The organism is Serratia sp. CY76391, from assembly GCF_052166695.1.
Taxonomy (GTDB): domain Bacteria; phylum Pseudomonadota; class Gammaproteobacteria; order Enterobacterales; family Enterobacteriaceae; genus Serratia; species Serratia nematodiphila.
The window spans coordinates 57,672-167,250 of sequence record NZ_JBJNOJ010000012.1 but is presented as its reverse complement, the minus strand read 5'-3'; the positions used below and the strand labels follow the sequence as shown (position 1 = coordinate 167,250).

At 60.2% G+C, this 109,579-nt stretch carries 112 protein-coding genes and 1 tRNA gene (2 of these 113 only partly in view); 83 read left to right on the top strand and 30 right to left on the bottom strand.

The window, feature by feature from the left end; all coding sequences use genetic code 11:
- Positions 1-437: the start of a DUF1479 domain-containing protein gene (locus ACJ8PN_RS20485; RefSeq protein WP_171454485.1), read on the bottom strand. The gene continues 808 nt to the left of window position 1, outside the view; only the first 437 of its 1,245 coding nucleotides appear in the window; the start codon lies at positions 435-437; the stop codon falls past the left edge of the window.
- A gap of 168 nt (positions 438-605) precedes the next feature.
- Between ACJ8PN_RS20485 and ACJ8PN_RS20480 the strand changes: the two genes are divergently transcribed.
- From ACJ8PN_RS20480 to ACJ8PN_RS20470, 3 genes are all read left to right on the top strand, one after another.
- A complete protein-coding gene (locus ACJ8PN_RS20480) occupies positions 606-1,145 on the top strand; it encodes a GNAT family N-acetyltransferase (RefSeq protein ID WP_171454484.1) in 540 nt (179 codons plus the stop codon).
- 119 nt (positions 1,146-1,264) lie between these two features.
- On the top strand, positions 1,265-2,494 hold the full coding sequence (gene alaC, locus ACJ8PN_RS20475) for an alanine transaminase (protein WP_351109747.1): 1,230 nt from the start codon (positions 1,265-1,267) through the stop codon (positions 2,492-2,494).
- A gap of 110 nt (positions 2,495-2,604) precedes the next feature.
- On the top strand, positions 2,605-3,129 hold the full coding sequence (locus tag ACJ8PN_RS20470; RefSeq protein ID WP_033632454.1) for a cytochrome b: 525 nt from the start codon (positions 2,605-2,607) through the stop codon (positions 3,127-3,129).
- Between the two features lie 66 nt (positions 3,130-3,195).
- On the opposite strand, the gene ypdK is transcribed toward ACJ8PN_RS20470, so the two are convergent.
- From ypdK to ACJ8PN_RS20455, 3 genes are all read right to left on the bottom strand, one after another.
- Positions 3,196-3,270 carry a membrane protein YpdK gene (ypdK, locus tag ACJ8PN_RS20465; RefSeq protein ID WP_099782600.1) on the bottom strand — a complete coding sequence of 25 codons (75 nt, stop codon included), beginning with the start codon at positions 3,268-3,270 and terminating at the stop codon, positions 3,196-3,198.
- A gap of 558 nt (positions 3,271-3,828) precedes the next feature.
- A complete protein-coding gene (locus tag ACJ8PN_RS20460) occupies positions 3,829-4,266 on the bottom strand; it encodes a hypothetical protein (protein WP_004936322.1) in 438 nt (145 codons plus the stop codon).
- 83 nt (positions 4,267-4,349) lie between these two features.
- Entirely contained in the window at positions 4,350-4,802 is a 453-nt protein-coding gene (locus tag ACJ8PN_RS20455) for a DUF805 domain-containing protein (protein ID WP_351109752.1), read from the bottom strand.
- Positions 4,803-5,087: 285 nt separating this feature from the next.
- Here ACJ8PN_RS20455 and mltB point away from each other — a divergent pair, with 285 nt between their 5' ends.
- The gene (gene mltB, locus ACJ8PN_RS20450) at positions 5,088-6,176 is read left to right on the top strand and encodes a lytic murein transglycosylase B (protein ID WP_015378637.1); all 1,089 of its coding nucleotides are present in this window, start codon (positions 5,088-5,090) and stop codon (positions 6,174-6,176) included.
- Between the two features lie 56 nt (positions 6,177-6,232).
- Here the strand turns inward: mltB and ACJ8PN_RS20445 are convergent, their stop codons facing one another.
- Positions 6,233-7,384, bottom strand: coding sequence for a porin (locus ACJ8PN_RS20445; protein WP_171454481.1), 1,152 nt, complete (start codon positions 7,382-7,384; stop codon positions 6,233-6,235).
- A gap of 397 nt (positions 7,385-7,781) precedes the next feature.
- On the opposite strand from ACJ8PN_RS20445, the gene ACJ8PN_RS20440 reads away from it, so the two are divergent.
- Genes ACJ8PN_RS20440 through ACJ8PN_RS20430 form a run of 3 tightly spaced genes read left to right on the top strand, consistent with a single transcriptional unit; the run spans position 7,782 to position 9,348 of the window.
- The gene (locus tag ACJ8PN_RS20440) at positions 7,782-8,072 is read left to right on the top strand and encodes a hypothetical protein (protein ID WP_015378635.1); all 291 of its coding nucleotides are present in this window, start codon (positions 7,782-7,784) and stop codon (positions 8,070-8,072) included.
- Between the two features lie 46 nt (positions 8,073-8,118).
- On the top strand, positions 8,119-9,042 hold the full coding sequence (locus ACJ8PN_RS20435; RefSeq protein ID WP_437188584.1) for a DMT family transporter: 924 nt from the start codon (positions 8,119-8,121) through the stop codon (positions 9,040-9,042).
- A 3-nt stretch (positions 9,043-9,045) separates the two neighbouring features.
- Positions 9,046-9,348 carry a hypothetical protein gene (locus ACJ8PN_RS20430; RefSeq protein ID WP_015378633.1) on the top strand — a complete coding sequence of 101 codons (303 nt, stop codon included), beginning with the start codon at positions 9,046-9,048 and terminating at the stop codon, positions 9,346-9,348.
- A gap of 11 nt (positions 9,349-9,359) precedes the next feature.
- Here ACJ8PN_RS20430 and dsdC read toward each other — a convergent pair whose 3' ends face one another.
- The 3 genes from dsdC to ACJ8PN_RS20415 form a co-directional block, all read right to left on the bottom strand.
- Entirely contained in the window at positions 9,360-10,289 is a 930-nt protein-coding gene (dsdC, locus tag ACJ8PN_RS20425; protein ID WP_171454478.1) for a DNA-binding transcriptional regulator DsdC, read from the bottom strand.
- Positions 10,290-10,757: 468 nt separating this feature from the next.
- On the bottom strand, positions 10,758-11,009 hold the full coding sequence (locus ACJ8PN_RS20420) for a CsbD family protein (protein ID WP_004936297.1): 252 nt from the start codon (positions 11,007-11,009) through the stop codon (positions 10,758-10,760).
- Between the two features lie 134 nt (positions 11,010-11,143).
- On the bottom strand, positions 11,144-12,640 hold the full coding sequence (locus ACJ8PN_RS20415) for a helix-turn-helix transcriptional regulator (RefSeq protein WP_261239154.1): 1,497 nt from the start codon (positions 12,638-12,640) through the stop codon (positions 11,144-11,146).
- 227 nt (positions 12,641-12,867) lie between these two features.
- On the opposite strand from ACJ8PN_RS20415, the gene ACJ8PN_RS20410 reads away from it, so the two are divergent.
- The 4 genes from ACJ8PN_RS20410 (at position 12,868) to ACJ8PN_RS20395 (ending at position 16,860) form a co-directional block, all read left to right on the top strand.
- Positions 12,868-13,839, top strand: coding sequence for a hypothetical protein (locus ACJ8PN_RS20410; RefSeq protein ID WP_171454475.1), 972 nt, complete (start codon positions 12,868-12,870; stop codon positions 13,837-13,839).
- A 1-nt stretch (position 13,840) separates the two neighbouring features.
- Positions 13,841-14,062 (top strand): hypothetical protein, encoded by a 222-nt coding sequence (locus ACJ8PN_RS20405; RefSeq protein ID WP_004936288.1) that lies wholly within the window; start codon positions 13,841-13,843, stop codon positions 14,060-14,062.
- Between the two features lie 702 nt (positions 14,063-14,764).
- The gene (locus ACJ8PN_RS20400; protein WP_048324580.1) at positions 14,765-15,565 is read left to right on the top strand and encodes a helix-turn-helix domain-containing protein; all 801 of its coding nucleotides are present in this window, start codon (positions 14,765-14,767) and stop codon (positions 15,563-15,565) included.
- Between the two features lie 20 nt (positions 15,566-15,585).
- Entirely contained in the window at positions 15,586-16,860 is a 1,275-nt protein-coding gene (locus tag ACJ8PN_RS20395) for a lactonase family protein (RefSeq protein ID WP_442535181.1), read from the top strand.
- 93 nt (positions 16,861-16,953) lie between these two features.
- On the opposite strand, the gene ACJ8PN_RS20390 is transcribed toward ACJ8PN_RS20395, so the two are convergent.
- Together ACJ8PN_RS20390 and ACJ8PN_RS20385 are read right to left on the bottom strand one after the other, a co-directional pair.
- Positions 16,954-17,028, bottom strand: a tRNA-Arg gene (locus tag ACJ8PN_RS20390).
- Between the two features lie 129 nt (positions 17,029-17,157).
- Positions 17,158-18,042: a formate/nitrite transporter family protein gene (locus tag ACJ8PN_RS20385; RefSeq protein ID WP_442535187.1), complete on the bottom strand. Its 885-nt coding sequence runs from the start codon at positions 18,040-18,042 to the stop codon at positions 17,158-17,160.
- 324 nt (positions 18,043-18,366) lie between these two features.
- Between ACJ8PN_RS20385 and ccmA the strand changes: the two genes are divergently transcribed.
- The 10 genes from ccmA (at position 18,367) to mlaA (ending at position 26,220) form a co-directional block, all read left to right on the top strand.
- Positions 18,367-18,999 (top strand): cytochrome c biogenesis heme-transporting ATPase CcmA, encoded by a 633-nt coding sequence (ccmA, locus tag ACJ8PN_RS20380; protein ID WP_004936275.1) that lies wholly within the window; start codon positions 18,367-18,369, stop codon positions 18,997-18,999.
- Positions 18,999-19,658: a heme exporter protein CcmB gene (gene ccmB, locus ACJ8PN_RS20375; RefSeq protein WP_016926839.1), complete on the top strand. Its 660-nt coding sequence runs from the start codon at positions 18,999-19,001 to the stop codon at positions 19,656-19,658. Before ccmA ends, ccmB begins: the two co-directional genes overlap by 1 nt.
- 120 nt (positions 19,659-19,778) lie before the next feature.
- On the top strand, positions 19,779-20,516 hold the full coding sequence (locus tag ACJ8PN_RS20370; RefSeq protein WP_004936270.1) for a heme ABC transporter permease: 738 nt from the start codon (positions 19,779-19,781) through the stop codon (positions 20,514-20,516).
- The gene (gene ccmD / locus ACJ8PN_RS20365) at positions 20,513-20,749 is read left to right on the top strand and encodes a heme exporter protein CcmD (RefSeq protein ID WP_004936267.1); all 237 of its coding nucleotides are present in this window, start codon (positions 20,513-20,515) and stop codon (positions 20,747-20,749) included. The genes ACJ8PN_RS20370 and ccmD overlap by 4 nt, the downstream gene beginning before the upstream one ends.
- A complete protein-coding gene (gene ccmE / locus ACJ8PN_RS20360) occupies positions 20,746-21,240 on the top strand; it encodes a cytochrome c maturation protein CcmE (RefSeq protein ID WP_004936264.1) in 495 nt (164 codons plus the stop codon). Before ccmD ends, ccmE begins: the two co-directional genes overlap by 4 nt.
- Complete coding sequence (locus ACJ8PN_RS20355) at positions 21,237-23,207, top strand: heme lyase CcmF/NrfE family subunit (RefSeq protein WP_033632468.1); 1,971 nt, start codon at positions 21,237-21,239, stop codon at positions 23,205-23,207. The genes ccmE and ACJ8PN_RS20355 overlap by 4 nt, the downstream gene beginning before the upstream one ends.
- A complete protein-coding gene (locus ACJ8PN_RS20350) occupies positions 23,204-23,755 on the top strand; it encodes a DsbE family thiol:disulfide interchange protein (protein WP_015378623.1) in 552 nt (183 codons plus the stop codon). Before ACJ8PN_RS20355 ends, ACJ8PN_RS20350 begins: the two co-directional genes overlap by 4 nt.
- A complete protein-coding gene (locus tag ACJ8PN_RS20345; protein WP_442535180.1) occupies positions 23,752-24,219 on the top strand; it encodes a cytochrome c-type biogenesis protein in 468 nt (155 codons plus the stop codon). The genes ACJ8PN_RS20350 and ACJ8PN_RS20345 overlap by 4 nt, the downstream gene beginning before the upstream one ends.
- A complete protein-coding gene (gene ccmI, locus ACJ8PN_RS20340; protein WP_085058798.1) occupies positions 24,219-25,433 on the top strand; it encodes a c-type cytochrome biogenesis protein CcmI in 1,215 nt (404 codons plus the stop codon). The genes ACJ8PN_RS20345 and ccmI overlap by 1 nt, the downstream gene beginning before the upstream one ends.
- Before the next feature lie 28 nt (positions 25,434-25,461).
- Positions 25,462-26,220, top strand: coding sequence for a phospholipid-binding lipoprotein MlaA (gene mlaA / locus ACJ8PN_RS20335; RefSeq protein WP_004936247.1), 759 nt, complete (start codon positions 25,462-25,464; stop codon positions 26,218-26,220).
- Between the two features lie 117 nt (positions 26,221-26,337).
- Here the strand turns inward: mlaA and fadL are convergent, their stop codons facing one another.
- Positions 26,338-27,660, bottom strand: coding sequence for a long-chain fatty acid transporter FadL (gene fadL / locus ACJ8PN_RS20330; RefSeq protein ID WP_171454471.1), 1,323 nt, complete (start codon positions 27,658-27,660; stop codon positions 26,338-26,340).
- 405 nt (positions 27,661-28,065) lie between these two features.
- Here fadL and ACJ8PN_RS20325 point away from each other — a divergent pair, with 405 nt between their 5' ends.
- From ACJ8PN_RS20325 to sixA, 4 genes are all read left to right on the top strand, one after another.
- Positions 28,066-28,362: a YfcZ/YiiS family protein gene (locus ACJ8PN_RS20325; RefSeq protein WP_004936240.1), complete on the top strand. Its 297-nt coding sequence runs from the start codon at positions 28,066-28,068 to the stop codon at positions 28,360-28,362.
- A 197-nt stretch (positions 28,363-28,559) separates the two neighbouring features.
- Complete coding sequence (fadI, locus tag ACJ8PN_RS20320; RefSeq protein WP_171454470.1) at positions 28,560-29,870, top strand: acetyl-CoA C-acyltransferase FadI; 1,311 nt, start codon at positions 28,560-28,562, stop codon at positions 29,868-29,870.
- Positions 29,870-32,035 (top strand): fatty acid oxidation complex subunit alpha FadJ, encoded by a 2,166-nt coding sequence (gene fadJ, locus ACJ8PN_RS20315; RefSeq protein ID WP_171454469.1) that lies wholly within the window; start codon positions 29,870-29,872, stop codon positions 32,033-32,035. Before fadI ends, fadJ begins: the two co-directional genes overlap by 1 nt.
- A gap of 388 nt (positions 32,036-32,423) precedes the next feature.
- Positions 32,424-32,906 carry a phosphohistidine phosphatase SixA gene (gene sixA, locus ACJ8PN_RS20310; protein ID WP_004936230.1) on the top strand — a complete coding sequence of 161 codons (483 nt, stop codon included), beginning with the start codon at positions 32,424-32,426 and terminating at the stop codon, positions 32,904-32,906.
- A 69-nt stretch (positions 32,907-32,975) separates the two neighbouring features.
- Here sixA and smrB read toward each other — a convergent pair whose 3' ends face one another.
- Positions 32,976-33,506 (bottom strand): endonuclease SmrB, encoded by a 531-nt coding sequence (gene smrB, locus ACJ8PN_RS20305; RefSeq protein ID WP_442535179.1) that lies wholly within the window; start codon positions 33,504-33,506, stop codon positions 32,976-32,978.
- A gap of 170 nt (positions 33,507-33,676) precedes the next feature.
- Here smrB and prmB point away from each other — a divergent pair, with 170 nt between their 5' ends.
- From prmB to ACJ8PN_RS20275, 6 genes are all read left to right on the top strand, one after another.
- The gene (gene prmB / locus ACJ8PN_RS20300) at positions 33,677-34,609 is read left to right on the top strand and encodes a 50S ribosomal protein L3 N(5)-glutamine methyltransferase (RefSeq protein ID WP_015378618.1); all 933 of its coding nucleotides are present in this window, start codon (positions 33,677-33,679) and stop codon (positions 34,607-34,609) included.
- A 65-nt stretch (positions 34,610-34,674) separates the two neighbouring features.
- On the top strand, positions 34,675-35,760 hold the full coding sequence (gene aroC, locus ACJ8PN_RS20295; RefSeq protein ID WP_004936219.1) for a chorismate synthase: 1,086 nt from the start codon (positions 34,675-34,677) through the stop codon (positions 35,758-35,760).
- A 5-nt stretch (positions 35,761-35,765) separates the two neighbouring features.
- The gene (gene mepA / locus ACJ8PN_RS20290) at positions 35,766-36,593 is read left to right on the top strand and encodes a penicillin-insensitive murein endopeptidase (RefSeq protein WP_442535178.1); all 828 of its coding nucleotides are present in this window, start codon (positions 35,766-35,768) and stop codon (positions 36,591-36,593) included.
- 3 nt (positions 36,594-36,596) lie between these two features.
- Positions 36,597-37,403 carry a sulfite exporter TauE/SafE family protein gene (locus tag ACJ8PN_RS20285; RefSeq protein ID WP_015378616.1) on the top strand — a complete coding sequence of 269 codons (807 nt, stop codon included), beginning with the start codon at positions 36,597-36,599 and terminating at the stop codon, positions 37,401-37,403.
- A gap of 80 nt (positions 37,404-37,483) precedes the next feature.
- The gene (locus ACJ8PN_RS20280; RefSeq protein WP_015378615.1) at positions 37,484-38,041 is read left to right on the top strand and encodes an elongation factor P hydroxylase; all 558 of its coding nucleotides are present in this window, start codon (positions 37,484-37,486) and stop codon (positions 38,039-38,041) included.
- Between the two features lie 32 nt (positions 38,042-38,073).
- Positions 38,074-38,355 carry a YfcL family protein gene (locus ACJ8PN_RS20275; protein WP_004936209.1) on the top strand — a complete coding sequence of 94 codons (282 nt, stop codon included), beginning with the start codon at positions 38,074-38,076 and terminating at the stop codon, positions 38,353-38,355.
- Positions 38,356-38,395: 40 nt separating this feature from the next.
- Here the strand turns inward: ACJ8PN_RS20275 and mnmC are convergent, their stop codons facing one another.
- Entirely contained in the window at positions 38,396-40,417 is a 2,022-nt protein-coding gene (gene mnmC, locus ACJ8PN_RS20270; protein ID WP_171454466.1) for a bifunctional tRNA (5-methylaminomethyl-2-thiouridine)(34)-methyltransferase MnmD/FAD-dependent 5-carboxymethylaminomethyl-2-thiouridine(34) oxidoreductase MnmC, read from the bottom strand.
- Between the two features lie 170 nt (positions 40,418-40,587).
- Between mnmC and fabB the strand changes: the two genes are divergently transcribed.
- Together fabB and ACJ8PN_RS20260 are read left to right on the top strand one after the other, a co-directional pair.
- Entirely contained in the window at positions 40,588-41,808 is a 1,221-nt protein-coding gene (gene fabB / locus ACJ8PN_RS20265) for a beta-ketoacyl-ACP synthase I (protein ID WP_004936203.1), read from the top strand.
- A 212-nt stretch (positions 41,809-42,020) separates the two neighbouring features.
- Complete coding sequence (locus tag ACJ8PN_RS20260) at positions 42,021-42,242, top strand: hypothetical protein (RefSeq protein ID WP_004936201.1); 222 nt, start codon at positions 42,021-42,023, stop codon at positions 42,240-42,242.
- Positions 42,243-42,293: 51 nt separating this feature from the next.
- Here ACJ8PN_RS20260 and apbE read toward each other — a convergent pair whose 3' ends face one another.
- Positions 42,294-43,325: an FAD:protein FMN transferase ApbE gene (apbE, locus tag ACJ8PN_RS20255; RefSeq protein ID WP_171454465.1), complete on the bottom strand. Its 1,032-nt coding sequence runs from the start codon at positions 43,323-43,325 to the stop codon at positions 42,294-42,296.
- 152 nt (positions 43,326-43,477) lie between these two features.
- On the opposite strand from apbE, the gene ACJ8PN_RS20250 reads away from it, so the two are divergent.
- Complete coding sequence (locus tag ACJ8PN_RS20250) at positions 43,478-44,590, top strand: SLC13 family permease (protein ID WP_060559993.1); 1,113 nt, start codon at positions 43,478-43,480, stop codon at positions 44,588-44,590.
- Here ACJ8PN_RS20250 and pepT read toward each other — a convergent pair.
- Positions 44,587-45,834 (bottom strand): peptidase T, encoded by a 1,248-nt coding sequence (gene pepT, locus ACJ8PN_RS20245; RefSeq protein ID WP_004936192.1) that lies wholly within the window; start codon positions 45,832-45,834, stop codon positions 44,587-44,589. The genes ACJ8PN_RS20250 and pepT overlap by 4 nt on opposite strands.
- A 217-nt stretch (positions 45,835-46,051) precedes the next feature.
- Here pepT and ACJ8PN_RS20240 point away from each other — a divergent pair, with 217 nt between their 5' ends.
- A complete protein-coding gene (locus tag ACJ8PN_RS20240; protein WP_171454464.1) occupies positions 46,052-46,948 on the top strand; it encodes an endonuclease/exonuclease/phosphatase family protein in 897 nt (298 codons plus the stop codon).
- 27 nt (positions 46,949-46,975) lie between these two features.
- Here ACJ8PN_RS20240 and pdxR (ACJ8PN_RS20235) read toward each other — a convergent pair whose 3' ends face one another.
- Positions 46,976-48,409 carry a MocR-like pyridoxine biosynthesis transcription factor PdxR gene (gene pdxR, locus ACJ8PN_RS20235; RefSeq protein ID WP_171454463.1) on the bottom strand — a complete coding sequence of 478 codons (1,434 nt, stop codon included), beginning with the start codon at positions 48,407-48,409 and terminating at the stop codon, positions 46,976-46,978.
- A 93-nt stretch (positions 48,410-48,502) separates the two neighbouring features.
- On the opposite strand from pdxR (ACJ8PN_RS20235), the gene ACJ8PN_RS20230 reads away from it, so the two are divergent.
- Positions 48,503-48,958, top strand: a complete 456-nt coding sequence (locus ACJ8PN_RS20230; RefSeq protein WP_171454462.1) for a rhodanese-like domain-containing protein — start codon at positions 48,503-48,505, stop codon at positions 48,956-48,958.
- Between the two features lie 4 nt (positions 48,959-48,962).
- Here the strand turns inward: ACJ8PN_RS20230 and flk are convergent, their stop codons facing one another.
- The gene (gene flk, locus ACJ8PN_RS20225) at positions 48,963-49,991 is read right to left on the bottom strand and encodes a flagella biosynthesis regulator Flk (protein WP_171454461.1); all 1,029 of its coding nucleotides are present in this window, start codon (positions 49,989-49,991) and stop codon (positions 48,963-48,965) included.
- A 205-nt stretch (positions 49,992-50,196) separates the two neighbouring features.
- Here flk and ACJ8PN_RS20220 point away from each other — a divergent pair, with 205 nt between their 5' ends.
- The 4 genes from ACJ8PN_RS20220 to ACJ8PN_RS20205 are packed head-to-tail and all read left to right on the top strand — an operon-like array spanning position 50,197 to position 53,851.
- Complete coding sequence (locus tag ACJ8PN_RS20220; RefSeq protein WP_048324536.1) at positions 50,197-50,559, top strand: hypothetical protein; 363 nt, start codon at positions 50,197-50,199, stop codon at positions 50,557-50,559.
- A 49-nt stretch (positions 50,560-50,608) separates the two neighbouring features.
- Positions 50,609-52,645, top strand: a complete 2,037-nt coding sequence (locus ACJ8PN_RS20215) for a protein-disulfide reductase DsbD family protein (protein WP_171454460.1) — start codon at positions 50,609-50,611, stop codon at positions 52,643-52,645.
- Complete coding sequence (locus tag ACJ8PN_RS20210; RefSeq protein WP_171454459.1) at positions 52,642-53,358, top strand: DsbA family protein; 717 nt, start codon at positions 52,642-52,644, stop codon at positions 53,356-53,358. The genes ACJ8PN_RS20215 and ACJ8PN_RS20210 overlap by 4 nt, the downstream gene beginning before the upstream one ends.
- Complete coding sequence (locus ACJ8PN_RS20205) at positions 53,351-53,851, top strand: protein disulfide oxidoreductase (protein WP_015378604.1); 501 nt, start codon at positions 53,351-53,353, stop codon at positions 53,849-53,851. Before ACJ8PN_RS20210 ends, ACJ8PN_RS20205 begins: the two co-directional genes overlap by 8 nt.
- Here ACJ8PN_RS20205 and pdxR (ACJ8PN_RS20200) read toward each other — a convergent pair.
- Positions 53,848-55,314: a MocR-like pyridoxine biosynthesis transcription factor PdxR gene (pdxR, locus tag ACJ8PN_RS20200; protein ID WP_411260977.1), complete on the bottom strand. Its 1,467-nt coding sequence runs from the start codon at positions 55,312-55,314 to the stop codon at positions 53,848-53,850. The two genes, ACJ8PN_RS20205 and pdxR (ACJ8PN_RS20200), sit on opposite strands and share 4 nt — an antisense overlap.
- Before the next feature lie 172 nt (positions 55,315-55,486).
- Between pdxR (ACJ8PN_RS20200) and ACJ8PN_RS20195 the strand changes: the two genes are divergently transcribed.
- Complete coding sequence (locus tag ACJ8PN_RS20195; RefSeq protein ID WP_442535177.1) at positions 55,487-56,482, top strand: DMT family transporter; 996 nt, start codon at positions 55,487-55,489, stop codon at positions 56,480-56,482.
- A 156-nt stretch (positions 56,483-56,638) separates the two neighbouring features.
- Positions 56,639-57,268 carry a CatB-related O-acetyltransferase gene (locus ACJ8PN_RS20190; protein ID WP_351109465.1) on the top strand — a complete coding sequence of 210 codons (630 nt, stop codon included), beginning with the start codon at positions 56,639-56,641 and terminating at the stop codon, positions 57,266-57,268.
- A gap of 34 nt (positions 57,269-57,302) precedes the next feature.
- Here the strand turns inward: ACJ8PN_RS20190 and ACJ8PN_RS20185 are convergent, their stop codons facing one another.
- Genes ACJ8PN_RS20185 through ACJ8PN_RS20175 form a run of 3 tightly spaced genes read right to left on the bottom strand, consistent with a single transcriptional unit; the run spans position 57,303 to position 60,259 of the window.
- Positions 57,303-58,820: a tripartite tricarboxylate transporter permease gene (locus tag ACJ8PN_RS20185; protein ID WP_016926872.1), complete on the bottom strand. Its 1,518-nt coding sequence runs from the start codon at positions 58,818-58,820 to the stop codon at positions 57,303-57,305.
- A gap of 11 nt (positions 58,821-58,831) precedes the next feature.
- Complete coding sequence (locus tag ACJ8PN_RS20180) at positions 58,832-59,263, bottom strand: tripartite tricarboxylate transporter TctB family protein (protein ID WP_048324522.1); 432 nt, start codon at positions 59,261-59,263, stop codon at positions 58,832-58,834.
- A gap of 15 nt (positions 59,264-59,278) precedes the next feature.
- Positions 59,279-60,259, bottom strand: a complete 981-nt coding sequence (locus ACJ8PN_RS20175) for a Bug family tripartite tricarboxylate transporter substrate binding protein (protein WP_015378599.1) — start codon at positions 60,257-60,259, stop codon at positions 59,279-59,281.
- A 386-nt stretch (positions 60,260-60,645) separates the two neighbouring features.
- Between ACJ8PN_RS20175 and ACJ8PN_RS20170 the strand changes: the two genes are divergently transcribed.
- The 3 genes from ACJ8PN_RS20170 to ACJ8PN_RS20160 all read left to right on the top strand — a co-directional run bounded on the left by ACJ8PN_RS20170 (position 60,646) and on the right by ACJ8PN_RS20160 (position 63,111).
- Positions 60,646-60,864 (top strand): hypothetical protein, encoded by a 219-nt coding sequence (locus tag ACJ8PN_RS20170; protein ID WP_253718481.1) that lies wholly within the window; start codon positions 60,646-60,648, stop codon positions 60,862-60,864.
- Positions 60,865-61,031: 167 nt separating this feature from the next.
- Positions 61,032-61,706 carry a transcriptional regulator TctD gene (gene tctD, locus ACJ8PN_RS20165; RefSeq protein ID WP_004936146.1) on the top strand — a complete coding sequence of 225 codons (675 nt, stop codon included), beginning with the start codon at positions 61,032-61,034 and terminating at the stop codon, positions 61,704-61,706.
- Positions 61,693-63,111 carry a sensor histidine kinase gene (locus ACJ8PN_RS20160; RefSeq protein ID WP_171454455.1) on the top strand — a complete coding sequence of 473 codons (1,419 nt, stop codon included), beginning with the start codon at positions 61,693-61,695 and terminating at the stop codon, positions 63,109-63,111. Before tctD ends, ACJ8PN_RS20160 begins: the two co-directional genes overlap by 14 nt.
- Here ACJ8PN_RS20160 and ACJ8PN_RS20155 read toward each other — a convergent pair.
- Complete coding sequence (locus tag ACJ8PN_RS20155; RefSeq protein WP_033648062.1) at positions 63,108-64,028, bottom strand: DMT family transporter; 921 nt, start codon at positions 64,026-64,028, stop codon at positions 63,108-63,110. The genes ACJ8PN_RS20160 and ACJ8PN_RS20155 overlap by 4 nt on opposite strands.
- Positions 64,029-64,145: 117 nt before the next feature.
- On the opposite strand from ACJ8PN_RS20155, the gene ACJ8PN_RS20150 reads away from it, so the two are divergent.
- The 15 genes from ACJ8PN_RS20150 to hisP all read left to right on the top strand — a co-directional run bounded on the left by ACJ8PN_RS20150 (position 64,146) and on the right by hisP (position 78,457).
- Positions 64,146-64,919 (top strand): AraC family transcriptional regulator, encoded by a 774-nt coding sequence (locus ACJ8PN_RS20150; RefSeq protein ID WP_351109459.1) that lies wholly within the window; start codon positions 64,146-64,148, stop codon positions 64,917-64,919.
- 53 nt (positions 64,920-64,972) lie between these two features.
- Positions 64,973-66,094, top strand: a complete 1,122-nt coding sequence (gene pdxB / locus ACJ8PN_RS20145) for a 4-phosphoerythronate dehydrogenase PdxB (RefSeq protein WP_442535176.1) — start codon at positions 64,973-64,975, stop codon at positions 66,092-66,094.
- A gap of 110 nt (positions 66,095-66,204) precedes the next feature.
- Positions 66,205-67,215 (top strand): aspartate-semialdehyde dehydrogenase, encoded by a 1,011-nt coding sequence (locus tag ACJ8PN_RS20140; protein WP_171454452.1) that lies wholly within the window; start codon positions 66,205-66,207, stop codon positions 67,213-67,215.
- The gene (gene truA, locus ACJ8PN_RS20135; protein WP_049241855.1) at positions 67,215-68,036 is read left to right on the top strand and encodes a tRNA pseudouridine(38-40) synthase TruA; all 822 of its coding nucleotides are present in this window, start codon (positions 67,215-67,217) and stop codon (positions 68,034-68,036) included. The genes ACJ8PN_RS20140 and truA overlap by 1 nt, the downstream gene beginning before the upstream one ends.
- A 78-nt stretch (positions 68,037-68,114) precedes the next feature.
- A complete protein-coding gene (locus ACJ8PN_RS20130) occupies positions 68,115-68,777 on the top strand; it encodes a DedA family protein (RefSeq protein ID WP_004936130.1) in 663 nt (220 codons plus the stop codon).
- Between the two features lie 232 nt (positions 68,778-69,009).
- Positions 69,010-69,918, top strand: a complete 909-nt coding sequence (accD, locus tag ACJ8PN_RS20125; protein ID WP_004936126.1) for an acetyl-CoA carboxylase, carboxyltransferase subunit beta — start codon at positions 69,010-69,012, stop codon at positions 69,916-69,918.
- A gap of 190 nt (positions 69,919-70,108) precedes the next feature.
- Positions 70,109-71,374 (top strand): bifunctional tetrahydrofolate synthase/dihydrofolate synthase, encoded by a 1,266-nt coding sequence (gene folC / locus ACJ8PN_RS20120; protein WP_033632498.1) that lies wholly within the window; start codon positions 70,109-70,111, stop codon positions 71,372-71,374.
- Positions 71,375-72,127 (top strand): cell division protein DedD, encoded by a 753-nt coding sequence (gene dedD / locus ACJ8PN_RS20115; protein WP_442535175.1) that lies wholly within the window; start codon positions 71,375-71,377, stop codon positions 72,125-72,127.
- A 234-nt stretch (positions 72,128-72,361) separates the two neighbouring features.
- Entirely contained in the window at positions 72,362-72,862 is a 501-nt protein-coding gene (gene cvpA, locus ACJ8PN_RS20110; protein WP_442535174.1) for a colicin V production protein, read from the top strand.
- Between the two features lie 21 nt (positions 72,863-72,883).
- Positions 72,884-74,401: an amidophosphoribosyltransferase gene (purF, locus tag ACJ8PN_RS20105; protein ID WP_171454449.1), complete on the top strand. Its 1,518-nt coding sequence runs from the start codon at positions 72,884-72,886 to the stop codon at positions 74,399-74,401.
- A gap of 132 nt (positions 74,402-74,533) precedes the next feature.
- Positions 74,534-75,106, top strand: coding sequence for a UbiX family flavin prenyltransferase (locus tag ACJ8PN_RS20100; RefSeq protein WP_004936112.1), 573 nt, complete (start codon positions 74,534-74,536; stop codon positions 75,104-75,106).
- A gap of 304 nt (positions 75,107-75,410) precedes the next feature.
- Positions 75,411-76,193, top strand: a complete 783-nt coding sequence (gene hisJ, locus ACJ8PN_RS20095) for a histidine ABC transporter substrate-binding protein HisJ (protein ID WP_082996561.1) — start codon at positions 75,411-75,413, stop codon at positions 76,191-76,193.
- 82 nt (positions 76,194-76,275) lie between these two features.
- Positions 76,276-76,962, top strand: a complete 687-nt coding sequence (locus tag ACJ8PN_RS20090; RefSeq protein WP_015378590.1) for a histidine ABC transporter permease HisQ — start codon at positions 76,276-76,278, stop codon at positions 76,960-76,962.
- A complete protein-coding gene (locus tag ACJ8PN_RS20085) occupies positions 76,959-77,663 on the top strand; it encodes an ABC transporter permease (RefSeq protein ID WP_015378589.1) in 705 nt (234 codons plus the stop codon). The genes ACJ8PN_RS20090 and ACJ8PN_RS20085 overlap by 4 nt, the downstream gene beginning before the upstream one ends.
- A gap of 20 nt (positions 77,664-77,683) precedes the next feature.
- Positions 77,684-78,457, top strand: coding sequence for a histidine ABC transporter ATP-binding protein HisP (gene hisP / locus ACJ8PN_RS20080; RefSeq protein ID WP_004936098.1), 774 nt, complete (start codon positions 77,684-77,686; stop codon positions 78,455-78,457).
- Positions 78,458-78,464: 7 nt separating this feature from the next.
- Here the strand turns inward: hisP and ACJ8PN_RS20075 are convergent, their stop codons facing one another.
- The 3 genes from ACJ8PN_RS20075 to yfcG all read right to left on the bottom strand — a co-directional run bounded on the left by ACJ8PN_RS20075 (position 78,465) and on the right by yfcG (position 80,508).
- Positions 78,465-79,379: a TIGR01777 family oxidoreductase gene (locus ACJ8PN_RS20075; RefSeq protein ID WP_171454448.1), complete on the bottom strand. Its 915-nt coding sequence runs from the start codon at positions 79,377-79,379 to the stop codon at positions 78,465-78,467.
- 16 nt (positions 79,380-79,395) lie between these two features.
- Entirely contained in the window at positions 79,396-79,767 is a 372-nt protein-coding gene (gene folX, locus ACJ8PN_RS20070) for a dihydroneopterin triphosphate 2'-epimerase (RefSeq protein WP_004936094.1), read from the bottom strand.
- A gap of 111 nt (positions 79,768-79,878) precedes the next feature.
- The gene (gene yfcG / locus ACJ8PN_RS20065) at positions 79,879-80,508 is read right to left on the bottom strand and encodes a GSH-dependent disulfide bond oxidoreductase (protein ID WP_016926886.1); all 630 of its coding nucleotides are present in this window, start codon (positions 80,506-80,508) and stop codon (positions 79,879-79,881) included.
- A 233-nt stretch (positions 80,509-80,741) separates the two neighbouring features.
- Here yfcG and yfcE point away from each other — a divergent pair, with 233 nt between their 5' ends.
- Positions 80,742-81,293 carry a phosphodiesterase gene (gene yfcE / locus ACJ8PN_RS20060; protein WP_442535173.1) on the top strand — a complete coding sequence of 184 codons (552 nt, stop codon included), beginning with the start codon at positions 80,742-80,744 and terminating at the stop codon, positions 81,291-81,293.
- Positions 81,294-81,392: 99 nt separating this feature from the next.
- Complete coding sequence (gene yfcD / locus ACJ8PN_RS20055; RefSeq protein ID WP_004936086.1) at positions 81,393-81,938, top strand: NUDIX hydrolase YfcD; 546 nt, start codon at positions 81,393-81,395, stop codon at positions 81,936-81,938.
- Positions 81,939-81,992: 54 nt separating this feature from the next.
- On the opposite strand, the gene ACJ8PN_RS20050 is transcribed toward yfcD, so the two are convergent.
- Positions 81,993-83,012 carry a LacI family DNA-binding transcriptional regulator gene (locus ACJ8PN_RS20050; RefSeq protein WP_351109452.1) on the bottom strand — a complete coding sequence of 340 codons (1,020 nt, stop codon included), beginning with the start codon at positions 83,010-83,012 and terminating at the stop codon, positions 81,993-81,995.
- 310 nt (positions 83,013-83,322) lie between these two features.
- Here ACJ8PN_RS20050 and ACJ8PN_RS20045 point away from each other — a divergent pair, with 310 nt between their 5' ends.
- The 5 genes from ACJ8PN_RS20045 (at position 83,323) to ACJ8PN_RS20025 (ending at position 87,360) form a co-directional block, all read left to right on the top strand.
- On the top strand, positions 83,323-83,766 hold the full coding sequence (locus ACJ8PN_RS20045; RefSeq protein WP_351109450.1) for a PTS sugar transporter subunit IIA: 444 nt from the start codon (positions 83,323-83,325) through the stop codon (positions 83,764-83,766).
- A 92-nt stretch (positions 83,767-83,858) separates the two neighbouring features.
- On the top strand, positions 83,859-84,140 hold the full coding sequence (locus tag ACJ8PN_RS20040) for a PTS sugar transporter subunit IIB (RefSeq protein WP_015378585.1): 282 nt from the start codon (positions 83,859-83,861) through the stop codon (positions 84,138-84,140).
- A gap of 23 nt (positions 84,141-84,163) precedes the next feature.
- Complete coding sequence (locus tag ACJ8PN_RS20035) at positions 84,164-85,543, top strand: PTS ascorbate transporter subunit IIC (RefSeq protein WP_004936074.1); 1,380 nt, start codon at positions 84,164-84,166, stop codon at positions 85,541-85,543.
- A 13-nt stretch (positions 85,544-85,556) separates the two neighbouring features.
- The gene (locus tag ACJ8PN_RS20030; protein WP_004936071.1) at positions 85,557-86,408 is read left to right on the top strand and encodes a transketolase; all 852 of its coding nucleotides are present in this window, start codon (positions 85,557-85,559) and stop codon (positions 86,406-86,408) included.
- Positions 86,401-87,360, top strand: coding sequence for a transketolase family protein (locus tag ACJ8PN_RS20025; RefSeq protein WP_171454446.1), 960 nt, complete (start codon positions 86,401-86,403; stop codon positions 87,358-87,360). The genes ACJ8PN_RS20030 and ACJ8PN_RS20025 overlap by 8 nt, the downstream gene beginning before the upstream one ends.
- Positions 87,361-87,423: 63 nt before the next feature.
- On the opposite strand, the gene pta is transcribed toward ACJ8PN_RS20025, so the two are convergent.
- Both pta and ackA read right to left on the bottom strand, forming a co-directional pair.
- A complete protein-coding gene (gene pta / locus ACJ8PN_RS20020; protein WP_031300545.1) occupies positions 87,424-89,586 on the bottom strand; it encodes a phosphate acetyltransferase in 2,163 nt (720 codons plus the stop codon).
- 74 nt (positions 89,587-89,660) lie between these two features.
- Complete coding sequence (gene ackA / locus ACJ8PN_RS20015) at positions 89,661-90,863, bottom strand: acetate kinase (protein ID WP_004936063.1); 1,203 nt, start codon at positions 90,861-90,863, stop codon at positions 89,661-89,663.
- 358 nt (positions 90,864-91,221) lie between these two features.
- Between ackA and yfbV the strand changes: the two genes are divergently transcribed.
- From yfbV to ACJ8PN_RS19995, 4 genes are all read left to right on the top strand, one after another.
- The gene (gene yfbV / locus ACJ8PN_RS20010; protein WP_004936061.1) at positions 91,222-91,677 is read left to right on the top strand and encodes a terminus macrodomain insulation protein YfbV; all 456 of its coding nucleotides are present in this window, start codon (positions 91,222-91,224) and stop codon (positions 91,675-91,677) included.
- 142 nt (positions 91,678-91,819) lie between these two features.
- Positions 91,820-92,314: a YfbU family protein gene (locus tag ACJ8PN_RS20005; RefSeq protein ID WP_004936059.1), complete on the top strand. Its 495-nt coding sequence runs from the start codon at positions 91,820-91,822 to the stop codon at positions 92,312-92,314.
- A gap of 17 nt (positions 92,315-92,331) precedes the next feature.
- A complete protein-coding gene (locus ACJ8PN_RS20000) occupies positions 92,332-92,988 on the top strand; it encodes a sugar phosphatase (RefSeq protein ID WP_171454445.1) in 657 nt (218 codons plus the stop codon).
- Positions 92,989-93,067: 79 nt separating this feature from the next.
- Positions 93,068-94,918: an SLC13 family permease gene (locus tag ACJ8PN_RS19995; RefSeq protein WP_071796811.1), complete on the top strand. Its 1,851-nt coding sequence runs from the start codon at positions 93,068-93,070 to the stop codon at positions 94,916-94,918.
- A gap of 27 nt (positions 94,919-94,945) precedes the next feature.
- On the opposite strand, the gene yfbR is transcribed toward ACJ8PN_RS19995, so the two are convergent.
- Complete coding sequence (yfbR, locus tag ACJ8PN_RS19990; protein ID WP_015378582.1) at positions 94,946-95,545, bottom strand: 5'-deoxynucleotidase; 600 nt, start codon at positions 95,543-95,545, stop codon at positions 94,946-94,948.
- 107 nt (positions 95,546-95,652) lie between these two features.
- On the bottom strand, positions 95,653-96,867 hold the full coding sequence (locus ACJ8PN_RS19985) for a pyridoxal phosphate-dependent aminotransferase (RefSeq protein ID WP_019453720.1): 1,215 nt from the start codon (positions 96,865-96,867) through the stop codon (positions 95,653-95,655).
- 855 nt (positions 96,868-97,722) lie between these two features.
- Here ACJ8PN_RS19985 and lrhA point away from each other — a divergent pair.
- From lrhA to nuoL, 12 genes are all read left to right on the top strand, one after another.
- Positions 97,723-98,667, top strand: a complete 945-nt coding sequence (lrhA, locus tag ACJ8PN_RS19980; RefSeq protein WP_004936045.1) for a transcriptional regulator LrhA — start codon at positions 97,723-97,725, stop codon at positions 98,665-98,667.
- Positions 98,668-99,374: 707 nt separating this feature from the next.
- Positions 99,375-99,812 (top strand): NADH-quinone oxidoreductase subunit NuoA, encoded by a 438-nt coding sequence (gene nuoA / locus ACJ8PN_RS19975; protein WP_004936040.1) that lies wholly within the window; start codon positions 99,375-99,377, stop codon positions 99,810-99,812.
- Between the two features lie 15 nt (positions 99,813-99,827).
- The gene (locus ACJ8PN_RS19970) at positions 99,828-100,502 is read left to right on the top strand and encodes a NuoB/complex I 20 kDa subunit family protein (RefSeq protein ID WP_004936039.1); all 675 of its coding nucleotides are present in this window, start codon (positions 99,828-99,830) and stop codon (positions 100,500-100,502) included.
- 96 nt (positions 100,503-100,598) lie between these two features.
- Positions 100,599-102,395, top strand: a complete 1,797-nt coding sequence (nuoC, locus tag ACJ8PN_RS19965) for an NADH-quinone oxidoreductase subunit C/D (RefSeq protein ID WP_004936036.1) — start codon at positions 100,599-100,601, stop codon at positions 102,393-102,395.
- Positions 102,396-102,397: 2 nt separating this feature from the next.
- Positions 102,398-102,949, top strand: coding sequence for an NADH-quinone oxidoreductase subunit NuoE (nuoE, locus tag ACJ8PN_RS19960; RefSeq protein WP_253718480.1), 552 nt, complete (start codon positions 102,398-102,400; stop codon positions 102,947-102,949).
- Positions 102,946-104,292, top strand: a complete 1,347-nt coding sequence (gene nuoF / locus ACJ8PN_RS19955) for an NADH-quinone oxidoreductase subunit NuoF (RefSeq protein ID WP_351109448.1) — start codon at positions 102,946-102,948, stop codon at positions 104,290-104,292. Before nuoE ends, nuoF begins: the two co-directional genes overlap by 4 nt.
- 77 nt (positions 104,293-104,369) lie before the next feature.
- Positions 104,370-107,108: an NADH-quinone oxidoreductase subunit NuoG gene (nuoG, locus tag ACJ8PN_RS19950; protein ID WP_049234003.1), complete on the top strand. Its 2,739-nt coding sequence runs from the start codon at positions 104,370-104,372 to the stop codon at positions 107,106-107,108.
- Positions 107,105-108,082, top strand: a complete 978-nt coding sequence (gene nuoH, locus ACJ8PN_RS19945) for an NADH-quinone oxidoreductase subunit NuoH (RefSeq protein WP_004936022.1) — start codon at positions 107,105-107,107, stop codon at positions 108,080-108,082. Before nuoG ends, nuoH begins: the two co-directional genes overlap by 4 nt.
- A 14-nt stretch (positions 108,083-108,096) precedes the next feature.
- On the top strand, positions 108,097-108,639 hold the full coding sequence (gene nuoI, locus ACJ8PN_RS19940; protein WP_004936019.1) for an NADH-quinone oxidoreductase subunit NuoI: 543 nt from the start codon (positions 108,097-108,099) through the stop codon (positions 108,637-108,639).
- Positions 108,640-108,652: 13 nt separating this feature from the next.
- A complete protein-coding gene (gene nuoJ / locus ACJ8PN_RS19935) occupies positions 108,653-109,210 on the top strand; it encodes an NADH-quinone oxidoreductase subunit J (protein WP_442535172.1) in 558 nt (185 codons plus the stop codon).
- Positions 109,207-109,509, top strand: a complete 303-nt coding sequence (gene nuoK, locus ACJ8PN_RS19930) for an NADH-quinone oxidoreductase subunit NuoK (protein WP_004936014.1) — start codon at positions 109,207-109,209, stop codon at positions 109,507-109,509. Before nuoJ ends, nuoK begins: the two co-directional genes overlap by 4 nt.
- Positions 109,506-109,579 carry the start of an NADH-quinone oxidoreductase subunit L gene (gene nuoL / locus ACJ8PN_RS19925; RefSeq protein ID WP_004936005.1) on the top strand. 1,774 nt of this gene lie beyond the right edge of the window, so only the first 74 of its 1,848 coding nucleotides appear in the window; the start codon lies at positions 109,506-109,508; its stop codon lies beyond the right edge, outside the window. The genes nuoK and nuoL overlap by 4 nt, the downstream gene beginning before the upstream one ends.

Genomic DNA, 109,579 nt, shown 5'->3' with positions numbered 1-109,579 from the left:
CGCGCTTCGACCTGCGGCTTTGACCAATAGATGCCATAAATCTGTGGCTTGCTGGCGGCCAGCTTGCCGAAATAGTTGTCTTCGGCAGCGTTTTTCAACCGCTCGACGAAGTTGTTGCGCTCGAGATAGTCGCCGATTTCCCGGTTCCAGCCTTCGGCCTTGGCGCGGGGAAACACGCCGCGAATGGCGCAGGCGCCGCGCTGTTTGATCAGCGCTATTTGTTGATCGCTGACGCGCTGCTGCAGGATATCTTCCGCGTCGATCTGCGGCACCGGATTATGGCCGGCGGCCAGTTCGCGGCGGATCTGGTCGACCTGGCCGCGGATGTTCTCCTCCAGCGCCAGAAAAACTTCGCGGTAGTTCGGCAAGGCCTGGCGCAGCTGGCGCTTGACGTTAACGATCGTCTGCGGAATATCATCGATGACTAAAGAGGCCATGGTGTTCTCCTGGTGCCGCGTGAGTCGCTGCGGCGGACGGTTGTAGGGAATCGGGCAAGACGTTATGGTTTTGTGGTTTTAACGTGAATGATTATCGGCAACCAATCGGGGAAAATAAAGAGATATCTTTCATTCGTAAGTTCCTCTTTTTCGTTTTTCGGAGATTTTATGAAGCTGGTCACTGAACGCTTGTACTTACAGTCGATAACCGCCGAGGATTGGCCGCTGTTTCTGCGCCTGTACCAAGATCCCGAGGTGATCCGTTACATCTCCGATCCGCGCAGCGAAGCGGAGATCCGCGCACGGTTCGAAGAGCGCCTGCCGGCCTGGGACAAACACGGCGAACAGTGGCTGTGCCTGGTGATGCGTGAGAAGCACAGCGGAGAGGCGGTGGGTATTACCGGCTTTCGCCCGCATTGGGCGCCGTATCGGCAGGCGGAAGTGGGATACGGCAGTTTGCCTGCCGGCCAGGGCAAGGGCTATGGCAAGGAGTCGCTGCGGGCAGTGCTGGATTTTGCGGTGAACGCCTGCGGTTTTCACAAGCTGACCGCCACCGTGACCGTGGGCAACCTCGCCTCGCGCGGCCTGCTGGAGTCGTGCGGTTTTCAGCTGGAGGGCACACTGCGCGACAACTACCGTCTGGCGGAGCAGTGGTGCGACGACTGGCTGTTCGGGCTGCTGGCGGCGGAGTTTCAGGGCGGCAAATAAAAATATCGCGCCGGGTATCGACAAGCTCGTCGGCGCTGCGCTATGTTCGATATTCGGTCAGTTCGCTGGCCAGCGTCGCTCGGACGGTCCGGGCGCTAACGTCTATCGAGGAATCCCCTATGGCTGATAACAGTCCACAGCGCCGTTTTACGCGCATTGAACGTCTTCCCCCTTACGTATTTAACATCACCGCCGAACTGAAGATGGCCGCACGCCGTCGCGGCGAGGATATTATCGATTTCAGCATGGGGAACCCCGACGGCCCGACGCCGCCGCACATCGTGGAAAAACTGTGCGCCGTCGCCCAGCGCGACGACACCCACGGTTATTCCACCTCGCGCGGCATTCCGCGCCTGCGCCGCGCCATTTCGCGCTGGTATGCCGATCGTTATCAGGTGGATATCGATCCGGAAAGCGAAGCCATCGTCACCATCGGTTCGAAAGAGGGGCTGGCGCACCTGATGCTGGCGACCCTCGATCACGGCGATACCGTGCTGGTGCCGAACCCCAGTTACCCGATCCACATTTACGGCGCGGTGATCGCCGGCGCTCAGGTGCGTTCGGTGCCGCTGGTGGACGGCGTGGATTTCTTCAGTGAACTGGAGCGCGCCATTCGGGAAACCATTCCGCGCCCGAAAATGATGATCCTCGGCTTCCCGTCCAACCCGACCGCGCAGTGCGTGGAGCTGGATTTCTTCGAGCGGGTGGTGGCGCTGGCCAAGCAGTACAACGTGCTGGTGATCCACGATCTGGCCTATGCTGATATCGTCTATGACGGCTGGAAAGCGCCGTCGATCATGCAGGTGCCGGGGGCGAAAGACATCGCGGTGGAGTTCTTCACCCTGTCGAAAAGCTACAACATGGCCGGCTGGCGCATCGGTTTCATGGTCGGCAACCCTGAGCTGGTCAGCGCGCTGGCGCGCATCAAAAGTTATCACGACTACGGCACCTTCACGCCGCTGCAGGTGGCGGCCATCGCCGCGCTGGAAGGCGATCAGCAGTGCGTGCGCGATATCGCCGAACAGTATCGGCAGCGCCGCAACGTGCTGGTGAAGGGGCTGCACGAGGCCGGCTGGATGGTGGAAAACCCGAAGGCATCGATGTACGTGTGGGCGAAAATTCCCGAGCCTTATGCCCACCTCGGTTCGCTGGAGTTCGCCAAGCGCCTGCTGGCGGAAGCCAAGGTCTGCGTCTCGCCGGGCATCGGCTTCGGCGACTACGGCGATACCCACGTGCGCTTCGCGCTGATCGAGAATCAGGATCGTATCCGCCAGGCGGTGCGCGGCATCAAGGCGATGTTCCGCGCGGACGGGCTGCTGAAGCCGGGCAAAGCCGGCAGCACCAAATAACCCTGTCAGGCCGGGCGTTCGCCCGGCCTTATTTTTTCCGTCCCAAGGTTTTCTTCATTATTTCCCCATTATGCTCAACTACGCTGAATTTTATTTTTTGGACAGAGTGTATGAGCAACCGCTACGCGCGATCGCAGATCGTTTTACATTGGCTGACGCTGCTGATGGTGATCCTCACCTATGCGGCGATGTTGCTGAAAGATTCGGTGCCGGAGGCGTGGGCGCCGATGGTCAAAAATCTGCATTTCAACTTTGGGGTATCGGTCTTTGCCCTGATGCTGATTCGGTTGGCGGTGCGCTCTTTCCACGCTGCGCCGCCAACCACGCCTCCGCTGGAGGAGTGGCAGGAGGTAGGCGCGAAGATCTTCCATTGGCTGCTGTACGTGGTCTTTCTGATGTTGCCGCTGCTGGGCATGTTAACCCTGGCCTACGGCGGGAAATCGTGGTCTTTGCTGGGCTGGCCGATGCCGCAGTGGGTGACGCCGGATCCGGTGATGCGCAGGCTGGTCAAAACGGTGCATGAGACGCTGGCAAACGTTGGCTACTTTATCATTGGCGCGCATGCGCTGGCGGCGCTGTATCATCATTACCTGCGCAAGGACGACACCCTGCGCCGCATGATGCCGGGCAAATGAGCGCTAGCCGAAATGACAAAGGGACGCTTGCGCGTCCCTTTGTCTGTGTTCCTGGTGTGGCTGCTGTCAGGCAACCATCAACATGAAGGTGCCAACCCAGGCAACCAGCATGAATGACACGCCCATCAAAAAATATTTCACTGAACAACTCCTGTCTGGAGTCCTCGCCAGCAATGATCCCGATTGTTGTGCTGAGTATTTTATGGGCAACCTGCTTGTCGGGCGGATTCTTCCAAGCGAAAGAACAACGTCCTCGAGCGCGGGTTGTCCGGTTGTCGCGCCTCATGCTCCGTGAGGTAAAATCCGAACCGCGACAGGATCGGCGCTAATGTACTCTCAATACTGGTCTGATTTCAATACTGTGTTTTTGATCACAATTTTAGGCTGTTTTTTGAACAGGGCGCGCTGTTTTATAACGCTTTTTATAAGCAAACGACAGGAAGTAACCCGCCGTGTGGCGGGCTTTAAAATCGGGTATTGCAATACGGTGACAGGCGCTCAGGCGACGGCGTTGATGCCGCTCGCCAAAATGACCCAAAAAACGAGACAAGACAGCAGAATAACGGCCCAAATATGACGGCGACTCCACTCCATTTTTAGCCTTCGTTGTTGCGACAAGTGATTAGGTAGCCATCATATCGGCGCAAAACGGGGGAAATTTAGCCCCCTTGGATAATATTTCGCTTACCTGCCGCTAACTTATTGGCAAACTTCGCTTATCGTCACGCGCACTTCGTAGCCCAGCAGATACAACGCCTGCTCCAGCGCTTCCACCTTCGAGGCGTAGCCGATATCCAGCAACCGCTCCATTTGCCCGCCGTTGAAACCCAGCTTGCGCGCCAGCGCCGCTTTACCGGTGTTTTTGCGCAGCATCGCGTTGTGCAGTTCGATCTTCAGCGCCACCAGCGCCGGCAGATGTACCCTCAAGTCATCGGTTTGCGAAGGAGAAGGGGCGGGCAGGGGCAGCCCTTCATCCATCGCGGCGGCGATGGCGGCCAGCAGGCTTTCCTGCGCTTCCAGCTCGATGTCTTCGCGTTTATAGCAGGCAGATTGCCACTCGGGGAAGTCGTGGAAACCGATCTGCCAGGCGTCGCTGTCGCTATCGAAGGTGTAATGGGCGGGGTAGTGGCTGTACATGGCAATCCCTGATTGAAACCAGAATGAGGCGCTATTGTGACGGCACGGCCGGCGGATAGCCATAGCCTTGAGCGGAATGGCGCTCAATCGGTCTGTTCACGCGGCTTGCGGCGCAGCCCGTCGGGCGGCAACAGCAGGGCGCAGATTATCCCCGCCAGACTGAACAGCGGCAGCCAGCGCGCCACCGGGCCGGGAGAGTAATTGTTCAGCACCGAACACACATAGCACGCCACGGCCAGCGCCCAACCGGGCAGGCCGATATCGTTGAGCCGAAACGCGGTTTTGGCCATAAACCATGCCACCAGGCCAAAACAGAACAGCGCCCACACCATGATGCACAGCAGATACAGCAGCACCGAGACGAATTCCTCGGTATCGCCGTGCGCATGGGCGCGAAAATGGTTTTTATCCAGATAGGTCGACAGAAACGACAGTAGCAAGATGCCAACGGCGAAGATCGCCAGCGAAAAAACAAAGGGTTTGCGCGAGATGCGCCCACGATAAAGGTCTTTGGCGAGTTGTCCGAGAGAGTCCATTACAATCCGTTGTCGTAATCATTGACCGCCCGGCGGTGGCCGGATGGCAAGCAGCCGGGCATTTTATCGGGGTAAATGCAGGCGTCAAGGTGATAATTTTTCTCATTTAGTTGCGGTTGAGATTCCACGCGGCCGCATCGGGCGTCCCTTCACCGTGCAAAACGTCACAGTTTGGCACGTTTGGCTACCTGACGCGGTAATTGGCGGCATAATCCTGTTTGTTCGCGTTGAACAATGCATTAACATAACTCCCACTTATCTCTTGCATGGCTATATGGATATCCGATGCGTCACCTGGTTGCGCTTTTACCGCTGATTACCTTGCTTGCTGCCTGTAGCAGCACGCCGAAACCCAGTACCACCGCTACGCCGCAGAGCACCCCGGTAAAGGGTGGCTTTTTGCTGAGCCCGGCGCACAGCGGCGCGCCGCTGGGGGGGGATTTCGCCAATAACCCGAATACCGCGCGCTTTATCGATAAGATGGTGCAGGAACACGGCTTTGATCGGCAGCAGCTGCACGACGTGCTGGCGCAGGCACGGCGTTTGGATTCGGTGCTGCGGCTGATGGACAGGCAGGCGCCGACGCCGTCTACCCAGGGCCCAACCGGGCCGAACGGTTCCTGGCTGCGCTACCGCAACAAGTTCATCACCCCGGATAACGTGCAAAACGGCGTGGTGTTCTGGAATCAATATCAGGATGCGCTGCAGCGTGCCTGGCAGGTGTACGGCGTGCCGCCGGAGATCATCGTGGGGATTATCGGCGTGGAGACCCGCTGGGGCCGCGTAATGGGTAAAACCCGCATTATCGACGCGCTGGCGACGCTGGCCTTCAACTACCCGCGCCGCGCCGATTACTTCGCCGGTGAGCTGGAAACCTTCCTGCTGATGTCGCGCACCGAAGGCGACGATCCGCTCGAACTGCGCGGCTCCTTTGCCGGCGCGATGGGCTATGGGCAGTTCATGCCTTCTTCCTTCAAAAGCTATGCGGTCGACTTCAACGGCGATGGGCATATCAACCTGTGGGATCCGGTCGATGCCATCGGCAGCGTGGCCAATTACTTCAAGGCGCACGGCTGGTCCAAAGGCGAGCCGGTCGCCATTCAGGCCAACGGCCAGGCGCCGGGGCTGGAAAATGGCTTCAAGACGCGCTACTCGGTTGCCGCGCTGGCGGAAGCCGGCCTAAGCCCGCAGGGCTCGCTCGGCGATAATCAGGAAGCCAGCCTGCTGCGGCTGGACATCGGCACCGGCTACCAGTATTGGTATGGCCTGCCGAACTTCTACGTCATCACCCGCTATAACCACAGCACCCATTACGCCATGGCGGTATGGCAGCTGGGCGAGGCGGTCGGGCGCTCGGCGCGCGGCGGCTTCTGACGCTGCGTCAATAACGAAAAAGGCCGCTTGCGCGGCCTTTTTTGCGTTCAGAGCAATCAGAAATCGTAGCGCAGACGCACCACGGTCATATCGCCGAGGTTGTCGGTGCTCGATGTCAGCACGTGCTCTACGTCAACGCGGAAACCGTAGTCAAACTGCACGGTAACCCCGAGGCCGTTGTCGATGCGCTGGTAGTTGCGGCCGGTGATGTATTCCAGGCGGTCGCCCATGAAGTACGGCATCACCGATTTCACCGCGTACTGGCCAACCGGCACGGTATAACCGGCCAGGTATTCGATACCCCATGCGTCGCCGGCGAAGTAATTATTGATGTCGGCTTTCTTGGTGGTCAGGAAGTCGTTGTAGTAACCGCCGCCGAAGGTGAGGGTCCAGTTGTCCGGTTTCCAACTGATGGCGGTACCGAAAATGTTCTGGTCATAGCTCTTGCTGCCGCTGGTGGACGGATTGCGCATTTCGGCGCGGGTGTAGTTCCAAGCGGTGCCCCAGGTCAGGTCCGGCGTAATGTGGTAATCCACGCCCAGTGAGCCGCCGCCTTTGCGCTTGTAGCGCAGGCCGTTGCCCGGCAGATAGTCGCTGTCGCTGAACAGGTACGAAGCGTAAACGTCCGCATCGCCGAAGCGGTTCTTGTACTTCAGCATTTTGCGTGAGCGGTAAGAGCCGTCGTAGTCACCGTTGATGCCGTTGCCCGGTGCCTGGGCCAGCATGTCGTAGTCCCAGATATCGGTTTTGGCGCCCACCACGTCATAATAAACGCTGTTCTGTTGACCGAAGGTCATCTGGCCCCAGGTGTTGCTTTTCAGGCCGGTGTACAGCATGCGGCGGCTGGTGTTTCTCGCGCCGTCGGCATAGTGGTGATCCCAGTCGAACAGCGCCGGAATGTTCACGCCCAGCTCGTAGTAGCTGATCCAGCTGATATCGTCGAACAGGTAGTAGTCCGCCGCGAAGCGGAAGCGGGTGCCGCCGTCGAAGCCGTTACGCTTGTAGGAGCCCTTGTCACCGTCGCCCGTCATGTTGTTGAACTGCGGACGGATACTGCCGCCAACGGTGAAGTTCAGGCGGCTGAGCGGATCGCCGGCCTGTGGATCCTGCTTCAGCAGGGTGATTTCCGCCTGAGCGGCGAACGACGCGCTGCCGATCGTCAGACCCAGCGCCACCGCTTGAGTCAATACGCGCAATTTCATTGCCATGTGTTATCCCTGTTTTATGTATGACCGCCCCCATCAGCGCCGCCATGCCGATGTTTTGCGCAGAACGCTGCGTTTTCACGCATTTTGACGGTTTTTTTGGTGTTTTAGCGGCGGGCGGCATTTGTAACATAAACGGTAAAATAAATAATTACTTTTCTTGCTAATTATTGGCCGGTTTTTGACCATTTCGTGCGGTGAAAAGGGGCGCTTTTCATGCCTTTCGATTCGGATGAATTCATCTAACGCCAAGGTTTATATTTTTCATTTGTCAGCCATCGGCATCAGCCTGTAATTTTATCCGTGCAAGAGATAATTAATTAAAGCCTGTCACCGCCGTATTAACGTTAGCCGCTTTCTGCGTAATCGGTCGGCAGGAATAAGCGATTGGGAGGTCGCCATGAGGAATCTGTTAATGTTGTTGGTGGGGCTGTTTTCATTACCGGCGATGGCGGCGGAATCGCACGTTTGTCATTCTCAAGCTTATGATTATGCAGAGGTTAGTAAACTCAGATTGTCTGACGATACCCTGTTTTCCTGCCGCGGTGTGGGGCGCCTGACGATCCCGGAACTGGCGCGAAAAGGATGGAAGGTGATTCATTTGGCGCAGCAAACTGAATATACCGACTCTGTCGACAGCGACGGCGAGGTTATTAAACTTTATCAGGAAATCGTGGTGTATAAAGAATAACGCGACGGCAGCCTGTTATTATTTCAACGGCGACGAGAACCCTATTATGAATGCAAGAATCGGTATTGACAGCAGAGCTGCCGCCGCCATGGTGATGCTTTGCGCCATCTGGGGAATGCAGCAGGTGGCGATCAAGGCTGCCGAGGCGGATGTGTCGGCGGTGCTGCAAATTGCCATTCGTTCGGGTCTCGCCGCGCTGGGGGTATACCTGTTGGCGCGTTGCCGCGGCGAGTATTTCACCTGGGATCGCGCCACGCTGAGCGCCGGTCTGAGCGTAGGGGCATTGTTCGCGCTGGAGTTCTTTTTTGTCTCCGAAGGGCTGCGCTATACCAGCGCCTCGCATATGGCGGTGTTTTTGTACACCGCGCCGCTGTTTTCTGCCCTTGGCCTGCATTTCCTGAATCGTCAGGAGCGTCTGTCGCCGGTGCAGTGGCTGGGCATGCTCATCGCCTTTGGCGGTGTGGTGCTGGCCATATCGGGCATGGCCGAGGGCAGCGGCGGGGCCGATCGGCTAAAAGGCGATTTCTATGGCCTGCTGGCGGGGATCGCCTGGGGCGGTTCTACCCTGGTGATCCGTACCACGCGCCTGGCGGAGTGCCCGGCCAAACAGACGCTGCTGTTCCAGTTGACGGGCGCCTGTGTGCTGCTGTCGCTGCTGGCGCTGGCGACGGACAATTTGCACGTCGTCCTGAGCCCCGTAGCCTGGAGCAGCCTGTTGTTCCAAACGGTGATCGTGTCGTTTTTCAGCTACCTGATCTGGTTTTCACTGTTGCGCCGTTATCAGGCTTCCTCGCTGGGCATTCTCACCTTTATGACGCCGGTATTCGGCATCCTGGCGGGGGCCGTCATTCTCGGCGAACCGTTGCAAATTGAATTTGTATTGGGTGCTGTGTTGATCGTACTGGGGTTAATCGTAGTGAGTTGTTCATATCTTATTTATGTTGACAGAAGAGTGGCGCCAAAAATATAAATTATGGATGTTGATGTACAGAACTACCAAATAAGCTGCGAAAGCCAATTTATTATTCAGCTGCAAATATCCCGCTATGCCTGGGGCGTGCCGCTGATTACGCTCAGCGATAACGGTGATTTTACCGTGATAAGAAGCCGAGGCTGGTCGAGGTTGGCTAATGGGATGCAATTGGAAGTTTATTATTTTGCCAATAATTCTCTGCTGACCTGGGATAAAAACCGCAAAAATATCTCTTATTCAAAGGCCGGCCGGCTCTACGCCTGCGCGCTGCATTTTTCTTATTCCCCCAAAGTATGGCGATAATCCTCTGGCCATCAGACCAGAGGGGAGATTTTCGTGATCCACTGCTTAAATGCGAGGATCTTCGGCCACTGCCGCTCGGAGATGGTCGAGGTAAAATAGCAGTGCTCGCAGGGCACGGTCATGTCGGTGAACGGAATGATAAGTTCGCCGCTTTTGATCCAGTCCTGCACCAGATTGAGCCGTCCCATGGCGACGCCAAGGTGCCGCGTCGCGGCCAGCACTGCAAGATCGGAACGGTCGAACTCCATGCTTTTACTGTCGGTATCCAGCCCCAGCGCAAAGTGTTGCGACCAGGTTTGCCACTCATCTTCGCCGGAGTTGTAGCGATCGTGCAGCAGCGTGCAGTGGGCCAGGTTTTCCGGCGCATCGTACAGGTTATGCGTGGCGGCGTACTGCGGCGTGCAGATCGGCACCATTGATTCCTGCATAAAGGCTTCGTCCAGATGCCGCCCCGAGGGCAGTTTGCCGAAGTACATCGCCAGATCCACGCCGCGGTTGGCCAGGTTGATGATTTCCTGCCCGGTCAGAATATTGAGGTGAATGGTGGGGTGCTGGGCGATAAAGTCGCCGATGCGCGGCAGCAGCAGACATTGCACCAGGGACGGGTGGGAGTAGAGGGTCAAGGTCCCCGTCAACTCGCGATTTTTGATGTCCAGAATTTCTTGATTCAAGGTGTTGAAGGAACTGTCCAGCGCCCATTGCATGCGCTCGCCCTCCGGCGTCAGCGTAATCCGGCGATGAAAGCGTTGGAATAGCAAAAAACCCAATTCCTTTTCGAGCAAATTAATGCGGTGGCTCACGGCGCTGGGGGTGATCGACAATTCTTGCGCCGCCAGCGCAAAAGATAAATGACGGGCGACGCATTCGAAAGTATGCAGCCGGGAAAATTGATAGCTGGTCAGCGGGGTCGCCCGCTGCGAATGTTTTTTACTGGGGAACATACTATTTCTCCATGCGCATAATACGGCAATATTAACATTTAATGGCGCGGAGGATAAACCCAGGCTGATTGATATATTCAGTTTTTACGCTGAGAAATATCGTTATGTTGAAGGGAAATTAACTGGCTTGCATAACAACCGGAAATAACAGGCGGTGGGCGCGTTGAGTGAGAGGGTGATGATAATCTGCAATAGGACGAATATAATAAAAAGACGTGCCGTATAAGCAGCGAGTAAAGGCGGTGTGCGGCAGCCTGAACGATAAAGGCTCATGTTCCCTGCGGGATATAGCGGTTTCGCCGCAATAATTCGTCGCATAGCGACACAGAATACGCATTAATCCCAGCGGCAAACGAGCAGAGGCATCAATCGATAATACTGCGCCCCCCTTAGGCCGATAGAACCGCGCCCGGTGGTTACCCACCGGGCGCGGCATTCAGGGAAAAGCGGTTTGTTCGTCGGCGCGTATCAACGGCGGCGCAGCAGCAGGCCGGTCAACAGGCCTGCGCCGGCAATGAGGGCCAATGCGGCGAGGGGGTTTTTCTTCATCATGTTGCCGGCGCAGCTCAGGGCATCGCCGTATTTTTCTTGCAGCACGCCCGCGGCCTGGCGCGCGGCGCCTTCGGCCTGCAAACGTTCGTTGCCGGTGACGTCGCCCGCTATTTCCTGCGCCTTGCCCGCCACTTTTTCCATCATGCCATTGGCTTTTTCGCTGTTCATTGTGATGCGCTCCTAAGGTTCGATCCGTTTGGCTTCCGCACAGGACGGAAGCCTGCATTTGCACCGCCATGTTATGCACTTCACTTGTGGCCTATAAGGGGCGTTTGCATTGGTTTGGGTAGTGCATTTGCAGGTTACTTGCCGTTCCTGGAGGCCAGTCCGCCGGTAAACAGCCCGCGTTCTCTGGCCCAGACGATGGCTTCGCTGCGGCTATGCACGCCGAGTTTGGAATAGACCGTCGCGACATGGTTGCGGATGGTGTTGAGCGCCAGATTGAGACGCGCCGCGATTTTCTTGTCCGGCAGCCCCTCGCAAATCAATTCCAGCACATCGCGCTCGCGCGGCGTGAGGTCGCTGGCGGTAAATCCAGCCTGGTCGGGCCGGTTGATGCTTTTCACGTTGGCCAGTTTTTCGATCAGGGTTTGGCTGAACCAGGAGGCGTCCTGCATCACTTCTTCGATGGCGCTTACCAGCTCCAGCTCCGAGCGTTTGCGTTCGGTAATGTCCATGAGCACCAGCAGATAACAGGGCGCATTGTGGATGCTGACGGCATCCGCCGAGGCCACACAGTCAATCGACTCGCTCCCTTTCTTGCGCACCCGGATGTCCAGCCCTTCGACGTTGCCGCTTTTTTCCAGGGCGGCAAACAAACGGCGGTTCGCTTCCGGATCGTCAATAAACGGGATCTCTCCGACCGTCTTGCCGATCAAGTCTTCGGCGTCGTACTCGGTGGTGCGGGTGAAGGCTTCGTTGACATCCAGCACGCGCCGCTCGTGCGCGGTACATAACAACGTCGGCACCGGGCTCAGGCGAAATGCCTTGGCGAACCGTTCTTCACTTTCTCGCAGCGCCGATTCCGCCTGGCGCCGGGGTTCGAGATCGGTAAACGTGAACAGCATGCAGTCGTCTTCATTGATGTCCAAGGGTTGGCCGGCAACCACCACCAGCTTGCTTCCGCCGCCGGGCAGCTTCAGCTCGGCCTCCATCTGCGGAATGGTAGCGCCTTCCCCCAGGCGCTGAACGGCCAGTTCTTTGTGCTCCGCCTGTTCCAAAACGTCGAGTTCATAAACCGAACGCCCCATGACCTGTTCACGTTGGTAACCGGTCATATCAAGAAACCCCTGGTTGACCTTGACGTAACGCAGGTCGCTTAGCCGACAAATGACTGCCGGTGCCGGATTGGCGTTGAAGGTTTTTTCAAAGCGCTGTTCGGCGCTGGCCCACTCCGTCGCGTCGCTCAGGATCAGCGCCAGCAGCTCCGGTTGCCCCTGCGCATCGGTGATAATCAGGCTCCGCAGGCGGTGCACCCAGAAGCTGTCCGGATCGTCGACCTGCCGAACCTCCACCACCACATCGGTGAAGGTTTCGCCTTCCGCAACCCGGTTCAACGGGTACTGTTCCAAAACCAGCGGATGATTGTTGCGATAGCGCAGGGCAAAACGCGCCGCGTACTCGCCGGCATTGGCCCCCAGAGCTTTCTGATGACTCACGCCATGCATGGTCAACGCGGCCTCGTTGGCCCATAGCAAGGTTTGATCGGTATCCGTCAGGATCACGCCGTCGGACAAGCCGGAGATGATTTGCTGCAGGTGGCCGCGGTGGGTTTCGCTGGCCAAAACGGATTGGCTCATGTGTTCTCCGCTAGACAGAAGGGGGGCGGTCTCTTAAGGGGCCGCGGGTTACGCTACTCGCTGAGCAGCTTAGTGCATAACGTGCGTATTCGCAGGGTGTAAATGCACCAGGCATTCTGATGCAAATGAACCGGGACGGCCGACGACGCTGCGCGGCAGACTGAATTTGTCTGCGCGGTTACCCGCCGTGCGTGCAATCACTTGTCCAGAAAATATAAGGAACAACGATGACCACTGTCTATGAATCAAATCGCTTAGCGTTTCAGGTGTCATGGGGCTCGATATTGGCCGGGAGTGCCGTGGCGCTGGTGACTTATCTGACCTTCAGCGTGCTGGGCACGGCTATTGGTGCCCAGGCCGTGGATATGATGCAAAAGGGCAACCCGCTGAGCGGCTTTGGCACCGGCACCGGGATCTGGCTGCTGGTGTCAACGTTGGCATCGCTGGCCGCAGGCGCGTTCGTCGCCGGCCGCTCCGCACCGAATCGCGGCGGCTTGCATGGCTTGCTGAGCTGGGCGATCACCACCTTGTTGACCACCTGGCTGATGGTTTCATTGGCGAGCGGCGTAGTGGGGCTGGCGGGAAGCGCGGTGGGTAAAGGGCTTTCGCTGGCAGGCAGCGGCCTGGCGGCGGCAGCGCCAAACGTAGGCGAAGGCCTCAAGCAACAGCTGGATAAAAAGGGCATCAGCCTTGATTGGGGAAGCCTGGAAAATCAGTTGAACGCCACGCTTAAGCAGACCGGTAAGCCGGAGCTGGATCCTGCTCGGTTGGAGCAGAACGCCAATCGGGCGGCCGCCGACGGCAAACAGTCGGCCGTGGATGCCGCGGCCGATCCGGCGCAGGCCGCCACCGAACTTAAGCAGTGGTTCGAGCGCGTCAAGCAGTCCGGTGAGCCGGCGTTGAGCGCCGCCGATAAGGACGCACTGGTGAGTATCGTTGCGGCACGCACCGGCAAGAGCCGCGATGAAGCGAGCCAAATCGTCGATAACTACGCCCAGGCTTACCAGCAGGCGGTGCAGAAGGTGGAAAAACTCAAGGCCGAGGCCGAGCAGAAAGCGCGTGAAGCGGCTGATGAAGCGGCCAAACAGCTGTCTCGCGCCGCGTGGGGTTCGCTGTTGGTGCTGCTGTTGGGCGCTGCGTTGAGCGCCGGCGTGGGGCGGATTGCCGAATCAACCCGCCGCACTGTCGCGGTAAGTTGAGATGAAAAAAAACCTGTCGTGCATCTCGCTGAATTATCGAAAAGTAGCGGGGGCCTCTGCTCCCGTGCTCGTCATCGATTTCTGCAACGAGAACAACGAGCGTTATACCCTGCGCTACAACCTGCCGCCGGATACCCCGGAACGCACCGAGCGGCGGGTATCTTTGCTGCTGTACCTGTTGCGCAAGCACAGGTCCGCAGAGATCGACAACCTGGCTGATTAATCAGGCCGTTAATGAAAAGCCCAGCCTCGCGTGCTGGGCTTTTTGTTTGCGGCCGCAGGCCGTTCTGACAACAAGGTGCGGGCGAGTCGGCTCGGCATTTTACCGGGGGAGAGATGGGCGATTCATGGGAGTAGGCAGGGTTCCCAATGGGCGTGGTTTGTAAAACAGGGCATCGAGCAAGGTTTGTTAAAATATCCGTTTTCTCTGCGCAGGAACGATAAAAAAGAAACGCACTATTGCGACGCGAGATTATTGAGACCGATGTTCAGCCTTGAGCTTATCCCTCCCGTCTTCTTTTACTGTCGGTCATACTTTATATCTCTTTCGCAGTACGTTTTATCGGCGGGCCAAGCATATAAAATGCGTTTTCATTTGTGATGATGAAATTCCTATTCGGCCATGCAATCTGGCTGTAAAAAACACTTTAAGGTAAAACAATTAGCAAAAAGTGTGATTCTGCCTGGTGTGGCAAGTGCATCTTTGATGAGTGCACTTTACGCGAGTTGATTTTGTTTTATGGATTTCTTGCGGAGAGATTTATATAACATGATCATTTTCAGTTATTTATGCGATAGTTTTTCCTATGCCGAAAAAAATGAATTGACAGGCTGGTTTTTTTTAGGATTAATCTTAATGACTTGGTTTGGTTGGTTAACGATTTTAATAAAAAGGACGCAAATCTTATAAAAGCAAGGAGCACATATGGATTACAGAAAAGATATTCTTTTGCAGGTGTTGGAGTATATGGAAAAGAATATTGTCGAGGGGCTGACAGTTGAAAAGGTTTCCATTATATCAGGTTACTCTAAATGGCATTTGCAACGGCTGTTTAAGCATTATTTTGGTATAACGCTAGGGACTTATATAAGGAATAGAAAACTGAGTCGCTCTGCTATTCTACTCAAACAGCACCAAGGGAACATATTGGATGTCGCCCTGGCATCCGGGTTTGCCTCTCAGCAATGTTACACGCGGGCATTCAAACGTTTCTTTGGCGAAACGCCCAACAGCTTTAGAAACAGCCGGGGATGGGATTTTTCCACGCAGATCCCGCCGTATGGCAACGATAAGAAACCCTACTTCTACCACACGGTCATGCCGGATGACATTGAGATGTTAAAGCATTACAAATCACTGATTTTTCATTCTATAAGAAAATTCAGAGATGCCGGCGACATTGCACAGACCAATGAGAAATGGTTAAGCAAGCAGCGGGGGGCATGTAATGTGGAAAAGAACAGGAGTAATAAATGGCATTCCAACAGCAAGGGGCAAGAGGTTTTTCATTCCATCTTTAACTTCTATATCCCTATGGGTAAATATATTGTCATCCCCTTTACGGGGGAGTTTTCAGAATATATTGACTTTTTCGATGTAATGTATGACGCTTATCTTCCTGCCATTAATGTCAAAATGCGGGAGAGCTTTTTTATAGAGTTATATAGGCAAGAGGATCTAAATGGCAAGGTTGTCAATGTCGATATACTTATTCCTGTGACATAGTGATGAGGCAAGAAGATATCATGAATAGAGAAAAACCTCTCGACTCGATTAATAAGCGCCATCCAGCTCGCTTTATGCTACCTTCTATATTGTCTGAACTTGGTCGAACAATCGTTGCCGGCTCAGGCCAGCAGGCCATTCAATTAACTGCGGTGTTAATTTCTCTCATGTTTTCAGGAAATGCGATGGCCAATAATCGGGAACATCAGCAAATAGCGTTAGTCGGTACCTGGACCCATATTCCGAATGCGCCTGCGGTGCTGAAACCGGCAAGACCCAGTGAAGGGCTCTATCGCCTGGCGGTTAATGGCGACGGCACGTTAACGCTGCTCGACGTGGTTAAAATGAACAGCCCATCGTGGATCGTAAAATCTCGCGATGGCCGTTTCGCCTATGCCACCAATGAGGAAAACGCGGGAACGGTGACCGCCTTGGCAATAGACGAAGCTGGCAGCGTGCGGGTGCTGAATACGGTGAGCAGTGCGGGCCAGCAGCCGACGCATGCCACCCTCAGCCCGGATGGCAAGTTTCTGTTTGTCGCCAACTACTCCGTCGCCAAAGGCGGCGCGGGGATGACGGTATTGCCAATTGGCAGTGACGGCAAACTGGGTGAACGGGTGCAGCATTATCCGTTTATATCAGGTTCTGGCGCCGTGCAGGGGCGTCAGGAAGGGGGCCATGCGCACTCAACCACCTTCAGCCGCGATGGTAAATATCTGTATGCGGCGGATCTCGGCGGGGACAAGCTGCACGCCTATCGCTATCGCTCGGATAGCGCACAGCCGCTGCAGGCGGACGCATCGCGCGATGTCAGCTTTGCGCCAGGCGCCGGCCCAAGGCACATGGTGTTCTCGCCGAAAGGTGAATATGCCTATGTCATCACCGAAATGGCGGGTGAAATCGAGGTGTTTACCGTCAGCGACCATCGATTGACGCAACAAGGGAAAGTGAAACTGAACGGCGGGCAGGATTCAGCGGAGGCGAAAAGCGGCGGAGCCATTATCCTCAGCCCGAGCGGCAGATATCTTATTGCCACCAATCGCGGTGCCGATAACCATTTGCTGGTATTAAAAATTGGTGGGGATGGGCTGCCAGGGGAGACGACGCGCTATGAGGCTGGCGGCATTGAACCGCGTGCGCTCGCTTTCGATGCCACCGGCAACCATCTTTATGTCACGAATGTGTTCACCAATACCGTTACGCTGTTCGATTTCGATGATGAGACGGGTGAGTTGAAGGCCAGAGGCGAGGCGGCGACGATCTCAACGCCGACGGATATTAAGTTTTTCAATTAACGCCCATCATAACGCGCGGGGGAAATCGGATCTGAGGCGTGGAGAAGGGGGAATGCGGGTGCCGATGATGGGGAATGGCTTGATAATAAATAATGGTGTCCCCGACTGGAATCGAACCAGTAACTAGCCCTTAGGAGGGGCTTGTTATATCCGTTTAACTACGGGGACGCTGCGGGCCGGCAACCGAAGCTGCCGGGGCATTATACCTTTTTTTACCCGCAGAATAAGCGCTTAGCGGTGCGTTTGCTCAATACCTCGCCAGTTAGCGCCGAAATTTCCTCGCCTGACCGACGGCGATCACGGTTTTTCCCCGCCGTGGCGCCGTTTTTCCTCTTGCTGCCGCTCCGCCCGTTTTTGGGCGCTCAAATCGTTGCGGATCTGCGCATGGCTTATCAACGCAAAGATAAAGGTGCCGCCGATGATGTTGCCCGCCAGCGTCGGCAGGGCGAACGGATAGACGAATTCCTGCCACCCAATCGCGCCGTTGAACACCAGATAGAGGATCTCTACCGAACCGACCACGATATGGGGCAAATCGCAAATCGCTACCAGGTAGGTCATCAGCACGATCACCCAGATTTTCGCCGCGCCGGCGGCCGGGATCATCCACACCATGGTGGCGATGATCCAGCCGGCCAGGATGCCGTTGGCGAACATTTCTCCCGGCGTATGGCGCATCACCTCTTCGCCCAGGCTGATGAAGGCGCCGCGCGTCCCGGCGTCGAACAGCGGCATATGGGTAAACGCCAGCGCCGCCAGCCCGGTGCCGATCAGGTTGCCGAGCAGCACCACGCCCCACAGACGCAGCAGGATCAGCAGGTTGCGCGGCGTGGGTTTATGCATGATTGGCAATACCGCCGTGACGGTATTTTCGGTAAACAGCTGTTGGCGCGCCATGATGACAATGATAAAACCGAAGGTGTAGCCGAGGTTCTCGAGGAAGAAACGGCTGGGATCGTCCGGCAGGCGGGCGTGGAAAATGCCCTTCGCCGCCAGCGAGGCGCCCATCGACAGCCCGGCGGCGATCGCCGACCACAGCAATGCCAGCCCGTCGCGCTCCAGCTCTTTTTCGCCTTCCATCCGGATCTGTTCATGCACCGCCGCCGCGCGCGACGGCAGATTCTCTTCCCTGACTTCGATTTCGCGCTTGCCCTGTTCCTGCTCTTCGCTCTCTACCCGCATCGTTTCATCCTGCTCCTGCTCCTGCTCCTGCTCCTGCTCCTGCTCCTGCTCCTGCTCCTGCTCCTGCTCGTGCTCTTGGCGTTGCTGTTCGTTCATGCTGTCGCTCCTGCTCAATAAGGGTGAGGTCACGTCATTAAGCGTAGTTGCCCGGCCTAAATGCGGCGAAATACAGAAAAAGGTAACAAGAGTTAAAATCCGCCGCTTTTTTCCGCGCATTCTTGATCCTGCTCGCCATATTGGTCCCCGGCGCGCCCGCCGCAGGCTGCGTGTGGGGAAAGGCTTATGCTATGATTCGCTATCCCAAAGAAAAATATGAGTTCCCCGATGCTGGAAGCCAAAAGTCTGAGTTGCGTGCGCGATGAACGCATCCTGTTTAGCGAGCTAAGCTTTTCAGTTCAGCCGGGCGATATCATTCAGGTAGAAGGGCCGAACGGCGCGGGCAAGACCAGTTTGCTGCGCATCCTCGCCGGTCTGGCGCGGCCGGACGGCGGCGAGGTGTGTTGGCGCGGGCGTAACACGCTGCGCGATCGCGCGGCGTATCAGCAAGATTTGCTGTTTATCGGCCATCAACCGGGCATCAAAGCCGTATTGACACCCTTCGAAAACCTGCAGTTTTATCAGGCGGTGCGCGGCGCGGCCGAGCAGCAGGCCATCTGGCGCGCGCTGGAGCAGGTGGGATTGGTGGGCTACGAAGATCTGCCGGTGGCGCAGCTTTCCGCCGGGCAGCAGCGGCGCGTGGCGTTGGCGCGCCTGTGGCTCAGCGCGGCGCCGCTGTGGATCCTCGATGAGCCGCTAACGGCGATCGATAAACAGGGCGTGGCCGAGTTGATTAGCCTTTTTGAGCAACATGCGCAGCGGGGCGGCATGGTATTGTTGACCACCCATCAGGATTTGGCCGGCGTCAGCCAAACGGTGGGCAAAATTCGTTTGGCGGAACATGACGCGGGGAGTTTGTGATGTTTTTGACCCTGGTGCGTCGCGAACTGAAGATCGCCTGCCGTAAAGGTTCGGAGATCGTCAACCCGCTGTGGTTTTTCCTGATTGTGATCACGCTGTTCCCGTTGGGGATTGGCCCGGAGCCGCAGTTGCTGGCGCGCATTGCGCCGGGCATCGTATGGGTGGCGGCGCTGCTGGCCTCGCTGCTGTCGCTGGAGCGGCTGTTTCGCGACGATTTCCTCGATGGCTCGCTGGAGCAGCTGTTGCTGCTGCCGACGCCGCTGCCGATGACGGTGCTGGGCAAAGTGTGTGCTCACTGGGTCGTGACGGGATTGCCGCTGCTGATCCTGTCGCCGCTGGTGGCGCTGCTGTTGTCGCTTGATATGCAAACCTGGCTGGCGGTGGCGGGGACGCTGCTGCTCGGCACGCCGACGCTGAGCCTGATCGGCGCTATCGGCGTGGGGCTGACCGTCGGCCTGCGCAAAGGGGGCGTGCTGCTCAGCCTGCTGGTGCTGCCATTGTATATCCCGGTGCTGATCTTCGCCACCGGCGCGATCGACGCCGCCGCGATGGGCATGCCGATTGATGGTTACCTGGCGATACTCGGCGCGATGCTGGCGGGCAGCGTGACATTGGCGCCGTTTGCCGCCGCAGCGGCGCTGCGAGTGAGCGTGCACTAGCTAACAAATTGAATGAACAGACGGGGCAAGGCCGGCAAGAGCGTACCCCGCAGAAGATTTTCGCCGTTTCGAACGCTCGAGGCGGCCGACGCATAAAAATTACCGTGAGCACTGACGACAATGTGGAAATGGTTACATCAACTGGCGCGGCCTGAACGGCTGTATCACGTCTGCGGCCGCTTTATCCCCTGGCTGGGGCTGGCGGCGGCGGCCTGCCTGCTGCTTGGCTGGGCATGGGGCTTTGGCTTCGCGCCGAAGGATTATCAGCAGGGCGACAGCTTCCGCATCATTTATATTCACGTGCCGGCGGCCATGTGGTCGATGGGCATCTACGCCTCGATGGCGGTGGCGGCGTTTATCGGCCTGGTGTGGCAGATGAAAATGTCCGATACCGTGGTGGCGGCGATGGCGCCGATCGGCGCGGTGTTCACCTTTATCGCGCTGGTGACCGGCTCCGCCTGGGGCAAGCCGATGTGGGGCACCTGGTGGGTATGGGACGCGCGGCTGACCTCCGAGCTGGTGCTGCTGTTCCTCTATATGGGCGTCATCGCGCTGTATAACGCCTTCGAAGACCGCCGCCTGGCGGGCCGCGCCGCCGGCATTCTGGTGCTGGTCGGCGTGGTGAATATCCCGATCATCCATTTCTCCGTCGAATGGTGGAATACGTTGCATCAGGGTTCGACCAATATGCAGCAATCCATCGCGCCAAGCATGCGCACCCCGCTGCGCTGGGCGATCCTCGGCTATCTGCTGTTGTTTGTCACGCTGACGCTGATGCGCCTGCGCAATCTGATCCTGTTCCAGGAGCGCCAGCGCCCGTGGGTCGCCGGGCTGGTGAATAAGGAGCGTCAGTCATGAATGCCGCGTTCGATTCCTGGTCGGCGTTTTTCGCCATGGGCGGTTATGCCTTTTATGTCTGGCTGGCGGTCGCCGCCACGCTGATTTCGCTGTTGGGGCTGGTGGCGCACACCGTCTGGCAGCGGCGGCAGTTGCTCGCCGAGATCGGCCGCCGTCAGGCGCGCGAACGGCGCATTCGCCATGCGCAACAGTCAAAACAAAAATCCGCCGCACCGCGGGAGAAATCATTGTGAATCCACGTCGTAAAAGCCGCCTTTATCTGGCGATCGTTGTGCTGATCGGCATCGCGCTGACCGCAACCCTGATGCTGTACGCGCTGCGCTCCAACATCGATCTGTTCTATACCCCGGGGGAAATCCTGCAGGGCAAGGGCGAAAACCACGAGAAGCCCGAGGTCGGCCAACGGCTGCGCATCGGCGGCATGGTGATGCCCGGCTCGGTGAAACGCGATCCCAATACGCTGCAGGTCAGCTTCAAGATTTACGACGCGCGTGGCGCGATCGGCGTAACCTACACCGGCATTCTGCCGGATCTGTTCCGTGAAGGGCAGGGCGTGGTGGCGCAAGGGGTGCTGGGCGAGGGCAACGTGGTCAATGCGCGCGAAGTGCTGGCCAAACACGACGAGAAATACACGCCGCCGGAAGTGGCCGACGCGATGAAAGAGAATCACAAAGGGCCGGCGGAAGCGTATAACGCGCCGCAGGCGGAGGGCGCCAAGTCATGATGCCGGAACTGGGCAGTTTTCTGCTGTGCCTGGCGCTGGCGATCGCGCTGCTGCTGAGTATTTACCCGCAGTGGGGCGCGGCGCGGCAGGACAGCCGCATGATGGCGGTGGCCCGGCCGCTGACCTATGGCATGTTCGCGGCGATCGCGCTGGCGTTCCTGTGCCTGGTGCATGCCTTCGTGGTCAATGACTTTACCGTCGCCTACGTGGCCACCAACTCCAATACCCAACTGCCGGTGTATTACCGCATCGCCGCCACCTGGGGGGCGCATGAAGGTTCGCTGCTGCTGTGGGTGCTGCTGCTGAGCTGCTGGTCGCTGGCGGTGGCGCTGTGCAGCCGGGCGATGCCGCAGGATGCGGTGGCGCGGGTGCTGTCGGTGATGGGGATGATCACCGCCGGTTTCCTGCTGTTCATCATCATGACCTCCAACCCGTTCACCCGCACGCTGCCGAACTTCCCGATCGACGGCAGCGATCTCAACCCGCTGCTGCAGGATATCGGCCTTATTTTCCACCCGCCGCTGCTGTACATGGGCTATGTCGGCTTCTCGGTCGCCTTCGCGTTCGCCATCGCCTCGCTGATGGCCGGCCGGCTCGACACCGCCTGGGCGCGCTGGTCGCGCCCGTGGACCACCGCCGCCTGGGTGTTCCTCACGCTGGGCATCGTGCTCGGATCGGCCTGGGCCTACTATGAGCTGGGCTGGGGCGGATGGTGGTTCTGGGATCCGGTGGAGAACGCTTCCTTTATGCCGTGGCTGGCCGGCACCGCGCTGATGCATTCGCTGGCGGTGACCGAGAAACGCGGCACGTTCAAAGCCTGGACGGTGTTGCTGGCGATCACCGCTTTCTCGCTGTGCCTGCTGGGCACCTTCCTGGTGCGCTCCGGCGTGCTGGTCTCGGTGCACTCCTTCGCCTCCGACCCGGCGCGCGGCATGTTTATTCTCGCCTATCTGGTGATCGTGATCGGTGGTTCGCTGCTGCTGTACGCGGTCAAGGGCGGCCAGGTGCGCAGCCGGGTGCAGCACGAGACTTTCTCGCGCGAGACCTTCCTGCTGGGCAACAACGTGCTGCTGATCGCCGCCATGCTGGTGGTGCTGTTGGGCACGCTGCTGCCGCTGGTGCACAAACAGCTGGGGCTGGGCAGCATCTCGATCGGCGAGCCGTTCTTCAACACCATGTTCACCTGGCTGATGGCGCCGCTGGCGCTGCTGTTGGGCATCGGGCCGCTGGTGCGCTGGCGCCGCGATGAGCCGGGCAAGCTGTGGCGCCGCCTCGGCGTGGCGCTGCTGGTGACGCTGGTGCTGTCGATTCTGCTGCCGTGGCTGCTGCAGGACAGCATCGCCGGCATGACGGTGGTGGGCCTGATCATGGCGCTGTGGGTGATCATCCTGACGCTGATGGAGTTGCATGAGCGCGCCACCCACCGCCACGGTTTCTGGCGCGGTCTGCGGCAGCTGTCTCGCAGCCACTGGGGCATGGTGCTCGGCCACCTCGGCGTGGCGGTGACGGTAATCGGCATCGCCTTCAGCCAGAATTACAGCGTGGAGCGCGACGTGCGGATGAAGGCCGGCGACAGCGTGGATATCCACAACTATCACTTCGTGTTCCGCGACGTGCACGACATTCGCGGCCCGAACTACAGCGGCGGCGTCGGCATCATCGACGTCACGCGCAACGGCAAGCCGGAGGCGACGCTGCACGCGGAGAAACGCTACTACAGCGTGGCGCGCAGCATGATGACCGAGGCGGCGATCGACGGCGGGTTCAGCCGCGATCTGTACGCGGCGCTGGGCGAGGAGCTGGAAGACGGTTCCTGGGCGGTGCGTCTGTATTACAAACCCTTCGTGCGCTGGATCTGGTTCGGCGGCGTCTTTATGGCGATTGGCGGCCTGCTGTGCATTCTCGATCCGCGTTATCGCATGAGCAAAAAGCTCAAGCGCGAAGGCAAGCTGGAGGCGCAATCATGAAGCGTAAGCTGCTGTTTATCCCGTTGGTGCTCTTCCTGCTGCTGGTGGCGGCCCTGATGGTGCAACTGACGCGCAACGCCGGCGGCGAAGATCCGACCATGCTGGAGTCGGCGCTGATCGGCAAACCGGTGCCGACCTTCAGGCTGGAATCGTTGGATCAGCCCGGCAAAACCTACGATCAGGCGGTGCTGCGCGACGGCAAGCCGATATTGCTCAACGTCTGGGCCACCTGGTGCCCGACCTGCCGCGCGGAGCATCAGTATCTCAATACGCTGGCGGCGCGCGGCGTGCGGGTGGTCGGCCTGAATTACAAAGACGATCGCGCCAAGGCGGTGACCTGGCTCAACTCTCTCGGCAATCCCTACGCCCTCAGTCTGTACGACGGCGACGGCATGCTGGGGTTGGATCTCGGGGTGTACGGCGCGCCTGAGACCTTCCTTATCGACGGCCAGGGAATTATTCGCTATCGCCACGCCGGCGACATGAATGAGCGCGTCTGGCAGCAGGAAGTGCTGCCGCTGTATAAAAAGTACGGGGGTGAGGCATGAGGCTGATTGTTCTGCTGTGCGCCGCGCTGCTGAGCTGGAGCGCCGCCGCGGCGATCGATACCTATCGCTTCAACTCCGTCGAGCAGGAGCAGCAGTATCGCGAGTTGACCGAACAGCTGCGCTGCCCGAAATGCCAAAACAACAGCATTGCCGATTCCAACGCCATTATCGCCGCCGACATGCGCACCAAGGTGTACGAGCTGATGATGCAGGGGCAAAGCAAGCAGCAGATCATCGATTACATGGTGGCGCGTTATGGCAACTTCGTCACCTACGAGCCGCCGGTAACGCCGGCGACGCTGATCTTGTGGATCGGCCCGCTGCTGTTCGTATTGATCGGCGGGGCAGTGGTGATCCTGCGCACCCGTCGCAAGCCCGACGCGGCGGTGGACGATGCATTCTCCGAACGGGAACGGCAGCGCCTGGCGGCGCTGTTGCAAGAGACTGACAGGAATAAACCCTAATGGCTTTTTGGCTGATTATTTGCGTGTTGCTGGCCGGCGCCGCAGCAACGCTGGTGGTGCCGGCGATGCGCCACGGCAAGCAGAGCGCCGCCACGCGCGATGCGCTGAACAAGGCGTTTTATCAGGATCGCCTCAGCGAGTTGGAGCAGGATGAGCAGCAGGGCGTGGTAGCCGAGCGCCCGGAGCTGGTCAAAGAGCTGCAGCAGAACCTGTTGAACGACATCCCGGCCGAGCAGATGGCGCAGGCGAAGCCGATCAACCGCTGGGCGCTGGTGCCGGGCGTGCTGTTACTGCTGGCGGTGACCGTTGGCTTTTATCTGAAAACCGGCGGGCTGGCGCAGGTGCTGGACTGGCGTCTGGTGCAGGCGCAAATGCCGGAATTGCGCGAGCGCGTTGCCAATGAGCGCGCCAAACCGCTGAGCATGGAAGAGATTGCTCGCCTCGGGCTGGGGCTGCGCACCGCGCTGCAACAGGACGATCGCAACATCAATGACTGGATGATGCTGGGGCGCGTAGGCATGGCGCTGAATAATGCCACCACCGCTACGCAGGCGTTTGCTCATGCTTATCAATTGGATCCGAATAGTCTGGAAGTGCGGCTCGGCTATGCCGAGGTCTTGACGCGCTCCAACGATCCGGAGGATAACAAGCAGGCGGCGCAGCTGTTGCGGCGCATGATCGCGGAAAACCACGGCGATCCGCGGGTGCTGAGCCTGCTGGCGTTCAATGCCTTCGAACAGGGCGATTTCAAGCAGGCGATCGGTGCCTGGCAGGTGATGCTGCAGCTGCTGCCGGCCAACGATCCGCGCGCGGAAGTGATAAAGCGCAGTATTGCACAAGCAAAAGCCCAGGCAGGCGGAGAAAATGTTAAACTGAATGTGACCGTTGCGCTGTCACCGCAGGCGGCGAAAGCCATGCCGCCGCAGGGGACGCTGGTCATCTCGGTCACCGACGGCGTCAGCCCGGTGCCGGTCGCGGTAAAACAATTGCCGCTGAGCCGTTTTCCGCTGTCTTTCTCACTGGATGACAGCAACGCCATGATGCCCGAGCGTCTGCTCTCGGCGCAGCATCAGGTGCAGGTGCGTGTGCGCCTCTCACAGGACGGATTGGCCACGCCGCAGCCGGGGGACTGGTTCGGCGAAAGCTCGCTGCAGACATTCAGCGGTAAAGAGCAGGTTAGCGTTCAGATAAACAAGCAGGTCCCTGAAAAATAAGACCGAACGTGTTTTTATGGAGAAAAATATGAACTTTCGCCTGACTGGGGTGGCATTCGCAACGGTATTACTGGTGGGCTGTGCCAGCGCGCCAGACAACGATCCGCAAGGGCGTTCCGATCCGCTGGAAGGATTTAACCGGACGATGTTCGACTTCAACTACAACGTCCTGGATCCTTATATCCTGCGTCCGGTCGCGGTGGCCTGGCGTGACTACGTGCCGATGCCGGCGCGTAACGGCATCAGCAACTTCACCTCTAACCTGGAAGAGCCGGCCAGCATGGTCAACGCCTTCCTCAAGGGCGATCCCTACCGCGGGATGATCCACTTCAACCGTTTCTTCCTGAACACCCTGCTCGGGATGGGCGGCCTGATCGACGTGGCCGGCATGGCCAACCCGAAACTGGCGCGCGAAGAGCCGAACCGTTTCGGCAGCACGTTGGGCCATTACGATGTGGGCTACGGTCCGTACGTGATGCTGCCGGGCTACGGCAGCTTTACCCTGCGTGAAGACGGCGGCGACTTTGCGGATACGCTGTATCCGATGCTGAGCTACCTGACTTTCTGGATGTCGGCGGGCAAATGGGTGGTCGAGGGGATCGAAACTCGCGCTCAACTGCTGGATTCCGACGGCCTGCTGCGCAACTCCTCCGATCCTTATGTCATGGTGCGCGAAGCTTACTTCCAGCGCCACGACTTCATTGCCAACGGCGGTTCGCTCAAGCCGGAAGAGAACCCGAACGCCAAGGCGATTCAGGGCGATCTGGACGAGATCGACTCGCAGTAACCACCGGCCTTATGCCCATGAAAACCCGCCGTCTGGCGGGTTTTTTTACGCCCGCGGCGAGCGACAGGCAAAGAAAAAGCGCCCCGCGGGGCGCTTTGGCATCCATCTCAGGCGAGATTAGAAGCGGTAGTTGAAGTTGGCGCCGTACAGCCAGGCCTTGCCTTCGGAGGTGAAGGTGTAAGGACCTTCATTGATGGTGACTTTCTGGCCGTGCATGTAGGACACGCCGACGTCGACCGAGGCGTCTTTGTTGAACGCATAGGTGGTACCGGCACTCAGCCAGAAACGGTCCTGATCCGGAATGGAGATCGAACGGTTTTGGGCGGGCACTGGGCTGTCATCGAAGGCGATACCGGTACGGAAGGTCCAGTTGTCGTCGTAGAAGTAGGTGGTGCCCAGCGCGATGCGGTAAGCGTCTTTGAAGCCTTCATGCTTCTGGAACAAGGTCTGGCCGTTGTTGCCGGTGGCTTTCAGCTCCTGGAACTGGCTCCAGCTGGTGTAGGCCAGGCTGTAGTGGATAGCCCACTGCGGCGCCACTTTGTTGTAGCCGGACAGCTCCCACATTTCCGGCAGGTGCAGGCTCAGAGAACCCGGAATGGTGGTGCCGTTGGTGCCCCACGGCAGACCTTTAGAGGCCAGCAACGGGTTGAAGGCTGAAGGCAGGCTGCTTTTGTAATCGCCGTCAAAGTCGATTTTCACTTCTGAGCGATATGTGAAGCCGTAACGGTTGTTTTCATCCACTTCGTACAGAATACCGGCGTTCCAGCCGAAGCCCCATTCGTCGCCTTTCAGGTGCGAAATCTGGGTATCTGCCGGGATCTGCGAAACCGGGCCGGCCAACTGTGGCGGTAACTGGCCCGATCCGGCGATCAGTTTTGGCAGATCGCCGGCATAGCGCTCGAGTTTGGCCTTGGCATAAACGGCGTCAAAGCCCAGACCGAAGCTGAAGTTCTTGTTCAGGCGATAAGCGCCGCTCAGGTTAAGGTTCAAGGTTTCCAGGTCGGTTTTGCCGCCCATGGAGCCCGCCGCGTAACCGTCGTTGTATTCGGTCGCCAAACCGAAGTTGCTGGTGACCGAGCCGCCTACGGCGAATTGATCGTTAATCGGGTGAACATAATGCAGGTTCGGCACCCAGGCGGTCGGCGCGATGTTTTTCGCATCCAGACTGGCGCCGGAAGGGGACCGGCCACTGATATCGACATCCGGATCGATGAAGACTGCGCCGAAAGAAAGTTCCGGGCGGGTATACATCATCAGCAACGCCGGGTTGCGGCTTGCTGAAGCCGCCGTATCCGCCATGGCGCCTTCGCCAGAATACGAACGTCCTAAACCAGCTGATGAGAACTCATTCAGCTGGAATCCTGCGGCAGACACGTTTGAAGAAATAATTGCCACTGCAGCTGCGAGAGCTGATTTAGTCAATAGGTTTTTCTGGCTCATGACCAAAACCTCATTATGTGTTTATTATTTAAACTATTGTTACACGAAGTAACAAGGAGCGCGGGATTGTAGGGTCCGTTATCGTTCAGACAAATCAGACCAGTGGCTGAAGTATAGGTCTGACCTGTGAAAATGTTGCAAGTTTGTTTTTGAAATATTTCCAACCTGATATCAAAAAAGAGATCTGCTTAACAAAAAGCCAGCGGTAAATAACAAAATTCTTACCATTCCTTAGCTGTCGCTCATTTTTATTTGTGATTTCCATCACTTAAAACACCCAGTAAAAGTAAGTGCTAGTGATTGCCGGCGCGGAAGCGTAAAATACCTGCAGAATTTTGTGGCTTTGTGCCGGTGAGTGAAACGGCAATTTGGGCTGATAACCGAGGCCCTTGAGGAGAACCAATCATGTCAGATGCAATTAATAAATGCAGCGCCCAGGAAACCGCCGCGTGTTGCTGCGTGGATGTCGGCACCGTGATGGATAACACCGATTGCACCGCATCCTACAGCCAGGTGTTCAGTAATCAACACGATGCGGAGGCGATGTTGGCGGCCCTGAGCGAAAAGGCGCGCGCGGTCGAATCCGACCCTTGTGACATCAGCAGTAGCATTAAACCGGTTGACGGCGGCGTGCAATTGGAGGCCGATTTCACCTTCGCCTGCCAGGCGGAAACTCTGATCTTCCAGCTCGGCCTGCGTTAATCCCGGCTTTACCCCCGTCGCCGCCTGTTGTGCGCCGGGGATTTCCTTTCCCGTACCCCCTCCCGATAGAAAGTGCGCGTGCTCGCAGTTTTGATCTCTGCCGGTTTGCCAAATGTAACCGTTTGGTTAACAATGACCTCATCAGGTCAGACCTCTTTCTGCCCATTGCGCTGACGTTATTTTCTTCAGGAGCATTTATGAGTAAGGCACTGCCGTTGGTGACCCGTCATGGTGACCGCATTGCGATTGTGAATGGACTGCGTACCCCCTTTGCCAAACAGGCGACCGCCTATCACGGCATTCCGGCGGTGGATTTAGGGAAAACGGCGGTGAGCGAGCTGTTGGCGCGCAGCGGTATCGATCCGCAGCTTATCGAGCAGCTGGTGTTCGGCCAGGTGGTACAAATGCCCGAGGCGCCGAACATCGCGCGTGAAATCGTGCTTGGCACCGGCATGAGCGTCCATACCGACGCCTACAGCGTGTCGCGCGCCTGCGCCACCAGCTTCCAGGCGATCGCCAACGTGGCGGAGAGCATCATGGCCGGCAGCATCAGCGTCGGCATCGCCGGCGGGGCGGACTCTTCTTCCGTCTTGCCGATCGGCGTCAGCAAGGCGCTGGCGCGCACGTTGGTGGATGTCAACAAGGCGCGCACGTTGTCGCAGCGTCTCAAACTGTTCAGCCGGCTGAAATTCCGCGATCTGATGCCGGTGCCGCCGGCGGTGGCGGAGTATTCCACCGGCCTGCGCATGGGCGATACCGCCGAACAGATGGCGAAAAGCCACGGCATCACCCGTGAAGCGCAGGATGCGCTGGCGCACCGTTCCCACGAGCTGGCGGCCAAGGCCTGGCGGGAGGGGTGGCTGCGCGATGAGGTGATGACCGCCTACGTGCCGCCATACCGCGCGCAGCTTTCCGAAGACAACAACATCCGTAAAGACTCCAGCCTGGCGTCCTACGCCAAGCTGAAACCGGCGTTCGATCGCAAACACGGCAGCGTCACTGCGGCCAACAGCACGCCGTTGACCGACGGCGCGGCGGCGGTACTGATGATGAGCGAATCGCGTGCCAAAGCGCTGGGCCTGCAGCCGCTCGGCTATCTGCGCAGTTTCGCTTTCGCCGCCATCGACGTGTGGGAAGACATGCTGCTGGGGCCTTCCTACGCCACGCCGCTGGCGCTGGATCGCGCCGGCATCGGTCTGGCCGATCTGACGCTCATCGATATGCATGAAGCTTTCGCCGCGCAAACGCTGGCTAACCTGAAGATGTTCGCCAGCGAAGCGTTCGCCCGCGAGAAGCTTGGCCGCAGCCAGGCAATCGGCGAAGTGGACATGGACAAATTCAACGTCCTGGGCGGCTCCATAGCCTATGGCCACCCGTTCGCCGCCACCGGCGCGCGCATGATCACCCAGACGCTGCGTGAGCTGAAACGCCGCGGCGGCGGGCTGGGCCTGACCACCGCGTGCGCCGCCGGCGGGTTAGGGGCCGCGATGATCGTGGAGGTGGAATAATGAGTTTCGAAAACGCATTGCATGAACAGCGCGCCAAACCGTCGGCCTTTCAACTGACGATCCGCCCCGACAACATCGGGGTGATCACCATCGACGTGCCGGGCGACAAGGTCAATACGCTCAAGGCCGAGTTCGTCGAACAGGTCAACGACGTGCTGATCCGGGCGCAGCAGCACACTGCACTGGAAGGGCTGGTGATCGTTTCCGGCAAGCCGGACTCGTTTATCGCCGGTGCCGACATCACCATGATCGCCGCCTGCACCAGCGCCAAAGAGGCGGAAACGCTGGCCAAGAAAGGGCAGAGCACGCTGGCGCAGATCGCCGCTTTCCCGGTGCCGGTGGTCGCGGCCATCCACGGCGCCTGCCTGGGCGGCGGACTGGAATTGGCGCTGGCCTGCCACGGCCGCGTCTGTTCGCTGGATGATAAAACCGCGCTCGGTCTGCCGGAAGTGCAGCTGGGCCTGCTGCCGGGCTCTGGCGGCACTCAGCGCCTGCCGCGCCTGATAGGCGCTGCCAAGGCGCTGGACATGATCCTGACCGGCAAGCACATTCGCGCCCGCCAGGCGCTGCGCATGGGGCTGGTGGACGACGCCGTGCCGCAATCGATCCTGTTGCAGACTGCCATCGAGCGGGTGAAACAGGGCTGGAAACATCAGCGCGAGCTGCCGTGGCAGGATCGCCTGCTCAATGGCCCGCTGGGCAGAAATCTGCTGTTCAGCATCGTGCGCAAGAAAACGTTGGCGAAAACCCACGGCAACTACCCGGCGGCGGAGCGCATTATTCAGGTGGTGCGAACCGGGCTGGATCACGGCAGCGCCAGCGGCTATGAGGCCGAAGCGCGCGCCTTTGGCGAGTTGGCGATGACGCCGCAGTCGGCGGCGTTGCGCAGCCTGTTCTTCGCTTCCACCGCGCTGAAAAAAGAGCGGGGCGGCAATGCTCAGCCGCGCGCCTTGCATCGCGTCGGCATTCTCGGCGGCGGCCTGATGGGTGGCGGCATCGCCTGCGTCACCGCCACGCGCGGCGGTTTGCCGGTGCGCATCAAAGACATCAATGAAACCGGCATCAATCACGCGCTGAAATACAGTTGGGACGTGCTCGGCAAGCGGGTGCGCAGCAAGCGCATGCGCCCGGCGGAACGGCAAAAGCAGATGATGCTGATCTCCGGCTCTACCGATTACACCGGCTTTGAGCAGGTGGATATCGTGGTCGAGGCGGTGTTTGAGGATCTGGCGCTGAAACAGCAGATGGTGGCCGAGGTCGAAGCGAACTGCGCGCCGCATACCGTGTTTGCCTCCAATACTTCCTCGTTGCCTATCGGTCACATCGCTGAAAAAGCCCAGCGGCCGCAGCAGGTGATCGGTCTGCACTACTTCAGCCCGGTGGACAAAATGCCGCTGGTGGAAGTGATCCCGCACGCCGGCACCAGCGAAGAGACCATCGCCACCACCGTGGCGCTGGCGCACAAGCAGGGCAAGACCGCCATCGTGGTGGGCGACAGCGCCGGTTTTTATGTCAACCGCATCCTGGCGCCGTACATCAACGAAGCGGCGCGCTGCCTGCTGGAAGGCGAGCCGATTGAGTCGCTGGACAAGGCGCTGGTGGACTTCGGTTTCCCGGTCGGCCCGATTACCCTGCTGGATGAAGTGGGCATCGACGTCGGCACCAAAATCATTCCCGTGCTGGTCGAGGCGCTGGGGCCGCGTTTCGCCGCGCCGGCCGCGTTCGATGCGGTGCTGAAGGACGGGCGTAAAGGGCGCAAGAACGGCCGCGGCTTCTATCTCTACCCGAGCGAAGGGCAGCAGCGGCAGCGGCGTAAGCGCGCGGACACCTCATTGTATACGTTGCTCGGCGTCACGCCGAAGGCGCACATGCTGCCGGCGACCATTGCCCAGCGCTGCGTGATGATGATGCTGAACGAAGCGGCGCGCTGCCTGGATGAAGGCGTGATCCGCAGCGCGCGCGACGGCGATATCGGTGCGGTGTTCGGCATCGGTTTCCCGCCGTTCCTCGGCGGCCCGTTCCGCTATATGGACGAGCTCGGCGCCGAGAAAGTGGTGAAAACGCTGGACTACCTGCGCCAGCAGCACGGCGAGCACTTCGCGCCGTGCGAGCGCTTGCAGCGCATGGCGCAGCAGGGCGAGCGCTTTTACCCGCTGGGGAGCTGAACGCAGGGCGGCTCGATTTGCACTATAGTTGCAACAGGGCCGCGTTGTGATCGCCATCACTCCTTGCAACAGCGTCAGCCGGTGAGGCTGTACAGCGAGGCTGAGGCAGCGGTAAGTTAGCTTGACCGCCATCAATAAATTTCATGGCGGCAAGGTTAAAATTTAACCCGTTGAATTGATTGTTCTGTGAGCAATCGAGGTTTGCCCGGGGAGGGTTGCTGTAAAAAACAGCGTTTTCTTTAGGCAAACTTTCAGGCAAAATGCCCGGCCGCCATAAAGAGACGGCGCGTTATCGTTTTAAAGCTTTGGCTTTGGGTTGGAAAACTCGGCGGTACAGCACGCACGGCGTTTCTGTATAGCGTTACTTTGTCAACAACAGCGGTGCAATATGCAAGTTTTGATTATGCGTCACGGAGAGGCGGCGCTCGAGGCAGCCAGCGATGCGGTAAGGCCCCTTACCCTGTGCGGCCGCGACGAGTCCCGTCAGATGGCGGCCTGGTTGAACACCAAGTCTGTGGATATTGAACGCGTGCTGGTCAGCCCCTATCTGCGGGCCGAACAGACGCTGGCGACGGTGCGTGAAGCCTTGACGCTGCCGGAGGGCGAAGAAGTGCTGCCCGAGCTGACGCCGGGCGGCAACGCCGAACAGGTCGGCAGCTATCTGCAGGCGCTGGCGATGCAAGGGGTGAGCTCGGTGCTGATCGTGTCGCACCTGCCGCTGGTGGGGTATCTGGTGGCCGAACTGTGCCCGGGCGAGTGCCCGCCGATGTTCGCGACCTCGGCGATTGCCAACGTCGATCTGCCGGCGGACGGCAGCTACGGCAAGTTTGAATGGCAGGTCAGCCCATCGCAGGTGATGGCCAAAGTGTGAACCGCGGATGCGGTGCGGAATAAACTCAGGGCGATGTCTGACATCGCCCTGAGTCGTTTCTGTAGGGGGCTACTCGGCCAGCTCCACCAACAGCAGGATGGCGGCGTTGCCACCCCATTCCTTCGGCGCCTGGTGGAACGCCAGCACGTCGGGGTGCTGCGCCAGCCACAGCGGCGTTTGCTGTTTGAGGATGTGTTTGCCGTGCCCGTGCATCACACAGGCGCAGTGCACGTGCTCGCGTTTGCAGGCGGCGATCAGCGCCCCCAGTTCCTGCTTGGCCTGCAGCTGGATCAGGCCGTGCAAATCCAGAAACAGCTCCGGCGAATAATCGCCGCGCCGCAGCTTCTTCAGCTCATACGGGCTGCTGCCGGGGCGCACGTAGCGCGTCGGGCCTTCCTCTTCCAGCTGCGGCTGGTATTCATCTGAAAAATAATAGCTGGCATCGACCTGCTCCTGCAGCAGCCTCTGCGGCGCAATCTGTTTGACCTTGGGCTTCGGCGGGCGGTGGACGATGGTGTCCTGGCGCAGCTTTTTCGCGCCCGCCACCGACTCTCTGAAGAGCTGTTGTTCGTCTTTGCTCAGAGGGGGCTTGTTCTTCATGCTTCATTCACCGGAAATCGTTTATTTCGCTAGTTTACCTTGTGAATGAGCGCTGTCGACGCAAAACTCGGGCCAGAGTGAAAAGCGCGAGGGGCAAGCGTGATTTGTCGCGGGCTTCATGGCAAACTATGCGGCTAAATCATGAAACACAGCGCCTGCCGGAGGGCAAATTGGACAAAATTTTCGTCGACGAAGCAGTGAACGAACTGCACACCATTCAAGATATGCTGCGCTGGACGGTAAGCCGCTTCAACGCCGCCAATATCTATTATGGTCACGGAACCGATAATCCGTGGGACGAAGCGGTGCAATTGGTGCTGCCAAGCCTGTTCCTGCCGTTGGACATTCCGGAGGACATGCACACCGCCCGTCTGACTTCCAGCGAGCGCCATCGCATCGTTGAGCGCGTGATCCGCCGCGTCAACGAACGTATCCCGGTCGCCTACCTGACCAACAAGGCCTGGTTCTGCGGCATGGAATTTTACGTCGACGAGCGCGTGCTGGTGCCGCGTTCACCGATCGGCGAGCTGATCAACGATCGTTTCAGCGCGCTGATCCCGCACCCGCCGCGCCATATCCTCGACATGTGCACCGGCAGCGGCTGCATCGCCATCGCCTGCGGCTACGCTTTCCCGGAAGCGGAAGTGGACGCGGTGGACATCTCCAGCGACGTGCTGGCGGTAACCGAGCGCAATATTCAGGCGCACGGCGTCGAACATCAGGTGATCCCGATCCGTTCCGATCTGTTCCGCGACGTTCCCGCGATCCAGTACGATCTGATCGTTACCAACCCGCCGTACGTCGATGCGGAAGACATGTCGGATCTGCCGCAGGAGTTCCGCTTCGAGCCGGAACTGGGCCTGGCGGCGGGCAGCGATGGCCTGAAGCTGGTGCGCCGCATTCTGGCCTGCGCGCCGGACTACCTGACCGACGACGGCGTGCTGATTTGTGAAGTGGGCAACAGCATGGTACATCTGATGGAACAATATCCGGACATCCCGTTCACCTGGCTGGAATTCGAAAACGGCGGCGACGGCGTGTTCATGCTGACCAAGCAGCAGCTGGTGGATTGCAAGGAACACTTCAGCCTCTATCGCAGCTAAGCCGCATTTCCAAGGCCCGCATGGCGGGCCTCATAACGATAAAAGACTAACGGTAAGGAGCCGTGATGGCAGGAAACAGTATTGGGCAGATTTTCCGCGTCACCACCTTCGGTGAATCTCACGGGGTGGCGCTGGGTTGTATCGTCGACGGCGTGCCGCCCGGCATCCCGCTCACCGAAGCCGATTTGCAACACGATCTGGACCGCCGTCGTCCGGGCACCTCGCGTTACACCACCCAGCGCCGTGAACCGGATCAGGTGCGCATTCTCTCCGGCGTATTCGAAGGCGTGACCACCGGCACCAGCATCGGTCTGATCATTGAAAACACCGATCAGCGCTCGCAAGACTACAGCGCCATCAAAGACGTGTTCCGTCCAGGGCATGCCGACTACACCTACGAACAGAAATACGGTCTGCGCGACTATCGCGGCGGCGGCCGCTCTTCGGCGCGTGAAACCGCCATGCGCGTCGCGGCGGGTGCTATCGCCAAGAAATACCTGCAGCAGAAGTTCGGCGTGCAGGTGCGCGGCTATCTGGCGCAGATCGGCGACGTGACCTGTGAGCTGAAAGACTGGGATCAGGTCGAACAGAACCCGTTCTTCTGCCCGGATCCGGACAAGCTGGAAGCGCTGGACGAACTGATGCGCGCGCTGAAAAAAGAGGGTGACTCTATCGGCGCCAAGGTCAGCGTGATTGCTGAAAACGTGCCGGTTGGCCTGGGTGAGCCGGTGTTTGACCGCCTCGATGCCGATCTGGCGCACGCGCTGATGAGCATCAACGCGGTGAAAGGCGTGGAGATCGGCGACGGGTTCGCCGTGGTGACCAAACGCGGCAGCGAAAACCGCGATGAAATCACCCCGGAAGGCTTCCAAAGCAACCATGCCGGCGGCATTCTCGGCGGCATCAGCAGCGGCCAACCGGTGATTGCGCATCTGGCGCTGAAGCCGACCTCCAGCATCATGGTGCCGGGGCGCACTATCAATCGCCAGGGCGAAGCGGTGGAAATGGTCACCCGCGGTCGCCACGATCCGTGCGTGGGCATCCGCGCCGTGCCGATCGCCGAAGCGATGATGGCGATCGTGTTGATGGATCACCTGCTGCGCCAGCGCGCGCAAAACGGTGATGTGGTTTCCGACGTACCGCGCTGGTAATCGCCATGAAAAACTGGATGTTGGGCCTGTTGGCCCTGACGGCCTCCGCCTCCGCCATGGCGCTGACGCCGTGGCAGAAAATCGATCATCCGGTGGCCGGCGCGCCGCAGGCGGTGGGTGGTTTCGCCAACGGCTGCGTCATCGGCGCGCAGCCGTTGCCGCTGAATTCACCGGATTATCAGGTGATGCGTACCGACCAGCGCCGCTATTTCGGCCACCCGGATCTGCTGGCGTTCATTCAGCGCCTCAGCAGCCAGGCGAGTCAGAAAGCGCTGGGCACGGTGCTGATCGGCGACATGGCGATGCCGGCCGGCGGGCGCTTCAGCAGCGGCCACGCCAGCCACCAGTCGGGGCTCGACGTCGACATCTGGCTGCAGCTGCCGCGCCAGCGCTGGAGCGCGCAGCAATTGCTCAAGCCGCAGCCGATCGACCTGGTGTCTGGCGACGGCAAGCAGGTGGTGGCGAGCCAATGGCAACCGCAAATTGAGTCGCTGATCAAGCTGGCGGCGCAGGATGCGGAGGTGACGCGTATCTTCGTCAATCCGGCGATCAAGCAGCGTCTGTGTCTGGACGCCGGGGCCGATCGCGCCTGGTTGCACAAGGTGCGGCCGTGGTTCGGCCACCGTGCGCACATGCACGTGCGCCTGCGTTGCCCGGCCGGCAGCCTGGAGTGCCAGGAGCAGGATACGCCGCCGCCGGGCGACGGCTGCGGCGCCGAACTGGCGAGCTGGTTCGTGCCGCATCAGCCTAACGCGAAGCCGGGCAAATCCGTGCCACCGCCGTTACCGCCGACCTGTCAGGCATTGCTGGATCACCATTTCTCAGCGGAATAACTCATGGACTGGTTCGTCATTGGCCCCGAGATGCTCGGGGTGTTGTTTGCGGTAGCGCTGCTGGCGGGGTTTATCGACTCCATCGCCGGCGGCGGCGGGTTGCTGACGGTGCCGGCCCTGCTGGCGGTGGGGGTTCCCCCGGCGCAGGCGCTGGCGACCAATAAGCTGCAGTCGGTCGGCGGCTCCTTCTCCGCCAGTCTGTACTTCATTCGTCGGCGCGCGGTGAACCTCAACGACCAGAAGCTGACGATTTTTCTGACGCTGATCGGCTCGATCGCCGGCGCCATTCTGGTGCAGCATATGCGCGCCGATGTGCTGCGGCAGATGTTGCCGCTGCTGGTGATCGGCATCGGTCTCTACTTCCTGCTGATGCCGCGCCTGGGTGAGGAAGATCGTCAACGCCGCCTCGGCGCCTTGCCGTTCGGGCTGGTGGCCGGCGGCTGCGTCGGGTTTTACGACGGTTTCTTCGGCCCCGGCGCCGGCTCATTCTACGCGCTGGCCTACGTGACGCTGTGCGGTTTCAACCTCGCCAAGTCTACGGCGCACGCCAAAGTGCTGAACTTTACCTCTAACGTCGGCGGGTTGGCGCTGTTCATCATCGGCGGCAAGGTGGTGTGGAGCATCGGTCTGGTGATGCTGGTGGGGCAGGTGCTGGGGGCGCGTTTGGGCGCGCACATGGTGCTGACCCGCGGGCAGAAACTGATTCGACCGATGATCGTGATCGTCTCACTGGTGATGAGCCTCAAGCTGCTTTACGACAATCACGGCGCAGAGATTCAGCAGTGGCTGTCCGCCTTCTTGCACGGTTAAAGATGAAGTGGGTGCGCTGCTTACGCGCCCTGTCTTATCGGGTATAATGGCCTCTTTATTTTTGTGGTTATAGAATTTTTATGTCAGACACGCAGACCCGTCATCACTATGAGCAGTTGATCGCGATCTTCAATCGCTGCTTCAGCGATGACTACAACACCCGCCTGGTGAAGGGCGACGACGAACCCATTTACCTGCCGGCCGACGATGAACTGCCGTATCACCGCATCGTGTTCGCCCACGGTTTCTACGCCAGCGGCCTGCACGAAATCTCGCACTGGTGCATCGCCGGTGAAGCGCGCCGTCAATTGGTGGACTTCGGTTATTGGTATTGCCCGGACGGGCGCGACGCGCAGACCCAGAGCGAATTCGAAGCCGTGGAGATCAAACCGCAGGCACTGGAATGGATGTTCTGCGTGGCGGCCGGTTTCCCGTTCAACGTCAGCTGCGACAACCTGAACGGCGACTGCGAGCCGGATCGCATCGCGTTCCAACGCAAGGTGCGCGCCCGGGTATTGGCGCTGCTGGAGCAGGGAATACCCACAAGGCCTGCGCGCTTTATTCAGGCGCTGCAATCGTTCTACAATACGCCACCGTTGGCGGCCGAGCACTTTCCGTATCCGGAAGATCTCAACTGACGCCACAGCCCGTTATTTAATGAGGAAATTTGATGATCGCAGAATTTGAAGCGCGCATTTTGGCGCTGATTGATGACATGGTAGAGCACGCCAGCGATGATGAACTGTTTGCCGGTGGCTACCTGCGCGGTCATCTGACGCTGGCGGTGGCCGAAGCGGAAGAGCAGGGCGAACACACCGCCGCAGCGCTGAAAGCGCGGGTGGAGGAGAGCCTGCACAAAGCGATCGCCGCCGGGGAACTCTCGCCGCCGGATCAGATCCTGGTGCGCGGCATGTGGGAAAACCTCTATCAGGCTGCAACCCCTGCCGCCTGATCGTCATGCCGGGGCGCGTCGCCGCGCCCCTCAAGGTTGATTAAACCGCACGTCCTTTCAGCAATTTCCGCACCCACATCCGATTCGGATTCAACGCCGCCAGCAGGCGCGCATCGCCCGGCAACGGCTCGCCGAACAGCTGCGCCGCCAAAATTTCTGCCGCCAGGGGCGCCGAACACAGCCCGCGCGATCCCAACCCGCCGATAGCGAACAGGCCGGGATAGACCGGTGCATCGGCGACGGTTTCGCCGCGCTGGTTCTGCCGCTGCAAATCCTGATACTGCGCCAGCGTGGCCTGATAGTCCGGCAGCGCGCCGACCATCGGCAGATGATCGCGGGTGGCGCTGCGCACGCCGCAGCGCGCCTGATGAGCGCTGACGTCCACCTGCTGCGGCCAGGCCTGCTCCGGCAGACAGCGCAGCAGACGCTCGCGGTTCTCTTGCTGTTCCTGCTCGCGGTAGTCGGTGGCGGTGTCGCCGCGCTGATAGCTGGCGCCGATGCAGTGCTGGCCGTTGTTGGCATTAACCGGCGTCAGGTAGCCGTCGTAGCACAAGACCTGTTTCAATTGACCGAGGGCCGGCGAGCTTGGGATATGCGACACCTGCCCACGTACCGAATACAGCGGCAGGGCTTCCGTCGGCGCCAGTTCGGCCAACCGGTGGCCGTTGGCCAGGATCACCGTCGCATGGCGCCGGCTGTCGCCGTTGGCGAAATCGATGCGCCAGCCGTTTTCTTCCTGCGTCAGCCTCTGTGCATCGTGCCGGTAGTGGCAGACCAAGCCCTGACGCTGCGCCAGCGCGATAGCGCCGCGCGTCAGCTCGGCCGGGCACAGCCAGCCGCCTAGCGGGTAGGTGATGCCGCCAAAGCCGGTATCGACGCCGCACCGATCGCTGAGCGTCTCGCGGTCGGCCGCCGTCGCCAAGGCCTGCGGCCAGTCGGTTTTCAGCATATTGGCGATCTTGGCGCCGCTCTTTTCGTCATAGGCCAACTGGCTGACGCCGCACCACTGGTGATCAAAGGCGACGCCTTGTTGCAACAGGGCATCGTATTGTCGGCGGGCGAAGGGAAACGCGGTGCTGAAGAAACTCTCCAGCGCGTCGCCGCTACCGTTCAGCAAAGGATAAATCGCGCCCTGGCGGTTGCCGGATGCGCCTTCGGCCGCCTGCTCATCGGCGCAGTACAGCGTGACGGTGGCGCCGCGCCGCAGCAAGGCCAGCGCAGTGAGCGCGCTGGCGACGCCGCCGCCGATCAGGGCGACGTCGGCGGTGTTGTCCGCCGCCGGGCGTCGATACCAGGGCGCTGGGTGTGCGGCGGGCTGCGCATCGGCCGGGAGCTCACCGGCGAGCATTTCACGCTTTTGGCCGAAGCCTTTGCAGCGGTTGACCTGAAAACCGGCCTGTTGCAAGCCGCGGCGCACGAAGCCGGCGGCGGTAAAGGTGGCGAAGCTGCCTCCCGGCCGGGCGAAACGCGCCATGGCTGCGAACAGTTGATCGGTCCACATGTCGGGGTTTTTTGCCGGCGCGAAACCGTCGAGGAACCAGGCATCCACCTGGTTATTCATGCTGGCGTCAAACTGCGGCAGCAGATCGTTGACGTCGCCGAACCACAGATCGAGCGTAATGCGGCCTTCGGCCAACAGCAGGCGATGGCACCCCGGCAACGGCAGCGGCCATTGGGCGCGCAGCTCGTCGGCGTAAGGCGCCAGCTCCGGCCAGCGCGCATGCGCCGCCGCCAGGTCAGCCTGCTGCAGGGGAAATTTTTCGAAGCTGATAAAGTGCAGGCGCTGCAGCGTCGCGTCCGGCTCGGCCTGGCGGAAGCCGGCGAAGGCCTGCCACAGCGTGAGGAAATTGAGCCCGGTGCCGAACCCGGTTTCCGCCACGACAAACAGCGAGCGCGGGTGTGCGGCGAAACGCTGCGGCAGCCGATTGCCGTGCAGGAAGACGTAGCGGGTTTCTTCCAGCCCATCCTGATTGGAAAAATAGACGTCATCAAACTGTTTCGAAACAGGTGTACCCTGTTCGTTCCAGGTTAGCGTTGCGGTTTGGATGGGGGCGTGGTTCACGGTCAATGGCTCGAAATTCAAGGGGTGCCGCGAATTCTAACGGCGCTGGCGCCCCGGCGCAAACTGGACGACAATAAAGCTGAAAAACGCTGATCGGACTTGTTCGGCTTACATCTGTACGCTAAAGTGCGATGCAAAATCCCGTAGGTAAATAGTGGAAGAGGTATTGAATGAAACGTGCAGTGATTACTGGCCTGGGAGTTGTCTCCAGCATTGGTAATAACCAGCAGGAGGTCCTGGCAAGCCTGCAGGAAGGACGTTCTGGGATCACTTTCTCCCAGGAGCTGAAAGATTCCGGCATGCGTAGTCACGTATGGGGGCAAGTTAAGCTCGACACTACCGGCCTGATCGACCGCAAGGCGGTGCGTTTCATGAGCGATGCTTCCATTTATGCCTTCCTGGCGATGCAAGAAGCGATCGCGTCTTCCGGTTTGAAGGAAGAAGAGTATCAAAACAACCCGCGCGTAGGCCTGATCGCCGGTTCCGGCGGCGGTTCTCCGCGCTTCCAGGTGTTCGGCGCCGATGCGATGCGCAGCCCGCGTGGCTTGAAAGCGGTTGGCCCGTATGTGGTCACCAAAGCCATGGCTTCCGGCGTTTCCGCCTGCCTGGCGACGCCATTCAAAATCCACGGCGTGAACTACTCCATCAGCTCCGCTTGCGCGACCTCCGCACACTGCATCGGCAACGCTGTTGAGCAAATCCAGCTGGGCAAACAGGACATCGTGTTCGCCGGCGGCGGCGAAGAGCTGTGCTGGGAAATGGCCTGCGAGTTCGATGCGATGGGCGCGCTGTCCACCAAGTACAACGACACGCCGGAAAAAGCCTCCCGCACCTACGACGCCGATCGTGACGGTTTCGTCATCGCCGGCGGCGGCGGCATGGTGGTGGTTGAAGAACTGGAGCACGCGCTGGCGCGCGGTGCGCATATCTACGCAGAAATCGTCGGCTACGGCGCAACGTCTGACGGCGCCGACATGGTTGCCCCTTCGGGTGAAGGCGCAGTGCGCTGCATGAAGATGGCGATGCAGGATCTGGACGCGCCGATCGACTACATCAACGTGCACGGCACCTCCACACCGGTGGGCGACGTGAAAGAGCTGGGCGCCATTCGCGAAGTGTTCGGCGACAATACCCCGGCCATCTCCTCCACCAAGGCGATGACCGGCCACTCGCTGGGCGCCGCGGGCGTGCAGGAAGCGATCTACAGCCTGTTGATGCTGGAGCACGGCTTTATCGCACCGAGCATCAACATCGAAACCCTGGATGAACAGGCGGTTGGCATGAACATCGTGACCCAGCCGACTCAGCGCGAGCTGACCACCGTGATGTCCAACAGCTTCGGCTTCGGCGGCACCAACGCCACGCTGGTGATGCGCAAACTGGCGAAATAATTCCGCCTAAGCTTCACCTCGCCATCAAGCCCGCGTTTTCGCGGGCTTTTTACTGCCCTAAGCCCACTTGACGGGCGCTCGGAGTTTTCCCAAATCACATCCCCTGACACATCATTACCTCGCCATTACACGCGTTGGGCATACAATAGCCTGGTAGCGTGATTATCGCTCGGCGTAGCTTTCTAAAGTGATCGAACATTGAGGCAAGAAGTATGAAAAAGTTAATTGCGGTTGGGTTACTGTCGGCCGTGTTGGCCGGATGCGCCACCGATTCTCCCTGCGTGCCGGTCTATGATGACCAGGGGCGTCTGGTGCACACCAACACCTGCATGAAGGGCACCACTCAGGATAACTGGGAAACCGCGGGCGCGATCGCCGGCGGCGCGGCGGCGGTTGCCGGTCTGACCCTCGGCATCATCGCGCTGACCAAGTGATCGGCGCGGAACAGGAATAAGCCCGGCCATTGCGCGCCGGGCTTTTTTATCTCACTGCACCAAAAACGCTTTGAACTGCGGCGTCATCACGGCGCTGAAACCGTCGTCGGTTTTACTGATCAGGTATACCGCCAGCCCTTTCTCTTCTGCGAGCTGCAACGCTTTCTCCGGGCCCAGCACCATCAAACCGGTATCCCAGCCGTCGGCCTCGAGCGCGGTCGGGGCGATCACCGTGGCGGAAACCAGCCGGTGGTTGATCGGCTTGCCGGTGGTCGGATCGATGACATGGGAGTAGCGCTGGCCGTTTTGTTCAAAGTAGTTGCGGTAGCTGCCGGCGGTGCTGATGCCGTAACCGTGCAGATCCACCAGCGCTTGTACCGCATTTTCACGATCGGTCGGCTTTTGGATCGCCACCCGCCAGGGCTTGCCCTGGCCGTTGACGCCACGTGAAGAGACCGCACCACCGACCGATACCAGGTAGTTGGTAATGCCGTGACGGTTCATCAGGCGCACCAACTCATCGGCGCCATAGCCTTCGCCCAGCGTCGAGAGATCGACATACATGCCCGGCAGATCTTTTTGCAGCCACTCCCCGCGGTTGTCGCTGATCAGCTTCAGGTGCTGCAGGCCGGTGCGCTGCTTTGCCGCGTCGATCTGCGCCTGTTCCGGCACCTTGACCGGATGTTTGTCGGGACCGAACCCCCACAGGTTCACCAAGGGGCCGACGGTGATGTCCATGGCGCCGCCGGTATCGCGGCCGATGCGCTGAGCCATCAATACGATGTCCGCCATGCCGCGCGGGATAGGCTGCGGTTCGAGGCTGACATTGCGGTTAAACCTCGACAGCACCGAATCGGCGCGGTAGGTCGAGATGTCGTCGTTGGCCCGTTCGAGCACCGTGTCGATCTGCCGCTGCAATTCTTGTTTGCCGATCGCGACGTCACCGCTGACTTTTACGCTGTAGAAAGTGCCCATGGTTTTGCCGTCAATATCGATTTGCGGGCGGGAGGAGGCGTCGTCGCAGGCGGCGAGCAGGGCGCATAAGGCGCTCAACAGCGCTCCTTTGGCGAACAGGGAAGCCATAACATGTCCTTTGAAACCGTGAAAGCCGCTACAAATAAAGTAAAGCGCGGCAAATGGAAAGCGGATAAAGGTAAAATAGCATTTTGCTGGCGCTGAAGCCGCGTCTGAGCTAACGTCTGCCCATTCTTTTCGGTGAGGTTCACACTGCCGCTATGAGTTCAACCGCCATTTCCCGGCTCATCCATCCCTTTGCCAAAGACCGTTTCTTGCATGCATTGCTGCTGGCCGGTGTGGCGATGTTCGCCTTTCATCCGCAGCCGCTGGCAGCGCTGGGTGGTTTCATCGACGGCCGTACCCTTATCACCCTGTTGGGGCTGATGCTGCTGACCAAAGGGGTGGAGGTCAGCGGCTACTTCGATTTTGTCGGCCGCAAGATTATCAACCGCTTGCACAGCGAACGGCGGCTGGCGCTGTTCCTGGTGTTTTCCGCCGCGCTGCTGTCGTCGTTTCTTACTAACGATGTGGCGCTGTTTATCGTCATTCCGCTCACCATCACGCTAAAAAAGCTGTCGGCGCTGCCGGTCGGCCGCCTGATCATCTTCCAGGCGCTGGCGGTGAACGCCGGTTCGCTGCTGACGCCGATCGGCAACCCGCAAAATATCCTGCTGTGGAGCCGCTCCGGCCTCTCTTTCCTCGGTTTCATCGGCCAGATGGCGCCGTTTGGCGCCGCAATGATGTTGAGCCTGCTGGCGCTGACCTGGTTCAGCTTCCCGGCGCGCGACATCGTGAAAACGCCGAATACCGAGGGCTATCCCTACCAGCGGCCGCTGTTGCTGAGCTGTGTAGGGCTGTATGCGGTTTTCCTGCTGTGTCTCGATTTCGATCTGCCGTTGTACGGGCTGCTGGCGGTGTTCGCCGGTTTCTTGCTGCTGGCGCGCCGAGTACTGTTGCAGATCGACTGGAGCCTGATTTTCGTGTTCGCCGCCATGTTCATCGATGTCGGCCTGTTTACCCGCCTGCCGCCGCTTCAGCCCGCGTTCGCCGCCATCGCCGGGCTGAGCGAGGGGAGCGTGTATGCGTTGGGCGTCGGGCTGTCGCAGATCGTCAGCAACGTGCCGGCCACCATACTGTTGCTCAACTATGTGCCCTCCAGCGCTCAGCTGGCCTATGCGGTCAACGCCGGCGGCTTCGGGTTGGCGATCGGATCGCTCGCCAACCTGATTGCGTTGCGCATGGCGGGGGAGCGCAAGATCTGGTTGCGCTTCCACTATTATTCGCTGCCGCTGTTGGCATGGGCCGCGTTGCTCGGCTGGGTGATGAGCTAAGCCGGTTGGCCGCTTTGCCGCGCGGCCAGCAGGCAAATGCTGCGGGTCACCTGATAGGATTTCACGAAGGCGCTGACGGGTAAAAACTCGAAGCGCGAGTGGAAGTTATGCGCGCCGGTAAAGTAATTGGGCGTCAGGATGCCGCGGCTGGAGAGCGCCGCACCGTCGGTGCCGCCGCGCATCGGGATCACCTTCGGCGGGATGCCGTGGGCGGCGAGGGCGCCGAAGATCAGATCGATGGCGCGCCGGTCTTCGCCGATGGCGTTGCTGATGTTGCTGTAGATGTCGCTGACGCTGCAGCTGACGTTGGCGCGCGGGTAGTTGGCCGCCACCTGGCGCACCGTCTCCTCAAGGCGGGCTTTGCGTGCCTCGAACGCCGCGCGATCGAAGTCGCGAATCGACACCTTCAGCGTCGCCTGATTGGCGTTGGCGGCCAGATCGGTGAACCAGAAATAGCCCTCGCGCCCCTCGGTGTGCTCCGGAGTATCCTGCACGTCGAATCGGTTGATGATATCGTTGGCGATGCGTATCGGGTTGATTAACACGTTTTTCGCCGACATCGGGTGGGCGGTCACCCCCTCGATGCGGATCTCCGCCGCCGCCGCGTTGAAATTCTCGTACACCACTTCACCCAGTTCGCAGCAGTCGATGGTGTAGGCGAAATCGACGGGGAAACGCTGCAGATCCAGCGCTTTGGCGCCGCGCAGGCCGATCTCTTCGTCCGGCACGAACGCCACTACGATATCGCCGTGGCGATCGGCCGCGGTCAGGTTGGCCAGCAGCGTCATCACCACGGTGACCGCCGCCTTATTGTCGGCGCCCAGCACGCTGGTGCCGTCGCTGAACAGGATCTCTTCGTTTCGGTAGGGCAGGATCTCCGGATGCTCGGCGGTACGCAGCCAGATGCCTTGCTCGGCGTTAAGGCATAAATCTTCGCCGGTGAAGCGCAGGCGCTGCGGGCGAATCTCGGGCGACAGGCCGACGTCCACGGTGTCGATATGCGTGATGAAGCCGATGCGCGGCGCGCCGGGTTGGGTGCCGGGCTTGCGGGCGGTCACGGTGGCGTGCTCGTCGATCTGCACGTCGGCCAGGCCGAGCCGGCGCAGCTCGTCCGCCAACAGTTGCGCCATCTCATGCTGCCCCGGCGTGCTGGGCAGGGTGGCTGCGGCGGCGTTGCTCTGGCTGGTCACCGCCAGATAGCGGAAGAAACGTTCGGTAAGCTGTTCGGCAATCGGGCTGGTCATCGGAACTCCTCGCGGTTGGCAATCTACCGGTTTTAAAACGAAATCAGCCGTTTGTCCAACGGTGCAATGCGTAAACCGCCAGAATGCGAAGCATCGCGCAGAAACGAAAAATAGCGGTGCAACTAGGAAATAGTCGCAGGTTTCTGCGGCAAAATCGGTGTTAGCTGTGGGCCAGGAAGCGCCTACATAACACTTATCTGTCCCTCAAGGAGAATTCATGCGCACCGGTCACGCTCTGCTTATCACCTTACTGTCCCTGGGCATCTCTCACAGCGCCTGGTCGTCTGCCGATACCGGGCACGCCAACAGCAACGCCAACAGCCGCGAAGTGGCCAGCGCGTTGGGCGGCCTGAAGAACAAAACCTACGAACTGGAGCAGGCGCCGAAGATCCGCGTCGCCAGCTTCAATATCGCCGCCGGCAAGGTCAGCGACATGACCGCCATTGCCAAGGCGATTCGCGCGATGAATGTCGACGTGGTGGCGCTGCAGGAGGTGGATAAACTCACCGCCCGCAGCGGGCGGGTCGATCAGGCGGCGGAACTGGCGAAGCTGACCGGCATGCAGGCGGTGTTCGGCCGGGCGATCGATTTCGACGGCGGCGAATATGGTTTGGCATTTCTCTCGAAGTATCCGCTGCACGACGCCGTGATCTATCCGCTGCCGTCCGGCCAGCGCGAACAGCGCATCGCCTTCAGCGCCAAGGTTGACGTGCCGGAGTTCCCGACGCCGATCACCCTGTTCAACACCCACCTCGATACCAAGGAAGATCCGACGATGCGTCTGGATCAGGTACGGGAGCTGAACGATCGCACTATCGAGGTGCGCGGCATCAAGCTGCTGTTCGGCGATATGAACGATGTGCCGGGCAGCGTCACCTGGCTGGAGCTGAGCCGCTATTGGAACGATATCATGCCCAACGGGCAGGACGGCCGCAGCTGGCCGGCGGAAAATGCCGAGATCAAGGTGGATTACATCTTCACCGGCAACGCGCAGCGCTGGCATCTGGACAGCCTGACGGTGCCGAACGCCAGCGGCGACTGGAACGGCGTGCATTGGCCGGCGGTAAGCGACCACCTGCCGCTGGTGGCGGAGATGCGCCTGACCGAACAATAAGCCGATCGGCGTCCCATTGGGGCCAGGCTAAGCCACGGTGATCCGCGCCAGCCGCTCGACGGCGCAGCGGATCTCGCCCGGCGTCAGGGCCGAAAAGCCCAGCAGCCACCCGTCGCGCTGCGCCTGAACCGTTTGGTATTGCGCTGTTAACCCGGGCGTCAGGATGCCGAGCCGCCGCGCCTGCCGGCTGAGCGCCGCCTCCTGGCCAGGCGGCAGCCAGACGCTGAGCTGCAGGCCGCCGGCGGCGGGAGCGGGGGTGGCGAAGTGGTCGAGTTTTTCGCGTACTGCCGCCAGCAACACATCGCGCCGGCTATGGTAGAGTTGGCGCATGTAGCGGATATGCGCGGCGAAGTGCCCCTGGCGGATGAATTCGGCGGTGACCGCCTGCATCAGCTGCGCGCTGTGGCCGTCATACACCGTGCGTGCGGTGACGAACGCTTCAACCAGCGTGGGCGGTACGATCAGGTACGCCAACCGCAGCGAAGGGAACAGCGATTTGGAGAAGGTGCCGAGGTACAGCACCCGGCCACGGCGATCCAGGCCCTGCATCGCCGGTATCGGCAGGCCGTCGTAATGAAACTCGCTGTCGTAATCGTCCTCAATGATCCAGGCCTGCTGCTTTTCCGCCAGCGTCAGCAGTGCCAAGCGGCGCGCCAGGCTGAGCGCTGCGCCGGTTGGGTATTGGTGCGAGGGCGTCAGATAAATCAAACGCGGCTCGGGCAAGGAGGGCTCAGGGCGCAGGCCGTCGCCGTCTACCGCCACCGGCGTCAGGGCGGCGCCGGCGCTGATAAAGGCGTTTCTCGCCCCGGCGTAACCCGGTTCTTCCATCCAGACGCTGTCGCCGCTGTCCAGCAGCAACGTGGCGCTCAGCTGCAGCGCCTGCTGTGAACTGGTCAGCACGATAACCTGGTTTGCATCGCAGATTACGCCGCGCGTTTGGTTGACGTGGGCAGCAATCGCTTCACGCAGCGGCAAATAGCCCTGCGGGTCGCCGTAGCGCAGCAGGCTTTCTCCCTGTAGCCGCAGGCGCTGTGCGGTCAGTTGCTTCCACAAGGCTAGCGGAAACGCGCGCAGATCCGGCGAGCCGGCGGCAAACGCCTGTGGCTGCTGCGGATCGCGGCAGCCGCCGGTTTGCACGATCTGTTGGCCGCGTTGCGAAAGGCGCGGCATGGCGGTGCGGGGCGGCGGCAGCGGCGATTTGGCGATGCGGATAGCCACAAATGTGCCCTGGCCGACGCGGCGCTGCAAATACCCCTCCGCCTCCAACTGGCCGTACGCTGCTTCGACGGTCACCCTTGAAAGTTTCAGATCCCCAGCCAGCACTCGGCTGGAGGGCAGGCGTTGCCCAATGTTCAATGCGCCGTGGTGGATGGCCTGCCGCAATGCCGCACAAAGACGTTCGCGCAGCGTGCCGACGGCCTGGGGCGATTGCTGAAACAGCGTGATCAGCGTGTGCCGCATAATGGGTCTTATCATCTGTGGATAATGGGTATCAATCATAAGACCAAAATGGGGCACTATTGTCATCTGTCTTGATGCACGGGAGTAAGTGATATGTCGAAAGAATCATTGGTGCTGGCTTTTCCGCCGGCGGCGCCGGAAGAAAGCCTGGCCTATCTGGCGGCTAAACTGAGCCGCTATGCGGATGCCTGGGATGTGGCGGAAGATCTGCGCAATGGCGTGGACGAGATGGTGGTGATCGACACCCGCGCGGAGGCGCTGTACGCCGCCGGGCATATCCCCGGTGCGCTCAGTTTGCCGCATCGCCTGATGGATGAAGCCGGCACGGCGCAGCTGGATCGCCGGAAAGTGTATGTGACCTACTGCGACGGCATTGGCTGCAACGGATCCACCAAAGGTGCTTACAAGCTGGCGAAACTGGGATTCAGGGTGAAGGAGCTGATCGGCGGGCTGGACTTCTGGCTGCGCGATGGCCATCCATTGGCCATCGGAGAACAGCCGGGATCGCTGCGCGATCGGGCTGCTGCTGAGGACTGCGGCTGCGCCTGAGGCGTTAAAGCACCAGCGCCAGCACGACCGCCAACGCCAACAGCAGCAGGCTCAGCGCCACGGCCGGCTTGCTCAGCGCTTTTTGCAGCGGCAGAGGCAAGGCGGCGATCAGCGGGTTGAGCAGCGGCTGCGGTTCGACAGGGTGGCTGGCGATCGGCTGCGCCTGGCCGGCTTTATCCAGACGGCGGGCAAACAGCTGATGAACGGCGTCGCTCATTTGCGGATGCGTCAGCGGCGCATTGGCGCCGCAGTTGAAGCGCGCCTGGCAATAGTCGTTCATCTGCTGCAGTTCTCGCTCGTCCGCCGGCTGCTTGAGCGCCGCCAGCAGGTTGTTCAGCGTTGGCGCGTTCTGCGGGCTGAGCGCCACCTTCACCTGTAAAAACTGGTTCAGCAGCTGGAAGTGGCGCGCCGGCAGCGGATCGTTGGTTTTCACGCCCGCCAGTTCGAACAGCGTTTGCCAGATTTTAGCCGGCGCTTCGCCGGTGGCGGCGCTGAGTTTGGTGATCTGCTGCTGCAGGCTTTGATGCTCTGCGGGCAGCAGCGGGCGATCGCTGGTGGCGGTTTGCTGCGGCTGGGGAATGGTCAGGCCGCCGGTTTGCAACAGATTAAGTACCTGTTGCAATTGCTGTGGGCTCAGTTGGCTCAACACCGTATGGCCGAACTGCTGGCGAATAAAGTCGCTGACCGCCTGGCGGTTATTGCCTTGCGGCAGCAATTCGGCCAGCTGTTGCATCAGTTGGCGCCCGGCATGGTTTTGCTGCGCCTGCGTCAGGCGCGTTTGCAGCAGCTGTTCCGCCGGTTGAAAATGGCGCGCCAGCAGTTCGCCGCCTTTGTCGGCGCCGAGATCGTGATGCAGAGACGCCCAGATCTCCGCCGATTTGACCGGGCTAAGCGTCATGATTTTCACGATCAGTTTTTCCAGCGTCGTGCGCTGCGCCGGAGAGAGGGGTTGATCGTCAGTGGCCGCCGTTTTGCCCGGGGAGGGGGGGCGTTCGCCGGCGATTGGGGTGCCCGGCCCACTCAAAGGTTGCATATCACCAGTCCTTCGCTGTGTATCCCCGCAGAATGCCTGGAGGAGAAAATCGTCATCGTACCCGGCGAAAAGCGCAGGCTTACCCATTATGATACCTGTAAATCGCCGCCATCAATACCGCCGCTCAGACATTTCTTTACCGACAAAACGTTGCTAATCGCGCCCGCGCCGCTAAGATAACCCCAGATCTGAACATGAGGATGGCATGGTTAAACGGCAGCGGATTGCAAAATGGTTTTTATGCCTGGCTTGCCTGGTGGTGCTGACGTGCATGACCCAGCGCATGGCGGGCCTGCATGCGCTGCAGCAAACGCTGGGGATCCCGGCCGCCACCGCCGTTCAATCCGGCGATGAGGCCGCCGAAGCGCAGCCGACACCCTGTGAGCTGAGCGCCAAGTCATTGCTGGCCGCGCCGCCGGTGATGTTCGAAGCCATGCTGTTCGGGCTGGGTCTGCTGCTGGCGCTGTTGGCGCCGACCATTGCCGCGCGTCTGCGCATTCCTCCACCTCGCGCCATTTCACCCCCCACCCTCAGGGTGCACCTTCGATTATGCGTCTTCCGTGAATGAGTTAATCGCCCGTTTTTCGTGGTGAATTAATCATTTATGGAGAATTAACATGTTGAAAATCATCAGGCTGGCCTGCGCTTGCCTGTTTATGCTGTGGCTGCCTGCCTTGCAGGCGGCGGACAGCGGCTGGCTGCAAAATCCGGCCAACGATCATGCCAAGGTGCGGCTGCGCGCCGACACGTCACAGCCGGGAGTGAGCCGTTTGCTGCTGTCGGTCGAGCTGCAAAAAGGCTGGAAAACCTACTGGCGCTCTCCGGGCGAAGGCGGCATCGCGCCGGCTATCGTCTGGCAAGGCCACCCACCGCCGGCGACCTGGCACTGGCCGACGCCGCAGCGTTTCGAGGTGGCCGGCATTTCCACCCAGGGCTATCACGATCGGGTCACGTTGCCGATCGTGATGTCAGGCCAGGTATCCGGCACGCTGGCGGGTACGCTGACGCTGTCTACCTGCAGCAACGTCTGCATTCTGACCGACTACCCGTTCAGTCTGGATCTGACGACGCCGAACGATCCGCAGTTTAATCACGATTTCGCGCAGGCGATGGGGCAGGTGCCGATCGCCGCCGGGTTGGCGGAAAGCGTCAAGGCCGGGTATCGCAGCGGCGAGCTGCAGATTTCCGCCGAACGCGCCGCCGGCTGGCAACAGCCTGCGCTGTTCTTCGATACGCTGGCGGATGCCGATCTCGGCAAGCCGCAGGTTGAAACCGACGGCGATCGGTTGCTGGCGCGAGTCCCGGTCAGCGATGGCTGGGGCGATGCGGCGCCGGACCTGCGCGGCAAAACGCTGACGCTGGTGATCGACGACGGCGGCATGGCGCAGCAGATTACGCTGCCGATTGGCGATCCGTTGGCCGCGCCCGCCGGTGCGGCGTTCCCGTTGTGGCAGGCGGTATTGATGGCGCTGGCGGGCGGGGTGATCCTCAACCTGATGCCGTGCGTGCTGCCGGTGCTGGGCATCAAGCTCGGTTCGATCCTGCAGGTGGAGCGGCGCGATCGGCGCAGCGTTCGTCTGCAGTTCCTGGCGTCGTCGCTGGGCATCGTCGCCTCGTTTATGGCGCTGGCCCTGCTGATGACGCTGCTGCGGCTCGGCAACCACGCGCTTGGCTGGGGCATTCAGTTCCAGAATCCGTGGTTTATCGGCTTTATGGTGCTGGTGACGCTGCTGTTCAGCGCCAACCTGTTCGGCCTGTTCCATTTGCGTCTCTCGTCCGATCTGAATACCTCGCTGGCGACCCATAACGGGCATGGCCTGAGCGGCCATTTCTGGCAGGGCGCGTTCGCCACGCTGCTGGCGACGCCGTGCTCGGCGCCGTTTCTCGGCACGGCGGTGGCCTTCGCGTTGGCGGCGTCGCTGCCGGTGCTGTGGGGCATGTTCATCGCGCTTGGCATCGGCATGAGCCTGCCGTGGCTGCTGATCGCCGCCTGGCCATCGCTGGCGCTGCGATTGCCGCGCCCCGGCCGCTGGATGAATACCGTCAAGCTGACGATGGGATTGCTGATGCTGGCGTCGTCGCTGTGGCTGCTGAGCCTGCTGAGCAACCATATCGGCGCAAAGGCCACGCTGTGGCTGGGGGCGTTGGCGCTGCTGGCGTTGCTGCTGGCGGTGTGGCGCCAACAGGGGGCACGCTTGGCGGCCAAGCTGGCGGCAGGCACTGTGGTGCTGGCGGGCGTGGTTCTGCTGGCCGGATCGCTGACCGCCGGCCTGTGGCGCCAACCGTTGCAGGATCGGGTGCAGTGGCAACCGCTGAGCGAGCAAGCGATCGCCGAGGCGCTGGCGCAGCATAAGCGGGTGTTCGTCGACGTGACAGCCGACTGGTGCGTGACCTGTAAAGCCAACAAGTTCAATGTGCTGCTGCGTGATGACGTACAGCGCGCGCTGCGCGCCGACGATGTGGTCGCGCTGCGCGGCGACTGGAGCCGTCCGTCGGCCGACATCGGCGCCTTCCTGCAAAAGCGCGGCAGCGTCGCCGTGCCTTTCAACCAAGTCTATGGCCCCGGCAGCCCGGACGGCGAGGTGTTATCCCCGCTGTTGACCCGTGACGCCGTGCTGCAAACGCTTTCCCATGCCAAAGGAACCGAACAATGAAAAAACTACTGATTTTACTGATGATCATCGCCGCCCCAGCGTGGGCCGCCGAGCCTTTCACCCCGGCGCAAGAGGCGCGCATCAAAGAGATGATCCGCGAAACGCTGGTGTCCAACCCGGACATTCTGGCGCAGGCGGTGGAAGCCTGGCAGCAGCAAACCGCCGGCGAGCAAATCAGCCAGACTATCAAGCAGAACGCCAAAACGCTGTACCAGGATCCGGCCAGCCCGCGCCTGGGCGCCGCCAACGCCAAACTGACGCTGGTGACCTTTACCGACTATAACTGCCCGTACTGCAAGCGTTTTGATCCGATGTTGGAGAAGATCGTCAAGCAATACCCGGACGTGGCGCTGGTGGTGAAGCTGCTGCCGTTCAAGGGCGAAAGCTCGGTCAGTTCGGCGCGCGTGGCGCTCACCACCTGGCAACAGCACCCGGATCAATTCTGGGCCCTGCACCAGCGGCTGATGGCGAAAAAGGGCTTCCACGACAATGCCAGCATCGCCGCCGCGCAGGAGAAAACCGGCGTCAAGGCGGTGGCGCCCAGCGAACAGAGCATGACCACGCTGCGCACCAATATGGCGTTGGCGGAGCAACTGGGCGTACAAGGGACGCCGGCGACGCTGATCGGCGATCGAATGCTGCCGGGGGCGGTGTCGTATGAAGAGCTGGAAACGATGGTGAAACAGCAGCTGGCGAAGGCTAACAATGGCTAAGCTCAAGCGCTGGGGGCGCGAGTTGTTGCTGCTGGCGCTGATCGCATTGGCGGTGGTGACGGTGATGGATTGGCTGAACGCGCCGCAGGCGCCGCCGGCCTTCGATGCCCAGACGCTGACCTCGCTGGACGGCGAGCGCGTGTCGTTGGCGCAGCTCAGCCATGAGCGGCCGCTGCTGGTTTACTTTTGGGCCAGCTGGTGCGGCGTTTGCCGTTTCACCACGCCGGACGTCGCCCGCTTGCAGGCGGCGGGCGGCAACGTGCTGACCGTCGCGCTGCGCTCGGGCGATGATGCCCAGGTGAAGCAGTGGCTGGCGCGCAAACGGCTGGCGCTGCCGGTGGTCAACGATCCGGCCGGTGCGCTGTCGGCGCAGTGGCGGATTGGCGTCACGCCGACCTTCGTGGTGATCTCGCAGGGCAAGGTGGTGCAAAGCACCACCGGCTGGACCAGCTACTGGGGGATGAAGCTGCGGCTGTGGTGGGCCGCCGTCTAACCGGCGTTTTTCTCCGTTATTACCTCCTCAATCGCCCGGCACAGCCGGGCGATACCTTCTTCAATCTGCGGCGGCGAGTTGGCGGCAAAATTCAGCCGCAGGCCGTGTGCGCCCAGCTGTTCCTGCGCATAGAAGCATTCGCCGCGCGCGAAGGTCACCCCGTGTCGCCAGGCCACCGGCATCAGCTCGGCGGTGGTTACCGCCTCCGGCAGCGTCAGCCAGATAAACAAGCCGCCTTGCGGCGTTTCGAAACGGCACCCCGGCGGCAGCCGATGTTGCAACGCGTCGATCATTACTTCCAGATGCAGGCGGTAGACGCGCCCGGCGCGCCGCAGCTGCTTGTCGTAACGGCCGACGGTGACGAACGCGTCCAGCGCCCGCTGGATCAGGCTGGAACTGGTGAAGCTGTCGACGTGCTTGCGCCTGGCGAAACGCTGATAGTGTTCGCTGTCCGCCACCAGATAGCCGATGCGCATGCTGGGCAGCAGCATTTTGGAGAAGGTGCTGACGTAGATCACCGCGCCCGGCTGCGCCAGCGCTCGCAGCGACGGCAGCTGTTTGCCCTGATAACGCAGATCGCCGACGAAGTCGTCCTCCAGGATCACCACGCCGGCCCGTTGGGCGATCGCCAGCAGGCGCCGCCGGCGGGCCTCGCTCAGGCAGCGGCCGGTCGGGTTGTGGAAGTTGGGGATGGTGTAGATCAGTTTAGGGTGGTGGCGTTCCAGCAGCTCGGGCAGTCGATCGACCAGCATGCCGTGGCGATCGCCGGGCACGGAGACGATATTGATGCGGTGCTGGCGCAGCAGGCCCAGCGCTTCGGCGTAGGTCGGCTCTTCGACGATCACCGTATCACCCGGCGCCAGCAGGCTTTGCACTACCAGACTGATGGCATGCTGCGAACCGTTGGTGATCAGCACCTGTTCGGCCTGCGTGGGGATGCCCTGGGCGCTGAGAATGCGGCTCAGCGTATCGCGCAGCGGGTAGTAGCCGCAGTATTCGCCGTAACTGAAGGCTTCTTCCGCGTGGCGGCTGAGCACCGACAGCAGTACTTTGCGAAACGCCTCCAGCGGAAATATCTTGGGGCTGCCGACGCCGGCGGCGAAGTTGATCAGCCCCTCCGGCAGCGGGGCGTCGGCGTAGCCGTCCAGCCGCGAGGTGAGGGTGGTGAAGCTCTCCAGCGGGAAGGGGGCGTTGCTGGTCGGCCGGGCCGGGCGCGTTTGCGCCTGCGGGTGCGCGACATAGGCGCCGCTGCCGCGCCGCTGGTGCAAAAAGCCCTTGGCCGCCAGTTCGGCATAGGCGTTATCCACCGTCAAACGGCTGACCGCCAATTCGGCAGCCAGCGTGCGTGTCGAGGGCAGCTTGTCGCCATCCACGAACACGCCGGTGAGGATGGCGCGCCGCAGCGCTTCTTCGATCTGCAAATACAGCGGAACGTCCTGTTCGCGATCTAACGGGATGTGCATGCGAAATTGGCCCGGTTAGGGAGATGGTTTTTTACTATACCCCATGTCAACAGGGCTTCAAGCGCAGAAAAGTGGCCTGCATGACAACGCCGAAAAGTGGCTATAGTGGGAAAAAATGGCCGCGTTACACTGTGCGCCTGAGCATTTATGTCGCCATTTTCCCGAGGATCTCATGTCATTACCGTCAGGCGTTTCCGCCCGGCCGGCGTTGCCCGGCGCGCGCCTCTTTCAGGGCAGCAGCCAGGGTTACGTCATCGCCATTATCAGCGCCATGCTGCTGGCCTTTACCGCCATCATTATCCGTGCGCTGACCGAGTACTATCAGCTGCCGACCTTCGTGCTGGCGTTCTGGCGCGCGGCGCTGGTGGCGCTGGTGCTGTTGCCGCTGCTGTTGCTGGTGAAACCGCAGTGGGCGCGTCTGCGCCGTGAGCAGGTGGTGTTCTACGCGCTTTACGGGCTGTTGCTGGCGCTGTTCAACAGCCTGTGGACGCTGTCGGTAGCGCTGAATGGCGCGTCGGTGGCGACCATACTGACCTACTGTTCGGTGGGCTTTACCGTGTTCCTCGGCTGGGTGATGTACAGCGAGCGCCTGACGCTGCGCCAACTGCTGGTGATCGCCATCAGCCTGGGCGGTTGCTTCCTGGTCAGCAACGGCGACAGCATGGGGAACAGTCACTTCGATCTGCTGGGGCTGCTGGTAGGGATGCTGTCGGGAATCGGCTATACCCTGTATACCCTCGGCGGGCGGGTGGCCAGCGAACGCGGCTATCCGGTGTGGAACACCATCCTGTACGTGTTCGGTTTTTCGGCGTTGTATCAGCTGGCGTTCAACGCGGCGCTGATGGCGTTCCCGTTGGCGGCGTTCCACGGCATGGCCGGCGATTTGTGGTTCCTGTCGCACGGCGCGCAAGGCATCCAGTGGAGCGGCTGGCTGTTGCTGCTGGCATTGGCCGCCGGGCCGACGCTGTTGGGCTTCGGGTTGTATAACATCAGCCTGAAAACGCTGCCGCTGGCGGTGGCCAACCTGATCCTGTCGCTGGAACTGGTGTTCACCGCGGTGATCGCCTATTTCCTGCTGGGGGAAAGCATGAATCAGCTGCAGCTGCTGGGCAGCGCATTGGTGATGGGCGGGGTGCTGTTGTTGAAAAGCAAGACCGCCGAGGCGTGATCGGTTACCCTTGTGCCTCGCAAGGGAGGCACTAATGATGAATAACCCGAGATTGAAACGAGCGCTTATCGCTTGAATGGCCGTGTTGAGTGAACGACAACACGGCCACAGACATTCCGTTCCGTGGCTTTTATTCCGGTAACAAGAGAATACGCCATGTCCGAAAAACACTGGTCCCAAACCGAACTGTTGCATCAGACGGTGACCAACCCGAATATCATTGTCAAAGGCACCCACAGCTACTACAGCGACTGCTGGGATAGCGGCTTCGAACGCTCGGTGGTGCGCTATCTGCACGGCGACGCGGTCAGCCGCCAATGGCAGCCGCTGGGCGAAATAGATCGCCTGCTGATCGGCGATTATGTGTGTATCGCGGCCGAAGCGGTGATCCTGATGGGCGGTAATCACACCCATCGCATCGACTGGCTGAGCCTGTACCCGTTTATGGCAACCATCAAGCAGGCATACCGTCCCAAAGGTGATACCCGGCTGGGTGACGGCTGCTGGATCGGCATGCGGGCGATGCTGATGCCGGGGATCTCGATAGGCGAGGGGGCGATCGTCGCCGCCGGTAGCGTGGTGGCCGGCGATGTTGCGCCTTATGCCATTGTCGGTGGTAACCCGGCGAGGTTTATCCGTTGGCGGTTCGCGCCGGAAGTCATCGCACGGTTGCTTGCCTTGCGCCTCTATGACTTGTCCGAGGTGGACTTTGCGGTGATTCAGCCGTTGCTTGCCGATAACGATATCGGGGCGCTGGAAAGGGGAATGGCGACCTTGCGCCGATAAACGCCACGGGCGGGGGATCCCCGCCCGTTTCGCGTTATTCGGCCTTGGCCTCGGCCGCCGGTTGGCGGCGTTTGCGCATCAGGCGCAGCAGCGGCGGCAACGCCAGCACCGCCACCGCCAATACCAGCAGCGTTTGCGCGATGCTGCTGCTCCACAGAATGCCGAACTCGCCGTTGCTGATCGACAGCGCGCGGCGCAGGTTTTGTTCCAGCATCTCACCCAGCACAAAGCCCAGAATCAGCGGCGACATCGGGAAATGCATTTTCCGCAGAATGTAGCCGAACACGCCCAACCCGACCATCAACAGCAGGTCGAAGGTGGTGCTGTGCACCGCATAAACCCCCACCGCCGAAACCGCGGCGATCGCCGGCACCAGGAACCACAGCGGGATGGTCAGCATGCGGGTGAACAGACCGACCAGCGGTAGGTTCATGATCAACAAAATGACGTTGGCGATCAGCAGCGCGGCGATCAGCCCCCAGACGATATCCGGCTGTTCGGTGAACATCGCCGGGCCGGGGGTGATGTTGTACAGCGTCAGCGCGCCCATCATCACCGCCGTGGTGCCGGAACCCGGCACCCCCAGCGTCAGCATCGGAATGAACGAACCGCAGGCCGAGGCGTTGTTGGCCGCTTCTGGCGCCGCTACGCCGCGGATATCGCCCTTGCCGAAGGTATCGCTGTTGCCGCTGATTTTCTTCTCGGTCATGTAGGTCAGCGCGCTGGCGATAGTGGCGCCGGCGCCTGGCAGAATGCCGACGAAGAAACCGATCACCGACGAACGCAGGGTCGGGCCCGCGCACTGCGCCGCCTCTTTGCGGTTGAACAGCAACCGGCCGGTTTTACGCACCAGCTTTTGCCCGGCGCTGGTGCTTTCCAGCATCAACAGGATTTCGCTGACCGAGAACAGGCCGATCACCACCACGATAAACTGCACGCCGTCGGAGAGGTGCACGCTGTCGAAGGTAAAGCGGTAAACGCCGGTGTTGGCGTCGACGCCCACCGTCGCCAGCCCCAGGCCGATCAGCGCCGCCAGCAGCGATTTCAGTGGGTTCTGGCTCATCATGCTGCCGAGGCAGGCGATGGCGAACACCATCAGGGCGAAATATTCCGCCGGGCCGAAGGCCAGCGACCAGCGGGCCAGCAGCGGCGCGAACAGAATGATGCCGCCGATGGCGATCATCGAGCCGACGAACGAGCTGACCGCCGAGATGGACAGCGCCACGCCGGCGCGCCCCTGCTGCGCCATTGGGTAGCCGTCCAGCGCGGTCATGATCGCCGCCGCGTCGCCCGGCACGTTGAGCAGAATCGACGAGATGCGCCCGCCGTATTCGCAGCCGATATACACCGTCGCCAGCAGGATCAGCGCCGATTCGGCCGGCAGTTTGAGGGCGAACGCCAGCGGCAGCAGGATCGCCACGCCGTTGATCGGCCCCAGCCCCGGCAACAGGCCGACGATGGTGCCGACGAAGCAGCCGATCAGGGCGATAATCAGGTTCTGCGGCACCAGCGCCACTTCAAACCCTTGGGTCAAATACATCCAGGTATCCATCATCGCTCCCGTTAGCTCAGCCAGGCGCCGAGCGGCAGTGTGACATCGAGAAGTTGGTCAAAGGCGTAGTACAACGCTGCGCCCATGATGACGCCGGAGATGGCCGCCGCCGGCAGGCTGGCCTGAAACAACAGGCCGATGCTGAACGTCAGCAGCGCGGTCGCCAGAGGGAAGCCGAGCCATTCAAAGCCCCAGGCATACAGCACCAGGGTGATCACCAGCACCAGCAGCCGCTGCAGCACCTTGCTGTGCGGCCACTCCACCGCCTGCGGGCGGCGCAGCAACAGCAGGGCCGCGCACAGCGCCATCAGGCTGAGGATCGCCAGCGGGAACGGGCGCGGCCCCAGCGGTTCATAGCTGTATTCGCTCTGGATGCCCCAGCCGATGAACAGCCCGCCGATACACAGCAGCAGCCAAAAGCCGGCAAAAATACGATCGCTCATGGTTTTCCCCTGCGGTTATTTGGCCAGGCCGAACACTTTCGCCTGCTCACGGTATTGGGCAACCTGGTTCTTCACGTAGGCGTCCAGCTCTTTGCCGGTCAGGTTGAATTCGAACAGGCCGCGCAGATCGCGCTGCTGTTTGAATTCGTCGGTCGCCATCATTTTCTGGAAGGTGTCGATCCACCACTGATACTCTTCATCGCTGACTTTCGGCCCGACGTAGAAGCCGCGAATGATCGGCCACACCAGGCTGTACCCCTGTTCTTTGGCGGTCGGAATGTCGGCCAGCTGGCCCGGCAAACGTTGCTCGGCATACACCGCCAGCACGCGGATCTTGTCGCCCTGCAGGTAAGGCACCATCTCGCTCAGGTCACCGGAAACCGCCTGAATATGGTTGCCCAGCAGCGCGGTGACCGGCTCGCCGCCGCCTTCGAACGCCACGTAGCGCATCTTGCGCGGATCCACGCCGACTTCGCGCGCCAGCAGCGCGGTTTTCATCCAGTCCTGGCTGCCGATGGAGGCGCCGGCGCCGAACACCACGCTGTTGGGATCTTTTTGGAAAGCGTCCATCAGGTCTTTCAGGGTTTTGTAAGGCGAGTCGGCGCGCACTGCGATCATGCCGTAGTCGGTTCCGACCGCCGCCAGCCATCTCACGTCGTCCACGTTGTAGCGGCCGAACTTGCCCTGGGCCAGATTGAGCAGCGAGCCGCCGGAGAAGGCCACCACGGTGCCGAACTCCGCCGGGCGCTGCGCGACGATGGCGTTGTAGGCCACCGCGCCGACGCCGCCGGGCATATAGGTGACGCGCATCGGTTTATCGATGGCCTTGGTATCCTGCAGCGACACCTGAATCAGTTTGCAGGTCAGATCGAAGCCGCCGCCGGGTTTGGCCGGCGCAATGCATTCGGTGCGTTTGGGCGCCTCTGCGGCAAAGGACTGAGAGGCCGCCAGCAACAGGGCGGCGGCGGTAAAGGTTCGGGTCATTATTTTTTTCATTGTGACTTGCCCTCGGTATTGTTCTGGTTGTGAATCCCGCTGAGCGCGGTTGCGGAATTGTTAAAACAACAACCTTTCATTTACCTTTCAGTGGCCGGAAAAGTTTCCAGTCTGTGATTAGGGTCTCTTGTCGCCAGCGAATGGCGGGTGCGCTACCATAGAAACGAGGGCAAGAACAGGGCGCTAAACCGGCCAAAATCCTGCGTAATATCAGGTTTGCCGTTTTGCTTTCGCGATAAAATCATGATCAGTGAAATGAATAGAGACGCAGTGATATGTTTTCGTTAGGGAAATTGTTCAGCGGCAGGGACAGCGCCAAAGTATGCGCAATTAAACGGTTGCCTGAGGTCTACGCGGAGATGGTCGGTGGAAGCGGGCAGTGCCGTTTGAAGCGACTGCGCGCCGAGGTTGGCGTGTTTGAGCTGCATTTCGTCAACGCCGCCGGTGAAAGATATGCCTGCCAGATGACCGCCTGCGTGACCGGCATTGATCTGGTGTTTGCCGCCAACAACCGCTCCGTGCTGGTTTCTTCGCCGTTTACCGCCGACAAGCTGCGCCCGGTGCTGGACATTGCCGTTGCCGATAGCCCCATTCCGCTGATCTGACGCCGCCCTGCGATCGCGCTCCATACGCATAATTGTGTGCCAGCTCCCAAAACTGGCGGCGCGGCGCTCTTTTATCCCCTTATTTTCCATGCCATTCTTTGTTATCAGCCTGTTAACGGACGCCGTGTCGGCGCCAGGTTGTTCAGGTAAATCAATGGAATGGGAACATGCGACTGTTATTGGTTGAAGATCACCCCGAGCTGTCTCACTGGTTGCAAAAGGCGCTGACCGGCGCCGGGTTTGCCGTCGACGTCGCCCCGGATGGCGTGGCGGCCGATCATCTGTTGCTCAACGAGCGTTATGCGCTGGCGGTGTTGGATGTGGCGCTGCCGCGTTTGAACGGCCTGGATTTGCTGGCGCGCCTGCGCAAGCGCGGGCAGGATCTGCCGGTGCTGTTGCTGACGGCGCGCACCGACGTGGCCGATCGGGTAAGGGGCCTGAATCTGGGGGCGGACGATTACCTCACCAAGCCGTTCGAATTGGACGAGCTCGAAGCGCGTATTCGGGCGCTGCTGCGCCGCAGCGTCGGTGCCCCGCAGCCGGCGTTGCAGTACGGCGCGTTGACCTACCATGACGAAGGCTATTTTCTGCTGGAGAGCAAGCCGCTGGCGCTGACGCCGCGCGAACTGGCGGTGTTGACCGCGCTGATGCATCGGCGCGGCCGCCCGGTGGCCAAACAACAGCTGTTCGAGCAGGTGTTTACGCTGTCCGACGAGGCCAATCCGGAGAGCATCGAGCTTTACGTACACCGCCTGCGGAAAAAGCTGCAGGGCAGCGACGTGGCGATCGTCACGCTGCGCGGTCTGGGCTACAGCCTGGAGCTCTGCAATGCGGTGGTTTAACGCCCCGCGTTCGCTGTTCTATCAACTGCTGCTGTTTTTTGGCCTGCCGCTGCTGGCGTTGGGCGGTATCTCCATCTACACCCACTATTTCAGCGCCATGAGCGCCGCCACATTGGCTTACGATCGCACGCTGCTGGCGTCGGCGCGCACCGTGGCGGAGCGACTGGTGGTGCGCGAAGGCAAGTTGGCAATCGATGTGCCCTATGTGGTGCTCGACAGCTTCGAGCGCAACATGAACGATCAACTGTATTACGAGGTGATTTCGCCGCAGGGAAAAAGCATCTCGGGCTATGACGATTTGCCGTCGCTGCCGCCCCATATCCCGCGCTCCACGCTCTACCCGGCGCTGGTGCATTTTTATGATGCGGAATACCTCGGCCGGCCGATCCGCGTGGCGGCGCTGTTTCAGCCGGTCAACGAGTCGGGGGTGAGCGGCATGGCGACCATTTTGGTGGCGGAAACCCTGGAGTCGCGCCGTTACCTGGCGCGGCAGATGATGATCGCGGCGCTGCTGAGTCAGGGCACGGTGGTGGTGTTGACCCTGATCCTGGCGTTCGCGCTGCTCAAGCGGGTGTTGAAGCCGATGCGTAAACTCTCCGGCATCATGCTGCGGCGCGATCCGGGCGAGCTGACGCCCTTGCCGCGGGTATTGCCGTGGTCGGAGATGCAGCCGCTGCTGGTGGCGTTCAACCGCTATATCGAACGGCTGCGGCTGATGGTGGCGCGTCAGGAACGTTTCAGCGCCGACGCTTCCCACCAGCTGCGCACGCCGCTGGCGGTGTTGAAGACTCAGGTCGGGGTGGCGCTGGCCAGCGATCGGCCGCAGCAGTGGCGCGAAAGCCTGCAGGCGATGAGCGCGACGCTGGACAATACCGTGGCACTGACCGACCGCCTGCTGTATCTCTCACGCCTGAAGGCCAGCGAGCACCAGGCCGAGCGCAAGCTGCAGCCGGTCAACCTGGCTCAGGTGCTGCGCGACGCCTGTTTTTCCCGCTTGCCGCAGGCGCGCAGCAAGCAGATCGATCTCGGCTTCGAAGGTGAAGCGGCGTGTCAGGTGGCGGGGGAATCGCTGCTGTTGGCCGAGCTGTGCGCCAACCTGTTGGACAACGCGTTGAAATACACACCGCGTCAGGGCGTGGTCACCGCTCGCCTCACGCAGGAGAAGGCGACGGGGGAAGGCGTGCTGGAGATTGAAGACAGCGGCCCCGGCATCGCCTTGCAGGACAAGGCGCTGGCGCTGCAGCCGTTTCACCGGCTCGACAACGTGGGCGATCAGCCGGGCGCCGGCCTGGGGCTGGCGCTGGTGAAGGATATCACCGCCTATCACGGCACCCGCCCGGAGCTGTTGAGCTCCGCCGCGCTGGGCGGCCTGTTGGTGCGGGTGCGTTTCAGGCTGTTGCCTTAAGCCTGTTCTTTGCAGGACTCGACGTTGGCCGCCGGGGCTTTGGCTTTACGCGTCAGCGGCGTGCGCAGCCGCTGCGACAGGATAACGCCCAGCAGGGTAATGCCGCCGCCGATCAGGTGATAACCGTGCAACTGCTCATGCAGGAACAGCACGGCGATAGCGGCGGTAAACACCGGCGCCAGGTTCATGAAGATCGAGGCGGTGTTGGCGCCCAGGCGCATCACGCCCTGGATCCACAGGAACGGGGCGATGATCGAAGCCGGAATGCCGGCGAACAGCACCAGCGGCAGGTTATGGCCGTTCAAGCCGACATCCTGCGCCATCAGGAAATTAGGCAGCAGCAGCAGCACGCCGAACAGGATCTGCACGTACAGCGATTGCCAGTTCGGCAGCGCGATGGCCCAGCGTTTGGTCAACACGCCATACAGCGCGTAAGAGGCGGTGGCGAGCAGCATCATCAATTCCCCCTTGCCGATACCGTGCTGCAGCAGCACGCCGGGCTGGCCGCCGCTGACCAGCCAGATCAAACCGCCGAAGGAGAGAATACTGCCGAGCAGCACGCCGACGGTCGGCGCAATGCGCAGCAGGACGATGCTGATCAGGATGGTCAGCAGCGGGATCAGCGACACGATGATGCCCATAAACAGCGCGCTGACGCTGTGCGCCGCGTAATAGGCCAGGCTTTGATACAGCACCATGCCCAGCAAGCCTAGGATCATTAGTTTCCACCAGTTGGCGCGCACCTGCGCCCAATTGCGCAGCACGCCCGGCAGCACGAACGGCGTCAGGGCGATCAGCGCCAGCAGCCAGCGGTAAAGTGAAATGGCCGCCGGATCGATGGCGGTGGCGGAGAGTTTGCTGACGACGGCGTTAATCGACCATATCAGCACGGCCAACAGTGGGAAGAGCATATTCATGATAATTATTCTCAATAACGTCCAACATGCTGGCTAGTCTACGCGTGTCCGGTTTATCATATATAGCGATATCCAGACAAAAATCGGCGTAAACAAGACAAATCACGGGACGAAACCATGCCAGAAATCCGCCATTTCCCTGAGTCGCTGATCCCGGCGCCCAACCCGGTGCAGTTCCGCTGTGAAGAGTTTAACGCGCGCACCGAATTCCAGCCGCACAGCCACACCTGGGGCCAGTTGATGTGGGTCAAAGCCGGGGTGATGGTGCTGCGCATCGGCGGGCAGCGCTTTCTGGCGCCGCCGGAGTTCGTGTTGTGGGCGCCGGCGGGCATCGAACACTCCTGCTACAACCAGCGACTGGCGCAGTGCCGCATGGTGGACATCATGCCGGCGCTGTGCGCCGGCATGCCGGCCGACCCCTGTCTGGTGAGCGTAACGCCCATCTTCCGCGCCATCGCCGAGGATTTCTATGCGCGCAAGCAGTACATTCCGCAGGCGGAGGCGGATTTGCGTCTGTGCCAGGTGCTGATCGATCAGCTGCGCCTGTCGCCGCGTCAGCAAACCTATCTGCCGTCGTCGGACGACAAATTTTTGGCGCCGGTGCTGGAAGCGCTGGAGCATTGTCCGGCGGACAACACCTCGCTGGCGACGTGGGCGGCGCGGGTCTACACCACCGAGCGCACGCTGTCGCGCCGCTGCCAGCAGGATCTGGGCATGTCGTTCAGCGAGTGGCGCCAGCGCCTGCGTTTTCTGCATGCCGTGTCGTTGCTCGAGCAGGGCAAAACCGTGCAGGACGTGGCGTTGGACGTCGGCTACAGCTCCGCGTCGGCCTTTATCGTCATGTTCCAGCAGATCGCCGGCACCACCCCTGAGCGCTTTCGCCGTGCCTGATTCAGTGGCACACTATTTCGCAGACCAATAGCCGTAAACCGTCGGAGAACGCAGTGAAAATTCTGGTTGATGAAAATATGCCGTACGCGGCCGAGCTGTTCAGCCGCCTGGGCGACGTGCAGGCGGTGCCGGGGCGTCCGATCCCGCTTGAGGCGCTGGCGGATGCCGATGCGCTGATGGTGCGTTCGGTCACCAAGGTCAATGAAGCCCTGTTGGCCGGCAGCCGCATTGGCTTTGTCGGCACCGCCACCGCCGGCACCGATCACGTCGATGACGCCTGGCTGCAACGGCAGGGCATCGGGTTTTCCGCCGCGCCGGGCTGCAACGCCATCGCGGTGGTCGAGTATGTGTTCTCCGCCTTGATGCTGCTGGCCGAACGCGACGGCTTCCACCTGCGGGATAAAACCGTCGGCATCGTCGGCGTGGGCAACGTCGGTTCCCGCCTGGACGCGCGCCTCAAAGCGTTGGGCGTGCGCACGCTGCTGTGCGATCCGCCGCGCGCCGATCGCGGCGACGCCGGGGAGTTCTGGCCGTTGGAGAAGCTGGTGGCCGAGGCCGATGTGCTGACCTTCCATACGCCGCTGAATAAATCCGGCCCATACCATTCGCTGCATCTGGCGGATGCGGATCTGTTGGCGGCGCTGCCGGACAACCGCATTCTGATCAACGCCTGTCGCGGGCCGGTGGTGGATAATGCCGCGCTGCTGCAGGCGCTGGAAAAGGGCAAAAAGCTGAGCACGGTGCTGGACGTGTGGGAACCGGAGCCGGATCTCGCCTTGCCGCTGCTGGCGCGGGTGGATATCGGCACCGCGCACATCGCCGGGTATACGCTGGAAGGCAAGGCGCGCGGCACCACCCAGGTGTTCGAAGCGTTCAGCCGCCATCTGGGGCAGCCGCAGCAGGTGGCGCTGGCCTCGCTGCTGCCGGTGCCGGAGTTCAGCCAGATCCGCCTCAACGGGCCGCTGGATGAAGCGCGGTTAAAACGATTGATGCACTTGGTGTATGATGTGCGCCGCGATGATGCGCCATTGCGCAAAGTCGCCGGGCAACCGGGCGAATTCGATCGCCTGCGCAAGCACTACCAGGAGCGCCGCGAGTGGTCTTCGCTGGCCGTGCAATGCTATGACAGCGCCAGCGCCGAGCTGCTCGGCAAACTGGGCTTCAGCGTGGCGTAGGGCGTAAGGTTGTCTTAAGCCAACGCCGCTACAGTGAGCGGTAAAGATTATCGGGCGGTGATTGCACTGCCCGTGTGCTTTTATGAATGAAATACTCTGGAGAAAACCCGATGTCTGACGGCTGGAATATCGCGCTGCTCGGCGCCACTGGCGCGGTAGGTGAAGCGTTGCTGGAATTGTTGCAGGAACGCCAGTTCCCGGTGGGTGAGCTCTATCCTCTGGCAAGCGAACGCAGCGCGGGCGCCAATGTGCGCTTCAACGGCAAGTCTCTTCTGGTGCAAAACGCCGAAGAGTTCGACTGGTCGCAGGCGCAGCTGGCCTTCTTCGTCGCCGGCAGCGACGCTTCCGCGCGCTATGCCGAAGAAGCCGGCAACATGGGCTGCCTGGTGATCGACACCAGCGGCCTGTTCGCCATGGAGCCGGATGTGCCGCTGGTGGTGCCGGGCGTGAACCCGCAGGTGCTGGCGGATTACCGTAACCGCAATATCGTGGCGGTGGCCGACAGCATGGTCAGCCAACTGCTGACGGCGATCAAACCGCTGACCGAACAGGCGGGGCTGTCGCGTCTGCACGTCACCACGCTGATGTCAGTATCGTCGCGCGGCAAGGTGGCGGTGGACGACTTGGCCGGCCAGAGCGCGCGCCTGCTGAACGGCATTCCGGCCGAGGAAGGCGTCTTCGGTAAACAGCTGGCGTTCAACCTGCTGCCGCTTGTCGCCGACGAGCAGGGCAGCGTGCGCCAAGAGCGCCTGATCGTCGATCAGGTGCGCAAGGTGCTGCAGGATGAAGGGCTGCCGATTTCGGTGAGCTGCGTTCAGTCGCCGGTGTTTTATGGCCACGCGCAGGTGGTGCACCTGGAAGCGCTGCGCCCGCTGTCCGCCGAAGAGGCGCGCAGCGAGCTCGAAGAGGTCGAAGACATTCAGCTGAGCGAAGAGGACGATTACCCGACCCAGGTCACCGACGCTTCCGGCAGCGATGCGCTCAGCATCGGTTGCCTGCGTAACGATTACGGCATCCCCGAGCTGCTGCAGTTCTGGACGGTGGCGGACAACGTGCGCTTCGGCGGCGCGTTGATGGCTATCGAAACCGCCGAGCGTTTGGTGCAGGAGCAGATGTACTGATGTCTGAGGTGGTCTCGCCCGCTCAGCCGACGCTGAAGGTAGCGCTGGGCATCGAATATGACGGCAGCCGGTACTACGGCTGGCAGCGGCAGCAAGAAGTGGCCAGCGTGCAGGAACGCCTGGAGCAGGCGTTGAGCAAGGTGGCGGATGCGCCGATTACTGTGCTGTGCGCCGGGCGTACCGACGCCGGGGTGCACGCCACCGGGCAGGTGGTGCATTTCGAAACCACTGCGCGCCGCAAGGACGCCGCCTGGACGATGGGGGTGAATACCCATTTGCCGCCGGATATTGCGGTGCGTTGGGTGAGCCCCGTCGCCGACGATTTTCACGCACGTTTCAGCGCCACCGCGCGCCGCTACCGCTATATCATTTTCAACCATCGCTACCGGCCGGCGGTGTTGCAGCAGGGGGTAACGCATTTTTATCACCCGCTGGACGCCGATCGCATGCATCGGGCGGCGCAGGCGCTGCTGGGTGAGAACGATTTCACGTCGTTCCGCGCGGTGCAATGCCAGTCGCGCACCCCGTGGCGCTGCGTAAAACACGTTAAGGTTACGCGCTACGGCGAATATATTGTGGTAGATATCAAGGCGAATGCCTTTGTGCATCATATGGTTCGCAACATCGTCGGCAGCCTGATGGAGATCGGCTGTGGCAATCAGAGTGAGAACTGGATGGCCGAGTTGCTGGCGCTGAAGGATCGCAATCTGGCGGCGGCGACGGCGCGAGCCGAGGGGCTGTATCTGGTTGCCGTGGATTACCCTGACCACTTTGGTCTGCCGCGGCCGCCGATGGGGCCGCTGTTTTTGCCCGACGATTAAACGCCGGCACGCCTGAAAGCGTCGCTCCCTTGTGCTTCTGCCGGGTGATTGAAACGCCCGGCATCAATGAGAGAATTTATGGACATCATCAAGTTTATTATTGATTTCATTCTGCATATTGATGTGCACTTGGCCGAACTGGTCGCACAATACGGCATGTGGGTCTACGCTATTCTGTTCCTGATCCTGTTTTGTGAAACCGGTCTGGTGGTGACGCCGTTCCTGCCGGGGGATTCTTTGCTGTTCGTCGCCGGCGCGCTGGCGGCGTTGCCGACCAACGATCTGAACGTGCACACCATGGTGGCGTTGATGGCGGTGGCGGCGATCATCGGCGATGCGGTGAACTACACTATCGGGCGGTTGTTCGGCGAGAAGCTGTTCAGCAACCCGAATTCGAAAATTTTCCGCCGCAGCTACTTGGACAAGACGCATCAGTTCTATGAAAAGCACGGTGGGAAAACGATTATTCTGGCGCGATTCGTGCCGATCGTGCGTACTTTTGCGCCGTTCGTCGCCGGTATGGGGCATATGTCCTATCGCCACTTCGCCGCCTACAACGTGATTGGCGCACTGGTTTGGGTGCTGCTCTTCACTTATGCTGGCTACCTGTTCGGCGATCTGCCGGTGGTGCAGGAGAACCTGAAACTGTTGATCGTTGGGATCATCATCGTTTCGATTCTGCCGGGCGTGATTGAAATTTGGCGCCACAAGCGCGCGGCCGCCCGCCAGCAAAAACAGTAAAAACATCGCTTAACCTGTCGGTTCGACCAGTTTTTTGTCCACAGCGTCGGGCCGATATGGTTTAATGAGCGACATTATGGTCTGTTCCTGCGAACAACCCTGAAGCCGATGCCTCAGTCGCCGCGCTTGCCGCGCCGCGAACGGGCATTTTTTCATTGGGGTGTTTTCGGGGGGATTGTTAAAGCATGAACAGCGGACTGGCGTGTGCCAGGTTCAAACAGAAAGGTCATCGATGAGCTGGATTGAACGAATTCTTAACAAGAGCAATATCACACAAACCCGTAAGGCGAGCATTCCTGAAGGGGTCTGGACTAAATGCGACAGCTGCGGCCAGGTTCTCTACCGCGCCGAGCTGGAGCGTAATCTGGAAGTGTGTCCGAAGTGCGACCACCACATGCGTATGGGCGCGCGCGCGCGTCTGCATACCCTGCTGGACGAAGGCAGCGAAGTGGAGCTGGGCAGCGATCTGGAGCCGAAGGACGTTCTGAAATTCAAGGATTCCAAGCGCTATAAAGATCGTCTGGTCGCCGCACAGAAAGCGACCGGCGAGAAAGACGCGCTGGTGGTGATGAAGGGCACGCTGTACGGTATGCCGATCGTCGCCGCGTCCTTCGAATTCGCCTTCATCGGCGGTTCGATGTCTTCCGTGGTCGGCGCGCGTTTCGTGCGTGCGGTTGAGCAGGCGCTGGAGGACAACTGTCCGCTGGTGTGTTTCTCCGCCAGCGGCGGCGCGCGTATGCAGGAAGCGCTGATGTCGCTGATGCAGATGGCGAAAACCAGCGCGGCGTTGGCCAAAATGCAGGAGCGCGGCTTGCCGTATATCTCCGTGCTGACCGACCCGACCATGGGCGGTGTCTCCGCCAGCCTGGCGATGCTGGGCGACATCAACATCGCCGAGCCGAAAGCGCTGATCGGTTTTGCCGGCCCGCGCGTTATCGAGCAAACCGTGCGCGAGAAACTGCCACCGGGCTTCCAGCGCAGCGAGTTCCTGATCGAAAAAGGCGCGATCGACATGATCGTTCGCCGTCCGGAAATGCGCCAAACGTTGGCGAGCATTCTGTCCAAGCTGACCAACCAGCCGCAGCCGCATTTCGATGAGGCCGCGCCGGTCATTGAGCCGGAGCAGCAGGCCGACGCCTGAGGCAAAGACAGATCCCGCCCGGGTTCAGCCGCCACTTTGTGGCTAAGTGACGGCTGATGCCCGCTCTCTGCCGGCCGTAGCCTATCCGCTGCGGTTGGCAGGCTGGCGGCAGTCACGAAGCGCATCGCCTTTACCGCGGTGAGGGTGGTGCCCTGATGGATTAATGAACCCAAGTTCAGTGATGGGACTCATGCAAAACCACCAAATTCCCCAAGCCACGTCGCCATTGAGCTCGTGGCTTTATTATCTGGAACGTCTGCACAGCCAGGCGATCGAACTCGGCCTTGAGCGCGTACAGCGCGTCGCGGCGCATCTGGATTTACTGACCCCCGCACCCACGGTGTTCACCGTTGCCGGCACCAACGGCAAAGGCACCACCTGTCGCACCCTTGAAGCTATTCTGCTGGCCGCCGGCCTGCGCGTCGGCGTCTACAGTTCGCCGCATCTGGTGCGCTATACCGAACGCGTGCGCATTCAGGGGGAAGAGCTGAGCGAAGCGGAGCACAGCCGCTCGTTCGCCGCCATTGAAGCCGGCCGCGGCGAAACGTCGCTGACCTATTTCGAATTCGGCACCCTGTCGGCGCTGCAGCTGTTCAAACAGGCGCGGCTCGACGTGGTGATCCTGGAAGTGGGCCTGGGCGGGCGCCTCGACGCCACTAACATCGTCGATCCGAGCGTGGCGGTGATCACCAGCATTGCGCTCGATCACACCGACTGGCTGGGCAACGATCGCGAAAGCATCGGCCGTGAAAAGGCCGGTATTTTTCGCAGCGGCAAACCGGCGGTGGTCGGTGAACCCGACATGCCGGACAGCATTCGTCAGGTTGCCGAAACGTTGGGCGCGCCGCTGTCTCGCCGCGGCGAAGCCTGGCGCTTCAGCGAGCAGGGCGATCGCTGGCAGTGGCAGGGCGGCGACACGCTGCTGACCGATCTGCCGACGCCGAACGTACCGCTGGCCAACGCCGCTACCGCGCTGGCGGCGCTCAACTGTTCTCCGCTGGAAATCGACGAACGCGCGATTTTCACCGGGCTGCAGCAGGCGACGCTGCCGGGGCGTTTCCAGATCGTGCGGCGTGAGCCGACGCTGATCCTCGATGTGGCGCACAATCCGCACGCCGCCGGCTATCTGGCCGGGCGTTTGGCCAAACTGCCGCGCAACGGCGGCAAGGTGCGCGCGGTGGTGGGCATGCTGTCGGACAAGGATATCGCCGGCACGCTGGCCTGCCTCAGCGAGCAGGTGGATGAATGGTACTGCGCGCCGCTCGACGGGCCGCGCGGCGCCAGCGTCGAACAGCTGGCGCAACATCTGACGGAACCGCGCCGCTTTAATGATGTCGAAACTGCCTGGCGGCAGGCTATGCAGGATGCTGATAAACAGGATATTGTGATCGTCTGTGGATCGTTCCACACCGTGGCGCAGGTGATGGCGGCGTCAGACGAGATGCGGGGAGTGTGAGTGGCGAGTAAATTTCAGAACCGACTGGTCGGAACCGTGATTCTGGTGGCGCTGGGGGTGATCATCCTGCCAGGGTTGCTGGACGGTAAAAAGAAGCATTACGAGGATGAATTCGCGGCCATTCCGTTGGTGCCGAAGGCGGGCGACGTTGAAGAGAACGACGTGCTGCCACCGGTGACGCAACCGTTGCCGGCGCAGCCGCCGGAAGGGGCGGGCGCGCTGGTCGAACAGCAGGCGGCCAATGAAGCGGCGGCGCAGCAGGCGGTGCGGCAAGGTGCTCAGCAGCCGGCGCAGGTGGCGCCGCCACCGGTCGAGACGCGTCCTCAGCCGGTGCCGCAGCAGCCTAAGCCGAAACCGGTGGAAACCAAACCGGTAGAGGTGAAACCGAAACCGGCGCCGCAGCCGAAGCCGGTGGAAGTGAAACCGACGCCTAAGCCGGAGCCGAAACCTGAACCGACGCCGAAGCCTGAGCCGTCACCGCAGCCGAAACCGGCGGAAGAAAAGGCGCCGGCCGGGCAAGCCTATGTCGTGCAGCTCGGGGCGTTGAAGAATGCCGCCAAGGCGAACGAGATTGTCGCTTCGCTGCGTCTTTCGGGCTATCGCGCCTTCACCGTGCCATCAACGCCGGTGCAAGGGCAGATCACCCGCATCTACGTCGGCCCGGATGCTTCCAAGCAGAAGCTGCAGGCGGCGTTGCCGTCGCTGAACTCGATCAGCGGGCTGAGCGGGCAGGTGAAGCCGTACGGTCGTTAAACCCCGCAGGGGCGCAGCAGGATGCGCCCCTGAATTAAGGAGTGGTGGAGAGATCGCTAGAGAAACCGCGCCTTTTACAGGCGAAATCACCTATGTAGGCGCGGCGATTGGGAATTTTTTAATCGCCGCTTTTTATTTGTAACGTGGTAGGAAATCCCCTACGCAAACGTTTTCTTTTTCTGTTAGAATTCGCCGCGAATTGGATGCAGGGGCGATTCATCATTGGAATAGTTCATGGTCTGGATTGATTACGTCATTATAGCGGTGATTGGATTTTCGGCTCTGGTGAGCCTGATCCGAGGGTTTGTTCGCGAAGCATTGTCACTTGTGACATGGGGATGTGCGTTTTTTGTTGCCAGCCATTTCTACTCTTACCTTGCGGTCTATTTCACTCGTTTTGAAGATGAACTGGTGCGAAACGGCATCGCGATCGCGATTTTGTTCATCGCGACCCTGATCGTAGGGGCTATTGTTAACTATGTGATTAGCTCACTGGTAGAGAAAACCGGGCTGTCGGGCACCGACAGGGTGCTGGGCATCTGCTTCGGCGCATTGCGCGGCGTGTTGATCGTTGCGGCGATCCTGTTCTTCCTGGATACCTTTACCGGCTTTTCACAAAGTGCCGGCTGGAAACAGTCGCAGCTGATTCCCCAGTTCAGTTACGTCATCAGGTGGTTCTTTGACTACCTGCAGAGCACGTCGAGTTTCTTGCCGACCCAATTGCCGGGGCGGTAGCGCTGATGAGGAAAAGACAACATGTGCGGTATTGTCGGTATCGCCGGTTTTATGCCGGTAAACCAGTCGATTTATGATGCGCTGACGGTGCTTCAGCACCGTGGCCAGGATGCCGCAGGCATCGTCACCATTGACGCCCACAACGGGTTCCGTTTGCGCAAAGCCAACGGCCTGGTGAAGGATGTGTTTGAGGCGCGCCATATGCAACGCTTGCAGGGCAACATGGGCATTGGCCATGTGCGTTACCCGACGGCCGGCAGCTCGAGCGCCTCTGAGGCCCAGCCTTTCTACGTCAACTCGCCGTTCGGCATTACGCTGGCCCACAACGGCAATCTGACCAACGCCCATGAGCTGCGCCAAAAGCTGTTCGAAAGCGGCCGCCGCCATGTCAACACCACCTCCGACTCGGAAATCCTGCTGAACGTGCTGGCCAGCGAGCTGGATCGCTTCCCGCATTATCCGCTGGAGGCCGACAACATCTTTACCGCGGTTGCCGCCATGCATCAGCAACTGCGCGGCGCTTACGCCTGCGTGGCGATGATTATCGGCCACGGCCTGCTGGCGTTCCGAGACCCGTACGGCATTCGTCCGCTGGTGATCGGCAAACGCACGCTGGAAGATGGCCGCAGCGAGTATATGGTGGCTTCCGAGAGCGTGGCGCTGGATACCCTGGGCTTTGAATTCCTGCGCGACGTGGCGCCGGGCGAAGCGGTGTACATCACCACCAAAGGCCAGCTGTTCACCCGCCAGTGCGCAGAGAATCCGAAAACCAATCCGTGCCTGTTCGAATACGTCTATTTCGCGCGCCCGGACTCCTTTATGGACAAGATCTCGGTCTACAGCGCTCGCGTGCGCATGGGCCAGAAGCTGGGCGAGAAGATTGCCCGCGAATGGGAAGATCTGGACATCGACGTGGTGATCCCGATCCCGGAAACCTCCTGCGACATCGCGCTGGAGATCGCGCGTATTCTCGAGAAGCCCTACCGCCAGGGCTTTGTGAAGAACCGCTACGTCGGCCGCACCTTTATCATGCCGGGCCAGCAGGCGCGTCGTCAGTCGGTGCGCCGCAAGCTGAACGCCAACCGCGCCGAATTCCGCGACAAGAACGTGCTGCTGGTGGATGACTCCATCGTGCGCGGCACCACCTCGGAGCAGATCGTCGAAATGGCGCGCGAAGCGGGCGCCAAGCGCGTCTATCTGGCTTCCGCCGCGCCGGAAGTGCGTTTCCCTAACGTCTACGGCATAGACATGCCGAGCGCCAACGAACTGATCGCCCACGGGCGTGAAGTGGATGAAATCCGCCAGATCATCGGCGCCGACGGGCTGATCTTCCAAGACCTGGACGATCTGATCGAAGCGGTGCGCGAAGAGAACCCGGACATCACGCAGTTCGAATGCTCGGTGTTCAACGGCATCTACGTGACCAAAGACGTCGATCAAAGCTATCTGGAATACCTGGAGTCGCTGCGCAGCGACGACGCCAAGGCGCTGCGAGGGCAAACCGAAGCGGAAAATCTGGAACTGCACAACGAAGGCTAACCGGCCGCGTTGATCACTCGGGGGGCATCGCCGCGTCTGCGGCGGTGCGCCTTGCTCCTGTGAACTTGCTTATCCCTCGCCATTGCGGCAAAGTCTGCCTGATCTTACTTTTTACGGCAGAGGCCATTTTCCATGAAACGACTCATCATCGGCATTTCCGGCGCCAGCGGCGCGATCTACGGCGTGCGCCTGTTACAAGTTTTGCGCGACGTCGCAGAGGTGGAAACCCATCTGGTGATGAGCAACGCTGCACGGCAGACGCTGGCGCTGGAAACGCCGTACAGTCTGCGTGAAGTTCAGGCGCTGGCCGATGTGGTTCACGATGCGCGCGATATCGCCGCCGCCATCTCTTCCGGTTCCTTCAAAACCCTGGGCATGGCGATCCTGCCATGCTCGATCAAAACCCTGTCCGGCATCGTCAACAGCTACAGCGACGGGCTGCTGACCCGAGCCGCCGACGTGGTGCTGAAAGAACGCCGCCGCCTGGTATTGTGCGTGCGTGAAACGCCGTTGCACCTTGGGCACCTGCGGCTGATGACGCAGGCAGCGGAGATGGGCGCGGTGATCATGCCGCCGGTGCCGGCGTTTTACCACCAGCCGAAAAGCGTGGAAGACATCATCGATCAGACCGTCAATCGGGTGATCGATCAGTTTGATATCGAACTGCCGGCCGATCTGTTCACCCGCTGGCAGGGTGCTGATTAACATTTTCATCCCCAAATTGGCACATTTGTGCAACACCGCACTGAATTAGGGCGGCGCATGCACCATAATGATCCCACTTCATCACGTTCACTGTTTCATGGCGCCACTTTATCGCGGCTGCCAGTGGCGCGGCCCCGAGCGGCCGATTTAATTTTGCGGTTATCGTCCCAGGAAACAGTATTGTGAAGGCCGGAGCCGTTCCCTCCGCCCGTAGCACCTAATGTGGCACGATTACTGCAAATTGATTTGGTGGGGAAAAGTAATGCCCGTAGTGGCATCAAAAAAATCAATTTGAGGGTAATTTATGAAAAAGCGGGTTTTGATTTTGCCGTTAGTTCTGGCTTTGAGCGCCGCCAGCAGCGCCTTTGCCGCCATTCCTTCCACGCTGAAGATTGGCACCGATCCGACTTACGCACCGTTTGAATCCAAAAACGCCAAAGGCGAATTGGTTGGCTTTGACATCGATTTGGCCAAAGAGCTGTGCAAACGCATCAATACCCAATGCACCTTCGTGGAGAGCGACTTCGACGCGCTGATCCCATCCCTCAAGGCGAAGAAAATCGACGCCATCATCTCTTCGCTGTCCATCACCGAAAAACGCCAGCAGGAAATCGCCTTTACCGACAAGCTGTATGCCGCTAACGCGCGTCTGATCGCGCCGAAAGGATCCAAGCTGTTGCCTACCGTGGATGCGTTGAAAGGCAAGAGCGTGGGCGTGCTGCAGGGCACGACCCAGGAAGCCTACGCCAACGCCATGTGGCAGCCGAAGGGCGTCACCGTCGTACCTTACCAGAACCAGGATCTGGTTTACGCCGATTTGGCTTCCGGGCGTATCGACGCCGCCTTCCAGGATGAAGTGGCGGGCAGCGACGGCTTCCTGAAACAGCCGCCGGGCAAAGACTATGCGTTCGCCGGCGAATCGGTGAAGGATGACAAGTTCTTCGGCGTCGGCACCGGCATGGGGCTGCGCAAGACCGATACCGAGCTGAAAGCGGCGCTGGACAAAGCTTTCGCCGAGATGCGCAAAGACGGCACCTACGACAAATACGCGAAAAAGTACTTCGACTTTGACGTCTACGGCGGGTAATCCGCTTACCGTTCCATGCTGTGACTGCGGGGCCGGCGTGCCGGCCCCGATGGTTCGGATCCTAGACGACAGGGTGAAGTAGATGCTGCAAGGCTATTCCCAACTGATTTTCGAGGGGGCTCTGGTGACGCTGGAGCTGGCCCTCAGTTCCGTGCTGCTGGCGGTGGTTATCGGCCTGATCGGCGCCGGTGGCAAACTGTCTCATAACCCCTTTATCTCCGGCCTGTTCGGCGCCTATACCACGCTGATCCGCGGCGTGCCCGATCTGGTGCTGATGCTGCTGATCTTTTACGGTCTGCAAATCGCGCTGAACAATATCACTACGCTGCTGGGCTTCGCGCAGATCGATATCGATCCGCTCGGCGCCGGCATCATAACCCTCGGCTTTATCTACGGCGCTTATTTTACCGAGACCTTCCGCGGCGCTTATCTGGCGGTGCCGAAAGGGCAGATCGAAGCGGCGACGGCCTATGGCTTCAGCGGCGCGCAGATCTTCCGGCGCATTCTGTTCCCGGCGATGATGCGTTTCGCCCTGCCGGGCATCGGCAACAACTGGCAGGTGATCCTGAAGGCGACTGCGCTGGTGTCGATTCTCGGCCTGAACGACGTCGTGAAAGCCACGCAGCTGGCGGGGAAAGGCACCTATCAGCCGTTCTTCTTCGCCATCGTGGCCGGTGTGGTGTACCTGGTTTTCACTACCGTTTCCAACGGCGTGCTGCTGTGGCTTGAACGGCGTTACTCACTGGGCGTCAAGAGGGCCGAACTATGATCGATATCCTGCAACAGTATTGGCAGTCACTGCTGTGGAGCGACGGCTACCGCTTTACCGGCGTGGCGATCACGCTGTGGCTGCTGATCGCTTCAGTGGTGATGGGCGGGCTGCTGGCGATCCCGATGGCGGTGGCGCGCGTTTCTTCCCTTCGCTGGGTGCGTTTCCCGGTGTGGCTCTACACCTATGTGTTTCGCGGTACGCCGCTGTACGTGCAGCTGCTGGTGTTCTACTCCGGCATGTACAGCCTTGAGATCGTGCGCGGCAGCGAGTTTCTCAACGCGTTTTTCCGCAGCGGGCTCAACTGCACCATCCTGGCGCTGACGCTCAACACCTGCGCGTATACCACAGAGATTTTCGCCGGGGCGATCCGCTCGGTGCCGCACGGTGAAATTGAGGCCGCCAACGCCTACGGTTTCTCGCGCTTTAAGATGTATCGCTGCATCATTTTGCCTTCGGCGCTGCGCACCGCGCTGCCGGCTTACAGCAACGAGGTGATCCTGATGCTGCATTCCACCGCGCTGGCGTTTACCGCCACCGTGCCGGATCTGCTGAAGATCGCGCGCGACATCAACGCCGCGACTTATCAGCCGTTCTACGCCTTCGGCATCGCGGCGGTGCTGTATCTGATCATCTCCTACGTGTTAATCAGCCTGTTCCGCAAAGCTGAGAAACGCTGGATGGCACACGTTAGTCACTGATAAATGACGGGAAGAAAACCATGTCTGAGAATAAATTAGCCGTCACGGAACTGCACAAGCGCTATGGCGACCACGAAGTGCTGAAGGGCGTCTCGCTGGCGGCCAACGCCGGGGATGTGATCAGCATCATCGGCTCCTCCGGCTCCGGCAAAAGCACCTTTCTGCGCTGCATCAACTTCCTTGAGAAGCCGAGCGAAGGTTCGATCAGTCTGAACAACGAAGATATTCGCATGGTGCGCGACAAGGACGGCCAGCTGAAGGTATTCGACAAGAAGCAGCTACAGCTGTTGCGCACCCGCCTGACTATGGTATTCCAGCACTTTAACCTGTGGAGCCACATGACGGTGCTGGAGAACGTGATGGAAGCGCCGGTGCAGGTGCTGGGGCTGAGCAAGGCCGACGCGCACGAGCGCGCGGTGCGCTACCTGGACAAAGTGGGCATCGACGAGCGGGCGCGCGGCAAATACCCGGTGCACCTGTCGGGCGGCCAGCAGCAGCGCGTCTCTATCGCCCGTGCATTGGCGATGGAGCCGGAGGTGCTGCTGTTTGACGAACCGACGTCGGCGCTGGATCCCGAACTGGTGGGCGAGGTGCTGCGCATCATGCAGAAGCTGGCGGAGGAGGGGAAGACCATGGTGGTGGTGACGCACGAAATGGAGTTTGCGCGCCACGTTTCCAACCACGTGATCTTCCTGCACAAAGGGTTGATTGAAGAACAGGGGCCGCCGGCCGAGCTGTTCGGCAACCCCAAAAGCCCGCGCCTGCAGCAGTTCCTGTCCGGCGCGTTGAAGTAACCTCAGATCAGCGGGCTTCGGCCCGCTGATTGACAACGTCATCCAACGCCTGTTCCAACTCCAGATAGCGGAAGTGGAAGCCGGCTTCTTCCAGCCGTTTCGGCACCGCCCGCTGGCCGCCGAGCACCAGCACCGCCGCTTCCCCCATCAACAAACGCATGACGAACGCCGGCACCCGCAGAAACGCCGGGCGATCGAGCACGTTGGCCAATTGGGCGGCGAACTGTTCGTTATGCACCGGGTAGGGGGCGACCATGTTGAATGGGCCGGACAGCGTGGCGTGATCCAGCAGATAAATAATGCCGTTGACCATGTCGTCGAGATGGATCCACGGCAGATATTGGCGGCCGTCGCCGATCGGACCGCCGAGCCCGAAGCGGAACGGCGGCAGCATTTTGGCCAGCGCGCCGCCCTGTGGCGCCAGCACCACGCCGGTGCGCAGCAGGCAGACGCGGGTGGCGTCGCTCTGCGCCTGCAGCGCCAGCGTTTCCCAGCGCTGGCACAGCTGGTGGGTGAATTCGTCGTGCGGCGGCTCCTCTTCGGTGACCACCGCCTGCCCCTGATCGCCGTAGTAGCCGACGGCGGAACCGGAAATCAGCACGCCGGGCGGCGTGCTGCCGGCCTTGATCAGCTGCGCCAGGCGTTCGGTCAGATCCCAGCGGCTGCGGCACAGTCGCTCTTTCTGCTGCGCGCTCCAGCGCTTGTCGGCGATAGGTTCGCCGGCCAGGTTGATCACCGCGTCGAAGTCATCCAGCGACTGCCGGTCGTCCAGCGTTTGCCAATAGCTCGGCCGATCGCCGAGCCTGGCTCGGGCGCGCCGCTCGTCGCGGGTCAGTACCGTAATGTGGTGAGAAAGCGCCAGCAGTCTTGCCGTCAGGCTGCTGCCGATCAATCCCGTTGCGCCGGTGATCAGGATCCGCATGGTCTACCTCCCTGAGTTAGCCCCGGCGGTAGCTCATGGTCATGGAGACCGAATCGGCGTAGCGCAGAGCCAGAAGTTTATCTATCTCCACTTCAGCATAGGTTACCCAGGCGTGTTCTTTTACGATGTCGAGCACATCCTGCGTTAATTTTTCCAGCAACGCGAAACGGTTATCTTCCACATGGCGGATGATCGCTTTGGTGATGGTGCGGTAGTTGAGCGCGTCGGCGATGTCTTCGCTGTTGCGCGCCTTGTCCGCCGGATAGTGGATCACCACGTTGATCAGAACGTCCTGCCGGTTGTTGATTTCCTCTTCCTTGATACCGATGAACGTGCGCAGCCGCAGATTTTTAATGCGAATAACGGCGTCGGGTTGACTGAAAGACATCAGAGATTCTCCATAGGTCTGATTATTAGCGTTCAGAATACACGGAAAGTAAGGAAATGATAACGTGAGGACGATGTGACTCCCCGGCCGACGGGGAGTCGGAGGAGGCGCTTAGGCTTGCTCGGCCAGTTTGTAGGCGCGCTCGGTCGCCGGGCGGTTGCTGATGCGCTCGAACCAGTTGCGCACCGCCGGGTAATCTGCCAGATCGATGCGCTGGCGCGGATGCGACACCACCCACGGGTAGGTGGCGATATCGGCGATGCTGTAGTTATCACCGCCCAGGTACGGGTGTTTTTGCAGTTCAGCTTCCAGCACGCCGTACAGCCGTTTGGTTTCCAGATGGTAACGCTCGATGGCGTAAGGCACCGGCTGCGGCGCGTAGTGGTTAAAGTGGTGATTCTGCCCGAGCATCGGCCCGAACCCGGCCACCTGCCAGAACAGCCACTGCAGGGTGGCGGCGCGTTCGCGCAGGCCCTTGCTCAGCAGCTTGCCGGTCTTCTCCGCCAGATACAGCAGGATTTCCCCGGACTCGAACAGGCTGATTGGCGCGCCGCCGTCCACCGGTTGCTGATCGACAATCGCCGGGATTTTGTTGTTGGGAGAAATGCTCAGAAAGTCCGGTTTGAACTGCTCGCCGGCGCTGATGTTTACGCGATGGATACGGTAGGGCAAGCCGACCTCTTCCAGAAACAAGGTGATCTTGTGACCATTGGGAGTAGGCGCGTAATACAGGTCAATCATGTTGCCTCCTGCGGTAAGGTGATCTGTAATTCATTACACGTTGCTGCGGTCTTCGCCGCGCACAAAGGTATATCAGAGATCCAACAATAGCAGCTAAGGATAGCAGGCTATGTGGGATTCGTCCGATGCTATCTGCGCAGTTGGATCACAATTCTCCACCGGGGCGGGCGGCGGTTTGCCGCACGGCGCCGGCGCGGTAAAATGGTGCTTATTTCCCTCTATAGGACAAGGTTATGAAGCTGATGTTCGCCTCGGATATCCACGGATCGCTGCCGGCTACCGAACGCGTGCTGGAATTGTTCGCACAACAGGGCGCCGACTGGCTGATTCTTCTGGGCGATTTGCTGAATCACGGCCCGCGCAACGCGCTGCCGGCCGGGTATCAACCCGCTCAGGTTGCCGAACGATTGAATCGCTATAGCGACAAGATCATCGCCGTTCGCGGCAATTGCGACAGCGAGGTCGATCAGATGCTGCTGACGTTTCCCATCGAGGCACCCTGGCAGCAGGTTTTACTGCAAAAAAGACGATTGTTTTTGACCCACGGTCACCTTTATCATCCCTCGGCACTGCCGCCGTTATCCCGCGGTGACGTCCTGGCCTACGGCCATACGCATCTGCCGCAGGCGGAGCGGCAGGGTGAGATCTATTGCTTCAATCCGGGCTCGGTCAGCATCCCGAAAGGGGGCTTTCCGGCCAGCTACGGCATGTTGGATCGGGGCACTTTGCGCGTGCTGGCGCTCGACGACGGCAAGGTCGTCGCGGAGGTGGCGTTAACATGCTAAACGCACTAATTTATACACACACAATAAAAATCTTTGAAAAACACTCATTGATTAACCAGCGCGCGGGATGCATCGCGCCAAAATAGAAGGTTTTAGAGGATGGCGGAACAGGGTCAGGCTGCAGATACCGAATGGGTTGATATCGTCGACGAGCAAAACGAGGTGATTGCGCAATCCAGTCGTCAACAGATGCGGGCGGAGCGGCTGCGTCATCGTGCTACCTATATTGTGGTGCATGATGGGATGGGAAAAATTCTGGTGCAGCGTCGCACCGAGATCAAGGACTTCTACCCGGGCTGGCTGGACGCGACGGCGGGTGGCGTAGTGCAAAGCGGTGAAAACGTGCTGGATTCGGCGCGCCGCGAGGCGGAAGAGGAGCTCGGCATCGCCGGCGTGCCTTTCGCCGAACACGGTCTGTTCTACTTCGAAGAAGAGCAGTGCCGGGTGTGGGGCGCGCTGTTCAGCTGTGTGTCGCACGGCCCGTTCGCGCTGCAGGAAGAAGAAGTGGCTGAAGTGTGCTGGCTGACGCCGGAAGAGATCACCGCGCGCTGCGACGAGTTTACCCCGGATTCGCTGAAGGCGCTGTCGCTGTGGCTGACGCGCAACAATGAACAGGATTACGGTAAGCCGCTCGACAACCACTGAGACGCCAACGCGTGAGAAAGCCGGTCATCGACCGGCTTTTTTTATGCTGTGGATTCAGCAGCTGTCGCGGCGGCACAGCGTGGCGGGCAGGGAACTTGCCGGCAGCCAGGGTTGCTCGTTCAGCCGCGCCAGCAGCGCCTGGCCGGCCTGAATGCCGATATCGCGATGCGGAATGGTCATGGTGGTCAGCGGCGGCTGGCACACCCGGCTGAACTCGCTGTTGCCGAATCCCACCACCGCCAGATTGTCCGGCACCTTGATGCGCCGCCGCTGGCATTCATACAGCGCGCCGCCCGCCAGTTCGTCCGAGGCGCACACCAGCGCGTCCAGCTCCGGCCAGGCCAGCAAGAATTCCGGCAGCTGCTGCGCGCCGGTGCTGAAGCTGGCGGGCTGCGCGGCGTTGATCACCCGATGCGGCGACATATGGTTGCGCAGCAGCGCCTTGTGCCAGCCCTGCAGGTGCTGCTGGAAAATCCACTGTTCCTGATTGGCGCACAGCAGCCCGATATTCTGATAGCCGCTGGCGATCACCGTTTGCGTCAGCTGATACATGGCCGCCACGTAATCGATGCCGATGCTCATGTCGATCGGATCGGCGCGCACGGCGCCGATCTCCACCACCGGAATGTTGGCGGCGATCAACGCGTTGCGGGCATTTTGCGAATGCTCGACGCTGAGCAGCACCGCCGCCGCCAGGTTGTAAGAGAGCAGGGTCTCCAGCAGTTTCTCCTCGCGTTCCAGGTGGTGCTGCGATTCCGCCAGCATGATGTGATAGCCGGCGGGCTGCAGCACTTTCTGCAGGCCGGCGAACATCTCGGCGCAGCCGGATTCGGACAGGCTGGGCACCACCATGGCGATGGTGTAAGAGGAGGCCGACGCCAGCGAACTGGCGGCCAGGTTGGGCAGATACCCCAACTCGCTCACCGCGGCTTCAATCTTCTCGCGCAGTTTGTCTGAAACCTGCTCCGGCGTGCGCAGCGCGCGCGACACCGTCATGGTGCCGACGCCCGCCAGCTGCGCTACATCAGCCAACGTCACCCTGCCCGTGCTGCGTCGTTTTTTACCGATCGACATGCCAAATCCCGACTGAAATGCGCGCGCGGCGCATAAAAATGGTGAGGGTGGGAAGCCGACGGCGCGGCTTCGACGAACCCCGTATGCGGCACATTCTACCCCGTTAGCCGAAAGAGCGAGAAAAAATTGTGGTTAACGTCATACCGCAGCACGGTGTTTTGATAGCGCTATCACAGTTCTGCATGATAGCGCTTTGGTAGCGCTATCTTTGTGATATCCATCACTGTGTGGCCCGGAGGGGTTGATTAAAGTTTTACCGTCGCCGGTGAATTAATCACCGGCCGCAATCATCGACTCTCGGGAGGATAACGTGCTGAAAGAGTGGCTGACCGCCGATCATATACAGCTGTGCGAACGGGTGGAGGACTGGCGCCAGGCGGTAGCGCTGAGCGCGCAGCCGCTGCTGCAAGACGGTGTGATTACGCCGAATTACCTGACGGCCATCTTTCATCAGCAGGAGAAGCTCGGCCCTTACTTCGTCCTGGCGCCGGGCATCGCCATGCCACACGCCCGGCCGGAGCAGGGCGCCAACGCGCTGGGGTTATCGCTGTTGAAGATCCATCAGGGGGTGAACTTTCATTCCGCGGATAACGATCCGGTTCAGGTGGTGGTGATGCTTTCCGCACCCGACGGCAACAGCCACATCGAATTGATTTCGCAACTGGCGGAATTCTTTTCCGATAACCAGGCCATGGAGGCGTTATTTCACGCCAAAGATAAACGGCAAATCGAGGATATTATCGCCCGCTATTAACGTTTAATCACCAGGAACATTATTAATGCTAACAACGCCGGGAATATGACCGGCGGCGCTACCCTACACGCTAAATTCAACAGGTGGATATCATGAAAATCATGGCGATTTGCGGTTCAGGTCTCGGCAGCAGCTTTATGGTGGAAATGAACATTAAAAAGGTGCTGAAAAAGATGGGGGTGGAGGCCGAGGTTGAACACTCCGATCTGTCGTCCGCCACTCCCGGCGCGGCCGACGTGTTCGTGATGGCGAAAGACATTGCCGACAGCGCCAGCGTGCCGGCCGAGCAGCTGGTGGTGATCAGCAACATCATCGATATCAATGAGCTGGAAGCCAAGCTGCGCGCTTACTTCGAAGCCCACTCAATCCTCTGAATAAAACGATTGGCGAGGTGGATATGTTTATCCAGGAAACGCTCAAGTTTGTGGTGGATATATTAAAGGTGCCTTCGGTGCTGGTCGGGCTTATTGCGCTGATCGGTTTGCTGGCGCAAAAGAAATCCTTTTCCGACGTGGTGAAAGGCACGGTAAAAACCATTCTCGGCTTTATCGTTTTGGGCGGCGGCGCCACGGTATTGGTCGGATCGCTCAATCCGCTGGGCGGCATGTTCGAACACGCGTTCAATATTCAGGGCATCATTCCGAATAACGAAGCGATCGTCTCTATCGCGCTGGAGAAATACGGCGCTTCCACCGCCTTGATCATGGCGTTTGGCATGGTGGCAAACATCGTGGTGGCGCGCTTTACCCGGCTGAAATACATCTTCCTCACCGGCCACCACACCTTCTACATGGCCTGCATGATCGGCATCATCCTGACGGTGGCGGGCTTTGAGGGCGTGCAGCTGGTGTTTACCGGCGCGCTGACCCTGGGGCTGGTGATGGCGTTCTTCCCGGCGATTGCCCAGCGCTATATGCGCCGCATCACCGGCAACGACGATATCGCTTTCGGCCACTTCGGCACCCTGGGCTATGTGTTGTCCGGCTGGATCGGCTCGAAGGTGGGGAAAAACTCGCGCTCGACCGAAGAGATGAACCTGCCGAAAAACCTCAGTTTCCTGCGCGACAGCTCCATTTCGATCTCGATGACCATGATCGTCATCTACCTGATCCTGGCGATCTGCGCCGGGCGGGCCTATGTGGAAAGCGAGCTCAGCGGCGGCCAGAACTACCTGGTGTATTCGATTATCCAGGCCATCACCTTCGCCGCCGGGGTGTTCATCATTCTGCAGGGCGTGCGCTTGATTCTGGCGGAGATCGTGCCGGCGTTCACCGGCTTCTCGGAAAAACTGGTGCCTAACGCGCGGCCGGCGTTGGATTGCCCGGTGGTTTATCCCTATGCCCCCAACGCGGTGCTGATCGGCTTCCTGTTCAGCTTCCTTGGCGGGTTGGCCGGGCTGTTCCTGCTGGGGCAACTGAAAATGGTGCTGATCCTGCCCGGCGTGGTGCCGCATTTCTTCACCGGCGCTACCGCCGGGGTGTTCGGCAACGCGACCGGCGGGCGGCGCGGCGCGATGCTGGGCGCCTTTGCCAACGGGCTGCTGATCACCTTCCTGCCGGTGCTGCTGCTGCCGGTGTTGGGGGCGCTTGGTTTTGCCAACACCACCTTCTCCGACGCCGACTTCGGCGCGATCGGCATCCTGCTGGGCAATATGGCGCGCTTTATGTCGAAGGAGATGATCATGTTGGCGATCGTCGCCGTGTTCGCGCTGCTGGTGGCGCATAACTTCCTGGGAAAACGCAAAGGCGCGCCGGCCGCTGACCGCGTCGAGAAATAATGAGGGCAGACTGATGAACGACACAACGAGCGAAACGGAAATTGAAGAGCTGCGTGCCCTGGCGCGCGCGATCCGCCTGGAAACGCTGAAAGCACTGACCGGGCTGGGCTTCGGCCACTATGGCGGCTGCATGTCGGTGGTGGAGACGCTGGCGGTGCTGTACGGCGGCGTGATGCGCATCGATCCGGCGGATCCGGACTGGCCGGAGCGCGATGACTTCGTGCTGTCGAAAGGGCACGCCGGCCCGGCGTTGTACAGCACGCTGGCGATCAAGGGCTACTTCCCGCTGGCGGAACTGAAGACCCTCAACCAGAACGGCACGCGCCTGCCGAGCCACCCGGACCGGCTGCGCACGCGCGGCGTGGACGCCACCACCGGCTCGCTGGGGCAGGGCGTGTCGATCGCCGCCGGCATGGCGTTATCCCATCGGCTGGCGGGGCGGCGCAATCGGGTGTTCAGCATTCTCGGCGACGGGGAGCTGAATGAAGGACAGTGCTGGGAGGCGTTCCAGTTTATCGCCCACCACAACCTGAACAACCTGACGCTGTTCATCGATTACAACAAGCAACAGCTGGACGGCGCGCTGGACGAGGTGATCCAACCGTTCGATCTGGCCGCCAAGTTCCGCGCCTTCGGCTTTGAGGTGCAGACTGTCAAGGGCGACGACATCGCGGCGCTGCTGGCGGCGGTAGCGCCGGCCCGCGGTGGTGAACAGCGGCCGCTGGCGATCGTGCTCGACAGCATCAAGGGACAGGGCGTGACCTATCTGGAAAACCTGTCGAACTCACACCACCTGCGCCTGACGCCGGACGTGCAGCTGGAGATCGAAAAAGCCATCGCCGAACTGGAGGCCGCCCATGTTTAACGTAGTGACGCAGTTGGAAAACGACACCGTCGAAATGCGCAAAGTCTACGCCGGCGCGGTGCGGCGGCAGATTGAGGCGGGCGCGCCGATCATCGCGCTGGAGGCGGATTTGATGAGCTCGATGGCGATGGACGGCGTGCACAAGGATCACCCGCAGCACGTGATCAACTGCGGCATCATGGAGGCCAACGTGATCGGCGTCGCCGCCGGGCTGTCGCTCACCGGCCGGGTGCCGTTCGTGCACACCTTCACCGCCTTCGCCAGCCGCCGCTGTTTCGATCAGCTGTTCATGTCGCTGGATTACCAGCGCAACAACGTGAAGGTGATCGCCTCCGACGCGGGGGTGAGCGCCTGCCACAACGGCGGCACCCACATGTCGTTCGAGGATATGGGCATCGTGCGCGGGCTGGCGCACTCGGTGGTGCTGGAAGTGACTGACGCCACCATGTTCGCCGACGTTCTGCGCCAGCTGATGGATCTGCGCGGCTTCTACTGGGTGCGCACCATCCGCAAGCAGGCGACGCGCATCTACCAGGAAGGCTCGCGCTTTACCATCGGCAAGGGTAACCTGCTGCGCGACGGCGACGATATCACGCTGATCGCCAACGGCATCATGGTGGCGGAGGCGCTGAGGGCGGCGGAGATGCTGGCGCGGCAGGGCGTCAGCGCGGCGGTGATCGATATGTTCACCCTCAAGCCTATCGACCGTGAACTGATCAAAACCTACGCGGCCAAGACCGGACGCATCGTCACCTGTGAAAACCACAGCATTCATAACGGGCTGGGATCGGCGGTGGCGGAGGTGTTGGCGGAGGAGTGCCCGACGCCGATGCGGCGCGTGGGGGTGAAGGAGCGTTACGGCCAGGTGGGCACCCAGGCGTTTTTACAGCAGGAGTACGGCCTGACCGCCGAGCATATTCTGGAGGCTGCCGGGCAGTTGCTGGCGCGTTAGGGAACGCAAAAGAAAAGCGCCGGTCAATGACCGGCGCTTTTTTATCGCTCAACCTGAAGAATATCAGGCCTTGGCGGCGGCAGCGTCAGCCTGGGAAGACTGGATCGCCGTCAGCGCAACGGTGTAGACGATATCGTCAACCAGTGCGCCGCGCGACAGGTCGTTCACCGGCTTGCGCATGCCTTGCAGCATCGGCCCGATGGAGACCAGGTCAGCGGAACGCTGTACCGCTTTGTAGGTGGTGTTGCCGGTGTTCAGATCCGGGAAGATGAACACGGTCGCCTGGCCGGCCACCGGTGAATTCGGCGCCTTGGATTTGGCAACGTCGGCCATGATGGCGGCGTCGTACTGCAGCGGGCCGTCGATGATCAGGTCCGGGCGTTTTTCCTGCGCCAGACGGGTCGCTTCGCGCACTTTCTCGACGTCGCTGCCCGCACCGGAGTTGCCGGTGGAGTAGGAGATCATCGCTACGCGCGGCTCGATGCCGAAGGCCGCGGCGGAATCCGCAGACTGGATGGCGATTTCAGACAGCTGCTCGGCGGTCGGATCCGGGTTGATCGCGCAGTCGCCGTAGACCAGTACCTGGTCAGGCAGCAGCATGAAGAACACGGAGGACACCAGCGAGCTGCCCGGCGCGGTTTTGATCAGCTGCAACGGCGGACGGATGGTGTTGGCGGTGGTGTGAACCGCGCCGGAGACCAGACCGTCGACTTCGCCTTGTTCCAGCATCAGGGTGCCGAGCACCACGTTGTCTTCCAGCTGCTCGCGCGCGACCACTTCGGTCATGCCCTTGCTCTTGCGCAGCTCAACCAGACGCGGCACGTAGTTTTCACGCACGGCGACCGGATCGACGATTTCGATGCCTTTGCCCAGCTCAACGCCTTGCGCCGCCGCGACGCGCTGGATCTCGTCCGGGTTGCCGAGCAGCACGCATTCCGCGATGCCGCGTTCGGCACAGATGGCCGCCGCTTTCACGGTGCGCGGCTCGTCGCCTTCCGGCAGCACGATGCGCTTGCCGGCTTTACGCGCCAGTTCGGTCAGCTCGTAACGGAACGCCGGTGGAGACAGGCGGCGTGAACGCTCGGAGGTGGCGGTCAGCGAATCGATCCACTCGGTGCTGATGTGGCTGGCCACGTAGTTCTGCACTTTCTCGATGCGCTGGTGGTCGTCCGCCGGCACTTCGAGGTTGAAGCTCTGCAGGCTCAGCGAGGTCTGCCAGGTGTTGGTGTCGACCATGAACACCGGCAGGCCGGTCTGGAAGGCGCGTTCGCACAGCTTCTTGATCGGCTCGTCGATGGCGTAGCCGCCGGTCAGCAGGATGGCGCCGATTTCCACGCCGTTCATCGCCGCCAGGCAGGCGGAGACCAGCACGTCAGGGCGGTCTGCGGAGGTCACCAGCAGGGAGCCTGGGCGGAAGTGTTCCAGCATGTGCGGAATGCTGCGCGCACAGAAGGTCACGGACTTCACGCGGCGGGTCATGATGTCGCCTTCGTTGACCACGCGGGCCTTCAGGTGGCGAGCCATGTCGATGGCGCGGGTGGCGATCAGATCGAAGCTCCACGGCACGCAGCCCAGAACCGGCAGCGGGCTGTTGGCGAACAGCTGCGCAGGATCGACGTGGGCGATGCTGGCCTTGGTGGAGTCGTCGAAGATTTCGGACAGGTCAGGACGGGTGCGGCCCTGATCGTCGACCGGCGCGTTCAGCTTGTTGATGATAACGCCGGTGATGTTTTTGTTCTTGCTGCCGCCGAAGCTGGTGCGCGCCAGTTCGATGCGCTCTTTCAGCTGCGCCGGGGAGTCGTTGCCCAGCGCCAGCACGAAGACGATCTCGGCGTTCAGGGTTTTGGCGATCTCGTAGTTCAGCGCGTTGGCGAACTGATGCTTGCGGGTCGGCACCAGGCCTTCGATCAGCACCACTTCCGCGTCTTTGGTGTTCTCGTGGTAACGCGCCACGATCTCTTCCATCAGCACGTCTTGCTGGTTGGAGCTCAGCAGGCCCTCAACGTAGTCCATGCGCAGCGGTTCGGCCGCCGTAATGGTGGAGTTGCTGCTGCGGATGATGGTGGTGGTCTGGTCGAGTGCGTTGTCGCCGGTGCGCGGTTGAGCGATAGGCTTGAACACGCTCAGACGAACGCCTTTTTGCTCCATGGAGCGGATGACACCCAGGCTGACGCTGGTCAGGCCGACGCTGGTGCCGGTGGGGATCAACATAATAGTACGTGACACAGAATAGTCCTCTTCACGATTAACATGAGGCTAAAACAACACCGTCAGCCTGGGCTGACGGTGTTTTGAGAGCATTACGCGGTCAGGCGGGATGCGTCCTGCGCGATGACCAACTCTTCGTTGGTCGGGATCACCAGCGCCAGGCGGCTGCCGTCTTTGGTGATGGCGCCGGATTTGCCGAAGCGAGCGGCCATGTTGCGGTCGTGATCGATTTCGAAGCCCAGCAGGCCCAGTTTGTTCAGGGTCAGCTCACGCACCATGCCGGCGTTCTCGCCGATGCCGCCGGTGAAGATCACCGCGTCCAGACGGCCTTCCATCAGCGCGCTGTAGGCGCCGACGTATTTGGCCAGACGGTGGCAGAACACGTCCATGGCGCGTTTGGCGTCGGCTTTGCTGTCGTAGTTGTCTTCAACGTAACGGCAGTCGCTGGTGACTTCGGTCAAGCCCAGCAGGCCGGATTCTTTGGTCAGCATCTTGTTGATCTGATCAACGCTCATGCCCAGAGAATCGTGCAGGTGGAAGATGATAGCCGGATCGATGTCACCGCTGCGGGTGCCCATTACCAGGCCTTCCAGCGGGGTCAGACCCATAGAGGTGTCAACACACTGGCCGTTGCGTACTGCGGTGACGGAGCCGCCGTTGCCCAGGTGGCAAGTGATCACGTTCACTTCTTCCACCGGCTTGTTCAGCATCTTCGCGGCTTCCTGAGTCACGTAGAAGTGGCTGGTGCCGTGTGCGCCGTAGCGGCGAACGCCGTGGTCGCGGTACAGGCTGTACGGCAGGGCGTACAGGTAAGATTCTTCCGGCATGGTCTGGTGGAACGCGGTGTCGAACACGGCAACGTTCTTGTCAGCCAGGTGAGGGAAGGATTTCAGCGCTTCCGCGATGCCGATCAGGTGAGCTGGGTTGTGCAGTGGTGCAAACGGCACGGAATCTTTGATACCCTGCAGAACTTCGTCGTTGATCACGGCGGAGGCGGTGAACTTCTCGCCGCCGTGCACGATGCGGTGGCCGATGGCGGTCAGCTGCGCGGAAAGCTCTGGTTTTTGTGCCAGAATAGTATTAACAATGAAGTTCAGCGCTTCGCTGTGTGCAGCGCCGGCCCCCAGGGCAGCTTCGTGTTTGGCGCCGTCCATTTTCCACTTGATGCGAGCTTCAGGCAGGTGGAAACACTCGGCCAAACCGGAGAGGAATTCGTCGCCGTTAACGGCATCGATGATGGCGAATTTCAGAGAAGAACTGCCGCAGTTAAGAACCAGTACTAGCTTACTCGACATGGAAGTACCTACTTAAATAGTCGTGTTGTTAAAAGAAAATCGAACACACGTGGTGAATTAATCGTCAATCAGACAACAAGCGTAGCGCATAGTGCCGATGACATTTATGATTAACATCATGTGAAGTGCACAAATCACAGGATGATGGAAAAACCGATGATTTCTCTGCGGTTTAAATAATCTTGATTTTTATAGGGCTAAAAGTTGACAAAATTTACGTCATCTTCTACCGGCCACAAGGCCGGCTTAGGATACCGATAGCCCGGTGCAAACACAAAATAAATTTAAAGCTTCAAATTTTTTAGTATGGTCTCTGGCAGCACGCTTTTAGTTTCTTTACGTGACGTTGAGGTACGCAATGACGAGCAAACCGTCCGGTTCCGTAAGCTGGTTTCAGGTCTTCCAGCGCGGGCAGCATTATATGAAAACCTGGCCGTCAGACAAACGTCTGGCACCGGTCTTTCCGGAGAACCGCGTTGCGCGTGCCACCCGTTTCGCTATTCGTTTCATGCCGCCGTTGGCGATTTTCACGCTGACCTGGCAGATCGCGCTCGGCGGCCAGCTCGGCCCGGCGATCGCCACCGCGCTGTTCGCTTGCAGCCTGCCGATGCAGGGCTTGTGGTGGCTTGGGCGCCGTTCGGTCACGCCGCTGCCGCCGACGCTGTTGCAATGGTTCCATGAGGTCCGTAACAAGCTGACGGAAGCCGGACAGGCGGTGGCGCCGCTCGAAGGCACGCCGACCTATCAGACGTTGGCTGATTTGCTCAAGCGCGCCTTCAAGCAGCTGGACAAAACCTTCCTCGACGATCTGTAAATGAAAAAAGGCCGCGCTGTGCGGCCTTTTTCGTCTAAGCGCCAATAACCCCGGTTTAAATCAAAGAACGGTCGAGTTGTGATTTCCTGCGTTCTTGCGCTGTGCGATGCTCCCGCCATCACACAGAAATGAGGAAATCCTGATGGAAATGACCAACGCCCAGCGGCTGATCCTGTCGAATCAGTACAAGATGATGACCCTGCTCGATCCGGACAACGGCGATCGTTATCGCCGGTTGCAAACCATCGTCGAACGCGGCTTCGGTTTGCAAATGCGCGAGCTGGATCGCGACTTCGGCGAACTGAGCGAAGAGGTGTGCCGCACCATCATCAACGTGATGGAGATGCATCATGCGCTGCAGGTTTCCTGGGGCAACCTGAAAGAGAAGCAGGATCTGGACGAGCGCCGCCTGGCGTTTCTCGGTTTCGATGCCGCGACCGAGGCGCGCTACCTGAGTTACGTGCGTTTCCTGGTCAGCACCGAGGGGCGCTATACTCACTTTGATTCCGGCAGCCACGGTTTTAACGCCCAGACCAAAATGTGGGAAAAATATCAGCGTATGCTGGCGATTTGGCAGGCCTGCCCGCGCCAGTATCATTTGAGCGCCGTTGAGATAGCGCAAATCATCAATGCTTGATTAAGAAGAGGTTTTCTGTGGAGTGTAAGGGTTTTCTGTTCGATCTTGATGGCACCCTGGTGGATTCGCTGCCGGCGGTAGAGCGCGCCTGGACGCACTGGGCCGAGCGCCGCGGCGTCGACCCGCAAGCGGTGCTGGACTTCATTCACGGTAAACAGGCCATTACTTCTCTGCGCCACTTTATGCCGGGCGAAAGCGAAGCGGAAATTCAGCGTGAATTCCAATTGCTGGAGCAGGTGGAAGCGCAGGATACCGACGGCGTTCGCGCGCTGCCTGGCGCGATTGCGTTGCTGGAGCGCCTGAACGCGCTCGGCATCCCTTGGGCGATCGTCACCTCCGGTTCGGTGCCGGTGGCCGGCGCTCGCCGCCAGGCCGGCGGTTTGCCGCAGCCGGCGGTGTTCATCACCGCTGAGCAGGTTAAACATGGCAAGCCGCAGCCCGACGCCTATCTGCTGGGCGCCGAGCGCCTGGGGCTGGCGCCGCACGAGTGCGTGGTGGTCGAAGACGCACCGGCCGGCATTCTCTCCGGCCTGGCGGCGGGTTGCCAGGTGATTGCGGTCAACGCCCCGGCCGATGCGCCGAAGCTGGAGCAGGTCGACCTGCGGCTGGATTCGCTGGCGCAGATCGCCGTCGATAAAACGGTGCAGGGCGCGATCGTTCGCCGGCTGGCCTGAGCGGCATTATCTTCACCCTAATTGATTAGACCCCGCCTCGGCGGGGTTTTTTTATGCTATTTTTTAGGCCCTTGGACATTTGCCGGATGAGGCCGTTTTGAACAGCGAATTACTGTGGGTGCTGAGTTTACTGCTGATTGCCATCGTGCTGTTTACCACCAACAAGCTGCGTATGGACGTGGTGGCGCTGTTGGTGATTATCGCTTTCGTGCTGAGCGGCACGCTCAGCCTGCAGGAGGCGACGGTCGGTTTCAGCGATCCCAACGTGATTTTGATCGCCGCGCTGTTCGTGATCGGCGAAGGGCTGGTGCGCACCGGCGTGGCTTATCAGGTGGGCGATTGGCTGGTCAAAGTCGCCGGCAGCAGCGAAACCAAAATGTTGATGCTGCTGATGGTGACGGTCGCCGGGCTGGGGGCATTTATGAGCTCGACCGGCGTGGTGGCGATCTTTATCCCGGTGGTGCTCAGCGTGACGGCGAGAATGAAGATCGCGCCGGGGCGGCTGATGATGCCGCTCAGTTTCGCCGGGCTTATCAGCGGCATGATGACGCTGGTGGCCACGCCGCCCAACATGGTGGTCAACAGCGAACTGGTGCGCGAAGGCATCCATGGTTTCGGTTTCTTCAGCGTGACGCCGATCGGCCTGGCGGTGCTGGCGCTGGGCGTCGGCTACATGCTGATCGCCCGCCGTTGGCTGGGCAGCAGTGACACGGGCAAAGCCGGCGACGACTGGCAGCGCCGCACCTTCCGTGACCTGATCCGCGATTATAAGCTGACCGGCCGTGCGCGGCGGTTGGCTGTCCGCAGCGCTTCGCCGCTGATCGGGCGTTCGCTGGACGAGCTGCACCTGCGTGCGCGCTATGGCGCCAACGTGGTGGGCATCGAGCGCTGGAAACGCTTCCGGCGGGTGATGGTCAGCGCCTCCGGCAGCACCGAGCTGCGCGAGGGCGACGTCCTCTTGATCGACATGTCGGACAGCCAGGTCGATCTGCGCGAATTCTGCGGCGAACAGCGGCTGGAGCCGATGGTGCTGCGCGGTGATTACTTCTCTGAACAGTCGCGCAACGTCGGCATGGCGGAGGTCTCGCTGATCCCGGACTCGGCGCTGCTGGGCAAAAGCCTGCGCGAAGCGGCGTTCCGCAGCCGCTACGATCTGAACGTGGTGGGTATCCGCCGCCACGGCGAGACGCTGGGCGGCAAGTTGGTGGACGAGCCGCTGGAGCTGGGCGACATCTTGCTGGTGATCGGCGACTGGAAGGCGATTCGTCAGCTGCAGGCCAAAACCCACGACTTTATCGTGCTCAATCTGCCGGCCGAGGTGGACGAAGTGGCACCGGCCATCACGCAGGCGCCGCACGCGCTGTTTTGTCTGGCGCTGATGGTGGCGATGATGCTGACCGACGAAATCCCCAACCCAATCGCGGCGCTGATCGCCTGTTTACTGATGGGCAAGTTCCGCTGCATCGACATGGAGAGCGCCTATAAATCGATCCATTGGCCGAGCATTATTTTGATCGTCGGCATGATGCCGTTCGCGCAGGCGCTGCAAAAGACCGGTGGGGTGGATCTGATCGTCAGCGGGCTGATGGACGTCGCCGGCGGCGCGGGGCCGCGCGTGATGCTGCTGTGCCTGTTCGTCTTGTGCGCCACCATCGGCCTGTTTATTTCCAACACCGCGACGGCGGTGCTGATGGCGCCGATCGCCATTGCCGCCGCGCGCGAAATGGGGGTATCGCCATACCCGTTCGCGATGATTATCGCCGTCGCCGCGTCCGCCGCCTTTATGACGCCGGTCTCTTCACCGGTCAATACGCTGGTGCTGGGGCCGGGCAATTACAAGTTCGGCGATTTCGTGCGGCTCGGTGTGCCGTTCACCCTGTTGGTGATGGCGGTCAGCGTGATTGTGGTGCCGTGGCTCTACGGTTTTTAACGGCGCAGCGAGGCTGCGCCGGCGGGGTTACAGCGAGCTGTCGAGGCTGATTTCGTCCAATGACAGGCTGAAACTGGGAATGAATACCTCCATGAAGTAGTCCATTTCCGGGCTGCGGCGCTGCTCCAGGGTTTTATCCAGCCGCGCCTTGGCCAGGGTGAATTCGTTGTTGCCGGCAGACAGCTCCTCCAGGCATTTCAGGTAGGCGCACAGTGCGTCCGCCTGCTTGACCACCTGTTTTTCATCTTCGCTGTAGTAGTGCTCATCGAGAATGGTGCGGAAATCGTTGCGCAGCTCAGCGGGGATCATGTCCAGCAGCTTTTGCTGGGCGATCTTTTCGATCTTCTTGTACTCGTGGGCGATCTGCGGATTGTAGTACTTGATCGGCGTCGGCATGTCGCCGGTGATCACTTCGCTGGCGTCGTGGTACATCGCCAGCAGGGCAACGCGGTCGGCGTTGAGATTGCCGTTGAATTTGCGGTTCTTGATCACCGCCAACGCGTGGGCGACAAAGGCCACCTGCAGACTGTGTTCGGAGACGTTCTCGGTACGCACGTTGCGCATCAATGGCCAGCGGTTGATCAGTTTCAGGCGGGACAGATGGGCGAAGAAATGGCTCTGGCTCATGGTGCTCTCTTTAACGGCAAGTGAGGGCCCCATTGTGAAGCAGTGACGGCGAATTTTGCAACCGGGCAATGAGAGAAGGGCGCAGCAAGGCGCTGCGCCCCAGGCGATTACTGATGGTAGCCTTCAAGGAAGCGGCCCAGCTTGCCGACCGCCATTTCCAGCTCGTCTACGCGCGGCAGGGTGACGATACGCACGTGATCCGGGTAGGGCCAGTTGAATGCGCTCCCCTGCACCAGCAGCACTTTTTCCTGCAGCAGCAGATCCAGCACCAGTTTCTGGTCGTCATGGATATTGAAGCGTTTGGCATCGATGCGCGGGAACATATACAGCGCGCCCTGCGGCTTCACGCATGAGACGCCCGGAATGTCGTTGAGCAGTTCCCAGGTGCGGTTGCGCTGTTCGTACAGACGGCCGCCGGGCTGAATGAATTCGCTGATGCTTTGATAACCGCCCAGCGCGGTCTGAATGGCGTGCTGCATCGGCACGTTGGCGCACAGGCGCATCGAAGCCAGCATCTCCAGCCCTTCGATATAGCCTTTGGCGTGCTTCTTCGGCCCGTTCAGCACCATCCAGCCTTGACGGAAGCCCGCCACGCGGTAGGTTTTCGACAGGCCGTTGAAGGTCACGGTCAACAGATCCGGCGCCAGCGCAGCGATCGAATGATGCTCCGCTTCGTCATACAGGATCTTGTCGTAGATTTCGTCGGCGAAGATGATCAGGTTGTGTTGGCGGGCGATCTCGACGATCTGCTCCAGCAGCGCTTTGCTGTATACCGCGCCGGTCGGGTTATTCGGGTTGATGATCACGATGCCGCGGGTGCGCGGGGTGATCTTGCTGATGATGTCGTCCAGATCCGGGAACCAGCCGGCCTGCTCATCGCACAGGTAATGTACGGCCTTGCCGCCGGACAGCGAGACCGCGGCGGTCCACAGCGGATAGTCCGGCGCCGGCACCAGCATTTCGTCGCCGCTGTTGAGCAGCGCCTGCATGGATTGAACGATCAGCTCGGAGACGCCGTTGCCAATGTAGATATCCTCAACGGTCACGTCACGCATGTTGCGCGCCTGATAGTGCTGCATGATCGCTTTACGCGCCGAGAAGAGGCCCTTGGAGTCGGAGTAACCTTGCGCCGTGGGCAGATTGCGGATCACGTCGACCAGGATTTCGTCCGGGGCGTCGAAGCCGAACGGGGCAGGGTTGCCGATGTTCAGTTTCAGGACTTTGTTGCCTTCTTCTTCAAGACGTTTAGCTTCTTTAAGCACCGGGCCGCGAATGTCATAGCAGACGTTGTCCAGTTTGCTGGATTTCTCAATGGGGGACATAAAAAGTTGAGCCTTTTGCTGGGATAGGGGCGCTCCTACCGTGGGACGCCGCAACCCGCCCAATGTACTCCTGGCGTAGTTGCTTTTGAAGGGTTTTGCACGCCTTTGGTGCAAATGCATGTCGTAACGGGGGATTTTAGTTATGATAAGCAAAGGTAAAGTTATTTTGTGGTTCATAATTTCATGAACTATAATTTTACTAGGGTTTTGTTCTGTGAAATTGCGTGTCGATAAACGAGACGTGCCGGCGATCGCGGCCGGTAGCAGTGAAATGATAAGCCGAAAGTGAGAATGGGCTTCAATAAACTGTAAAGGAACGATAATACCGGAGTTGTCTGATAGCGGGTTGCCGGTTAGCGCACCACACTAAGAAAATGGCATATTTACATTAGCTTTACTTTATATTTCAGCTTAAGCATTGTTTATGTGGTTATAGGATTATTATTTAAAGTAAAAATCTTACTGATTGAATTTATTAAATTCATTGAGTGATAACACGAAGTGGGTGCCGTTAATTATTTATTTTTCTTACTCTGTAATGCAGTCTGAACGCCGGTTGATAAGGATTCTCAGTAGCACGAATGGAGTGGAAATTAGGCGGTATCAATGAGTAAAATCTCAGGTTCGGTGGGGGTTTTCCCTTTCCACCGGTATTCAGTCTCCCGCGTTCTATAAGCACCATCGATAGATCGCATTTTAAAAGGCGATAGAGGTAACGAATCATAAGTAATTTTTTTGCCCTCCACTTATGAGTGGGGTACTGTCATAACAGGTGCCGTCCTTTTCAACGGCGTCTGAGAAACACACCAGGGTAGTAGTTCGTAAATTAGAATTTAAAAAAGTGAAGAATACACTATGACAACTGCAAATCGTCCGATACTTAATCTCGACCTCGATCTGCTAAGAACCTTTGTTGCGGTTGCTGATTTGAATACCTTCGCGGCGGCGGCTGTTGCCGTTTGCCGTACGCAATCAGCCGTCAGCCAACAAATGCAGCGATTAGAGCAACTGGTCGGCAAAGAACTGTTTGCCCGCCATGGGCGCAACAAACTCCTGACTGAGCATGGTATTCAGCTTCTCGGTTATGCCAGGAAGATCCTGCGCTTTAACGACGAAGCCTGTACCTCGCTGATGTACAACAATATTAAAGGTGTTCTGACCATCGGCGCTTCCGACGACACCGCCGATACCATTCTGCCTTTCCTGTTGAACCGCGTGACCGCCATCTATCCGAAGCTGGCCATTGACGTGCGCGTAAAGCGCAGCACGACGATGGTCGATCTGCTGGAAGAGGGTGAGATCGATCTGGCGGTGACCACGGCCGATCCGGCCGGGCACCCGCACATCGTGCTGCGCACGTCGCCGACGCTGTGGTACTGCGCTGCCGATTACCACTATCAGGCCGGCGAACCTATCCCGCTGGTGGTGATGGATGAACCAAGCCCGTTTCGCGCGCTGGCGATCAAACAGTTGGACGAAGCCGGTATCCCGTGGCGTATCGCCTACGTCGCCTCCACGCTGTCTGCGGTGCGGGCGGCCTGTAAGGCCGGCCTGGGCGTGACAGCGCGGCCGATCGAGATGATGAGCCCCGATCTGCGGGTGCTGGGCGCGGTGGAAGGTTTGCCGCCGCTGCCGGATACCCAGTATGCGCTGTGCAAAAACGCGCAGTGCAGCAACGAACTGGCAATGGCCATCTTCAGTGCGATGCAGGGCGGCAATGACGGCTATGGCTTCAACGGCGCGGAAGCCGGTCTCCAGGGCGATCAGGATGACGCCAGCCTGGTGGACGAAGAAGAATAACGCCGCGGCGTTAGATCTGATGAAAACCTCTGCTTCGGCGGAGGTTTTTTTTGCCCTTTTTTTGGCGATTTTTACTGTTATAGGGATTTAATGACGATTTTGTTATGAGTTGGCTGTTTTATTAACTTTTAAGCGTTGCTGAAAAGAGAATTTGACCGGGTTTAAGATGCTGGGTTTATTTTTTGAACAATAAGATTGAATGAGTTAAAGGCATGGTAATAGCAGGGTTATTTTGTTAGCTTATGACGGCCGTTTTTGCGGCGTAATTTGAGGAAAATTGTTAAAGGGCCACACTTTTTTTGAGGATTTATGCTGAAAACGTGTCCTGGATCAAAAAAATACCCCTAGGTAGTGAGTGGAAGAACAGGGAATTCCTGAGACAATGGTATAGTAAAACTGAAATGTGCATGTTGGTTTATATCTATCTGTTTCTACACAAAAATTAACTGACACGATTTAGCCTGTCCCTGGCGCATCAAATGTTAATCAAATGATACGTATGTAAACTAGTGTGTAGATACTTTTGTCAAAGTTGACAAAAGGTTATAGAAAGGAGTAAAAAGCCCACAGAAAAACGCTGCCTAACTCGCTGTAAAAGCAGTTTGTTTGTGTGGTTATTTATCCTTCCCTTAAATCGATGTGGCGCACTAACTGCCGGTGACAAGAGCAGTGCGATCGACGCCACTTTTGATGAGTAAGCATAGAGTATGTCAACAACCACTGAAGTTATCGCTCATCACTGGGCGCTCGCCGTATTTCTCGTCGTGGCTATCGGGCTTTGCGGCTTAATGCTGCTGGGTGCGTTCTTCTTGGGCGGGAGAGCCCGGGCGCGCGCCAAACACACCCCGTTTGAATCAGGTATCGACTCCGTCGGCACGGCGCGCATGCGCTTGTCCGCCAAGTTCTACCTGGTGGCCATGTTCTTCGTTATTTTCGACGTTGAAGCCTTATACCTGTATGCCTGGTCGGTCTCGATTCGCGAGAGCGGCTGGGTGGGCTTTATCGAAGCCGCCATTTTCATTTTGGTGCTATTGGCCGGTCTGGTTTATCTGGTGCGCATCGGCGCGTTGGATTGGACTCCGGCGCGTTCCCAACGCCGCAGCAAACCGAGCACGATCACTAACACCAACAGTCATCCGCAGTAACAGCGAGGCATTAAGATGGACTATACGCTCACCCGCATAGACCCGAACGGTGAGAACGACCGTTATCCCCTGCAAAAACAGGAGATCGTCGCCGATCCCCTGGAACAACAGGTTCACCGCACGGTTTACATGGGTAAACTCGAACATGCGCTGCATGACATGGTGAACTGGGGGCGTAAAAACTCTATTTGGCCGTATAACTTCGGCCTTTCGTGCTGTTACGTGGAGATGGTGACGTCGTTTACCGCCGTTCACGACGTGGCGCGTTTCGGCGCGGAAGTGTTGCGCGCCTCCCCGCGTCAGGCTGACCTGATGGTGGTGGCCGGCACCTGCTTCACCAAGATGGCTCCGGTCATCCAACGCCTGTACGAGCAGATGCTGGAGCCCAAGTGGGTGATCTCGATGGGCGCCTGCGCCAACTCCGGCGGCATGTACGACATCTATTCCGTGGTGCAGGGCGTGGACAAGTTCCTGCCGGTCGACGTGTACATTCCCGGCTGCCCACCGCGTCCGGAAGCTTACATGCAAGCGCTGATGCTGCTGCAGGAATCCATCGGCAAAGAACGTCGCCCGCTGTCGTGGGTTGTCGGCGATCAGGGCGTTTACCGCGCCAATATGCAGTCTGAAAGAGAGCGTAAACACGGCGAGCGCATCGCGGTGACCAACCTCCGGACGCCTGACGAGATTTAAGACGTTCATTTAACGTCCATCTTAGTGCGCTATTGGTTAACACAGCGAAAAGTGAAACTTGCGGCGAATAACCCTTTAGTGTGGTGAAAAAAAATTATGACAGATTTGACGACGCACGACGCCTTGCCTGCCTGGCAGACCCGAGATCACCTTGACGACCCGGTGATCGGCGAACTGCGCAACCGTTTTGGGCCGGAAGCCTTTACTGTTCAGGCCACCCGCACCGGCATGCCCGTGGTATGGGTTAAACCTGACCAGTTACTGGAAGTAATGACGTTCCTGAGAAAACAGCCGAAGCCGTATGTCATGCTGTTCGATTTGCATGGCGTGGACGAACGTCTTCGCACCCACCGCGACGGCCTGCCCGCTGCGGATTTCTCCGTTTTCTACCATCTGATCTCCATCGAGCGCAACCGCGACATCATGCTGAAGGTGGCGCTGTCTGAAAAAGACCTGCACGTGCCGACGGCGACCAAGGTGTTCCCGAACGCCAACTGGTATGAGCGCGAGACCTGGGAAATGTTCGGCATCACCTTCGACGGCCACCCGCACCTGTCGCGCATCATGATGCCGCAGACCTGGGAAGGGCACCCGCTGCGTAAGGACTACCCGGCGCGCGCCACTGAATTTGATCCTTTCGTGCTGACCAAGCAGAAAGAAGATCTGGAGATGGAAGCGCTGACCTTCAAGCCGGAAGACTGGGGCATGAAGCGCGGCACCGAGAACGAAGACTTCATGTTCCTCAACCTCGGCCCGAACCACCCGTCCGCGCACGGTGCGTTCCGCATCATTCTGCAGCTGGACGGCGAAGAGATCGTCGACTGCGTGCCAGATATCGGCTATCACCACCGCGGCGCCGAGAAGATGGGCGAGCGTCAATCCTGGCACAGCTACATTCCGTACACCGACCGCATCGAGTACCTCGGCGGCTGCGTGAACGAAATGCCTTACGTGTTGGCGGTTGAAAAGCTGGCCGGCATCAAGGTGCCTGAGCGTGTCGACACCATCCGCGTGATGCTGTCCGAGCTGTTCCGCATCAACAGCCACCTGCTGTACATCTCCACCTTCATTCAGGACGTCGGCGCGATGACCCCGGTGTTCTTCGCCTTTACCGACCGTCAGAAGATCTACGATCTGGTGGAAGCGATCACCGGTTTCCGTATGCACCCGGCCTGGTTCCGCATCGGCGGCGTCGCGCACGATCTGCCGCGCGGCTGGGATCGCCTGCTGCGTGAATTCCTCGACTGGATGCCGAAGCGTCTGGACTCCTACGTGAAAGCGGCGCTGAAGAACAGCATCCTGAAAGGCCGCTCCATCGGCGTCGCGTCTTACAACGCCAAAGAAGCGCTGGAGTGGGGCGTGACCGGCGCCGGCCTGCGTGCGACTGGCGTTGAGTTCGACGTGCGTAAATGGCGCCCGTACTCCGGCTACGAGAACTTCGACTTCGAAGTGCCGGTCGGCGACGGCACCAGCGACTGCTACACCCGCGTGATGCTGAAGGTGGAAGAGCTGCGCCAGAGCCTGCGCATCCTCGAACAGTGCCTGAACAATATGCCGGAAGGCCCGTTCAAGGCCGATCACCCGCTGACCACGCCGCCGCCGAAAGAGCGCACGTTGCAGCACATTGAAACGCTGATCACCCACTTCCTGCAGGTTTCCTGGGGCCCGGTGATGCCAGCCAACGAATCATTCCAGATGATTGAAGCCACCAAAGGGATCAACAGCTACTACCTGACCAGCGACGGCAGCACCATGAGCTACCGCACCCGGGTACGTACGCCGAGCTTTGCGCACCTGCAGCAGATCCCATCGGTCATCCGTGGCAGCCTGGTTTCCGACCTGATCGTCTATCTGGGTAGTATCGATTTTGTAATGTCAGATGTGGACCGCTAACTATGCATGATCAAAAAGACAATCACGCAGTCAATGATGCGCTCGAGCCCATCAACGCAGCCGCTTCTCAGAGCGGCGTTGATGCATTTGTACTGAGCGCGGAAGAACGTGATGCGATCGAGCACGAAAAGCACCATTACGAGGATCCGCGCGCCGCTTCCATCGAAGCACTGAAAATTGTGCAGAAGCAGCGCGGTTGGGTTCCGGACGGTGCGATTTACGCCATCGCGGAAGTGCTGGGCATCCCCGCCAGCGACGTAGAAGGCGTGGCCACGTTCTACAGCCAGATTTTCCGTCAGCCAGTAGGACGTCACGTGATCCGTTATTGTGACAGCGTTGTTTGTCACATCACCGGTTACCAGGGCATTCAGGCCGCTATCGAGAAGAAGCTGAACATCAAACCGGGTCAAACCACCTTTGATGGCCGCTTCACGCTGTTGCCGACCTGCTGTCTGGGCAACTGCGATAAAGGGCCGACCATGATGATTGACGAGGACACTCACAGTCAGCTGAAGCCTGAAGATATCGAGACGCTACTGGAGCAGTATCAATGACCAAGCACATTGTACGCACTCCCGAAACGCATCCGCTGACCTGGCGTCTGCGCGATGACAAGCAGCCACTGTGGCTGGACGAATACCGCAGCAAAAACGGCTATGCCGGTGCGGAAAAGGCCCTGAGGGGCCTGGCGCCCGACGAGATCGTCAGCCTGGTTAAAGATTCCGGGCTGAAGGGCCGCGGCGGCGCGGGCTTCTCCACCGGTTTGAAGTGGAGCCTGATGCCGAAGGACGAATCCATGAACATCCGTTACCTGCTGTGTAACGCCGATGAGATGGAGCCGGGCACCTATAAAGACCGCCTGCTGATGGAGCAGCTGCCGCACCTGCTGGTGGAAGGCATGCTGATCTCCGCGTTCGCGCTGAAAGCCTACCGTGGCTACATCTTCCTGCGCGGTGAGTACATCGAAGCGGCGGCGCACCTGCGTCGCGCCATCGCGGAAGCCACCGAAGCCGGCTATCTGGGCAAGAACATTCTCGGCACCGGGTTTGATTTCGAGCTGATCGTGCACACCGGCGCCGGCCGTTACATCTGCGGCGAAGAAACCGCGCTGATCAACTCGCTGGAAGGCCGCCGCGCCAACCCACGCTCCAAGCCGCCATTCCCGGCCAGCGCCGGCGTGTGGGGCAAGCCGACCTGCGTCAACAACGTCGAAACGCTGTGCAACGTGCCGGCCATTTTGGCGAACGGCGTGGAGTGGTACACCGGCATCTCCGGCAGTGAAGACAAAGGCACCAAGCTGATGGGTTTCTCCGGCCGGGTGAAAAATCCGGGCGTCTGGGAGCTGCCGTTCGGCACCACCGCGCGTGAAATCCTGGAAGACTACGCCGGCGGCATGCGCGACGGTCTGCGCTTCAAAGCCTGGCAGCCGGGCGGCGCGGGCACCGACTTCCTGACCGCCGATCACCTCGACCTGCCGATGGAATACGGCGCGATCGGTAAAGCCGGCAGCCGTCTCGGCACCGCGTTGGCGATGGCGGTAGACCACGAAATCGGCATGGTGCCGCTGGTGCGCAACCTGGAAGAGTTCTTCGCCCGCGAGTCCTGCGGCTGGTGTACGCCATGTCGCGACGGCCTGCCGTGGAGCGTGAAGATCCTGCGTGCGTTGGAAAACGGCGAAGGGCAGCCGGGGGATATCGAAACCCTCGAACAGCTGTGCCGTTCCCTCGGCCCGGGCAAAACCTTCTGCGCCCACGCGCCAGGTGCCGTAGAGCCACTGCAAAGCGCGATTAAATATTTCCGTGAAGAGTTCGAGGCGGGTATCGCCGTGCAGCACTTCGGCAACGCTCATGCGATTGGCGGCATTCAGCCGAACAATCTGCTGAAGCAGCGCTGGTAAGCCGAATTCGCCCGAACACGGCCAGAATTTTTGATTAACGCCTGCCGCAAGGCAGGCCACTTGGAAGCATGCTGACTATGGCTACGATTCATGTAGACGGCAAAGAGTATGAGGTAGACGGGGCGGACAACCTGCTGCAGGCTTGTCTCTCCCTCGGCCTTGATATTCCTTACTTTTGCTGGCATCCGGCGCTGGGAAGCGTCGGCGCTTGCCGCCAATGTGCGGTAAAGCAATACCAAAACGCGGAAGATACGCGCGGCCGTTTGGTGATGTCCTGTATGACCCCGGCATCCGATGGCACCTTTATCTCTATCGATGACGGCGAAGCGAAGCAGTTCCGTGAAAGCGTGGTTGAGTGGTTGATGACCAACCACCCGCACGATTGCCCGGTCTGTGAGGAAGGCGGTAACTGTCACCTGCAGGATATGACGGTAATGACCGGCCACAGCTTCCGTCGCTACCGCTTCACCAAGCGCACCCACAACAACCAGGAACTGGGGCCGTTTATCTCGCACGAGATGAACCGCTGCATCGCCTGCTATCGCTGCGTGCGTTACTACAAAGACTATGCGGACGGCACCGACTTCGGCGTGTACGGCGCGCACGACAACGTCTACTTCGGTCGCCCGGAAAGCGGCACGCTGGAAAGCGAGTTCTCCGGCAACCTGGTGGAAGTGTGCCCGACCGGCGTTTTCACCGATAAAACGCACTCCGAACGCTACAACCGTAAATGGGACATGCAGTTCGCGCCGAGCATTTGCCAGCAGTGCAGCATCGGCTGTAACACCAGCCCGGGCGAGCGCTATGGTGAGCTGCGCCGTATCGAAAACCGTTACAACGGCAGCGTGAACCACTACTTCCTGTGCGACCGTGGCCGTTTCGGTTACGGCTACGTCAACCAGAAAGATCGTCCGCGTCAACCGCAGCAGCTGCGCGGCGACGACTGGATCACCCTGAACGCCGAGCAGGCGATGCAGGGCGCGGCAGACATCCTGCGTCAGGCGAAGAAAACCATCGGCATCGGCTCCCCGCGCGCCAGCCTGGAAAGCAACTTCGCACTGCGCGAGCTGGTCGGCGCCGAGAACTACTACACCGGTATCGCTCAGGCGGAGCAATCACGCCTGGCGCTGATGCTGAACGTGCTGAAGAACGGCGGCGTTCATACGCCGGCGCTGCGTGAGATCGAAGATTACGACGCGGTGCTGGTGCTGGGCGAAGACCTGACGCAAACCGGTGCGCGCATCGCGCTGTCCGTGCGCCAGGCCGTCAAGGGCAAAGCCCGCGCGATGGCGGCGGCGCAACGCGTGGCCGACTGGCAGATCGCGGCGGTGCAGAACATCGGTCAGCACGCCAAGTACCCGCTGTTCACCACCAACGTCGACAACACTCGTCTGGATGACATCGCCGCCTGGAACTACCGCGCGCCGGTAGACGAGCAGGCGCGCTTCGGCTTCGCCATCGCGCACGCGCTGGATAGCGCAGCGCCGGCGGTGAACGATCTGGCCGAAGGCCTGAACAAGAAAGTCGACATCATCGTGCAGGCGCTGACCGGCGCACGCAAACCGCTGATCATTACCGGCAGCAACGCCGGCAGCGAAGCCATCATCGAAGCGGCGGCCAACATCGCCAAAGCGTTGAAGGGCCGCGGTTCCGACGTCGGCATCACCTTCGTGGCGGGCGCCGCCAACAGCATGGGCCTGGCGATGATCGGCGGCGGTTCGCTCGATCAGGCGCTGGAACAGCTGGCGAGCGGCGCAGCCGATACCGCCATCGTGATGGAAAACGATCTCTATCGTCATGCGCCGGCGGCGCAGGTGGACGCAGCGTTGGCCAAGGTCAATAACCTGATCGTCGCCGACCACCAGCGCACCGCGATCATGGACAAAGCCAATCTGATCCTCTCCTCGGCCAGCTTCGCCGAGAGCGACGGTACGCTGATCAACCAGGAAGGCCGCGCGCAGCGCTTCTTCCAGGTATACGATCCGGCTTATTACGACGACGCCAAGAAGAATCAGTTCACCGTGATGCTGGAAAGCTGGCGCTGGATGCACTCGCTGCACTCCACCTACACCAGCCGCCACGTGGACTGGACCCAGCTCGATGACGTGATCGCCGCTTGCGTCGCCGCGTTGCCGCAGCTGCAGGGCATCGTCGATGCTGCGCCGGACGCGACGTTCCGCATTCGCGGTCAGAAGCTGGCGCGTTCGCCGCACCGTTCCAGCGGCCGTACCGCCATGCGCGCCAACATCAGCGTGCACGAGCCGCGTCAGCCGCAGGATAAAGACACCATGTTCGCCTTCTCGATGGAAGGGAACAACAGCCCGCTGGCCGATCGTCAGCAGATCCCGTTCGCCTGGGCGCCAGGCTGGAACTCACCGCAGGCATGGAACAAGTTCCAGGCCGAAGTGGGCGGCAAACTGCGCCACGGCGATCCGGGCGTGCGCCTGATCGAAGCGGGGGAGGGCAGCCTCGGTTACTTCGACCGCGTGCCTGCCGCGTTCAATCCGAACGACGGCTGGCGTGTCGCGCCTTACTACCACCTGTTCGGCAGCGATGAAATGTCGCAGCGCTCTCACGTGATCCAGCAGCGTATGCCGGAAGCCTACGTGATGGTCAACCCGGCCGATGCGGCGACGCTTGGCGTCAATGCGGGCAGCCTGGTGGAGTTCAGCTGCGCGGGCCAGACTCTGCGTCTGCCGGTGCGTCTGAGTGAAACCCTGACCCAGGGCCAGGTTGGTTTGCCGCTCGGCTTGCCAGGGATCCCGCCGATCTTGGTGGGTGCTAAGGTAGACAATCTGCGGGAGGCGGCACGATGAGCTGGTTTACCCCTGAGGTGATCGACATCTTGATCGCCATTCTTAAAGCGGTCGTGATCCTGTTGGTGGTCGTGGCGTGCGGGGCATTCATGAGCTTCGGCGAACGCCGCCTGCTCGGCCTGTTCCAGAACCGTTACGGACCGAACCGCGTAGGCTGGGGCGGCTCGCTGCAGCTGGTCGCCGACATGATCAAAATGTTCTTCAAGGAAGACTGGGTGCCGAGATTCTCCGACCGGGTGATCTTCACCCTGGCGCCGATGATCGCCTTTACTTCCCTGTTGCTGGCATTTGCCATCGTGCCGGTCAGCCCGACCTGGGCGGTGTCCGATCTCAACATCGGTATTCTGTTCTTCCTGATGATGGCCGGCCTGGCGGTGTACGCCGTGCTGTTCGCCGGCTGGTCGAGCAACAACAAATACTCGCTGTTGGGCGCGATGCGCGCCTCCGCGCAAACCCTGAGCTACGAAGTGTTCATCGGCCTGTCGCTGATGGGCGTGGTGATGCAGGCGGATTCGTTCAACATGCAGGCCATCGTTGAATCTCAGGCGCACGTCTGGAACGTCATTCCGCAGTTCTTCGGCTTCGTGACCTTCGCGATCGCCGGTGTGGCGGTGTGTCACCGTCACCCATTTGACCAGCCGGAAGCCGAGCAGGAACTGGCCGACGGTTACCACATCGAATATTCCGGCATGAAGTTCGGTCTGTTCTTCGTGGGGGAATACATCGGTATCGTCACCGTGTCCGCCCTGATTGTGACGTTGTTCTTCGGCGGCTGGCAGGGTCCGTTCCTGCCGCCATTCATCTGGTTCGCGTTGAAAACGGCCTTCTTCATGATGATGTTCATCCTGATCCGCGCCGCGCTGCCGCGTCCGCGTTATGACCAGGTGATGTCCTTCGGCTGGAAAGTGTGCCTGCCGCTGACGCTGCTGAACCTGCTGGCAACCGCCGCGGTCATTTTGTACAACGCTCAATAAGGGGTGAATAAACCATGACATTGAAAGAGTTAGTGGTTGGTTTCGGCACCCAGATGCGCAGCATTTGGATGATTGGCATGCATGCCTTCGCCAAGCGCGAAACCCAGATGTATCCGGAAGAACCGGTGTACCTGCCGCCACGCTACCGCGGCCGCATCGTGCTGACGCGCGATCCGGACGGCGAAGAGCGCTGCGTCGCCTGTAACCTGTGTGCGGTTGCCTGCCCGGTCGGCTGTATCTCGCTGCAAAAGGCAGAACAGAAAGACGGCCGTTGGTATCCGGAGTTCTTCCGCATCAACTTCTCGCGCTGCATCTTCTGCGGCCTGTGCGAAGAGGCTTGCCCGACTACCGCTATCCAGCTGACGCCGGATTTCGAACTGGGCGAGTACAAGCGTCAGGATCTGGTGTACGAAAAAGAAGATCTGTTGATCTCGGGGCCGGGTAAATATCCGGAATATAACTTCTACCGGATGGCCGGTATGGCGATTGACGGCAAAGCCAAAGGCGAAGCCGAAAACGAAGCCAAACCGATCGACGTCAAAGGTCTGTTGCCCTAAGGAGCCAGCAAGCATGGAAATTGCATTTTATCTGGCAGGTTTGATTGCGGTGGCCGCGACGATTCGCGTGATCACCCATACCAACCCTGTGCATGCGCTGCTGTATCTGATCGTCTCGTTATTGGCGATCTCGGCAGTCTTCTTCTCTCTCGGCGCCTACTTTGCCGCCGCATTGGAAATCATCGTTTATGCGGGCGCCATCATGGTGCTGTTCGTGTTCGTGGTGATGATGCTGAACCTCGGCAACGTGCAGCAGCAAGAGCGCGACTGGATGAAGCCGACGGTGTGGATCGGGCCTGGCCTGGTGTCACTGGCGCTGCTGGTGGTATTGATCGTTGCGATCCGCAGCGTATCCGATCAGGGCATCAGCGGTGAGATGGTTGACGCGAAGGCGGTGGGCATCAGCCTGTTCGGGCCTTACGTACTGGCGGTTGAGCTGGCTTCAATGCTGCTGTTGGCGGGTCTGGTTGTCGCCTTCCATATCGGCCGCGAGCACAAGCCTGGCGAGGTGCTGAGCAACGCGCCGGTGGGTGGCGAAATGGCGAGAAGAAAATCGGAGGAGCAAGCATGATCCCTCTTCAACACGGCCTGATCCTGGCGGCTATCCTGTTTGTGCTCGGGCTGACCGGGCTGCTGGTGCGCCGCAACCTGCTGTTTATGCTGATCAGCCTGGAAGTGATGATCAACGCTGCGGCGTTGGCGTTTATCGTGGCGGGAAGCTACTGGGGCCAGGCGGACGGGCAGGTGATGTACATCCTGGCGATCAGCCTGGCGGCAGCCGAGGCCAGTATCGGCCTGGCGCTGCTGCTGCAGCTCTACCGTCGTCGTCATACCCTGAATATTGATACTGTCAGTGAGATGCGCGGATGAACCTATTATATTTAACAATTCTGCTACCGCTGATCGGGTTCCTGCTGTTGGCATTTTCCCGCGGTCGCTG

What these genes read in the sequence shown, in the direction of transcription:
- ACJ8PN_RS20350 (WP_015378623.1), top strand. Translation starts at nt 23,204, where the DNA reads ATGAAGCGTAAGCTGCTGTTTATCCCGTTGGTGCTCTTCCTGCTGCTG.
- dsdC (WP_171454478.1), bottom strand. Translation starts at nt 10,289, where the DNA reads ATGTTCCCCAGTAAAAAACATTCGCAGCGGGCGACCCCGCTGACCAGC.
- ACJ8PN_RS20090 (WP_015378590.1), top strand. Translation starts at nt 76,276, where the DNA reads ATGCTGCAAGGCTATTCCCAACTGATTTTCGAGGGGGCTCTGGTGACG.
- nuoI (WP_004936019.1), top strand. Translation starts at nt 108,097, where the DNA reads ATGACATTGAAAGAGTTAGTGGTTGGTTTCGGCACCCAGATGCGCAGC.
- mlaA (WP_004936247.1), top strand. Translation starts at nt 25,462, where the DNA reads ATGAACTTTCGCCTGACTGGGGTGGCATTCGCAACGGTATTACTGGTG.
- cvpA (WP_442535174.1), top strand. Translation starts at nt 72,362, where the DNA reads ATGGTCTGGATTGATTACGTCATTATAGCGGTGATTGGATTTTCGGCT.
- ACJ8PN_RS20440 (WP_015378635.1), top strand. Translation starts at nt 7,782, where the DNA reads ATGAGGAATCTGTTAATGTTGTTGGTGGGGCTGTTTTCATTACCGGCG.
- mltB (WP_015378637.1), top strand. Translation starts at nt 5,088, where the DNA reads ATGCGTCACCTGGTTGCGCTTTTACCGCTGATTACCTTGCTTGCTGCC.
- pdxR (WP_411260977.1), bottom strand. Translation starts at nt 55,314, where the DNA reads ATGCACATCCCGTTAGATCGCGAACAGGACGTTCCGCTGTATTTGCAG.
- sixA (WP_004936230.1), top strand. Translation starts at nt 32,424, where the DNA reads ATGCAAGTTTTGATTATGCGTCACGGAGAGGCGGCGCTCGAGGCAGCC.
- ccmD (WP_004936267.1), top strand. Translation starts at nt 20,513, where the DNA reads ATGAATGCCGCGTTCGATTCCTGGTCGGCGTTTTTCGCCATGGGCGGT.
- yfbV (WP_004936061.1), top strand. Translation starts at nt 91,222, where the DNA reads ATGACGAGCAAACCGTCCGGTTCCGTAAGCTGGTTTCAGGTCTTCCAG.
- smrB (WP_442535179.1), bottom strand. Translation starts at nt 33,506, where the DNA reads ATGAAGAACAAGCCCCCTCTGAGCAAAGACGAACAACAGCTCTTCAGA.
- nuoF (WP_351109448.1), top strand. Translation starts at nt 102,946, where the DNA reads ATGACCAAGCACATTGTACGCACTCCCGAAACGCATCCGCTGACCTGG.
- nuoG (WP_049234003.1), top strand. Translation starts at nt 104,370, where the DNA reads ATGGCTACGATTCATGTAGACGGCAAAGAGTATGAGGTAGACGGGGCG.
- ACJ8PN_RS20220 (WP_048324536.1), top strand. Translation starts at nt 50,197, where the DNA reads ATGGTTAAACGGCAGCGGATTGCAAAATGGTTTTTATGCCTGGCTTGC.
- ACJ8PN_RS19970 (WP_004936039.1), top strand. Translation starts at nt 99,828, where the DNA reads ATGGACTATACGCTCACCCGCATAGACCCGAACGGTGAGAACGACCGT.
- nuoJ (WP_442535172.1), top strand. Translation starts at nt 108,653, where the DNA reads ATGGAAATTGCATTTTATCTGGCAGGTTTGATTGCGGTGGCCGCGACG.
- ackA (WP_004936063.1), bottom strand. Translation starts at nt 90,863, where the DNA reads ATGTCGAGTAAGCTAGTACTGGTTCTTAACTGCGGCAGTTCTTCTCTG.
- ccmA (WP_004936275.1), top strand. Translation starts at nt 18,367, where the DNA reads ATGCTGGAAGCCAAAAGTCTGAGTTGCGTGCGCGATGAACGCATCCTG.
- fadI (WP_171454470.1), top strand. Translation starts at nt 28,560, where the DNA reads ATGAGTAAGGCACTGCCGTTGGTGACCCGTCATGGTGACCGCATTGCG.
- ACJ8PN_RS20085 (WP_015378589.1), top strand. Translation starts at nt 76,959, where the DNA reads ATGATCGATATCCTGCAACAGTATTGGCAGTCACTGCTGTGGAGCGAC.
- ACJ8PN_RS20415 (WP_261239154.1), bottom strand. Translation starts at nt 12,640, where the DNA reads ATGAGCCAATCCGTTTTGGCCAGCGAAACCCACCGCGGCCACCTGCAG.
- ACJ8PN_RS20455 (WP_351109752.1), bottom strand. Translation starts at nt 4,802, where the DNA reads ATGGACTCTCTCGGACAACTCGCCAAAGACCTTTATCGTGGGCGCATC.
- hisP (WP_004936098.1), top strand. Translation starts at nt 77,684, where the DNA reads ATGTCTGAGAATAAATTAGCCGTCACGGAACTGCACAAGCGCTATGGC.
- ACJ8PN_RS20175 (WP_015378599.1), bottom strand. Translation starts at nt 60,259, where the DNA reads ATGAAAAAAATAATGACCCGAACCTTTACCGCCGCCGCCCTGTTGCTG.
- truA (WP_049241855.1), top strand. Translation starts at nt 67,215, where the DNA reads ATGTCTGAGGTGGTCTCGCCCGCTCAGCCGACGCTGAAGGTAGCGCTG.
- aroC (WP_004936219.1), top strand. Translation starts at nt 34,675, where the DNA reads ATGGCAGGAAACAGTATTGGGCAGATTTTCCGCGTCACCACCTTCGGT.
- ACJ8PN_RS20130 (WP_004936130.1), top strand. Translation starts at nt 68,115, where the DNA reads ATGGACATCATCAAGTTTATTATTGATTTCATTCTGCATATTGATGTG.
- ACJ8PN_RS20195 (WP_442535177.1), top strand. Translation starts at nt 55,487, where the DNA reads ATGTCATTACCGTCAGGCGTTTCCGCCCGGCCGGCGTTGCCCGGCGCG.
- ACJ8PN_RS20210 (WP_171454459.1), top strand. Translation starts at nt 52,642, where the DNA reads ATGAAAAAACTACTGATTTTACTGATGATCATCGCCGCCCCAGCGTGG.
- nuoA (WP_004936040.1), top strand. Translation starts at nt 99,375, where the DNA reads ATGTCAACAACCACTGAAGTTATCGCTCATCACTGGGCGCTCGCCGTA.
- ACJ8PN_RS20230 (WP_171454462.1), top strand. Translation starts at nt 48,503, where the DNA reads ATGTCGAAAGAATCATTGGTGCTGGCTTTTCCGCCGGCGGCGCCGGAA.
- hisJ (WP_082996561.1), top strand. Translation starts at nt 75,411, where the DNA reads ATGAAAAAGCGGGTTTTGATTTTGCCGTTAGTTCTGGCTTTGAGCGCC.
- folC (WP_033632498.1), top strand. Translation starts at nt 70,109, where the DNA reads ATGCAAAACCACCAAATTCCCCAAGCCACGTCGCCATTGAGCTCGTGG.
- ACJ8PN_RS20285 (WP_015378616.1), top strand. Translation starts at nt 36,597, where the DNA reads ATGGACTGGTTCGTCATTGGCCCCGAGATGCTCGGGGTGTTGTTTGCG.
- pdxR (WP_171454463.1), bottom strand. Translation starts at nt 48,409, where the DNA reads ATGCGGCACACGCTGATCACGCTGTTTCAGCAATCGCCCCAGGCCGTC.
- ACJ8PN_RS20405 (WP_004936288.1), top strand. Translation starts at nt 13,841, where the DNA reads ATGAAAAAAAACCTGTCGTGCATCTCGCTGAATTATCGAAAAGTAGCG.
- mepA (WP_442535178.1), top strand. Translation starts at nt 35,766, where the DNA reads ATGAAAAACTGGATGTTGGGCCTGTTGGCCCTGACGGCCTCCGCCTCC.
- fadL (WP_171454471.1), bottom strand. Translation starts at nt 27,660, where the DNA reads ATGAGCCAGAAAAACCTATTGACTAAATCAGCTCTCGCAGCTGCAGTG.
- ACJ8PN_RS20140 (WP_171454452.1), top strand. Translation starts at nt 66,205, where the DNA reads ATGTCTGACGGCTGGAATATCGCGCTGCTCGGCGCCACTGGCGCGGTA.
- ACJ8PN_RS20240 (WP_171454464.1), top strand. Translation starts at nt 46,052, where the DNA reads ATGCGCACCGGTCACGCTCTGCTTATCACCTTACTGTCCCTGGGCATC.
- ccmB (WP_016926839.1), top strand. Translation starts at nt 18,999, where the DNA reads ATGTTTTTGACCCTGGTGCGTCGCGAACTGAAGATCGCCTGCCGTAAA.
- nuoE (WP_253718480.1), top strand. Translation starts at nt 102,398, where the DNA reads ATGCATGATCAAAAAGACAATCACGCAGTCAATGATGCGCTCGAGCCC.
- ACJ8PN_RS20160 (WP_171454455.1), top strand. Translation starts at nt 61,693, where the DNA reads ATGCGGTGGTTTAACGCCCCGCGTTCGCTGTTCTATCAACTGCTGCTG.
- tctD (WP_004936146.1), top strand. Translation starts at nt 61,032, where the DNA reads ATGCGACTGTTATTGGTTGAAGATCACCCCGAGCTGTCTCACTGGTTG.
- yfcG (WP_016926886.1), bottom strand. Translation starts at nt 80,508, where the DNA reads ATGATTGACCTGTATTACGCGCCTACTCCCAATGGTCACAAGATCACC.
- ACJ8PN_RS20075 (WP_171454448.1), bottom strand. Translation starts at nt 79,379, where the DNA reads ATGCGGATCCTGATCACCGGCGCAACGGGATTGATCGGCAGCAGCCTG.
- apbE (WP_171454465.1), bottom strand. Translation starts at nt 43,325, where the DNA reads ATGGCTTCCCTGTTCGCCAAAGGAGCGCTGTTGAGCGCCTTATGCGCC.
- ACJ8PN_RS20385 (WP_442535187.1), bottom strand. Translation starts at nt 18,042, where the DNA reads ATGCGGGTAGAGAGCGAAGAGCAGGAACAGGGCAAGCGCGAAATCGAA.
- accD (WP_004936126.1), top strand. Translation starts at nt 69,010, where the DNA reads ATGAGCTGGATTGAACGAATTCTTAACAAGAGCAATATCACACAAACC.
- ACJ8PN_RS20480 (WP_171454484.1), top strand. Translation starts at nt 606, where the DNA reads ATGAAGCTGGTCACTGAACGCTTGTACTTACAGTCGATAACCGCCGAG.
- ACJ8PN_RS20460 (WP_004936322.1), bottom strand. Translation starts at nt 4,266, where the DNA reads ATGTACAGCCACTACCCCGCCCATTACACCTTCGATAGCGACAGCGAC.
- ACJ8PN_RS20150 (WP_351109459.1), top strand. Translation starts at nt 64,146, where the DNA reads ATGCCAGAAATCCGCCATTTCCCTGAGTCGCTGATCCCGGCGCCCAAC.
- ACJ8PN_RS20260 (WP_004936201.1), top strand. Translation starts at nt 42,021, where the DNA reads ATGAAAAAGTTAATTGCGGTTGGGTTACTGTCGGCCGTGTTGGCCGGA.
- ACJ8PN_RS20420 (WP_004936297.1), bottom strand. Translation starts at nt 11,009, where the DNA reads ATGAACAGCGAAAAAGCCAATGGCATGATGGAAAAAGTGGCGGGCAAG.
- ACJ8PN_RS20430 (WP_015378633.1), top strand. Translation starts at nt 9,046, where the DNA reads ATGGATGTTGATGTACAGAACTACCAAATAAGCTGCGAAAGCCAATTT.
- ACJ8PN_RS20040 (WP_015378585.1), top strand. Translation starts at nt 83,859, where the DNA reads ATGAAAATCATGGCGATTTGCGGTTCAGGTCTCGGCAGCAGCTTTATG.
- ACJ8PN_RS20250 (WP_060559993.1), top strand. Translation starts at nt 43,478, where the DNA reads ATGAGTTCAACCGCCATTTCCCGGCTCATCCATCCCTTTGCCAAAGAC.
- fabB (WP_004936203.1), top strand. Translation starts at nt 40,588, where the DNA reads ATGAAACGTGCAGTGATTACTGGCCTGGGAGTTGTCTCCAGCATTGGT.
- yfcD (WP_004936086.1), top strand. Translation starts at nt 81,393, where the DNA reads ATGGCGGAACAGGGTCAGGCTGCAGATACCGAATGGGTTGATATCGTC.
- purF (WP_171454449.1), top strand. Translation starts at nt 72,884, where the DNA reads ATGTGCGGTATTGTCGGTATCGCCGGTTTTATGCCGGTAAACCAGTCG.
- ACJ8PN_RS20445 (WP_171454481.1), bottom strand. Translation starts at nt 7,384, where the DNA reads ATGGCAATGAAATTGCGCGTATTGACTCAAGCGGTGGCGCTGGGTCTG.
- ACJ8PN_RS20100 (WP_004936112.1), top strand. Translation starts at nt 74,534, where the DNA reads ATGAAACGACTCATCATCGGCATTTCCGGCGCCAGCGGCGCGATCTAC.
- yfbR (WP_015378582.1), bottom strand. Translation starts at nt 95,545, where the DNA reads ATGAGCCAGAGCCATTTCTTCGCCCATCTGTCCCGCCTGAAACTGATC.
- ACJ8PN_RS20325 (WP_004936240.1), top strand. Translation starts at nt 28,066, where the DNA reads ATGTCAGATGCAATTAATAAATGCAGCGCCCAGGAAACCGCCGCGTGT.
- ACJ8PN_RS20190 (WP_351109465.1), top strand. Translation starts at nt 56,639, where the DNA reads ATGTCCGAAAAACACTGGTCCCAAACCGAACTGTTGCATCAGACGGTG.
- ACJ8PN_RS20050 (WP_351109452.1), bottom strand. Translation starts at nt 83,012, where the DNA reads ATGTCGATCGGTAAAAAACGACGCAGCACGGGCAGGGTGACGTTGGCT.
- flk (WP_171454461.1), bottom strand. Translation starts at nt 49,991, where the DNA reads ATGCAACCTTTGAGTGGGCCGGGCACCCCAATCGCCGGCGAACGCCCC.
- nuoH (WP_004936022.1), top strand. Translation starts at nt 107,105, where the DNA reads ATGAGCTGGTTTACCCCTGAGGTGATCGACATCTTGATCGCCATTCTT.
- yfcE (WP_442535173.1), top strand. Translation starts at nt 80,742, where the DNA reads ATGAAGCTGATGTTCGCCTCGGATATCCACGGATCGCTGCCGGCTACC.
- ACJ8PN_RS20395 (WP_442535181.1), top strand. Translation starts at nt 15,586, where the DNA reads ATGAATAGAGAAAAACCTCTCGACTCGATTAATAAGCGCCATCCAGCT.
- ACJ8PN_RS19985 (WP_019453720.1), bottom strand. Translation starts at nt 96,867, where the DNA reads ATGTCCCCCATTGAGAAATCCAGCAAACTGGACAACGTCTGCTATGAC.
- ACJ8PN_RS20185 (WP_016926872.1), bottom strand. Translation starts at nt 58,820, where the DNA reads ATGGATACCTGGATGTATTTGACCCAAGGGTTTGAAGTGGCGCTGGTG.
- ACJ8PN_RS20215 (WP_171454460.1), top strand. Translation starts at nt 50,609, where the DNA reads ATGTTGAAAATCATCAGGCTGGCCTGCGCTTGCCTGTTTATGCTGTGG.
- ACJ8PN_RS20400 (WP_048324580.1), top strand. Translation starts at nt 14,765, where the DNA reads ATGGATTACAGAAAAGATATTCTTTTGCAGGTGTTGGAGTATATGGAA.
- ACJ8PN_RS20035 (WP_004936074.1), top strand. Translation starts at nt 84,164, where the DNA reads ATGTTTATCCAGGAAACGCTCAAGTTTGTGGTGGATATATTAAAGGTG.
- ACJ8PN_RS20155 (WP_033648062.1), bottom strand. Translation starts at nt 64,028, where the DNA reads ATGAATATGCTCTTCCCACTGTTGGCCGTGCTGATATGGTCGATTAAC.
- ACJ8PN_RS20205 (WP_015378604.1), top strand. Translation starts at nt 53,351, where the DNA reads ATGGCTAAGCTCAAGCGCTGGGGGCGCGAGTTGTTGCTGCTGGCGCTG.
- fadJ (WP_171454469.1), top strand. Translation starts at nt 29,870, where the DNA reads ATGAGTTTCGAAAACGCATTGCATGAACAGCGCGCCAAACCGTCGGCC.
- pepT (WP_004936192.1), bottom strand. Translation starts at nt 45,834, where the DNA reads ATGACCAGCCCGATTGCCGAACAGCTTACCGAACGTTTCTTCCGCTAT.
- ccmI (WP_085058798.1), top strand. Translation starts at nt 24,219, where the DNA reads ATGGCTTTTTGGCTGATTATTTGCGTGTTGCTGGCCGGCGCCGCAGCA.
- ACJ8PN_RS20410 (WP_171454475.1), top strand. Translation starts at nt 12,868, where the DNA reads ATGACCACTGTCTATGAATCAAATCGCTTAGCGTTTCAGGTGTCATGG.
- ACJ8PN_RS20275 (WP_004936209.1), top strand. Translation starts at nt 38,074, where the DNA reads ATGATCGCAGAATTTGAAGCGCGCATTTTGGCGCTGATTGATGACATG.
- ACJ8PN_RS20355 (WP_033632468.1), top strand. Translation starts at nt 21,237, where the DNA reads ATGATGCCGGAACTGGGCAGTTTTCTGCTGTGCCTGGCGCTGGCGATC.
- ACJ8PN_RS20030 (WP_004936071.1), top strand. Translation starts at nt 85,557, where the DNA reads ATGAACGACACAACGAGCGAAACGGAAATTGAAGAGCTGCGTGCCCTG.
- ACJ8PN_RS20180 (WP_048324522.1), bottom strand. Translation starts at nt 59,263, where the DNA reads ATGAGCGATCGTATTTTTGCCGGCTTTTGGCTGCTGCTGTGTATCGGC.
- nuoK (WP_004936014.1), top strand. Translation starts at nt 109,207, where the DNA reads ATGATCCCTCTTCAACACGGCCTGATCCTGGCGGCTATCCTGTTTGTG.
- folX (WP_004936094.1), bottom strand. Translation starts at nt 79,767, where the DNA reads ATGTCTTTCAGTCAACCCGACGCCGTTATTCGCATTAAAAATCTGCGG.
- ACJ8PN_RS20370 (WP_004936270.1), top strand. Translation starts at nt 19,779, where the DNA reads ATGTGGAAATGGTTACATCAACTGGCGCGGCCTGAACGGCTGTATCAC.
- ACJ8PN_RS20345 (WP_442535180.1), top strand. Translation starts at nt 23,752, where the DNA reads ATGAGGCTGATTGTTCTGCTGTGCGCCGCGCTGCTGAGCTGGAGCGCC.
- ACJ8PN_RS20025 (WP_171454446.1), top strand. Translation starts at nt 86,401, where the DNA reads ATGTTTAACGTAGTGACGCAGTTGGAAAACGACACCGTCGAAATGCGC.
- ACJ8PN_RS20005 (WP_004936059.1), top strand. Translation starts at nt 91,820, where the DNA reads ATGGAAATGACCAACGCCCAGCGGCTGATCCTGTCGAATCAGTACAAG.
- ACJ8PN_RS20435 (WP_437188584.1), top strand. Translation starts at nt 8,119, where the DNA reads ATGAATGCAAGAATCGGTATTGACAGCAGAGCTGCCGCCGCCATGGTG.
- ACJ8PN_RS20280 (WP_015378615.1), top strand. Translation starts at nt 37,484, where the DNA reads ATGTCAGACACGCAGACCCGTCATCACTATGAGCAGTTGATCGCGATC.
- nuoC (WP_004936036.1), top strand. Translation starts at nt 100,599, where the DNA reads ATGACAGATTTGACGACGCACGACGCCTTGCCTGCCTGGCAGACCCGA.
- ACJ8PN_RS20470 (WP_033632454.1), top strand. Translation starts at nt 2,605, where the DNA reads ATGAGCAACCGCTACGCGCGATCGCAGATCGTTTTACATTGGCTGACG.
- lrhA (WP_004936045.1), top strand. Translation starts at nt 97,723, where the DNA reads ATGACAACTGCAAATCGTCCGATACTTAATCTCGACCTCGATCTGCTA.
- alaC (WP_351109747.1), top strand. Translation starts at nt 1,265, where the DNA reads ATGGCTGATAACAGTCCACAGCGCCGTTTTACGCGCATTGAACGTCTT.